Origin of the sequence: Frankia sp. BMG5.23, assembly GCF_000685765.2 — a bacterium.
GTDB classification, from domain to species: domain Bacteria; phylum Actinomycetota; class Actinomycetes; order Frankiales; family Frankiaceae; genus Frankia; species Frankia casuarinae.
On sequence record NZ_JDWE01000010.1, the window covers coordinates 38998 to 138569 of the forward strand.

The 99572-nt window shown below is 70.6% G+C and carries 73 protein-coding genes and 7 pseudogenes; 44 read left to right on the forward strand and 36 right to left on the reverse strand.

The genetic code is table 11. The features are described from left to right. A partial coding sequence (locus BMG523DRAFT_RS07050; RefSeq protein WP_134351685.1) for a CAP domain-containing protein occupies window positions 1-389 on the forward strand: 389 nt, incomplete at its 5' end. A gap of 399 nt (window positions 390-788) precedes the next feature. After that, the gene (locus tag BMG523DRAFT_RS07055) at window positions 789-2738 is read left to right on the forward strand and encodes a glycoside hydrolase family 26 protein (RefSeq protein ID WP_043590711.1); all 1950 of its coding nucleotides are present in this window, start codon (window positions 789-791) and stop codon (window positions 2736-2738) included. Between the two features lie 74 nt (window positions 2739-2812). Here BMG523DRAFT_RS07055 and BMG523DRAFT_RS07060 read toward each other — a convergent pair whose 3' ends face one another. Next, the gene (locus BMG523DRAFT_RS07060; protein ID WP_232235012.1) at window positions 2813-3037 is read right to left on the reverse strand and encodes a DUF1918 domain-containing protein; all 225 of its coding nucleotides are present in this window, start codon (window positions 3035-3037) and stop codon (window positions 2813-2815) included. Between the two features lie 41 nt (window positions 3038-3078). Beyond that, window positions 3079-4002 carry an N-acetyl-1-D-myo-inositol-2-amino-2-deoxy-alpha-D-glucopyranoside deacetylase gene (gene mshB / locus BMG523DRAFT_RS07065; protein WP_043590713.1) on the reverse strand — a complete coding sequence of 308 codons (924 nt, stop codon included), beginning with the start codon at window positions 4000-4002 and terminating at the stop codon, window positions 3079-3081. Window positions 4003-4190: 188 nt separating this feature from the next. On the opposite strand from mshB, the gene BMG523DRAFT_RS07070 reads away from it, so the two are divergent. Together BMG523DRAFT_RS07070 and BMG523DRAFT_RS07075 are read left to right on the forward strand one after the other, a co-directional pair. Next, window positions 4191-5276: a PLP-dependent cysteine synthase family protein gene (locus BMG523DRAFT_RS07070; protein WP_011437839.1), complete on the forward strand. Its 1086-nt coding sequence runs from the start codon at window positions 4191-4193 to the stop codon at window positions 5274-5276. A gap of 97 nt (window positions 5277-5373) precedes the next feature. Beyond that, complete coding sequence (locus BMG523DRAFT_RS07075; RefSeq protein ID WP_011437840.1) at window positions 5374-5808, forward strand: response regulator; 435 nt, start codon at window positions 5374-5376, stop codon at window positions 5806-5808. Window positions 5809-5839: 31 nt separating this feature from the next. On the opposite strand, the gene BMG523DRAFT_RS07080 is transcribed toward BMG523DRAFT_RS07075, so the two are convergent. The 3 genes from BMG523DRAFT_RS07080 to BMG523DRAFT_RS07090 all read right to left on the reverse strand — a co-directional run bounded on the left by BMG523DRAFT_RS07080 (window position 5840) and on the right by BMG523DRAFT_RS07090 (window position 8701). Continuing rightward, the gene (locus BMG523DRAFT_RS07080) at window positions 5840-6937 is read right to left on the reverse strand and encodes an amidohydrolase family protein (protein WP_035909633.1); all 1098 of its coding nucleotides are present in this window, start codon (window positions 6935-6937) and stop codon (window positions 5840-5842) included. A gap of 96 nt (window positions 6938-7033) precedes the next feature. Continuing rightward, window positions 7034-7405, reverse strand: a complete 372-nt coding sequence (locus BMG523DRAFT_RS07085; protein WP_011437842.1) for a hypothetical protein — start codon at window positions 7403-7405, stop codon at window positions 7034-7036. Between the two features lie 345 nt (window positions 7406-7750). Further along, a complete protein-coding gene (locus BMG523DRAFT_RS07090) occupies window positions 7751-8701 on the reverse strand; it encodes a LysR family transcriptional regulator (protein WP_011437843.1) in 951 nt (316 codons plus the stop codon). A 164-nt stretch (window positions 8702-8865) separates the two neighbouring features. Here BMG523DRAFT_RS07090 and BMG523DRAFT_RS07095 point away from each other — a divergent pair, with 164 nt between their 5' ends. The 9 genes and pseudogenes from BMG523DRAFT_RS07095 (at window position 8866) to BMG523DRAFT_RS07120 (ending at window position 15868) form a co-directional block, all read left to right on the forward strand. Continuing rightward, complete coding sequence (locus BMG523DRAFT_RS07095) at window positions 8866-9534, forward strand: succinate dehydrogenase cytochrome b subunit (RefSeq protein ID WP_349256631.1); 669 nt, start codon at window positions 8866-8868, stop codon at window positions 9532-9534. 186 nt (window positions 9535-9720) lie between these two features. Beyond that, window positions 9721-11658, forward strand: coding sequence for a fumarate reductase/succinate dehydrogenase flavoprotein subunit (locus BMG523DRAFT_RS07100; protein WP_011437845.1), 1938 nt, complete (start codon window positions 9721-9723; stop codon window positions 11656-11658). Between the two features lie 43 nt (window positions 11659-11701). Beyond that, window positions 11702-12448, forward strand: a complete 747-nt coding sequence (locus tag BMG523DRAFT_RS07105; protein ID WP_011437846.1) for a succinate dehydrogenase/fumarate reductase iron-sulfur subunit — start codon at window positions 11702-11704, stop codon at window positions 12446-12448. Between the two features lie 407 nt (window positions 12449-12855). Continuing rightward, window positions 12856-13352, forward strand: a pseudogene (locus BMG523DRAFT_RS25845) (transposase). Window positions 13353-13359: 7 nt separating this feature from the next. Continuing rightward, window positions 13360-13458: pseudogene (locus BMG523DRAFT_RS22775) on the forward strand (transposase); the annotation flags it as partial. Between the two features lie 22 nt (window positions 13459-13480). After that, window positions 13481-13840, forward strand: a complete 360-nt coding sequence (locus tag BMG523DRAFT_RS27265) for an isocitrate lyase/phosphoenolpyruvate mutase family protein (protein WP_023840350.1) — start codon at window positions 13481-13483, stop codon at window positions 13838-13840. Then, a pseudogene (locus BMG523DRAFT_RS26975) lies at window positions 13746-14012 on the forward strand (isocitrate lyase/phosphoenolpyruvate mutase family protein); the annotation flags it as partial. The gene BMG523DRAFT_RS27265 and the pseudogene BMG523DRAFT_RS26975, both read left to right, overlap by 95 nt. A gap of 30 nt (window positions 14013-14042) precedes the next feature. Then, window positions 14043-14244, forward strand: a pseudogene (locus BMG523DRAFT_RS22785) (transposase family protein); the annotation flags it as partial. Between the two features lie 247 nt (window positions 14245-14491). Next, window positions 14492-15868: an FAD-binding oxidoreductase gene (locus BMG523DRAFT_RS07120; RefSeq protein WP_043590734.1), complete on the forward strand. Its 1377-nt coding sequence runs from the start codon at window positions 14492-14494 to the stop codon at window positions 15866-15868. Between the two features lie 75 nt (window positions 15869-15943). On the opposite strand, the gene BMG523DRAFT_RS07125 is transcribed toward BMG523DRAFT_RS07120, so the two are convergent. Further along, the gene (locus BMG523DRAFT_RS07125) at window positions 15944-18001 is read right to left on the reverse strand and encodes a DUF4012 domain-containing protein (RefSeq protein WP_148214917.1); all 2058 of its coding nucleotides are present in this window, start codon (window positions 17999-18001) and stop codon (window positions 15944-15946) included. Continuing rightward, entirely contained in the window at window positions 17998-19881 is a 1884-nt protein-coding gene (locus BMG523DRAFT_RS07130) for a polysaccharide biosynthesis tyrosine autokinase (RefSeq protein WP_043590716.1), read from the reverse strand. The genes BMG523DRAFT_RS07125 and BMG523DRAFT_RS07130 overlap by 4 nt, the downstream gene beginning before the upstream one ends. A 117-nt stretch (window positions 19882-19998) precedes the next feature. Between BMG523DRAFT_RS07130 and BMG523DRAFT_RS07135 the strand changes: the two genes are divergently transcribed. Next, on the forward strand, window positions 19999-21999 hold the full coding sequence (locus BMG523DRAFT_RS07135) for a nucleoside-diphosphate sugar epimerase/dehydratase (RefSeq protein WP_011437851.1): 2001 nt from the start codon (window positions 19999-20001) through the stop codon (window positions 21997-21999). A gap of 159 nt (window positions 22000-22158) precedes the next feature. Here BMG523DRAFT_RS07135 and BMG523DRAFT_RS25225 read toward each other — a convergent pair whose 3' ends face one another. Next, window positions 22159-22326, reverse strand: coding sequence for a hypothetical protein (locus BMG523DRAFT_RS25225; RefSeq protein ID WP_023840357.1), 168 nt, complete (start codon window positions 22324-22326; stop codon window positions 22159-22161). Between the two features lie 723 nt (window positions 22327-23049). After that, on the reverse strand, window positions 23050-24090 hold the full coding sequence (locus BMG523DRAFT_RS07140) for an NAD-dependent epimerase/dehydratase family protein (protein ID WP_035731585.1): 1041 nt from the start codon (window positions 24088-24090) through the stop codon (window positions 23050-23052). 164 nt (window positions 24091-24254) lie between these two features. On the opposite strand from BMG523DRAFT_RS07140, the gene BMG523DRAFT_RS07145 reads away from it, so the two are divergent. From BMG523DRAFT_RS07145 to BMG523DRAFT_RS07155, 3 genes are all read left to right on the forward strand, one after another. Further along, entirely contained in the window at window positions 24255-25019 is a 765-nt protein-coding gene (locus tag BMG523DRAFT_RS07145) for a NeuD/PglB/VioB family sugar acetyltransferase (protein ID WP_043590718.1), read from the forward strand. Between the two features lie 71 nt (window positions 25020-25090). Next, entirely contained in the window at window positions 25091-25846 is a 756-nt protein-coding gene (locus BMG523DRAFT_RS07150) for a tyrosine-protein phosphatase (RefSeq protein WP_035731496.1), read from the forward strand. Window positions 25847-25931: 85 nt separating this feature from the next. Beyond that, window positions 25932-26459, forward strand: a complete 528-nt coding sequence (locus BMG523DRAFT_RS07155; protein ID WP_011437856.1) for a lytic transglycosylase domain-containing protein — start codon at window positions 25932-25934, stop codon at window positions 26457-26459. A gap of 50 nt (window positions 26460-26509) precedes the next feature. Here the strand turns inward: BMG523DRAFT_RS07155 and BMG523DRAFT_RS07160 are convergent, their stop codons facing one another. Continuing rightward, a complete protein-coding gene (locus BMG523DRAFT_RS07160; protein WP_173645788.1) occupies window positions 26510-26716 on the reverse strand; it encodes an RNA-binding S4 domain-containing protein in 207 nt (68 codons plus the stop codon). A 279-nt stretch (window positions 26717-26995) separates the two neighbouring features. On the opposite strand from BMG523DRAFT_RS07160, the gene BMG523DRAFT_RS07165 reads away from it, so the two are divergent. The 7 genes from BMG523DRAFT_RS07165 (at window position 26996) to BMG523DRAFT_RS07195 (ending at window position 35568) form a co-directional block, all read left to right on the forward strand. Further along, entirely contained in the window at window positions 26996-28579 is a 1584-nt protein-coding gene (locus BMG523DRAFT_RS07165; RefSeq protein ID WP_043590720.1) for a CdaR family transcriptional regulator, read from the forward strand. 216 nt (window positions 28580-28795) lie between these two features. After that, on the forward strand, window positions 28796-29827 hold the full coding sequence (locus BMG523DRAFT_RS07170) for an ACP S-malonyltransferase (protein WP_011437859.1): 1032 nt from the start codon (window positions 28796-28798) through the stop codon (window positions 29825-29827). Continuing rightward, the gene (locus tag BMG523DRAFT_RS07175; RefSeq protein ID WP_011437860.1) at window positions 29824-30771 is read left to right on the forward strand and encodes a beta-ketoacyl-ACP synthase III; all 948 of its coding nucleotides are present in this window, start codon (window positions 29824-29826) and stop codon (window positions 30769-30771) included. The genes BMG523DRAFT_RS07170 and BMG523DRAFT_RS07175 overlap by 4 nt, the downstream gene beginning before the upstream one ends. A gap of 192 nt (window positions 30772-30963) precedes the next feature. Next, entirely contained in the window at window positions 30964-31212 is a 249-nt protein-coding gene (locus tag BMG523DRAFT_RS07180) for an acyl carrier protein (protein WP_011437861.1), read from the forward strand. After that, entirely contained in the window at window positions 31209-32435 is a 1227-nt protein-coding gene (gene fabF / locus BMG523DRAFT_RS07185) for a beta-ketoacyl-ACP synthase II (protein ID WP_011437862.1), read from the forward strand. The genes BMG523DRAFT_RS07180 and fabF overlap by 4 nt, the downstream gene beginning before the upstream one ends. A 238-nt stretch (window positions 32436-32673) precedes the next feature. Beyond that, entirely contained in the window at window positions 32674-34083 is a 1410-nt protein-coding gene (locus BMG523DRAFT_RS07190; RefSeq protein ID WP_011437863.1) for an acyl-CoA carboxylase subunit beta, read from the forward strand. A 132-nt stretch (window positions 34084-34215) separates the two neighbouring features. Further along, window positions 34216-35568: an MFS transporter gene (locus BMG523DRAFT_RS07195; protein WP_011437864.1), complete on the forward strand. Its 1353-nt coding sequence runs from the start codon at window positions 34216-34218 to the stop codon at window positions 35566-35568. Here the strand turns inward: BMG523DRAFT_RS07195 and BMG523DRAFT_RS07200 are convergent. Next, window positions 35528-38011 (reverse strand): AAA family ATPase, encoded by a 2484-nt coding sequence (locus BMG523DRAFT_RS07200; protein ID WP_043590722.1) that lies wholly within the window; start codon window positions 38009-38011, stop codon window positions 35528-35530. The two genes, BMG523DRAFT_RS07195 and BMG523DRAFT_RS07200, sit on opposite strands and share 41 nt — an antisense overlap. 2 nt (window positions 38012-38013) lie before the next feature. Then, window positions 38014-38733, reverse strand: a complete 720-nt coding sequence (locus BMG523DRAFT_RS07205; protein ID WP_011437866.1) for a hypothetical protein — start codon at window positions 38731-38733, stop codon at window positions 38014-38016. A 506-nt stretch (window positions 38734-39239) separates the two neighbouring features. On the opposite strand from BMG523DRAFT_RS07205, the gene BMG523DRAFT_RS07210 reads away from it, so the two are divergent. Further along, window positions 39240-39662 carry a hypothetical protein gene (locus tag BMG523DRAFT_RS07210; RefSeq protein WP_011437867.1) on the forward strand — a complete coding sequence of 141 codons (423 nt, stop codon included), beginning with the start codon at window positions 39240-39242 and terminating at the stop codon, window positions 39660-39662. Here BMG523DRAFT_RS07210 and BMG523DRAFT_RS26320 read toward each other — a convergent pair. Further along, window positions 39626-40792 carry an NTP transferase domain-containing protein gene (locus BMG523DRAFT_RS26320; RefSeq protein ID WP_235462930.1) on the reverse strand — a complete coding sequence of 389 codons (1167 nt, stop codon included), beginning with the start codon at window positions 40790-40792 and terminating at the stop codon, window positions 39626-39628. The two genes, BMG523DRAFT_RS07210 and BMG523DRAFT_RS26320, sit on opposite strands and share 37 nt — an antisense overlap. Further along, window positions 40789-41775, reverse strand: coding sequence for a GTP 3',8-cyclase MoaA (gene moaA / locus BMG523DRAFT_RS07220; protein ID WP_011437869.1), 987 nt, complete (start codon window positions 41773-41775; stop codon window positions 40789-40791). The genes BMG523DRAFT_RS26320 and moaA overlap by 4 nt, the downstream gene beginning before the upstream one ends. Before the next feature lie 272 nt (window positions 41776-42047). Here moaA and ppgK point away from each other — a divergent pair, with 272 nt between their 5' ends. The 4 genes from ppgK (at window position 42048) to BMG523DRAFT_RS07240 (ending at window position 46590) form a co-directional block, all read left to right on the forward strand. Then, window positions 42048-42884: a polyphosphate--glucose phosphotransferase gene (gene ppgK, locus BMG523DRAFT_RS07225; RefSeq protein WP_011437870.1), complete on the forward strand. Its 837-nt coding sequence runs from the start codon at window positions 42048-42050 to the stop codon at window positions 42882-42884. Window positions 42885-43148: 264 nt separating this feature from the next. After that, a complete protein-coding gene (gene sepH / locus BMG523DRAFT_RS07230; protein WP_023840361.1) occupies window positions 43149-44939 on the forward strand; it encodes a septation protein SepH in 1791 nt (596 codons plus the stop codon). 158 nt (window positions 44940-45097) lie between these two features. Continuing rightward, window positions 45098-45298, forward strand: a complete 201-nt coding sequence (locus BMG523DRAFT_RS07235; protein ID WP_011437872.1) for a hypothetical protein — start codon at window positions 45098-45100, stop codon at window positions 45296-45298. Between the two features lie 233 nt (window positions 45299-45531). Next, window positions 45532-46590: a YihY/virulence factor BrkB family protein gene (locus BMG523DRAFT_RS07240; protein ID WP_235462931.1), complete on the forward strand. Its 1059-nt coding sequence runs from the start codon at window positions 45532-45534 to the stop codon at window positions 46588-46590. Here the strand turns inward: BMG523DRAFT_RS07240 and BMG523DRAFT_RS07245 are convergent. Next, window positions 46584-48044, reverse strand: coding sequence for an LCP family protein (locus BMG523DRAFT_RS07245; protein WP_011437874.1), 1461 nt, complete (start codon window positions 48042-48044; stop codon window positions 46584-46586). The two genes, BMG523DRAFT_RS07240 and BMG523DRAFT_RS07245, sit on opposite strands and share 7 nt — an antisense overlap. A gap of 1126 nt (window positions 48045-49170) precedes the next feature. Here BMG523DRAFT_RS07245 and BMG523DRAFT_RS07250 point away from each other — a divergent pair. After that, entirely contained in the window at window positions 49171-50577 is a 1407-nt protein-coding gene (locus BMG523DRAFT_RS07250) for an aminopeptidase P family protein (protein ID WP_035731599.1), read from the forward strand. 221 nt (window positions 50578-50798) lie between these two features. Here BMG523DRAFT_RS07250 and BMG523DRAFT_RS07255 read toward each other — a convergent pair whose 3' ends face one another. Next, window positions 50799-51140 carry an Lsr2 family protein gene (locus BMG523DRAFT_RS07255; RefSeq protein ID WP_011437876.1) on the reverse strand — a complete coding sequence of 114 codons (342 nt, stop codon included), beginning with the start codon at window positions 51138-51140 and terminating at the stop codon, window positions 50799-50801. A gap of 439 nt (window positions 51141-51579) precedes the next feature. On the opposite strand from BMG523DRAFT_RS07255, the gene BMG523DRAFT_RS22790 reads away from it, so the two are divergent. Then, complete coding sequence (locus tag BMG523DRAFT_RS22790) at window positions 51580-52131, forward strand: hypothetical protein (RefSeq protein WP_011437877.1); 552 nt, start codon at window positions 51580-51582, stop codon at window positions 52129-52131. Between the two features lie 441 nt (window positions 52132-52572). Here BMG523DRAFT_RS22790 and BMG523DRAFT_RS07265 read toward each other — a convergent pair whose 3' ends face one another. From BMG523DRAFT_RS07265 to BMG523DRAFT_RS07280, 4 genes are all read right to left on the reverse strand, one after another. After that, complete coding sequence (locus tag BMG523DRAFT_RS07265; RefSeq protein WP_011437878.1) at window positions 52573-53397, reverse strand: ABC transporter ATP-binding protein; 825 nt, start codon at window positions 53395-53397, stop codon at window positions 52573-52575. Window positions 53398-53600: 203 nt separating this feature from the next. After that, entirely contained in the window at window positions 53601-56993 is a 3393-nt protein-coding gene (locus BMG523DRAFT_RS07270) for a SpoIIE family protein phosphatase (RefSeq protein ID WP_235462935.1), read from the reverse strand. Window positions 56994-57523: 530 nt separating this feature from the next. Then, complete coding sequence (locus BMG523DRAFT_RS07275) at window positions 57524-60142, reverse strand: bifunctional GNAT family N-acetyltransferase/acetate--CoA ligase family protein (RefSeq protein WP_011437880.1); 2619 nt, start codon at window positions 60140-60142, stop codon at window positions 57524-57526. A 47-nt stretch (window positions 60143-60189) separates the two neighbouring features. Continuing rightward, a complete protein-coding gene (locus tag BMG523DRAFT_RS07280; RefSeq protein WP_035909655.1) occupies window positions 60190-61470 on the reverse strand; it encodes an acetoin utilization protein AcuC in 1281 nt (426 codons plus the stop codon). Between the two features lie 192 nt (window positions 61471-61662). On the opposite strand from BMG523DRAFT_RS07280, the gene BMG523DRAFT_RS07285 reads away from it, so the two are divergent. Beyond that, window positions 61663-63714, forward strand: coding sequence for an acetoacetate--CoA ligase (locus BMG523DRAFT_RS07285; protein ID WP_235462936.1), 2052 nt, complete (start codon window positions 61663-61665; stop codon window positions 63712-63714). A gap of 189 nt (window positions 63715-63903) precedes the next feature. On the opposite strand, the gene BMG523DRAFT_RS07290 is transcribed toward BMG523DRAFT_RS07285, so the two are convergent. Continuing rightward, a complete protein-coding gene (locus BMG523DRAFT_RS07290) occupies window positions 63904-65172 on the reverse strand; it encodes an RNA polymerase sigma factor (protein ID WP_011437883.1) in 1269 nt (422 codons plus the stop codon). A gap of 574 nt (window positions 65173-65746) precedes the next feature. Here BMG523DRAFT_RS07290 and BMG523DRAFT_RS07295 point away from each other — a divergent pair. Further along, complete coding sequence (locus BMG523DRAFT_RS07295; protein WP_011437884.1) at window positions 65747-67084, forward strand: amylo-alpha-1,6-glucosidase; 1338 nt, start codon at window positions 65747-65749, stop codon at window positions 67082-67084. A gap of 113 nt (window positions 67085-67197) precedes the next feature. Here the strand turns inward: BMG523DRAFT_RS07295 and BMG523DRAFT_RS07300 are convergent, their stop codons facing one another. The 3 genes from BMG523DRAFT_RS07300 to BMG523DRAFT_RS07310 form a co-directional block, all read right to left on the reverse strand. Then, a complete protein-coding gene (locus BMG523DRAFT_RS07300) occupies window positions 67198-71043 on the reverse strand; it encodes a vitamin B12-dependent ribonucleotide reductase (RefSeq protein WP_011437885.1) in 3846 nt (1281 codons plus the stop codon). 324 nt (window positions 71044-71367) lie between these two features. Beyond that, the gene (gene nrdR / locus BMG523DRAFT_RS07305; protein WP_011437886.1) at window positions 71368-71913 is read right to left on the reverse strand and encodes a transcriptional regulator NrdR; all 546 of its coding nucleotides are present in this window, start codon (window positions 71911-71913) and stop codon (window positions 71368-71370) included. A 329-nt stretch (window positions 71914-72242) separates the two neighbouring features. Beyond that, a complete protein-coding gene (locus BMG523DRAFT_RS07310) occupies window positions 72243-72641 on the reverse strand; it encodes a LysM peptidoglycan-binding domain-containing protein (RefSeq protein WP_035909704.1) in 399 nt (132 codons plus the stop codon). A gap of 304 nt (window positions 72642-72945) precedes the next feature. Here BMG523DRAFT_RS07310 and lexA point away from each other — a divergent pair, with 304 nt between their 5' ends. Then, the gene (gene lexA / locus BMG523DRAFT_RS07315; RefSeq protein ID WP_011437888.1) at window positions 72946-73716 is read left to right on the forward strand and encodes a transcriptional repressor LexA; all 771 of its coding nucleotides are present in this window, start codon (window positions 72946-72948) and stop codon (window positions 73714-73716) included. A 65-nt stretch (window positions 73717-73781) separates the two neighbouring features. On the opposite strand, the gene hflX is transcribed toward lexA, so the two are convergent. Continuing rightward, on the reverse strand, window positions 73782-75242 hold the full coding sequence (hflX, locus tag BMG523DRAFT_RS07320) for a GTPase HflX (protein ID WP_011437889.1): 1461 nt from the start codon (window positions 75240-75242) through the stop codon (window positions 73782-73784). A 430-nt stretch (window positions 75243-75672) separates the two neighbouring features. On the opposite strand from hflX, the gene BMG523DRAFT_RS07325 reads away from it, so the two are divergent. Then, a complete protein-coding gene (locus BMG523DRAFT_RS07325) occupies window positions 75673-76359 on the forward strand; it encodes a helix-turn-helix domain-containing protein (protein WP_347272495.1) in 687 nt (228 codons plus the stop codon). On the opposite strand, the gene BMG523DRAFT_RS07330 is transcribed toward BMG523DRAFT_RS07325, so the two are convergent. The 6 genes from BMG523DRAFT_RS07330 to miaB all read right to left on the reverse strand — a co-directional run bounded on the left by BMG523DRAFT_RS07330 (window position 76290) and on the right by miaB (window position 82066). Continuing rightward, entirely contained in the window at window positions 76290-76733 is a 444-nt protein-coding gene (locus BMG523DRAFT_RS07330) for a VOC family protein (protein WP_049761117.1), read from the reverse strand. The two genes, BMG523DRAFT_RS07325 and BMG523DRAFT_RS07330, sit on opposite strands and share 70 nt — an antisense overlap. Window positions 76734-76785: 52 nt before the next feature. Then, on the reverse strand, window positions 76786-77661 hold the full coding sequence (dapF, locus tag BMG523DRAFT_RS07335) for a diaminopimelate epimerase (protein WP_035941213.1): 876 nt from the start codon (window positions 77659-77661) through the stop codon (window positions 76786-76788). Between the two features lie 59 nt (window positions 77662-77720). Next, window positions 77721-78629 carry an EAL domain-containing protein gene (locus tag BMG523DRAFT_RS07340; protein ID WP_011437893.1) on the reverse strand — a complete coding sequence of 303 codons (909 nt, stop codon included), beginning with the start codon at window positions 78627-78629 and terminating at the stop codon, window positions 77721-77723. A 109-nt stretch (window positions 78630-78738) separates the two neighbouring features. Continuing rightward, window positions 78739-79650, reverse strand: coding sequence for a tRNA (adenosine(37)-N6)-dimethylallyltransferase MiaA (gene miaA / locus BMG523DRAFT_RS07345; protein ID WP_023840375.1), 912 nt, complete (start codon window positions 79648-79650; stop codon window positions 78739-78741). Then, window positions 79647-80447, reverse strand: a complete 801-nt coding sequence (locus BMG523DRAFT_RS07350; protein ID WP_011437895.1) for a class III extradiol dioxygenase subunit B-like domain-containing protein — start codon at window positions 80445-80447, stop codon at window positions 79647-79649. Before BMG523DRAFT_RS07350 ends, miaA begins: the two co-directional genes overlap by 4 nt. Beyond that, window positions 80444-82066, reverse strand: coding sequence for a tRNA (N6-isopentenyl adenosine(37)-C2)-methylthiotransferase MiaB (miaB, locus tag BMG523DRAFT_RS07355; RefSeq protein WP_043590726.1), 1623 nt, complete (start codon window positions 82064-82066; stop codon window positions 80444-80446). The genes BMG523DRAFT_RS07350 and miaB overlap by 4 nt, the downstream gene beginning before the upstream one ends. A 392-nt stretch (window positions 82067-82458) precedes the next feature. Here miaB and BMG523DRAFT_RS07360 point away from each other — a divergent pair, with 392 nt between their 5' ends. From BMG523DRAFT_RS07360 to BMG523DRAFT_RS07375, 4 genes are all read left to right on the forward strand, one after another. Continuing rightward, window positions 82459-83193: an amino acid ABC transporter ATP-binding protein gene (locus BMG523DRAFT_RS07360; RefSeq protein WP_011437897.1), complete on the forward strand. Its 735-nt coding sequence runs from the start codon at window positions 82459-82461 to the stop codon at window positions 83191-83193. 175 nt (window positions 83194-83368) lie between these two features. Continuing rightward, the gene (locus BMG523DRAFT_RS07365) at window positions 83369-84325 is read left to right on the forward strand and encodes a glutamate ABC transporter substrate-binding protein (protein ID WP_082456635.1); all 957 of its coding nucleotides are present in this window, start codon (window positions 83369-83371) and stop codon (window positions 84323-84325) included. Between the two features lie 176 nt (window positions 84326-84501). Continuing rightward, complete coding sequence (locus tag BMG523DRAFT_RS07370; RefSeq protein WP_049760978.1) at window positions 84502-85149, forward strand: amino acid ABC transporter permease; 648 nt, start codon at window positions 84502-84504, stop codon at window positions 85147-85149. Beyond that, window positions 85146-86027 (forward strand): amino acid ABC transporter permease, encoded by an 882-nt coding sequence (locus BMG523DRAFT_RS07375; protein WP_011437900.1) that lies wholly within the window; start codon window positions 85146-85148, stop codon window positions 86025-86027. Before BMG523DRAFT_RS07370 ends, BMG523DRAFT_RS07375 begins: the two co-directional genes overlap by 4 nt. Here BMG523DRAFT_RS07375 and rny read toward each other — a convergent pair. From rny to BMG523DRAFT_RS07395, 4 genes are all read right to left on the reverse strand, one after another. After that, entirely contained in the window at window positions 85973-87913 is a 1941-nt protein-coding gene (gene rny / locus BMG523DRAFT_RS07380; RefSeq protein WP_011437901.1) for a ribonuclease Y, read from the reverse strand. The genes BMG523DRAFT_RS07375 and rny overlap by 55 nt on opposite strands. A 343-nt stretch (window positions 87914-88256) precedes the next feature. Beyond that, a complete protein-coding gene (recX, locus tag BMG523DRAFT_RS07385) occupies window positions 88257-88865 on the reverse strand; it encodes a recombination regulator RecX (protein WP_011437902.1) in 609 nt (202 codons plus the stop codon). 3 nt (window positions 88866-88868) lie between these two features. Continuing rightward, window positions 88869-89906, reverse strand: a complete 1038-nt coding sequence (recA, locus tag BMG523DRAFT_RS07390; protein WP_011437903.1) for a recombinase RecA — start codon at window positions 89904-89906, stop codon at window positions 88869-88871. Window positions 89907-90072: 166 nt separating this feature from the next. Then, the gene (locus tag BMG523DRAFT_RS07395; protein WP_011437904.1) at window positions 90073-90267 is read right to left on the reverse strand and encodes a DUF3046 domain-containing protein; all 195 of its coding nucleotides are present in this window, start codon (window positions 90265-90267) and stop codon (window positions 90073-90075) included. Between the two features lie 172 nt (window positions 90268-90439). On the opposite strand from BMG523DRAFT_RS07395, the gene BMG523DRAFT_RS07400 reads away from it, so the two are divergent. Continuing rightward, complete coding sequence (locus tag BMG523DRAFT_RS07400; RefSeq protein ID WP_083494764.1) at window positions 90440-95143, forward strand: ATP-dependent helicase; 4704 nt, start codon at window positions 90440-90442, stop codon at window positions 95141-95143. Here the strand turns inward: BMG523DRAFT_RS07400 and BMG523DRAFT_RS07405 are convergent. Next, a complete protein-coding gene (locus BMG523DRAFT_RS07405; RefSeq protein ID WP_232235020.1) occupies window positions 95121-95618 on the reverse strand; it encodes an RNA polymerase sigma factor in 498 nt (165 codons plus the stop codon). The two genes, BMG523DRAFT_RS07400 and BMG523DRAFT_RS07405, sit on opposite strands and share 23 nt — an antisense overlap. A 700-nt stretch (window positions 95619-96318) precedes the next feature. On the opposite strand from BMG523DRAFT_RS07405, the pseudogene BMG523DRAFT_RS07410 reads away from it, so the two are divergent. From BMG523DRAFT_RS07410 to BMG523DRAFT_RS27275, 4 genes and pseudogenes are all read left to right on the forward strand, one after another. Continuing rightward, a pseudogene (locus BMG523DRAFT_RS07410) lies at window positions 96319-97007 on the forward strand (lantibiotic dehydratase); the annotation flags it as partial. 155 nt (window positions 97008-97162) lie between these two features. Further along, entirely contained in the window at window positions 97163-98224 is a 1062-nt protein-coding gene (locus tag BMG523DRAFT_RS07415; RefSeq protein WP_051623793.1) for a thiopeptide-type bacteriocin biosynthesis protein, read from the forward strand. Continuing rightward, window positions 98221-98991 (forward strand): annotated as a pseudogene (locus BMG523DRAFT_RS27270) (lanthionine synthetase LanC family protein); the annotation flags it as partial. The gene BMG523DRAFT_RS07415 and the pseudogene BMG523DRAFT_RS27270, both read left to right, overlap by 4 nt. A gap of 163 nt (window positions 98992-99154) precedes the next feature. After that, window positions 99155-99504: pseudogene (locus BMG523DRAFT_RS27275) on the forward strand (protein-L-isoaspartate O-methyltransferase). Window positions 99505-99572: the final 68 nt, after the last annotated feature.

Here is a 99572-nt window from a genome sequence, read left to right on the forward strand (position 1 = left end):
TGACCCTCGTGCTCGCGCGGGTCGTCACGCTCACCAATGCCGAGCGCGCCCGGGAGGGTCTCGCGCCGCTGACCGTCGACGACCGCTTGGCCGCCGCCGCGGAGGCGCACAGCGTGGACATGGCGACCCGTGGCTTCTTCGCGCACACCAGCCCGGAGGGACGCACGGTGTCCGACCGGGTGAGCGCTCTGGGCTACCGCTACGCCCAGGTCGCCGAGAACATCGCCGCCGGCCAGAGCAGCGCGGACGAGGTGGTGACGGGATGGATGAACAGCCCCGGCCACCGGGCGAACATCCTCATCCCGCGGCTGCGCCAGATCGGCGTCGGGCAGGCCACCGGCGGCGAGTATGGTCGCTACTGGACGCAGGTCTTCGGCACCCTGCTCTGACCGCTGGCACTCTGACCGCAGGCACTCAGACCGCAGGCGTACCGGAGGTAGGTCGCACCTTCGGCTACAAAGGTATCGGCATTCCCGCGCGGGCGTTGACCGACCGGGCCGAACGGATCACGATTTTCCTGCGCCGACCCCAAGGAACCGCCAGAACCGGTGACACCGCCGCCGCGAGCGGAGAATCTGCGCAATCCGGCTGTGCACGTTCCACCCGAACCGCCGGGAAGGACGACGTCACAAGTCTTCGCCCACGCCTGGAGAAGTGCGCGTCGAATCTCCGGACAACGACGTTCGACCATGCCCGCGAACCATTGATCTAGCTTCCTTCCTGGTTGATGAGTCAGCTTTCATCGACAAGCTCGACACGCGTTCCACAACCCAGGACAGGACTGGAGAATGCGCACAGAGAACAAACGGGACGGGACAGCGTCCCAGCCCAGGAGATATTCGAACGGCCGTCACGCGCGGACTCGAGCACGTCGCCACCGGATCGGCGGGCTGCTACTCACCCTCACCGTGGCCCTGATGACCGGGGCATTGACCGGACCTGCCCGCGCGCAGGCCCCGACGATCATCGAGGACAGCGCCATCGGCACCGGGCTCAACCAGGTCTCCTACACGGGGACGTGGACCCGGTGCACCGGGTGCATAGCCGGGCCCCTCGACGACGGCTTCCGGTACTCGTCGACCTACGGCAGCGTCGCCTCGTTCCAGTTCATCGGCACGCGGGTGACCATCTTCGGGGTCAAGGGGCCGTGGAGCGGCCAGGCCGCGATCAGCATCGACGGCAGCACCCCGGAGCTCGTCGACACCTTCGCTACGGTCGCGGTCGCGAGCTCGATCTTCACCTCGAACACGCTCACCGCGGGCACCCACACAGTGCAGATCACCAACCTGCACCAGCGCAATGCCGCGTCCCGGGGCTACGACGTCGCCTTCGACCGCGCCGAGGCGATCAACGAGGTGGCGCCGCCCCCGCCGACACCGCCGGTGCCCACGGCGCTCACCATCGAGGACACGACGATCGGCACCGGCACCAACCAGGTCTCTTACTCGACCGGGTGGACGAAGTGCACCGGCTGCATTACCTCCCCGAACAACAGCTTCTACTACTCGGCGACCGCCGGCGCGGTCGCCACGATCCGTTTCAGCGGAACGCAGATCAACATCTACGGCGCCAAGGGCCCGATCGGGGGATTCAGCACGATCCGCCTGGACGGCGGCCAGCCGGTCAACGTCGACACCTACGCGCCGACCTCGAGCATCACCCTGTTCTACAGCTCGGACAAGCTCGCCGCCGGCACGCACACCCTGACCCTGACGAATACCGGGCAGCGCAACACCTCCTCGCAGGGCAACAACGTCGGTTTCGACCGGGCGGAGGTCACCACCGGAGCGAACCCGCCGCCGGCCCCGCCGTCCTACGCCGGGCCCCGCTCGGGCAAAGGGTGGCTGACCGGAACCTATCCCGATCCGGTGATGAACCAGCAGAACCTGGAGGCGTTCTGCACCTGGCGCGGGGCGCCCTGTGACTTCACCCTGCTTTACACCACCCGGAACAGCTGGGCGAACGTCAGCCAGCCGGTGGATCTGCTGCGCACCTTCGCCAACTGGCCCGGCCGGTTGATCATCTCCATCCCCCCCTTCCCGGAGCACATCGGTGCCAGCAACGCGACCTGCGCCACCGGGGCCTACGACGAGTACTGGAAGACCTTCGGCCGCGTACTGAACGCCTACGGCCGGCAGAACTCCTACCTGCGAATCGCCTGGGAGGGCAACGGCGACTGGTACGAATGGTCCGCCACCAACCCCAAGGACTACGTCAACTGCTGGCGCCACGTCGCGGACGCCATCAACTCGACCGCGGAGCCGGACCCCACCCTGTGCTGGTGCCTCAACGCTCACTACTCGCAGAACCCGCCGAGCCACAACCCGATGGACATGTATCCGGGCGACGCCTGGGTGGACGGGGTCGGCCTCGACGCGTACGACCACTGGCCGCCGTCCCGGACAAAGGCCGAGTTCGACGCCCAGGCCAACGCCCCCGGTGGGCTGAACTACTGGTTCAACTTCGCCCGCGCGCACAACAAGCTCTTCGGCGTCGGCGAATGGGGGGTGGTGAGTACCAGCGGCAACAACGGTGGCGGTGACAACGCCAATTACATCCAGTGGATGTACGACTGGTTCGTGGCCCATGCCGGCAAGGGGCTGGCCTACGAGTATTACTTCAACAACTGCGACCCGAACAACGTCGGTTCGAACCTGTACCGACCGCTCAGCGCCACGTGTCTCTACCTGAACCGGCAGGCGGGCGCCCGCTATAAACAGCTCTACTCCGGGCAGTAGGCTCCGGAGGTGACGCCGGGTGCCGCCCGCCGGCAATGATTCAGTGGGCGGCACCCCTCCACCCGAGGGGGTCCTCAGCCGGGCCGCCGGTCGCGGCTGGGACGTAGCTCGACCGATTCATAGGCGGCCGGGATGTACCACGATTCGCGGCCGTCGTCCCACCGGACGATGAACGGCGCTCGGCCGCTCTCGCCGCGAATCTTGAGTATCACACCGTGGCGCTCGGTACGACCTGTTGCCGAATTACGCACGACGAGGCGGTCCCCGACCCTGGCGTACATGATGTTCCCGGTGTACATCAGGATTCCCTCCCGCGGTCCGTTCGCGGTCCGTTCCGGCATCAGCGCGTCGCCACTCCGTCGAACAGGTCGGTTTCCACGCCGGAACCCGAGCCCGGGCCCACCGCCCCCCGGGCCAGCACGAAGTTCTCGGTGGCCTTCGCCGACCGGCCGTTCCCGTCGACCAGAGCGAAGAAGAATCCGTCCACGGTCATCTGGCTGCGGTGGGCCCGCATTGCCGCGATCTTCGCGGCGAAGAAGCCCGGCGCCTCGATCGTCGTGGTGACCTTGGTATCGGGAACCGACAGCAGCATGTCCGAGGGCATCGTGATCCCCTCGGGGACCGTCTTCGCCAGGTCGGACCGCCAGATGCGGTCCACCGCGGACTCGACCGCGGAGTGGGACAGCGCCGTCTCGTACAACTTCGAGACCTGCCAGGTCGGACCCGCGTCGGGAGCGAAGTCCGGATCGGCCGCGTCGGCGAAGGCCCGGACGGTGACGTCGTGCGCCCTGATGTGATCGGGATGACCGTAGTCCCCGATCGCGTCGTAGGTCACGATCACCTGCGGCCGGACCTCCCGCACGATCCGCACGAGCGCCTCGGACGCGTCGTCCATGTTCGCCCGCCAGAAGCAGCGCGGGTCGTCGTTCGCGGGGCTGTCCAACATGCCGCTGTCCCGCCAACGACCGGCGCCCCCGAGGAAGCGGTAGTCGGTGACGCCGAGCTCGGTACACGCCTGTTCCAGCTCCCCGATCCGGTATCCGCCGAGCTGGTCCGCGCGGTCCGCCCGCAGGTTGGTCAGCTCGGGGACCAGCACCTCGCCCATCTCGCCCAGCGTGCACGTGACAAGGACCACCTGGGTGTCGGGATCGGCGGCGTAGCGGGCCATCGTCGCCCCGGTCGCGATCGTCTCGTCGTCGGGATGAGCATGGACGAACACGATCCGACGGGCCGGCAGCACACCGGAACCTTGAGTAACCGGCATAGCTTGACGGTAGGGGCGACCCACGGACGGCGCATCTCGACCATCGAACCGGTAACTTGCGGATACAGAGCCCGCAACCGCATCGATAACCCATAAGAGACAAACAGCTCACAGATCAACGAATCGACGAAGGCGGGCGGAAAGAACAAAGATCTTCATCCAAGCATGATCCGGGGAACGGGAAGGGCATGAGTGATGCACCCACCAGACAGGACGTCCGATGGACTCGGGAGGCCATTCGCCGAGTCGAGGCCGACACCAACAGGTCGGCGGACACCCACCTGTTCCCCCTGCACCTGTGGCCGGCGGAACGGGGCGTGGACATCTATCTGAAGGACGAGTCGACGCATCCCACCGGCTCGTTGAAGCACCGCCTGGCCCGGTCGCTGTTCCTCTACGGGCTGTGCAACGGCTGGATCCGGGAGGGGACGACGATCGTCGAGGCCTCCTCCGGGTCGACGGCGGTCTCGGAGGCCTACTTCGCCCGCATGCTCGGGCTCCCCTTCATCGCCGTCATGCCCGCCTCGACCAGCACGCAGAAGATCGCCCTGATCGAACGTGAGCGGGGTCGCTGCCACCTGGTGGCGGACGCCACCACGGTGTACGCGGAGGCCAGGCGGCTGGCCGAGGCCACGAACGGTCACTACATGGACCAGTTCACCTACGCGGAACGAGCGACGGACTGGCGCGGCAACAACAACATCGCCGAATCGATCTTCAATCAGATGGCGCTGGAGCGCCATCCCATCCCCACCTGGATCGTCGTCGGTGCCGGCACCGGGGGCACCAGCGCCACGATCGGGCGTTATCTGCGGTACCGGCAGCACAACTGCGCGCTGTGCGTCGTCGATCCCGAGGGCTCGGTGTTCCACCGCGCCTGGTCCACCGGCGACCCGCACGTCACCGGCGGGCACTCCCGCATCGAGGGCATCGGCCGCCCACAGGTGGAGCCGAGTTTCCTCCCCGACATCGTCGACCGAATGATCACTGTGCCCGACGCGGCGTCCGTCGCGGCCATGTTGTTCCTGGAGACGCTGACGGGCCGCCGGACGGGTGCCTCCACCGGGACGAACCTCTGGGGCGCGGTACGGCTCGCCTGCGAGCTGGTGTCCTCCGGTCACCGCGGCAGCGTGGTCACTTTGATCTGCGACGGCGGCGAACGGTACGCCGACACGTATTACTCCGGTTCCTGGCTCGACGCGGCCGGCCTCGACCCGCGGCCGTTCACCGAGATCCTGTGCCAGGCCGTGACCTCCGCGGCCTGGCCGGGCTGAAGCGGCCTGGCCGGCGCGGTGGCGACTCACCGAAAGCGATGCTACGGTTCCTCTGGCCACTAAATGCCACCGGTAAATTACCTACTGCGGTGATTTTATGCGGAACCTGTCGCAGGATCCGGCCGGGCAACGACCGGCCGACTCCGAGCCCGCCCGGCACGGCGAGACGGTCCTGATCGCCGAGGACGATGCCGCGTTGCTCGAGGTCGCCCGGCGGATCCTGAGCCGCAACGGCTACGAGGTGCTGGCGGCTTCCACCGCCCTCGACGCGTGCTCGATCGCGATCGAGCACCGGGGCGACATCCACCTGCTGCTCACGGACGTGATCATGCCGCGCATGCAGGGCAGGGAGCTCGCGAACCGCATCCGGGCCCAGCAACCCGGCATCCGGGTGCTCTACATGTCGGGATACGCCGATCCCGTCCTCACCGCGCAGGGGAAGCTGGACCCGGGGGTATCGCTGTTGACCAAACCCTTCTCCGAACGCACCCTGCTGGACAAGGTCCGGCAGGTCCTCGATGCTCCCCGCTGACCAGCCGCATACCCGGGGGACGCGGGGACGTTCAGGCAGAGACCGGCCGTCCGCGCAGAACGATGAGGTCCGGGGCGCCGAGCACCGCGACGTCGGCCCGCGGGTCGCTCGGATACACCACCAGATCGGCCCAGGCGCCCTCGGACAGGCCCGGATAACCGAGCCAGGAGCGGGCCCCCCAGGTCGCCGCGTCGAGCGCGGCCGCCGCCGGCAGCCCGGCCAGGCGAAGCTCGGCCACCTCGGCGGCGACCAGCCCGTGCGGGAGGCTTCCCCCGGCGTCGGTACCGACGAAGATCGGGATGCCGGCGTCGTAGGCCGCCCGCACCGTGTCATGGCGCCGGGCGTACAGGGCACGCATGTGCCGGGCGTAGGCGGGGAACTTCGCCTCGGCGCCCGCGGCGATGTCCTCGAAGGTCGCGATGTTCACCAGGGTTGGCACGATGGCGACCCCCCGCTCGGCGAACAGCGGGATCGTGCGCTCGGTGAGACCGGTGGCGTGCTCGATGCAGTCGATCCCTGCCTCGACCAGATCCGCGAGGGAGTCCTCGGCGAAGCAGTGGGCGGTGACCCGGGCTCCGGCGGCGTGCGCCGCGTCGATCGCGGCCTTCGCCACGTCCGCGGGCCAGCACGGCGCCAGGTCGCCCAGCCCGCGGTCGATCCAGTCGCCGACGAGCTTCACCCACCCGTCGCCCCGGCCGGCCTGCGCGAGGACCTCGGCGACGAGGTCGGCCGGCTCGACCTCCGCCGCGTAGTTGCGGAGGTATCGCCGGGGCCGGGCGATGTGCCGGCCGGCCCGCACCAGCCGGGGCAGGTCGTCACGGGCATCGATCCACCGGGTGTCGGCCGGGGAACCGGCGTCGCGCAGCAGCAGCGCGCCCGCCGCCCGGTCGGTGATGATCTGCTGCTCGGCGGTGGGCCTGTCGACGGCGCCGTGCGCGGCGAGGCCGACATGGCAGTGAGCGTCGACGAGGCCGGGCAACACCCATCCGGAGACCGTCCGTACGTCCCGGGCCGCCGCGCCGGTGGGGGCGGAGAAGGTGATCCGGCCATCGACGACCCAGACCTCGTCACGGACCTCCGTCGGACCGACCAGCACGCCGCCACGGATCCGCAGCGCCGGCACGTTCATATTCACGTCATATCCCTATCACCGTCGTCCGGTCACCGGCGCGCCGGCACCAGGCCCGTGGCGAGGACGCGCCGCCCGATCGGGCCCCGGAAGCACTCAGACGTCGAGCTGCGACTCGACGGCGCGCAGCCGATGACGGGCCAGCGCGAGGTTCGCGCGCGGCTTGTCGAGCACCAGATAGAGGAACAGGCCACGGCCGGAATGGCTCTGCAACAACCGGATCAGATGGTACTGGCGACCCAGCGTAATCAGGATGTCCTCGATGGTGTCCTGAAGCCCGAGACTCTCCATCGTCCGAATCTTCGCCCGGATGACCTCGGTGTTTCCGGCCGCGGCGATCTCAAGGTCGATCACATGCGTGTTACCGGCCGTTCCGAGGGTCATTCCACTGGTGAAGTCGACGAGGGCAACCCCAAGCGCCCCGCTTATCTCGAGCGATTCCTTCAGGGCAATGTCGACGCTGTTCATATCGCCTCCCGTGTGTTCGAGGTCGACGGCAGCTCCGACGCTGCCCCCGTTGTGCACTGGCGCCAGTTCACGCGAACCGCGCGTTGACAGTCGTCCCCGCAGCCAGTCATCCCCGCAGCCAGTCCCCGTAGACCGGAAACCGCCCGATCTACGACCGCTCGCACAACTTTAAGCCCACCCGACCGGATCGCGTGCGGGTGGGCGGAAAAAATGGGCTCGGTGGACAGGCGGACCACACGCCGAACCAGAAAAAGCGATGGCGATTCACGCGAAAAGAACCTGATCGTCACGCCATGAAAAGTCTGCCTCATCGAATACGTTGCACGAGAGCCCGAAGATGACAGATCACGTGCCGGCGGAGGTCGGTCCGGCGAGGAGCCGGGTGCCGTCGGGAAGGTTGCCCGAGGCCGCGGCGTCGCGGAGGTACTCCCACAGGACCCGTTGCAGCTCGACGGCGGCACGGGTCGGCTCGACGTCGCGGCGACGCGCCAGCCCGATGGTGCGTTGCAGCCCCGGGAGCACGAACGGGGTGACCCGCATGCCGAGCCGGTGGGCGACCGTGCTCGGAATCACCGCGCTGCCCAGACCCGCCGCGACGAAACCGAGCACGGCGTCCATCTCCCCGCCCTCGATCGCGAAAATCGGCTCGAATCCGGCCTCCCGGCAGGCCGTCACGGTGGCCTCCCGCAGGTCGTAGCCGCGGCGGAACATCACCATCGGGTGGTTACGCAGATCGGCCACGGTCAGCGGGCGTCCGGCGACGATCGGTGGCTCGTCCAGCGACGAGACGAGGACCAGGCTCTCGCGGATCAGCGGCGAGGTCGCCAGGGCCGGGTCGCTGCTCTGCAGCGGAAGGATGATCAACGCCAGGTCCAGGCTGCCCGCGGCCAGATCGCGGACGAGGTCGCGTGATCCCCCTTCCTCGACCAGCAGGCGGATGCCCGGGTACCGCTGGTGGAACAGTCGCAGCACGTCGGGCAGGAAGCCGGTGCACAGACTCGGGGTGGCACCGAGGCGCACCGTGCCGTGGCGTAGGTCGAGCAGCTCGGTGACCCGCTGGCGGGCGGTCTCGGTATCGGTGAGGATGCGCCGGGCGAGCGGCAGGAGCGTCTCCCCCGCCGGGGTCAGGCTGATGTTCCCCCGCGCGCGGTTAAACAAAGGTGTGCCCAGCTCCTGTTCCAAGGCGCGGATCTGCTGGGACAGGGACGGCTGGGCGACATGCACCCGCTGGGCGGCCCGGGTGAAGTGCCGGGTCTCCGCGACGGCGACGAAATAGGCGAGCTGGTGGAGCTGCACGCCGCCAGCGTAGACGTCGATAGGACGGCACTATCGAGTCCAGGTTTATCATGTCTTGGACCACTGGAGGGAGTGCGCTCTAGGGTGCGCTCGTGGCTGTGACAACCCCGGCGCGGTCGGCGTCCCCTGCGCCCACCCCGCGGCCCCCGCGATCTTCGTCCGTCCTGCGCAACCTGTGGCGGTCAACCATCGGCAAAAAGACCGTGATGGCCGTCACCGGGCTGCTGATGCTCCTGTTCCTGATCGCTCACATGCTCGGGAACCTGAAGATTTTCTTTGGCCGCGACGACTTCGACCACTACGCCGGCTGGCTCCGGACGATCGGCGAGCCGGTCCTGCACGATACGTGGTACCTATGGATCCAACGCGTCGTGCTGGTGCTGGCCGTGGGCCTGCACACGGTGTCCGCGTACCAGCTCAGCCGGCGTGACCTGCGGGCCCGGCCGACAAAGTACGTCCACCGCCAACGAGCCCGGGCCAGTTATGCCACGCATGTGATGCGCTACGGTGGAATCACCCTCGCGTTGTTCATCGTGTACCACATCCTCGATTTCACGACGCTGACCCTCAACCGACACGGGGTCGAAGGTGCCGCCTACGACAACGTCGTGTCGAGTTTCAGCGTGTGGTGGGTCACGCTCATCTACATCGCCGCCATGATCTCCCTCGGGCTCCACATCCAGCACGGCTTCTGGAGTGCGGCCCAGACCCTCGGTGTCAACAACCCGAAACGGGACCGAGTTTTCAAGGCCACCGCCAATGTCCTCGCGGTTCTCCTCACGGTGGGATTCGTGATCGTCCCGGTGTCGGTTCTCGCCGGCCTGGTGGATTGACGGCACGGCACTGGACCGATGGGTCACTGCACCGATGGGTCACTGCACCGATGGGTCACTGCACCGATGGGTCACTGCACCGATGGGTCACTGCACCGATGGGTCACTGCACTGGTGGATTGAACAGCCGACGGCTCCGCGGCCGACCTTGCGTGGCGCGGTGCCGGAAGCATGGGAAGGGCTGACATGTCGTTTTACAACCTCGGTGCCGACATCGCCGACACCGCGGCGCCGGACGTGCCGATCGAGCAACGCTGGGACAAGCGACGCTTCACCGCCAAGCTGGTCAACCCGGCCAACCGGCGCCGCCACACCGTGATCGTCGTCGGCACGGGGCTCGCCGGTGGCGCCGCCGGCGCCACCCTCGCCGAGCAGGGCTACCGGGTCATCCAGTTCTGCTACCAGGACTCGCCGCGCCGGGCGCACTCCATCGCCGCGCAGGGCGGCATCAACGCGGCGAAGAACTACCGCAACGACGGCGACTCGGTCCACCGGCTGTTCTACGACACGGTGAAGGGTGGCGACTTCCGCTCCCGGGAGTCCAACGTCTACCGTCTCGCGCAGACGTCCACCCAGATCATCGACCAGTGCGTGGCGCAGGGTGTGCCCTTCGCCCGGGAGTACGGCGGCCTGCTCGACACCCGCTCGTTCGGCGGCGTGCAGGTCTCGCGGACCTTCTACGCCCGGGGCCAGACGGGTCAGCAGCTGCTGATCGGCGCCTACCAGGCGCTGTCCCGGCAGATCGATGCCGGCGGCGTGGAGATACACCCGCGCACCGAGATGCTCGACCTGATCGTCATCGACGGGCACGCCCGCGGCATCGTCGCCCGCGACCTGGTCACTGGCCAGGTCTCCACCTACCTCGCCGACGCCGTCGTGCTCGCCACCGGCGGGTACGGCAACGTGTTCTACCTGTCGACGAACGCCAAGAACTCCAATGCCAGCGCGATCTGGCGGGCGCACCGGCGCGGGGCGTACTTCGCCAACCCGTGCTACACCCAGATCCACCCGACCTGCATCCCCCGCTCCGGCGACTACCAGGGCAAGCTCACGCTGATGAGCGAGTCGCTGCGCAACGACGGCCGCATCTGGGTGCCGAAGAAGGCGGGCGACACCCGCTCGCCCGACACCATCCCGGAGAACGAGCGCGACTACTACCTCGAGCGGATCTACCCGGGATTCGGCAACCTGGTCCCCCGTGACATCGCGTCGCGGGCGGCGAAGTACCAGTGCGACGCCGGTCGCGGCGTGGGTCCGGGCGGGCTCGGCGTCTACCTCGACTTCGCCGACGCCATCAAGCGGATGGGCGAGGACAAGGTCCGCGAGAAGTACGGCAACCTGTTCGAGATGTACGAGCGGATCACCGCCGAGGACCCCTACAAGGTGCCGATGCGGATCTACCCGGCCGTCCACTACACCATGGGTGGGCTGTGGGTGGGCTACGATCTACAGAGCAGTATTCCGGGGCTCTTCGTGATCGGGGAGGCGAACTTCTCCGACCACGGCGCCAACCGTCTCGGCGCGAGCGCGCTGATGCAGGGTCTCGCCGACGGCTACTTCGTGCTGCCGCCCATGCTGGGTGACTACATCGCCTCGACGAAGCTGGGCGCGGTCGACGCGAGCCATCCCGCGGTCGCGGAGACGGCGGCCGAGGCGACGGGCCGGCTGACCCGCCTGCTCGCCGTGAACGGTGACCGCACCGTCGACTCGTTCCACCGTGAGCTCGGCGAGATCATGTGGGACGAGTGCGGGATGGCGCGCAGCGAGGACGGCCTGCGCAAGGCGCTGGGGCGCCTTCCGGAGCTGCGCGAGGAGTTCTGGCGCCAGGTCAAGGTGCCGGGCGACGCGGGTAGTGTCAACCAGAGCCTGGAGCGGGCGAACCGGGTGTCGGACTTCCTCGAACTCGGCGAGCTGATGTGTGTCGACGCCCTGCACCGCGAGGAGTCCTGCGGAGGGCACTTCCGGGTCGAGAGCCAGACCCCGGACGGCGAGGCCCTTCGCGACGACGACCGGTTCGCCTACGTCGGAGCCTGGGAGTTCGCCGGCACGGAAACCCCGCCGGTGCTGCACCGCGAGGTTCTGGAGTTCGAGCACGTCCACCTCGCCCAGCGTAACTACGCGTGAGGCGGTACCGGTCAATGGATCACGACTGTACGAGGAGCCGACCGTGAAGCTCACCCTTCGGATCTGGCGCCAGGCCGGACCGGACGAACCGGGCCGCATGGTCACCTACGAGGTGCCCGACGCGAACCCGGACATGTCCTTCCTCGAACTGCTCGACGTGCTCAACGAGCGGCTGACCCTGCGGGGCGAGGAGCCGGTCAGCTTCGACCACGACTGCCGCGAGGGCATCTGCGGCGCCTGCGGAGTGGTCATCAACGGCCAGGCCCACGGCCCCCGGGAACGGACCACCACCTGCCAGCTGCATGTGCGGGAGTTCTCCGACGGGGACGTCATCGACGTCGAGCCGTGGCGCTCGGTCGCGTTCGGCGTCGTCCGCGACCTGATGGTGGACCGCTCCGGCCTCGACCGGATCATCCAGGCCGGCGGCTACATCAGCGCCCCGACGGGCAGCGCCCCCGAGGCGCACTCCACCCCGGTGCCCAAGGCCGTCGCGGACACCGCGTTCGACAACGCCACCTGCATCGGCTGCGGCGCCTGTGTCGCGGCCTGCCCCAACGGCTCGGCCATGCTGTTCACCTCGGCGAAGGTCGTGCACCTCAACAGCCTGCCCCAGGGCGCCCCGGAGCGGGCGAGCCGCACGCTCAACCTGGTCGAGGCCATGGACGCCGAGGGCTTCGGCGGGTGCACCAACACCGGGGAGTGCACCGTCGCCTGCCCGAAGGGCATCCCACTGGACAGCATCGCCACGCTCAACCGCGAGGTCCTGCGGGCCTCGATCGGCCTCCGGTAGATCCGGTAGGCATCCCCCGACCTGAAGATCGGCGCTTTCCGTCCATAGGTGTCCACCCGACGTCCGTAGGTTTGACTGGACGAATGGCTGTACGCGCAGCACGGGTGGAAGATCACTGAAAATCTTGCGGGTCCGGGTTCTGGTGTGGTGGTCGACGCCAGTGTTGGGATCATGCAGGGTGAGTGGGTGGGCGAGCCGGTCGGGCCGGATGCGTGGGAGACCTGCCGGGAGTTGATCCCGGCAGGCAGTGTGTTCGCGTTCCTGGCGGAGCACCGGGAGGTGCTGTTCCCGGCGGGGATGTTCACCGACATGTACCCGTCGTCGAACGGGCGGCCGAGTATGCCACCGCAGGTGCTGGCGGCCACGGTGGTGCCGCGGAGCCTGCACGGGTTGTCGGAGTCGAGACGGTGCGGGCGTTGCGCTGTGATCTGCGGTGGAAGGCCGCGGGCGGGCTGGGGCTGCTCGACGCCGCCGCCACGGTCACCTGCCCGGCCGGACACACCACCCCTCTGGGGCGTCCCCAGGCCCACGGTCACCGCCAGGACCAGTTCAGGACCCTGTGCCGCACCTGCCCGCGTGACCGTTGCGCCACCTCCCAAACCGGGCGAACCCTCACCATCCACCCCAAACACGCCCTGCTGGCCGCCGCCCGCCACGAGGCCACCGACCCGGCCTGGCCGGACGAGTACCGCCGCTGGCGCCCCCGGTCGAACGCGGGATCGCCTGGCTGACAGCCCACGGCAACCGCCGGGTGCCCTACCGCGGCGTGGCCCGCAACGACAGCTGGCTCCACCACCGCGCGGCCGCTCCCAACCTCCGCCGGCTGGTCAACCTCGGGCTCACCCGCACCAGCGACAACAGCTGGATCCCGACCACAGCAGCCGCGGAACAAGATTTTCCGTGATCTTCTAGACGAAATCATGCGGGCCGTGTGCGTCGACGTCGAGACCGAACTGGTCGAGTTCAACGGCGAGCGCGACCACGTCCATCTTCTGGTCAACTTCCCGCCGAATCATTTGACAGGGCACTGACATGACACTCGACTGGTTCTCGACCGATACTCCTGTACGTCTCGGGTTGGGGGTGCATGATGGCCTGTCCGCTTGTGTGACTGACAAGCAGAACATCGACTTCGTCTGGGTGAGCAGTTTCTGTGTGTCCGCCGTGCTGGGCCTTCCCGATCTCGGACTAGTGGATTCCTCCGAGATGGCCAGTGTGGTACGGACCGTGGTGAGGGCGACGCGTTATCCGGTGGTTGTGGACATGGATTCCGGGTACGGGGGGCCCGCGCAAGGTAGACCTGGCGGCGCGGACAATCTCCCAGGCCGGCGCGAGCGCGGTGTGCATCGAGGACAACACGCTGGACAAGCGGTCGAGCCTGTACCCCGGTGAGCGGGACCTGGCCAGCGTGGAAGAACAGGAGAAACGCCTCCGCGCCACGCGCCGCGGGCTGGAGCCCAGCTGTTTCTTGATCACCCGAACCGGAGCGTTGGTGGCCGGGCACGGCGTGGCCGAGGCCTTGAACCGCGCGAACCGCTATGTGGATGCCGGCGCGGACGCGGTGTTTGTGCAAGCCACGCGACCCGACGGGGCGCCGAGGGGCGGTGTCCTGACCCGCGAGCACAAGGGGCACAACATGATTCACAATGCGCTGCGCCGTCGGTGAACGAGGGAACGGGCTGCTCAAGGGCACCTTCAGCGTCCTGCGCAACGTCACGATCGACCCCTGGAAGATTGGATCCGTCGTGAAGGCCTGCCTCGTGCTGCTCCACATGGAACACCAGCGCACCACCTAGAGATCAACCCGCTCCCATGGCATTGTCGCTACGGAACGCGACGAAAGGTTGGGTGATGTCCCCGAGCTCGGCGAGGAACACCGCGGCCTGGGTCCGGCCGATTCCGTGCCCGGTGAGCAGGGCCTGGTGGCCCCGGTCGCGGGCGAGGCGGCCGGTGAGGGGACTCGACGACGGACTATAAGTCGGAAGGCCGGTGAGGTGGTGCTGTAGACAGCGGATCCGGCGTCGCGGGAGGATAATGGCGGCGGTGGGAAATCACCCGATTGAGGCGGACGTGACGGAATCGACGGACACGACCCGACCGGCCGGGAACGCCGCGGGGCTGAGCGCGCCGCACGGGTCACGCCCGCGGCCGGGGCACGCCGTTCCCGACCAGGTCGCGGTGATCGGCGGCGGGATGGTCGGGCTGTGCGTGGCGTGGTTCCTCCAGGACCGCGGCAGGCGGGTGACGGTCTTCGACCGCGACCACCTCACCGCCGGACCCACCTGGGCCGGGGCCGGATCCTCCTGGGGCAATGCCGGCTGGCTCACCCCGGGGCTCGCGACGCCCCTGCCGGAGCCCGCGGTCCTGCGCTACGGGCTGCGGGTGCTCCTGCGCCCGGACTCACCGGTGTACGTGCCGCCGGTCGCCGATCTGGGGCTCGCCCGTTTCATCGCCGGATTCGTCCGGCACAGCACGACCGCGCGGTGGCGAACCGCCATGCGCGCGCTGGTGCCGTTGACCCGCGCTGCTCTCGGTGCCTTTGACGAGCTCGCGGCGGGCGGCGTGACTGCGCCGACCCGCGCCGCCGCCCCGTTCCTGGCCGGCTATCGCGACCGGTCCGGCCTCGACGCCCTCCTGACGGAGCTCGCCGAGATCCGGGCGACCGGCCAGCCCGTCGATGCCGAGGTGCTGGACCCGGTGGCCGCCCGCGACCTCGAACCTCTGCTGTCCGAGCAGGTCCGGTACGTCGTATCCGTGCAGGGGCAGCGGTTCTGCGATCCCGGCCGCTTCGTCGCAGCCCTCGCCGACAGCGTCCGGGAACGCGGCGGCCTCGTGCACGAGGCGATGGCCATCGACGAGGTGCGCGAGGCAGGTGGCCGGGTGGAGTTGCTCGGACCAGGGGGGCCCGCTGGGCCTTACGACGCGGCAGTGATCGCCACCGGCGCCTGGCTTCCCCGGCTGGCCCGTCCGTTCGGGGTCCGCCTTCCCGTCCAGGCCGGTCGCGGATACAGCTTCCTGGTCGCGACCGAACAGCCGCCGAGCGGTCCGATCTACTTCCCCGCCTCCCGGGTGGCCTGCACGCCCCTGAGGGACGGCCTGCGGGTCGCCGGCATGATGGAGTTCCGCCATCCGGACGCGGCGGCCGACCCGCGGCGCATCCGGGCGGTGGTCGAGGCGACCCGCGGCCTGCTGCGCGGGGTGGACCTGGACACCCGCGCCGCCGAATGGGTGGGACCACGCCCGTGCACCCCGGACGGTCTGCCGCTGATCGGCCCGACCATCTCGCCGCGGGTCTTCATCGCCGGCGGGCACGGCATGTGGGGCATCACCCTCGGCCCGGTCACCGGCCGCCTCCTCGCCGACGCCATCGCCACCGGTGCGCCCGCGGCCGAGCTGTCCCCGTTCGATCCGCTGCGTTGAGGACGAAGCGGATCAGGCCCCGATGCGGGCGACTCGATGCGGGCGAAGGTCAAGAACTCTCTGTAGTCAGAGTAGTCAGTTCTGGGTTTGGGACGACCCTTGGGATGACCAGGGAGGGACGACCGGTAGCCCCTGCACCTCCAGGCGCTCCGCGACGGGCAACGGCTGTGGACGCACGGTGAGTGCCGGGCCGCCTACCGGCTCCCGGACCTTGATTTCCAGGGTCCGGGTCTGGCCGCGATCGACGGTGAGATAGGTGGAGAGCACGGGATGCCCGGACTCGGAACCGCCGGCGAGGCCGATGGGCACACCGTCGAGCCGGGCAGCGACGAGCCAGCTGCCTCGGCCCGTGTACACCGAGAGCCAGAGATTGTTCTGCGCCCGGAGATTCCCAGCGGCATCCTTGAGATCCTGCCGGTGGCGCACATAGGCCGGCAGCCCGCCGGGGGCGGCGTTGGTGAGCCGGATCGTGATCGTCGCCAGGCCGGCGCCGTTCGGCTGCCGCTGCATGCGGTAGGTGGTCTGCCGCCGTAGCCAGTAGTCCAGCTTGCTCGCCGTCGCGTTCTGGGTGACGACCCCGAGAAACGGCCCAGGCGCGTCCGGCAGCGCACCACCCAGCGCCGTGGACGAAAGAATCCGCTGCTCCTCGGCGTGGTTGCTGGATATTTCCAGCCGACCCTCGCGAGCGGCCCGTCCCAGCGCGGTCACCAGCTTCGTCGTGTCGCCGGCTCCCGACTCCACGGCCGCATAGACGGCCTGACCGACCTGGGCGAAGAAGCGGTCGCGGGCGGCCGCGTCCATGATCTCGCCATAGACGCGCGACTCGACGAGATCGACCAGGTGCCCCGCGGCCACCGACGTGCCGTCGGGGAGCACCGCGGGCCGGCTCGCGGCGAGAAGATACGACAACGTCGTGGGGTCGAGGCTGATCGTGCCGTCGACGTCGAGGCCCGTGCCGGCCCGGTAGAACGCGCTGTAGAGCCTGCCGGCCATCGGATAGTCGGGGGTCAGGTTGATATTCGCCCAGATACGGTCGGGCCAGAAGGCGCCGTAACGGGCCGCGAACGGGACCGGCAGCCCCGTCGCCGGTCGCTGCTGGGTGGGGCCTCCCGGCAGAGCACCGTTGCCCGAGATGCCGTCGATGGACAGCCGCCCGTGCTCCGCGGTCAGCAGGCCGAACCCACCGATGATCCCCCCGTTGGCGCGGGACTCGGCCGGGTTCTGGACGATCAGCAGGTAGCGACGGACACCGCCCCCGCCGAGCATCTCGGGACCGACCCGGGCGGCCAGAACAACGGTGTCCAGCGCACCGGCCAGGCGCCGGCTCCGATCGATCATCTCGGCGCGGGCGTCGGCGATGCCGCTGACCCGCCCGGCCCATCCGCAGTCCGGTACGTTCTCCGCCGCCGCCCGCAACGCGGAGAGGGCGTTGAAGGATCGCTCGGCCGGGCGGCGGACCGCGGCGAGCGCCCGGACATTGATCGTCATACGCTGGCGCAGCACCCGCGGATCGAGGGAGGGACCCAGGTCGGCCACGGCCGGCAGGCTGGTGCCGGCGGCCGCGTCCACCTCTCGGATCAGCGTCGCCGCCGAGCGCATCGGGCAGCCAGCGACGGGCAGCCGCCCGAACGCCGACCACACCGGATCCGAGGTCAGGGCCCGCGCAGCGGTGGCCCGCCGCCGGATCTGCTCGATCTGCGATCGCAGCTCGGCCTCGCGGGGAAAGTCTCCGCTCAGAACCTGCCGCTGCAGGACGGCGATCCGCTGCCTGGCCTCGTCGAGACGGGACTTGGCCAGCACTCCGCGCACGACCACCCAGGCGGTCATCGCCACCAGCACAACGAGGGCCGTCGCGACCCCGGCGGCCAGCCGGCGGTACCGGGCTCGGCGACCACGGTGACGCCGGCGACCACGGCCGACGCGGTGCTGCCCCGCCCTGGCCTCAGCACCTCCACCCACGTCCCGCCCACCCACGTCCCGCCCACCCACGTCCCGCCCACCCACGTCCCGCCCACCCACGGGCGCCCGCGTGAGCAGGTCCGGAACCCGGTCCAGGTCCGGAACCGGATCCAGGACCACCGGATCCAGGCCCGGAGCGGACCCGGTTCTCTCCCCCGGTGGCGAATCCGTCATGGGGAGGACGGCGGCCGGGTCGCGCCGTTGTCATCCGGCGTCGTCCCGCCAGCCGGGTCCGTACCGCGCGGTGTCCTTCCACCGACGGAGATGATCTCCTCGGCCGATCCGCGTGCCGCCGGCACCCTGACGTGCGGTCCGCCGCTCGGGACAGTCATGGCGCTCGGGACAGTCATGGCGCTCGGGACAGTCGTGGCGCTCGGGACAGTCGTGGCGCTCGGGACAGTCGTGGCGCTCGGGACAGTCGTGGCGCTCGGGACAGTCGTGGCGCCGTCGGGCAGCGGGTCCCGCGCCGAGCTCGACTCGTCGCCACCGTCGGCTATCCCGAGACGCGCCGTGGCGGCGGGAACCGGCGTCACGGCCGAAGCCGGAGAAGCAGGAGCCGGAGAAGAAGGAGCCGGTGACGGCAGCGACGGAGGCGAGGTGACCGGCCAAGCAGGCCGGACCCCGGAATCGGGCGCCGGGATCTCCAGGGTTCGGGGCGAGGAGGTCCTGGCGTGCCGGCCGCGTGACACGTAACCGTCGCCCGGGCCGTAGTCGTAGGCGTCGGGTCCCTTGACCGGCACCATGTTCAGCACGGTGCCGATCATCCGGGCGTCGACCGCCCGCAGCGCCTCGACGGCCCGCCGGAGGTGCTCGCGGCGGGTCCGCCCGGCCCGCGTCACCAGCAGAACCCCCTCGACCCGGGTGGCGAGCACGGCCGCGTCAGTCACCGGTAGCAGGGGCGGGGCGTCGACCAGGAGGATGTCGAAGCGGGCGGACAGCAGGTTGATGAGTCCGGCCATGCCCTTGGAGCCGAGCAGCTCGCTGGGATTCGGCGGGATGGGGCCGCTGGCGAGGACCTCTACGCGCCCCTCCCCGACCCGACCCTCCCCCCAGGGCTGCAGGACGTCGTCGAGGTCCGCGGCGCCGATGAGGACCGAGGTGAGCCCGGCGGCGGACTCGACCCCGAGGTACTCGCCGAACGACGGCCGTCGCAGGTCCCCCTCGATCAGGCAGACCCGCGCACCGCCCTGCGCCAGGGTGATCGCGAGGTTGCAGGCCACGGTGGTCTTGCCCTCGCCGGGGACCGCACTGCTCACCAGGATCGATCGAGGTCCGGTGTCCACCTCGACGAACTGCAGGTTGGTCCGCAGCTGGCGGAACGCCTCCGCCCGGGCCGAGCGGGGCTTGGCGTTGATGATGAGGGGATGCCGGTCGGCGGCACCGTCGTAGCCGATGACGGCGAGGTTGGGCAGCTCGGTCGTCTCACGGGCGTCGTCCTCACTGGACACGCTCGTGTCGAGGCGGTATCGGACGATCCCGGCGGCGCTGCCGACGATCAGCCCGAGCAGCGCTCCGAGCGCGAGGTTGCGGATCGGCTGGGGCGAGACGGGCGAGACGGGCAGCTTCGCGTGTTCCCAGACAGTCACCCGCACGGAGGGTGGTTCGTCGGCCGACGGCGTCTCGATCTTCGCAATGGTGGTGGAGAACGTCTCACCGACAGCATCTGCGATGATCATGGCTCGTCTCGGGTCGGAATCGCGCACGACGGCCTGGAGCAGCACGGTGTCCGGGACGGCGTGCGCGCTGATCTGGGCCCGCAGGGCCTCCGGAGTCGCGTGCAGGTGCAGGCGTGCGATCACGGCCGTCGCCACCCGCTCGCTGGCCACCAGGTCGGCATAGGACTTGACGCGTTGCTGGGAGAGCAGGCCTCCCTGGTAGGCCGAGGCGGCTCCGGCGCCCCTGTCCGGCGAGGAGACGACCATCGTCACCGAGGCGGCGTACTCTTTCGTCGTTCGCCAGGTCGCCATGGCGGCCAGCAGCCCGCCGAGGACCACGCCGGCGATCATGATCGTCCAGCTTCGGCGCAGAACACGGACGTAGTCGCGCAGCTCCACCCGTCGACCACCCTCCCAGGACCTAGGTCCCGACCACTCACCGTCATCGAAGACCGACTCAACATACTCGATGAGTAGTCATTCTTTTACTCTTAGACACGCTTACTCTATGGCCTCATGTGGAGACGTAGAGTAGACGGAGTGGGTCATGGTCGGTGGACAGCGCACATCGCACGGCGCGTCTCCCGGCTCAACCTCCGTCAGCGGGTCGGCCTGCAGATCACTCTGGACAGTGCGGCGCTGGTCCTGGGCCTCATCTCGGCCCAGATCGGCCGCCTGGACTTCACGCTCGGCGCGCTGAGCGATCTCGGCTTCTGGGTCATCTGCACGCTCGCCGTCTGCGTGCTCCACTTCCTGGGTACCGCCCTGCACCTCTACCTGGGGCGCTACCGCTTCGGCGGCTTCGAGGAGGTCCTCGGCCTGCTCGTGTCGGTCCTGCTCACGGTCGTCAGCGTGGCCGTCGTCATCGCCGCGTTCGGCTCCCCGAGACCCGTCCCGCTGAGCGTGCCGCCACTGGGCGGCGCGGTGGCCCTGGTCGTGATGTTCGGCATCCGCTACCTCTGGCGGCTGACCGAGGAACACCTCCGTCGGCCGAGCAGGGAGCACGCCGAACCGCTCCTCGTGTTCGGCGCCGGTGACGGGGCTGAACGGGTACTGGCGGCCATGCTGCGCACCCGGAACAGTCCTTACTACCCGGTCGCGCTGCTCGACGACGACCCGAGCACACACAACCTCCAGCTACTCGGGGTCCGGGTACGTGGTGGCCGGGAGCGAATCGGCGCCGTCGCCGAGTCGACCGGGGCCAGGACCCTGCTCGTGGCGATCCCCAGCGCTGACGGCCCACTGCTGCGGGAGATCAGCGCAATCGCCGAGGGCGCCGGGCTGACCGTGAAGGTGCTTCCCCGCGTCGCGGACCTGATCGACGGGCGGGTCGGCGTCGGGGACATCCGCGACCTCGACCTCGCCGACCTCCTCGGCCGGCGGCAGATCCGCACCGACATGTCCGCCGCCGCGAGCTACCTCGCGGGCCGACGGGTGCTCGTGACGGGGGCGGGCGGATCGATCGGTTCGGAGCTGTGCCGTCAGATCTCCGGCTACGGGCCGGCCGAACTGATCATGCTGGACCGGGACGAGTCGGCACTGCGCGCGGTGCAGCTGTCGATCTCCGGCCGGGCGATGCTCGACGACGACGCCATCGTGCTGGGCGACATCCGCGACATCGACCTGATGACCACGCTGTTCACGGAGCGCCGGCCCGAGGTCGTCTTCCACGCCGCCGCGCTCAAACACCTCCCGCTGCTCGAACGCTTCCCCGGCGAGTCGGTGAAGACCAACGTCTGGGGCACTCTGACGATCCTGGAGACGGCCGTGGCCTGCGGCGTCGACCGGCTGGTCAACATCTCCACGGACAAGGCGGCGAACCCGACGAGCGCCCTCGGCTACTCGAAGCGGATCACCGAGCGGCTCACCGCGTGCCTCGCCCGCCGGGCCCGCGGAACGCTGGTCAGCGTCCGGTTCGGCAACGTCCTGGGCAGCAACGGCTCCGTCCTGACCGTCTTCGCCGGCCAGCTGGCCGCCGGCGGGCCGATCACCGTCACCCACCCCGAGGTCACCCGGTACTTCATGACCATCCACGAGGCGGTGCAACTGGTCCTGCAGGCCGGGGCGCTGGGATCACCCGGCGAGGCCCTCGTGCTCGACATGGGCGAGCCGGTGCGCATCGCGGACGTGGCCGCCCGGCTCGTGGCTCGGGAGAACCGGCCGATCGAGATCGTCTACACCGGGCTCGGCCCCGGCGAGAAGCTCCATGAGGAGCTCCTCGGTGCGGGCGAGGACGACCATCGACCACACCACCCGCTGATCTCGCACGTGGACGTGCCCGCCCTGGACCCGACCCACGCCCTCGCCCTCGATCCCTGGGCCCCGCCGGAGGAGGTGCTGGCCGAACTCGCGGCCCTCGCCGGCGCGGACGCCGCGGCGGACGAGGTCCCGGCAGGCGCGGACCGACCCGGGGACGGGGGCGCGACCGCAGGCGGACCCCTGGCCGCCGCGGACGTGACCGGGCGGATTCCCGTCCAGCCCACGGCGTCCAACCATCAACCGCATCCGGCCCGGTGACGTTTGGGATCATCGGGTCCTGGCGGGCGACCACACATCCGGCGCAGCCTTGAGCCGTCGCCAGATCAGCGGCGGCCGGGCAGTCCTCATCATTCCTCCGGTGGAAGCAACTGGGCCAGATCCAGTCCGCGGAGGCCAGACAGATCTGGGCCTGGATTGTCATCGGTCGAGGCCGTCGACCGCACGGGACCGGATCGCGGCGAGGATCTGATCCCAGATCGTGGCGGGCAGGCGGATCTCCCGAAGGCCCAGATAGCCGTAGCGCAGGTCAACGTGACCGTCCGCGTGGCGGACCAGGCCGCCGGCTTTAGCCGGCGGAGGAGTCACGGCCGTCGGAGCCGCTGATGCAGGAACTCGGCCGCCGGGTTGCCGCCGTCTGAGCCCGCGCCGAGTGGTTACAGATCCGGTACGTCTGGTTCCGTCCAGACCGTGCCAAGGCTAGCCTCCCAGCATGGTCTGGAACAAGCGCGGGAACACCGGTGGCGGCGCCTCGTCCGGCAGCGGGGGCACGAAGCGTGGCGGGTCGGGAAGGACTCCGCTCAACGACGGCGAAAGATCAACAACCCTCACCTGCCCCCGCTGCCAGGGCGAGGGGCAGATCGGCAACCCGGCCGCGGAAAAGGATGAAGACGGCACGTTCACCGGCCGTGACCTGATCAAGTGCCCCCGCTGCGGCGGCAGTGGGACGGTGAAATCCAAATGAGTGAGCCGGTGCCGTTCATCCGCATCCGGTGCAACGCGTGCCGCCGACGGGTGAGTCGGGAGATGGAGAACGCGCGTAAGGGTGGTGCGGGCCTGCCGAGGCTGGAGCGTGATCTCGGACCGTGCCCTCACTACCGAACGGTGTGGCGGGAGGGGATGGGTCCGGGGACGGAGCCGCCGCCGGACCCATCGACGCCGGAGGAACGTCGCCAGGGCCCAGTCTGACCCCGGGCACGCCAAACGACGGCCCAGGCACCCGCGAGGGACGGCCAAGACATCTTGGTGGTGCGGGAGTGCCTGGACGGCCGAGAGTTTGTCGGATGCCGGCGGATGATCCGCCATCCAGGCTCAATCCCGGTCACCGTGGACGGCGGACGCGGGCAGCATCGCGTCCGGCGGCCCGGCGGCTGGCGGCCCGGCGCGGTCCGCCCCCAGCCGGTCGGCGTACCAGGTCACGGTTGCCGCCAACGCGGTGGTGAGATCCGCCCCGGTCACGTCCGGGAACAGCGAACGCATCGTCGTCGTGTCCGCCTGGGAGTCCCAGATCTCCCCGGGCCGGGGCGCGGCGTGCTCGACGACCAGCCGCCGGCCGAGAATCTCCTCCAGCCGGGCGATCAGGGTGAGCAGATCGGTACGGGTCCCGGACCCGATGTCGACCGGGTGTGGATGGGTCAGCCGGCGGCACACCGCATCGCACAGCATCCCGGTGACCAGCTCGACAGGGATGAAATCGCGCGTCTGCCGGCCGTCCCCGCGCACCGTCAGCGGCCGGCCGGCCAACGCGGCCTCGATGAAGGTCGGCACCACGGCCGCGTACGCGTGCCCGGCGGACTGGTACGGGCCGAACACGTCGAACAGCCTGACCGTGAGCACCGGCAGACCGAAACTGGCCTGGTAGGACAGCGCATATCCCTCGGCGGCGAGCTTCGAGGCCGCGAAGGGACTGCGCGGAAGGCACGGGGTGCCCGCCGAGGGCGACAGCGGACCCGCGCCAGCGGCGGCCGACCGATCGCCAGCGGCCGACCGGTCACCATAAACCGATGAGGAGGACACGACGACGACGTGCGTCTCGGCCCGGTGGGCGACGCCGAGCACCGTCAGGGTGCCGGTCGCGTTCACCGCGTGGGTGGCCATCGGGTCGAGCAACGACCGTTCGACCGACGGCCGGGCAGCCAGATGCACGATGCTCGACGCCCCGGTGCACGCCTGTTCGACGAGCGTCCGGTCGGTCACGCTGCCGACGACGAGCTCGGCCGGCAGCCCCGCGAGATTCGACAGCGCCCCGGTACTGAGATCGTCGATCACGACGACCTCCGTGCCTGCCGCGAGGAGCGCTCTGGTCAGGTGGGCCCCGATGAAGCCGGCCCCACCCGTCACGACTACCTTCACCATTCATCACCCTTCGAGATCACGATGATACAGATAGTAGTATGATCGGTCGCCTACACCGGCCATCTCTTCACGAAGAGCGACACCACGCCAGCCAGGATGGCTCATCCAACTACTCTGAGTGTCAGATTGAACTCGCCTAGATCGGGGTCTACGGTCGCCGCGTGCCCGCTCACCTGCGCTCGCTGGTCATCGTGGGCGCGGGAGGGCACGGCCGGGAGCTGCTCGATCTGGTGGAGGCGGTCAACGCGGCCACCGAGGGTCCCCGCTACGACATCCTCGGCTTCGTCGATGACGACCGTGTGGACCCGGATCCACTCGCCCGGCGCGGAGCCGTGCTCCTCGGTGGACTCGACCTACTCGATCGACTTGACGCCGACTACCTGATCGGCTTCGCCGACGCGGCCACCCGGTCCCGCGTCGACCGGTACGCCAGCGCCCGCGGCCGACGACCGGCGACCCTCGTCCACCCCCGGGCCAGCGTCGGAGGTGACGTGAAGCTCGGGCCGGGTACCGTCGTCTGTGCTCTCGCCAGCATCACCACCAACGTCGAAACCGGTCGGCACGTAGTGGTGAACATCGGCGCCAGCGTGGCGCACGACTGCCGCCTGGGTGACTACGTCACGGTCGCGCCGGGGGCCCGGCTCTCCGGTGCGGTGGCCGTCGGCGCGCGGGCGTGGATCGGCGCGCAGGCGAGCATCGTCGGCCTGCGCAGCATCGGCGACGGGGCGGTTGTGGGAGCTGGGTCCGTCGTCACCGACGACATCCGGGCCGCGCAGGTCGTCGCCGGGGTGCCCGCCCGGCCGATCCACGTCGCACCCGAGCACGTCGCACCCGACCAGCCGCAACCCGAGTCGGGTGGGGCACGCACGACGGCGAGGCTCGCCAAACCTCCGCCCAGTCAGCGGGGCGCCCCACCGTGCGGCTGATCCGGCTGCGCCCCTGACCCAGCTGCGTCCAACGGGCCCAGCGGCACCGTCTCGGGCTCTACGATCAGCGTGTGGAGCGATGGTTCAACATGTCGGGTTGCGACAACGCGCGAGATCTGGGTGGGCTGCCCACCCTGGACGGTGCAACCACCCGATGGGGGGTATTCCTGCGCACCGACTCCGTCCAGGCCCTGACAGACGGTGACGTGCTCACGCTGCGGGAGACATTCGGGCTACGCATGGTCATCGACCTACGGGCCAAGGAGGAGGCGGAGCGGGAGGGCCGCGGGCCGCTCGCCTACGAACCGGTCACTTACCACAATCTGTCCTTTCTCCCCGGTGAATGGGTGATGCCGGACGATCCGCGCTACCCTGCCATCGTCAAGGACCGCGACTCAGCCGACCGGATCGAGCACTACCTGGACTACCTGCGCCTGGCCGGGGACTCGGTGGCCAGGGCGCTGCGCCTGCTGGCCCAGCCGACGGCGGGCCCGGCCCTGTTCCACTGCGCGGCGGGAAAGGACCGTACCGGCGTGCTCGCGGCCCTGCTCCTCAGTCTCGTCGGCGTGCACCCCGAGGCGATCGTCGCCGACTACGTCCAGACGAACGAGCGCATCGACCGGGTCAACGCCCGCCTGGCCGACCGACCGTCCTATAACCACTCGGTGACCTTGCTCACCTCGGGCCACCTGGCTTGCCGGCCCGAGGTCATGCGGGGCTTCCTGGCCGGTGTCGACGCCGGTTGGGGCGGTCCCGCGGCCTGGGCTCGGCACGCCGGTCTCACCGAGACCGACCTGCGGTCACTGCGCACGGCCCTGGTTGGATAGCTTCGCGTTGACGAAGGCCCCCGGGACATGGCATGACGACGTGGGCAACGAGACATCCCCGATCCCGGGGACGGACAATGTGCGGATGATCAATGGGGTGCCCGCACGTTCTACCCTGGCCGCGTTCATCGTCATCACCCTGATGAGCGGCTGCGGCGTACTGCGGTACCCCCACGTCGACGTGCCCGACGACCTGGTCCCGGTCTTCCGGTCCGCGGCGGCGACCTACGGTGTCCTGACCGCCGCGCAGCTCGCGGCGCAGGCCCGGGTGGAGAGCAAGTTCGACGCGCAGGCGGTCTCGCGCGCCGGCGCCCGGGGCATCATGCAGTTCCTCCCCACCACCTGGGCCGAGTTCGGGATCGACGGTAACCACGACGGGATCACCGACCCACTCGACCCGCTCGACGCCATCCCGTCCGCGGCCTTCTACGAGGCCCGGCTCGCCCAGGAGGTCGGGTATCTACCCGGTGACCGGGTCTCGCTGATCCTCGCCGCTTACAACGCCGGCCCGGCCGCCGTGCGAACCGCCGGGGGCATCCCCGACTTCCAGGAGACCAGGGCCTACGTGACAAAGGTCCACGACTGGGCGGCCACCTACTCCGACCGGCTCTGATGTCCGGCGACCGGCAGACGCCCGGCGACCGGCAGAGTCGTGGCGATGGCTCACAGGACCCGAAGTGCCTCGCCGGCCACGGCAACCTCGTCCCCCGGCGCGAGCTGCCGGCCCCGCCGGGTCTCGACCTCCCCGTTGACCCGCACCATCCCGCCCGCGAGCAGCTCCTTCACCTCGGATCCGGCCTCGACCACATCCGCGAGCTTGAGGAACTGCCCCAGCCGTATCCCGTCTCCACGAATGCTCACCTCGCGCATACCCGCAGCATCCCGCATCGCCTCCGCTCCCGCCCCACTCCCACTCCCACGCCCACGCCCACGCCTACGACTCCTGCTCCTGCTCCTGCTCCTGTGGCCTTTCCCGCCTCGACACCATCCCCCGTTCGGTGAATTCCACGCCCGGGACCAGGCCCGACCGACCGGGGCATCCCGACCGATCAGGATCGGGCCCCCATCCGCACCACCCGTCGGAGCCACATGACAGGACCGGCAATATGACGGGACCGGCAATACACAGGGGTGCGGGACGGCTGAGGCATGCTGACGGACGTGGCAGCCTCTTCCTCGGATTCCTCCTCGGACACAGTGACTGGGACAGCCCGCCTTGAACCGGGGGCGCCCCCCGTCCCGACACCGGCAGGCGAGATCGAGCCGAGCCCCGAAACCGAGCCGAGCCCCGAAACCGAGCCGAGCCCCGAAACCGGGCCGGTGCCGGAGCAATCCGTCGACTACCCGGAGCCGCGTATCCCCGATCTGGGCAACCCGTGGTCGGCCGGCGGGGCCAGCCCCAGACCCGCCGGCGACCAGGCCCGACCCACATCGACCGGGAGCACATCCGGCGGAGAAAGCACCAGCGAGGTGATCCGCCGGGTGGAACGGTCGAGCGGGATGCTCGCATCCCGGGCGGCGGCCCGGATGGCGGAGGCGCTGCCCTGGTTCCCGGCCATGTCGGCGAGTCACCGCGCCGGAATTCAGCTCGTGGTGCAGGCCGGCATCTCGTCGTTCGTGGAGTGGTGCCGGCGGCCCGAACACGCCCGGGATCTGTCCGAGGACGTCTTCCGGGTCGCCCCGCGGGAACTCGTCCGCGCCGTGACCTTCCGCCGACTCGTCGATCTGGTCCGGGTCGCGGTGGAGGCGATCGAGGCCGAGGTGCCGAACCTGGCCGGCCCGGAGCACGAACAACGGCTGCTCGCCGATGTCCTGCGTTACTCCCGTGACATCGCGTTCGCCGGCGCGGTCGTCTACGCCCGCGCCGCTGAGGAACGCGGTGCCTGGGACGCCCGGCTGGAGGCGCTGGTCGTCGACCACGTGGTCCGGGGCGAGGTCGACCGGGCGCTGCCGTCACGGGCGGCCGCGGTGGGCTGGCGTAACCCGCCGTCCGTCACCGTCATCGTCGGCACGGCCGGGAGCAACTCGCCGGAGGTGGTGGTCGATGAGGTGCACCGGCTCGCCCGCATGGCCCAACTGGAGGTTCTCGCCGGGGTCCACCACGATCGCCTGGTGATGGTGGTCGGCGGGAATTTCACTGCCGGCAGGGACGGCATCGGCCGTCCCGAGATGACCCTCCAGCCGGAGAACAGCGTCGAACCTCCCGCCACCGCGGGTACCCGTCCGGCCGGCGGCACCGCGCCGGTGAACACTGTCCTGGACGCGGCCCGGGCACTGCTTCCCGCCTGCGGGCCGGGCCCGGTGGTGGTCGGCCCGGTGGTCGGTGACCTGACCGGGGCACCGCACGCGGCGCGGGTCGCCCTCGCCGCCACGGACGTGGTCGCCGCCTGGCCAGCCGCACCCCGGCCGGTCATGGCCCGCGCTCTGCTCCCGGAACTCGCCCTCGCGGGGAACGTCGACGCCCGGCGGGCGCTCATCGACGAGGTGTACGCCCCGCTGCGCGACGCCGGTACCCCACTACTGGAGACCACCGGGGCCTATCTCGACTTCGGCTCGTCGCTGGAGGCGACGGCCCGGGCGCTGTATCTCCACACCAACACGGTCCGCTACCGACTCCGTAAGGCCGCCGAGGTGTGCGGGCTGGATCCGGCGGACCACCGCGAACGCTTCATCCTGCATATTGCGCTCGTTCTGGGACGCCTCGACGGTGTGTTACCTACAGGCAAAACATGATCATTCAAGTCGTCCCACGACCCTCTCACCCCCGCGCGAGAATGGTCACATCGAACTACTTTGCAGGTCCGTCATGCCATTCCAGGCCGATGTCGGCGTCGCGCAGTAACGTCCGATCCAAACAGATCGGTTTGTAGGACACCTACAACAGCCGGTCGACACATCGGTGAGTGGCCGCCAGCGACAACCGGTCCTCGTGAGGGGTTAGGTGAACAGGTGCTCGCGATCCTCGCGCCCGGCCAGGGTGCACAGACCCCCGGACAGCTCCGCGCCTGGCGCGGTCTCGAGGGGGCGGAAGAACGGCTGCGCTGGTGGTCCGCCGCAGTCGGGATCGACCTGCTCGAAGCCGGGTGCGAGGCGCCCGCCGAGACGATCCGGGATACGGCGATCGCCCAGCCGTTGATCGTCGCGAGCGGGCTGATCGCGGCCGAACATCTCGGGCTGCCGGTCACCTCCCCGGTCGGACCGGACACCCTGGTGCTGGCCGGTCACAGCGTCGGCGAGATCACCGCCGCGGCCCTCACCGGCACCCTCACTGCCGAGGAGGCCCTCGTCTTGGTGGCCCTGCGGGGACGCGCGATGGCCGAGGCGTCCGCCCGGGTCGAGACCGGCATGACGGCGCTGCTCGGCGGTGATCCCGAGGCGGTGGCCGCCCGGTTGAGTGAACTCGGCCTGACCGCAGCCAACCGCAACGGTGCCGGGCAGATCGTCGCCGCCGGCACCGCCCGCGACCTCGCCCGGCTCGCCGCGGAGCCGCCCGCGGGTGTCCGGCTGCGTCCCCTGTCCGTCGCCGGCGCCTTCCACACCCGGCACATGTCCTGCGCGCGCGACGCGCTGGCCGCGGTCGCGGGTGGCCTCCGGCCCGGGGTACCGCGGGCCGCCGCGCTGTCCAACGCCGACGGGGCGATCGTCACCGACCCGGCCGAGCTGATCAGCCGGCTGGTGGCCCAGGTCGCGGCGCCGGTCCGGTGGGACCTGTGCCTCGCGACGCTGCGCGATCTCGGGGTCGGTGCGGTCATCGAACTCCCCCCGGCCGGCGCTCTCGCCGGGATCGCCCGCCGGGAACTGCCCGGTGTCACGATCCACGCGGTGAAGAGCCCCGACGACCTGCCCGCGGCCCGCGAGCTGGTCGCCGAGTACCTCGGCGCCGAACTCCTGAGCGCGGTCCCGGCAAGCCTGGCGGACCCAACCCCCGGAACTCCACCGGGCTCGACGACGGACGACGCCCTGGTGGGAGCGCAGGCATGACCGAGCTGACCGGTGCCCGCATGCTCGGCCTCGGCGTCTACCGTCCGGCCCGGGTGGTGACCAACGACGAGATCGCCCAACGGGTCGACACCTCCGACGCCTGGATCCAGGCCCGTACCGGCATCGCCAGCCGGCGCATCGCCGACGACGAGGAAACCATCGTCGCGATGGGCGCCGCGGCCGCGGAGAAGGCGCTCGCCGCCGCCGGCCTCACCGCCGACTCGATCGATCTGGTGATCGGGGCGACCTGTACCTCTCCCTCCCAGATCCCGGGTGCCGGTCCGCAGATCGCCCATCGCATCGGGGCCGGCCGGGCCGGGGCGTTCGACATCAACGGCGCCTGCGCCGGTTTCAGCTACGCGGTGTCGACGGCCGCCGACATGGTGCGCGCTGGCACCCTGCGCAACGTGCTCGTGGTGGCCACCGAAAGGCTGTCGGACTACACCGACTGGGACGATCGCAGCACCTGCATCCTGCTCGCCGACGGTGCCGGAGCAGCCGTGATCGGCCCGGCGGAGACCAACGAGATCGGCCCGGCGGTCTGGGGGCACGACGGATCCCGGCCCGAGACGATCCAGGTTCCCGGCTACGGCGACAACTCCTTCCGCATGGAGGGCCAGGCGGTGTTCCGCTGGGCGATCTCCCTGGTCCCGGTCCTCCGCCAGATCTGCGAGCAGGCCGGCGTGGCACCCGAGGACCTCGCGGGTATCGTTCCGCATCAGGCTAACCTGCGGATCGTCGAAGCGTTGGTGACGGGTATCGGCGCCACGAACGCTGCCGTTGCCCGCGATGTGGTCGATGCCGGCAACACCTCCGCCGCAAGCATTCCGCTGGGACTCAGCCGGTTGCTGGAGAGCGGCGAGATCCGCCGGGGAGACCCGGTGCTGCTGTTCGGCTTCGGTGCCGGCCTGACCTACTGCGGGCAGCTCGTGCGCTGCCCCTGACAACCTCGACCAACCCTCGACCAACCCTCGACACCGCACCGCGACCGTCCCGCACCGCACTGCGGCGAGGCGTCCGATGACCATCAGCCCGACCGCGCCCCTGATCCAGGCGCCCACGCTTCCGCGCTGGTACGCGGCAGCCCCGCGCACCACTCGCCACCGACCGACAACATCCCATCAGGAGGAACGATCATGTCCCAAGCTGACATCCTCGCCGGTCTCGCCGTCATCCTCGAAGAGGTCGCCGGTGTCGACCCGGCCGACGTGACGGCCGACAAGACCTTCATCGACGACTTGGACGTGGACTCGCTGTCCATGGTCGAGGTGGTCGTCGCCGCGGAGGAGAAGTTCGGGGTGAAGATCCCGGACGACGACGTGAAGACCCTCAAGACCGTCGGTGACGCGGTCTCCTACATCCAGCGGGCAGGTGTCGCGGCGTGACCACGCCCCCCAGGCAGGTCGTCGTCACCGGCCTCGGGGCTACTACTCCCCTCGGTGGCGATGTCGCCTCGACGTGGGAGGGTCTGCTCTCGGGCCGCTCCGGCGTCCGGCGTCTCACCGAGGGCTGGGTCGAGCAGCTCCCGGTCCATATCGCCGCGCCGCTGGCGGTCGAGCCGCCGCTGGGTCGGGTCGAGGCTCGTACCCTCGACCGCAGCCAGCAGATGGCTCTGACCGCCGCGCGTGAGGCGTGGGCTGACGCGGGCTCACCCGAGGTCGACCAGGAACGCCTCGCCGCGTGTGTGGCCTCGGGGATCGGGGGCGTGCTCACCCTGCTCCACCAGCATGACGTGATCCGGGAGAAGGGCCCCCGGCGGGTATCCCCGCACCTGGTGCCGATGCTCATGCCGAACGGCCCGGCCAGCACCGTGGGCCTGGCGTTCGGCGCGAAGGCGGGGGTGCACGCCCCGGTCAGCGCGTGCGCCTCCGGCTCGGAGGCCATCGCGCTGGCGCTGGACATCATCCGGGCCGGGCGCGCCGACGTCGTGATCGCCGGCGGTACCGAGGCGGCGATCTCGGCGCTGACCATGGCCGGCTTCGCGCAGATGCAGGCGCTGTCCCGCCGCAACGACGCACCCGAGGCCGCCTCCCGTCCGTTCGACAAGGCGCGGGACGGCTTCGTGCTCGGCGAGGGCGCGGCAATCCTCATCCTCGAGGCGGCCGAGCACGCGGCCGCCCGCGGTGCCCGGGTCCACGGCACCCTGGCCGGCGCCGGCATCAGCTCGGACGCCTACCACATCGCCGCGCCGGAGCCGACCGGTGCCGGCGCGGCCCGGGCGATCCGGGCGGCGCTGCGGTCCGGCTCGTTGGAACCCCGTGACGTCGTCCACGTCAACGCCCACGCCACGTCCACCCCCGCCGGTGACGCGGCGGAGGCGCTGGCGTTGCGCAGCGCCTTCGGTGACCACATCGACGAGATCGCGGTGACGTCGACCAAGTCGACCACCGGGCACCTGCTCGGTGCCGCCGGCGCGGTAGAGGCCGTGTTCAGCGTCCTGGCGCTGCGGGAGCACCTGGTTCCCGCGACGCGCAACCTCGACGCTCTCGACGACGAGATCGCGCTCGACGTCGTGCGGATCGACAACCGGACCATCCGCCCGGGCGCCGCGCTGTCGAACTCGTTCGGGTTCGGCGGTCACGACATCTGCCTGGCCTTCACCGCCTGACCGTCGGCAGGCTGGTCGGCTGGTCGGCTGGTCAGACGTCCACCGCCCGCACCACCACCAACCGATGTCACCCGCGGCGGCGCCGGCCACCCCACCGCCGCCGCGGCACCGCCCGCCGTTTCGGCGAGCGTCATGGTCGCCGGACCGAGTGCCCAGCGGAAGCCGGCGCATACCACAGGTGGTCGCGTATCGGCCTCCTGCGAAGCAGTCCGACGCCGCTCAGGCAAGGAGACGCACGGTGAGTCTGTCCACGATCGACCGAGTCGACCCCCGCACACCTCAGGCTCGGCTCGCCCGGTTTTTCGATCCAGACACCCTGTCGCTGTTCGCGGTCGGCGACCCGTCCGGAGTCGTTGCCGGGCAAGGGCTTGTCGGCGGGAACGAGGTTGTCGCCTTCGCGACAGATCCGACGGTACAGGGTGGCGCGATGGGGCGCGACGGCTGTGCCCGCATCGTTCATGCCATCGAGTCCGCCGTCCGGATGAACTGCCCGGTCGTCGGGATTTGGCACTCGGGAGGCGCCCGGCTTCAGGAGGGTGTCGCCTCGCTTGACGGAGTCGGCCGGATCTTCGCCGCCACGGTGCGGGCCTCCGGCCGGATCCCGCAGCTCTCGCTCGTGCTCGGGGCCGCCGCCGGCGGAGCCGCCTACGGGCCGGCCCTGACCGACATCGTCATCATGGGCCCAGGGGCGAAGGTGTTCGTCACCGGCCCGGACGTGGTGCGTTCGGTGACCGGTGAGGAATGCACCGCCGACAGCCTGGGTGGGCCGGACGTGCACTCCAGGCGCAGCGGCGTCGTGCACGTGACCTGCGACTCCGAGGACGAGGCCGTGGAGCGGACCCGGGCGGTCGCGGTGCTGCTGGCCGATCAGCGCGACATCGGCCCCGTCACCGGACGCGAGCTCGGGGAACTGCTGCCCGACAATCCTCGGCGGGCCTACGACGTGCGCCCGCTCGTGAAGGCGGTGCTCGACGACGAGGACGAGGCCGTCGAGCTCCACCCGAGGTGGGCGCCGAACATCGTGACGGTGCTGGGGCGCCTCGGCGGACGTACCATCGGGGTGGTCGCGAACAACCCGCTGCGCCGTGGTGGATGCCTCGACGCGACCTCGGCCGAGAAGGCCTCCCGGTTCGTCCGGATGTGCGACTCCTTCGGTGTTCCGTTGGTCGTGCTCGTTGACGTGCCCGGTTACCTGCCGGGTGTGGGCCAGGAATGGGAAGGCGTGGTCCGGCGGGGAGCGAAGCTGCTCTACGCCTTCTCCGAGTGCACCGTGCCGCGCGTCACCGTCGTGACCCGCAAGGCGTACGGCGGAGCGTACATCGCGATGAACGCCAGCAGCCTGGGCGCGACCGCCGTGTATGCCTGGCCGACCGCCCAGGTCGCCGTCATGGGCGCCGAGGCCGCCGTCGGCATTCTGCACCGCCGCAAGCTCGCCGAGGTCCCGGCCCAGCGCCGCCCCAGCGTCCTGGCGGAGCTGACCGAGGAGCACATCCGCACCGTCGGTGGCATCGACCGCGCCGTGGAACTCGGCGTCGTCGACGCGGTCGTCACCCCCGCCGCCACCCGGGGCGCGGTTGCCTCCGCCCTCGCCGACGCACTGACCCGTTCCCGCCCCGACAAGAACGTGCACGGCAACATCCCCCTGTAACATCCGGATCCCTGTTACCGGATCCCTGTTATCAGAGCCATTCTGTTACGAGAGTCCACCCTGGAGGAAAATGTTTACCTGATGCGAAATAACGATCTGCCGGCCGGCGTTGCCCTCCCTGGAGGTGCACGTATGACCCTGCAGATGGAGAAGGTAGCCGGTTCGGCATCGAAGGCGACAGGTGGCACGTTCGCTGCCCTGCGGGTGCCGAACTTCCGGCTCTTCCTCGGCGGCCAGATCGTTTCACTCTGCGGGACATGGATGCAGACCATCGCCCTCGGCTGGCTGGTCCTCTCGCTCGGCGCCTCCGGCACGGCGCTCGGCCTGGTCACCGCCGCCCAGTTCCTGCCGGTGCTGTTCTTCGGGCCCTACGGCGGTCTGCTCGCCGACCGGACGGACCGGCGCCGCCTGCTGATCTGCACGCAGGTGGGCTCCGGACTCGCCGCGCTGGCACTGGGCATCCTCGACCTCACCGGTACGGCCCAACTCTGGATGGTCGGGGTGGCCGCCGCGCTCATCGGCCTGTGCAACGCCATTGACAACCCGGCCCGGCAGAGCTTCGTCCAGGAGATGGTCGGGCCGGAGCACCTTCCGAACGCGGTCACCCTGAACTCGGTCGCGATAAACGCGGCGCGCATCGTCGGCCCGGCGATCGCCGGCGTCGTCATCGTGCTCGCGGGCACCGCCGGCTGTTTCCTCATCAACGCGGCCTCCTTCGGCGCGGTCCTGTTCGCCCTGCACCGCATGGACATCTCAGCGCTGTATGATCATCCGCCGATACACCGGGCGCCGGGGCAGCTGCGGGCCGGCTTCGCCTACGTGCGCCGCACGCCGGCGCTGCGCGTACCGTTGGTCATGATGGTGATGATCGGCACGCTGTCCTACGAGTTCCAGGTCGTGCTGCCGCTCCTGGCCCGGGAGACCTTCGGGGGCACCGCGGCCACGTACAGCCTGATGACCTCGGCCATGGGGGCGGGCGCGGTCGTCGGCGGCCTGCTGGTCGCCCGCCGCCGCCGGATCGGGCCCCGAGCGCTGAGCCTGACCGCGATGACCTTCGGTGTCATCCTGCTGCTCGCCGCCGCCGCGCCGACGCTGCCACTCGAGATCGCGACGATGGTGCTGCTGGGCGCGACGAGCGTCGCCTTCATCTCGACCGGGAACGCCACGGTCCAGCTCTCGGCCGACCCGGCGATGCGTGGGCGGGTGATGGCGCTGTGGTCGGTCGCGTTCCTCGGCACAACGCCGGTCGGCGGCCCGATCGCCGGCTGGGTCGCCCAGGCCTTCGGCGCGCGCGCCGGGTTGCTCCTGGCCGCGGGTGCGGCCATCGGCGCGGCGTTGTACGCCTTCGGCTCCCTTCGGGCCACGGCCGTGAAAGGCATGGCCGTGAAAGGCATGGCCATGAAGGGCACGGCCATGAAGGGCACGCGCCCGGACCCGGGTCGGCTCAGTCCGATCCGGCCCCGGGTGCCGCCTCGGCGGGGCTGACGGCCGCCCGGCCGAGGTCGGGGAGCGTGTGCAGCTCATGGGTCTGCCCGCGATGAGCCTGGACCGCGTTGGAATGATAGCTCTCGGCGACAGCAAGGAAGTCGGGCTCGTGGTAACGGCGGCCGTCGACGGTGGGGCCCAGGTACCCCTCCATGATGGCCTCCACATCCTCACCAGTGATCGTCTTGTGGGTCTCCAGCGCGTGGGTGAGGGCCAGGATCTCCCGCCGGTTCGCGGCGAGCACCTCCTCGGTACGGGCATAGAGCTCCCGAAGTTTGCCCTCGACCTGCTCGCCGAACGGCCGGTCGGCGTCGATGGAGGCGTTACCCATCTCCTGTTCCAGCATGGACAGGCGCGAGGCCAGGGTCTCCCCCATCGCCGCCGAGGAGATGAAGTTGGCCACGAGCAGGGTCGCGCTGCGCAGGTCGCCGCCGACACCGACGGTATTGTCCCCCTCGAAGAACATTCGTTCGCCGACGAGCGAGGCGAGGGAGACCATCACCTGCACCTCGATCTCGGACTTCCACATGAACATGCGGTCCTCGACCGCGACGTGCGCCACGAACCCGCCGACGCCACCGCGGCGTTCGATGGTGGCGAGGTCGATCACCCGCCCACGCTGCATCCGGTAGGCGACGACGGCGTGGCACGCCTCGTGCAGGGCGATGCTGTGCCGTTCCCGGTCGATGTGCTCGTGGTCGTCGGCGAGGCCGTATTCCTTGATCACCCTGGCCCGGAGCATGTCCTGCCAGGTGATGACCTCCCGGCCGTCCTTCACCGCCTGGACCAGGGCCTCGTTGACGGTGTCCTTGATGGTCGCCCCGGTGGCCTCCGGGCTCATGATGGCCAGCCGGTCGATCTGATCCGGCGTGAGCTCGTGGCGCACCTTCGACAGATAGCCCTCGAAAGTGCGGATCCGCCCCTCCTTGCTGGGATAGCCCACCTTGTACTGCCGGTCGATGCGGCCGGGGCGCAGCAGTGCCTCGTCAAGCGACTGCGGCATGTTCGTCGCCATCATGACGAGGATGCGGTATTTGGGCGGTGGCTTGGGCCGCATGCCCAACGTCCGGCGCACCACCCGGTTGAGGAAGCCCCGCGGCTTCTTCAGGCCGGACATCTCGGTGAGCAGCGCCTGCAGGGTGCCGTCGAAACCGCCGCCGCCCCCGCCCATCACGAACTGCTCACGGGTGATCTCCGCGCGGGCCGCCTCGCTCAGGTAGGACAGGCCGTTGCACAGGTCCCCCGGACCGCCCTCGCCCACCGATCCGGGCCGGCCGGCGAACCGGCGCCCGGCGCCGGTCGGGAACGCACTCGCCGAGACCCGTCCCGCCGGGGCCGCGCTCACCGGGACGAATGCGGGCGACCCGGAACGGGCAAGCCACGACCGGGCACCGGTTCCGGCCCCGCGGCCGAATCCCCCGGCGAGCTGACCCCGGCTCCCCAGCGTGTCGGCCTCGTCAAAGAAGACGATCACCCCGCCATAACGCAGGGAGAGCTTGCGCAGCTTGCGGAACAGCGATTTCACCTTGAGGATGCCGACCCCGATGAACATCGCTTGGAAGGCACCCGGGTCGACGAACACGAAGGGCTTCCCGGTCTCTCCCGCGACCGCCTCGGCGATGAGGGTCTTGCCGGTGCCCGGCGGCCCCCAGAGCAGGATACCGCCGGGAACATGACCACCCCGGCTCTCGATCTCCTCCGGCCGCTCCAGGTAGAAAACGTTCTCCTTCACCCGGCTGACAACGTGGTCCTGCCCCCACACGTCGGCGAAGCGGGTAGTGATGTCCTCGGGGAAGTAGACGTCGACGCCGCCCTTGGACAGGAACCAGAACATCACGACGAACTGGCCAACGACGAGGGCCATGAGCAGGACGATCTGCAGGACCGCCGGGATGGCCTTCCAGACGGCGCCGGGGACGTTCACCATCGCGTCGAAGACCGAGGTATCGGCCAGGCGGGCGTAGACGAACAGGGCGAGCGCGGCCCCGACGATCCACTTCAGCGCACGGCTGACCCGGTACCGGTTCCAGTCGTTGAGCCGCAGCAACCGACGCTCGGCCTGCCCGAAGACCCGATCGGTCCAGAAGACGTAGTAGCCCGACCACCGTTCGCCCAGGAACATGTGGAGCTGGTGCACCAGTTCCACGCCCAGCAGGGCCAGGACCCACCAGCTGTTCCTGGCCTGGATGCGGATCGAGTCGGCCCACGTCATCAACGGGTTGCCGGACACGTCGGCCGCCACGACGAAGACGAAGACCGCCCCGAGCAGGAGCAGGAACTTCACCCGGTCCCAGAAGGCGAGGGGACGGCGGCGTGGCTTGCCGGCGGTCGCGCTCGCCGGCTTCGCATCCGTGCCACCGGGGTCGGGACCAGCCAGACCGGCGGCATTCGGCTTCGGGTCCCCGCCGTCGGCGGTCCCACCTGCCTGGTCTCTCACGCCCATGACTACTGACCTCGGTCCGTCGGCTCGATCGTGAAGGACTTGGCGACATCGCCGATCTGCTGACCATGCGTGGCGTAACACAGCGACGAACACGCGAGGATCAGCTGGTAGAGCACTCGCTGCCCGTTGTCGAGCAGGCTCGTCTGGTCAATGGTGACCAGCCCGGCCTGGGTCTGCACCTGGTAAACGAGGTGCACCCCGTGCACACCATCCTTCTTGTGCACAACCTCGTCCGCGAGTAGCAGGAAGTTCGGCGTCAGCCGCGCACCGTAGGGGTTCTGCCGCACGGCCTGCTCCTGCGCGGCCACCGCGTCGTCGACGGAGAGGACGAAGTTGCGCAGATCGTTGGTGGAGACCGCGTTGGCCTCCTCCGGGAGCAGGTGGCGAACCTGGACGAACCCCTTCGGCTGCGTTGCGTCCGGCACGAGGAGCCGGGTGTTGTCGAACCGCTGGGCCGCGTCGATGCCGACGACCCATTCCCGCGACATGAGACCGCGCAGCATCTCGGGGCTGACATTGCGGGCGTCGATCCCGAAAAGCGCAGGTCCGGGCATCTCCTGGTGATTCCACCCGGTCGGGACACGCACAAACGCGCCGTCCTTCTTGTTGGTTACGTATTCGTAACTCGGCGAGCCGCAGGCAGCGGCGGCGAGGAACACCGAGACGATTACGCTGAGCAGCAGCAGGGTGCCAGGGGCGGACTTTCGGCGCGGACGTGTCATCCGACGTCGAGCCTCCACGGCGAACCTCCAGCTTCGCGAGGTTGAACACATGGTGCGGCGCCGGGCCATGGTCCTTTGCTTTCCTTCGAAAAGTGTGACTCAGGACGGGGTCGACCTACGCAACCTTCGCCAAAAAGAGAGGAAGTACATACCCTCCGCTGTCGGATGCTCCGGGTGCCCGACGCCACTCCGGCACGCCGAACCCCGATTCGGTGACCGCAGGAGTCAAGGAGATCACAATAAGTCATGATCTTCCTGCGGGGCAACACGAACGCCAACCTGGAGGTGGACGCCGCTGCCCGGGCCTCGGATCGGCGTGTGCGGCATACCCCGATCCCCCCGTGGTCGAACCAACGTCCCCGGGCATACCGCACGCCTCCTCCAGATCGGGCGCCGGATCGGGCGCCGGGCCGGGCGAAACGCCATCCCGGGTGAGGCACCGTGGCCGCACTCGGACGGTGCGGCCACGGTCGGGCCGAACGCGGCATCCCAGGCACACTGTCGGTATGGCGCACTATCGGCATGGTCGTAAGGTTCCCGCGCTTCGTCCCGCGCGGCGGCACCTCATCGGCGGACTGACGGTGGTCGCGGTGTTCGTCCTGGTGGGGCTGGCCGCCTGGAACCCGATCGCGGCCCTGCCAGCACTCGCCGCGATCCTCATACTCGGCGTGATCGACTGGGTCGTCGTGACGGCCTCCCCCACCTCCGGCGACCTGCCCTCCGGACCTGCCGCGTTCACCGGGGACGAACCCGGCTGGGAGGGCGGGATGGACACACCGACGCAGGTGCTGCCGCGACTGACCTTCGGATACGCGCGGGCGTCGGCGCGTGGCGAGGAGTACGCGGAGCCGGACCAGGACGCGGTGCGCACCATGGCGATCGACATGCGCGGCTACCTCGACGAGGCGGGTCCGGGCCGGATGGGCTGAGCGGGTCCGGTCCCCGCCCGCGCCCGCGCCAGGAGGCCGAGCACGGCCGACGTCGCCGCGCGCGCAGCCGCGGCCTCCCGCTCACCATCCGTACCCCCCTCGCCTCCGCCCTCCTCACCGTGGGCACCGCCCGCGTTCCGGCCGGCGGCCAGACCAACCAGGAACGCGGTGAGTGGCGCCGCGGGACGCGCGACCCCGTGGGCGACGTCGCGCGCGAGATCGAGGACGGCGCCCACGTCGATCCGTGCCGCGTCGAGGCCGAGCTCGGCGCAGACGTCCGACACCCACTGCGCCAGGACGTCCCGCTCCAGGAGGTTCTTGTCCCGAACGTTCTTGTCCCGAACGTTGCCGGCACCCGAGCCGACGGCCGCGGCGGGCGGCGGGCGATGACGTCCGGCCTCCGGGGGCGGCGGATCCGCCGAAGCCCGATGATCGGACCACGACTGGTGATCAGGCTGCTGGTCATCGGCGGAGGTCATAGGCCTATCGTGCCGGGCCGGGCCACGCTCGCCCACCGCGGCCCAGCTGCGGGCCCGCGCCACATCCGCCGGTTCGTCGCAGTCGAGGCAGGTCCGGGCGTGCGCCCGGACCGCGGTCACCGGACGGTCTGCGAACAGGCCGCGCACCGGGCGCCCGATCGGATCGGCGGGTAGCGCCGCCCACAGCGAGGCCGTCCGCCACACCGCGGCCAGAAACTGCCGGCGGCCGTCCGGGTCGACCAGCAGCGCGGCCTGCGCCGCGGGGTCCGCGACCCCGCGGCGCAGCAGCGCGATCTCCCGGCCGGTCAGGAACGGCAGGTCGGCGGCGAGGACGGCGACGAACGGTGTGGTGATCTCGACAAGGCCGGCGGCGATCGCCGCGACCGGTCCCCCGCCGGGCGGATCCTCCCGACACCAGCGCACCCGACCAGGCGGAATCGGATCGACGGCCAGGTCGCGCCGGGGACCGACGATGACCACCCGTTCGGCGTCCAACACCGCGGACAGCACCCGCTCGAGCAGGGTGGAACCGCCGACCATCACCGCCGGCTTGTCCCGGCCGCCGAGCCGGCGCGCCCCACCCCCGGCCAGCACCAGGGCACTCCAACCCGCGGGGACACCGGCATACGACCCGGACCGGGCCACCGTCATCCGCCGATCGCGGACATCGGCCGGTCCGGCTGCCGAAAGGTCGGTTCGTCGATGCCGTGCCCCGCCTTCTTGCCCCGCACGGCCGCCCGCCACAGAGCCGCGAGCCGCTCGTCGTCCGCGCCGGCACGCATGGGGGTCCGCAGATCGCTCTCCCGCCGGGCGAACAGACAGTCACGTACCTGGCCGTCGGCGGTCAGCCGGACCCGGTCACAGGCCGCGCAGAACGGCGCCGACACCGAGGCGATCACCCCCACCCGCCCGGGCCCACCGTTCACCTCGAACAACTCGGCGGGCGCACTGCCGCGGCCCGGCAGCGGCGTGAGGGTGAACTCCGCCCGCAGGCAGGCAAGGATCTCGCCGGCCGTCACCATCGTGTCCCGACGCCACGCGTGCTGCGCATCCAGCGGCATCTGCTCGATGAACCGCAGCTCGTAGCCCTCCCGCAGACACCAGCGCAGTAACCGGGGGGCTTCGTCGTCGTTGACGCCCCGAACGAGGACGCTGTTGACCTTGACCGGGGTGAACCCGCTCGCGGCGGCGGCGGACAGTCCTGCCAGCACGTCACCGAGCCGCTCCCGGCGGGTGATCCGGACGAACCGGTCCGCGTCCAGCGTGTCCAGGGAGACGTTGATCCGGTCCAGACCGGCGGCCCGCAGCGGGCCCGCCAGGCGGGCCAGGATCAGACCGTTCGTGGTGACGGACAGTTCGGGCCGCGGCCGCAGGGCCGCAAGCCGCGCCACCAGCTCCACCAGACCCGGACGCAGCATGGGCTCACCGCCGGTGAGGCGAACCTCGGTCACGCCGAGCCGCCCAACCGCGACGCCAACCAGCCGGACTACCTCGTCGTCGGTCAGCATCCGCTCGCCAGGGAGCCACGCGAGTCCCTCGGCCGGCATGCAATAGGTACACCGGAGGTTGCAGCGGTCCGTCAACGACACCCGCAGGTCCGTCGCGATGCGACCATGGGTGTCGGTGAGGCTCATTCCTCCAGGGTAAGAGCCGTTCGTCTGAGTCGCGGCTCGTCCCGAGTCGGGCCACGCGGCGGCGGACTCACCGGCGGGACGCGATCGGGACGGAGAGGCCACGACGTGGGCAGTCGGACCGTGGCCGCCCCGATCGCCTGCGAGACTACAACTCGTGCGGTCGACGGACGTCCGCGGTCACTGGGCGGCGGTTCGGCCCACGGCACCGCGGCAGGGTCGGCGGGGTCGGCGGGGTCGGCAAGGTCAGAACATCGGTAGGGGAGGGCTCGGCGATGCAGGTCTTCGGGGTTGACGTCGGCGGAAGCGGAATCAAGGGCGCTCCGGTCAACGTCGAGGACGGGTCGCTGGCCGCGCCCAGGTTCCGGCTGGCGACTCCGCAGCCGGCCGAGCCCACCGCGGTGGCCGCGACCGTGGCGGAGGTGGTTGGCCGCTTCGGCTGGTCGGGACCGGTGGGAGCCACCCTGCCCGCAGTGGTCAAGAACGGGGTGGCGCTCACGGCGGCGAACATCGCCCCGTCCTGGATCGGCACCGACGTGGTGTCCCTGTTCGCCGAGGCGCTGGGCGGGTCGGCCGCCGCCACGGGCCCGGTGGACATCACCGTGATGAACGACGCGGACGCGGCGGGCATCGCCGAGATGACCTTCGGCGCCGGACGCGACACCACCGGCCTGGTCGTCGTGACGACGTTCGGAACCGGGATCGGTACCGCGCTGTTCCTCCACGGCCAGCTCGTGCCCAACACCGAACTCGGCCACTTGGAGATCTCCGGGCACGACGCGGAGACCAGGGCGTCCGATGCGGCCCGGGAACGCGAGGGCCTCTCCTGGGAGAAGTGGGCCAAACGGGTGACCAGGTACCTCAACACCATCGAGGCGCTGCTCTGGCCCGACCTCATCATCATCGGTGGTGGGGTGAGCAAGAGAGCGGACAAATACCTCGACCAGCTCGAGGTGCGTACCCGAGTGATCCCCGCGCAACTCCAGAACGAGGCAGGCATCGTCGGCGCCGCCATCTCCGGCCTGGTCGACCAGAACCGGCCCCGACCGGCTGCCCGGCCCGCCCGCCGCCGAGGTCCCGCGACCCGCCCCCCGGGCGGCAGGCGACCATAATCCACCGGTCGCGAGTCCACTCGTCCCGGATCCGGACGTTCCGGGACTGCCCGAACAGGCCCAACACGGTCAGACTGTGCGTGTCGCCCGCCGCCACGCCCGCGACCGACGCCATCGATGGCAGGCTGTCAGCTACCGGGACGCACAGGCCGAAGGCGGGTTGACGCATCATGCTGACATCCGCTCCCATGCGCGTCCGGCGCAACGGTCCGCCCGCCGCGGCACGGCGACAAGCGGTACGGCTTCGACGGAGGAGGAGGCGCCATGCGCGAGCTGCGGGCGGTCGCACTCAGCGAGGACGGCGGCTACCTCGTGCTCACCGACGCGAACGGCAGGACGGACGGCGAGCAGTTCCGGGTGCCCGTGGACGACCGGCTGCGCGCGGCCCTGCGCGGTGTGCGTCGCAGCGAGGTGCGTACCGAGAGCGCGCTCACCCCACGGGAGATCCAGGCCAGGCTGCGCGCCGGGGAGACCGCGGCGGAGGTGGCCAGGGCCGCCGGGATCCCGGTGGAACGGGTGGAGCGCTATGAGGGTCCCGTCCTCGCCGAACGTGCCAGGGTCGTGCAGGAGGCGCGGGCCGCGCTGCTCCCCAAGGATCCGGGGGGCGTGCCGGGACGGCCGTTGGGCGAGGTCGTCGACGCGCGGCTGATGGGAGCCCAGGACAATCCGGCCGCGGCGCAGTGGGACGCGTGGCGCCGCGTCGACGGCATCTGGCTCGTCCAGCTCACCTCGGAAAGCCGCTGCGCCCGCTGGACGTGGGATCCGGTGGTGCGCCGGGTGCGCCCACATGACGACGCGGCCCGCACTCTTGTGGCGCCGGAGACGGCAGAGCAGCCGGCGCCGGTGCCCGCACCGTCATCCGTACCATCATCGTCGGCGGCGCTGCGGGCGGCGGGGCCAGCGCTCACCCTTGTGCACGACCAGGGCATCCCCGCCACCCCGGCCACCCCGGTCCAGCCGATGGTCGCTGCGATGGCGGAATCGGGCCTGCCGCCGGGAACACCGGCCCCGCAGCACGGCCTCCCCGAGCGACAGTACCCTCCGCCCGCGGCCCTGCCCTCCCACCCGGCCGCGTCGTATCCCGGGGATAACGCATATCCCGGGGATAACGCGTATCCCGGGGACACCGCGGGCGGTGGGATCGCGCCCGGGGCACCCGGGTCGCCCGGGTCGCCCGGGTCGCCCACCCGTCCGGAGACGATCCAGGCGGCCGAACCGCAACCCGTGGTCGCGGACACCCGATCCGCGGACACCCGAGCCGTGACCCCCTGGTCCGTACCTGCCCGGTCCGCAGACCCAGCGGCCCCGGGAGACCCGCGCGCGGTGGAGCGGAAGGCCGCCCGGGCCGAGGAAGCCGAGTCCCTGGATCGTCCCGTCCGGCCCGAACCGATCCGCGGCGAGGTCGCTCGCCGGACGGCCGCGACGGGGCGAGGCGTTCCCGGCAGCCGCCCCAGGGTGGGGTCCGCGTCCGGGACCGGACGATCAGGAGTGCATTCCCGACCGGCCGTCGCGCCGGCCGGTCCGCAGCCCGTGACATCCGCCACGTCTCCCACCGGGGCAGCCGCCAAGCTGCCGGTCCCGGGCTCGGCGCAGGTGCCTCCCGTCGCCGGCGGGGAGCGGGGCGGGACAGCCGCCGCGGCCCCGGCCGGACCGGAGCCGTCGGCCCCAGACGTCGGTACGGCAGCGCGATCCGCTCCCGCCGAACCGGCCGCGCTAGCGGGCACCGATGCCGCCGCAGCCGCCGCGGCCGCCGTGACCTCGGCACCAGCCGCCCGAGCCGCCGGATCCGGCACAGATTCCACGCCCGGGGCGCGCCGCACGGCAGCCCGGCGGGAAGCCCGGCGGGAAGCCCCCGCCAAGGCTCCCTCCGCGCAGACGGAGGATGCGCCGGACGGGACCGACGAGATGACCGTAGACACATCGAGCGCCTCCGCTGCGTCACGGGCACGCCCGAGTAACACCGCCCGTGGGAACGAACGTCCGGCAGGCGGTCGACGCGGACGCAAGTCAGTGCCAGCATGGGACGACATCGTCTTCGGTGCCCGACGTCCCTGATCAGACGACCGGGCGTCCGAGACGGGTACCCGTTCGTGGTATGGAGGACCACGGACACCACGCCGCTCTGGATGCAACGACGCCACGAGAGCCGGCTGTGAGTAAACCGTCACATGGTCAGTTGGAACGTCTGACCGCCTAACACAGTTGGAGTAGATGTGACAGGGACTATCACGAAGCCGACGCTGACCAATCTTGATCGTTGCGACCGGTGCGGTGCCCAGGCCTACGTGCGGGTCGTGCTGCCCGGGGGCGGCGATCTCCTGTTCTGCCGGCACCACGCGAAGTCGCACGACTCGAAGCTGCGTGAGATGGCTGTTGAGTATCACGACGAGACCGACAAACTCAGCGTGTCCTGAACTCGGCCGCCCAGGCACCCTGAAGGGGCACATCACGATCTAGCGATGTGTCCCTTTTGGCGTATCCAGGATCCCTGACCACTTCCCTCGCCGCTGGCCGGCGGCCCATCCGTTACTCCGGGCGGCCTCCGCCGCGATCATCCACTCCGTTCCCGGGTGCCCTTCGGCACCCGGGAACGCCAGGCCATACGGTGGGGGCCGTGTCCGCCGCGGGAAACAAAACACCGGCTCCCGTGGCATCGTCCCCGGTGAGCGGCCGCTGGATGGTGTTGCTGCGCAGGGTGGTCGTCGAGGTGAATCCCGGGCTGCTAACGCGGGCCAGAAACCGTCACGCCGCGACCTGGACCGCCATCCGGCGCAGCACGCTGTTCCACCGGCTGGATCGCCAGCGCCGCCGGCTGCCCCGAGGACCCCTGCGACTGGCCCATCGGACCATCACCAATGCCTGGCGGCACCGGGTCCTGGGGCTTGCGGCCGAGGCGGGATTCTGGCAGCTGCTGTCCCTGCCCCCACTCCTGCTGTCGTTGTTGGGAACGCTCGGCTACGTCGGTGACGCCATCGGAGCCGACGCCCTCGACAGCGCCCGGCAGAGCATCCTTCACGGCGCCGGCGGCCTGCTGACCGAATCGGTGGTCGACGACGCGGTGCGCCCGACCATCGACCAGATCCTCTCCCGTGGCCGACCGGATGTGATCTCCATCGGTTTCGTGCTGTCCCTGTGGACCGGGTCGACCGCGATGGCGACCTTCGTCAACACCATCACCATCGCCTACGGCCAGCGCGAGCTGCGCTCGGCGGTACGCAGCCGGCTCCTGGCGCTGTGGCTGTTTCTCGCCCAAGTGGCCAGCGGGGTCATCCTCCTGCCGGCGCTGGTCCTGGGGCCCGAACTGATCTCGCGGATCTTCGACGCCAGTCGCCATCCCCTCGTCAGTACCCTGATCACACTGCTTTACTGGCCGGTCGTGGGACTCGTGGCCCTGGCGATGCTGACCTCGCTGTACCACCTCTCGCTGCCGGTACGCCGACCCTGGTGGCGGGCGCTGCCCGGAGCGATCCTCGCGCTCGTCTGCTGGCTCGTGGGCAGCGGCGTGCTGCGGTACTACCTGGAGATCGTGTTCAGTCACGAACTGGTCTACGGCTCGCTCGGATCACCGGTGGCGGCGCTGCTGTTCTTCTACATCACCGCGCTGGCCGTGTTGTTGGGCGCGGAGCTCAACGCGGCGCTGGACGAGCAGCCACCGCGCCGCCGGGGCAGCCACTCGGCGCTGAACGCCTTGAGGCCGCCTCAATAGGTGCAGGACACCCCGCCCGCGTCACCCGGGACGGACCTTCCCGCCGCGCTGGTCGGGGACCAGACCACCGGTACCGCGGCGGACACCGGTACCGCGGCGAAGGAGCCACCCCCCGCGCCGGCCGGGAGTGCGCCGGTGGAGCTCCCGTCGGCGACACGACCGCCGAAGGGCTTGAGGAAGGTGCCCAGCTGGGCTGGATCAGGAACTAGGACGCTCTGCCCCCCGCGGGTGCCAGCTGCCGCCGGCACCGTCGTGAACGCGACGCCGCCCGATCCGATCGACTGCATCCGCACCGCGAGAAACCGGAGGTCGGCGAGGGAGGTGGCCTCGTCGAGCGTCAGCGCCGAGGTGGCGGAGTCGACCACCCCGAGCAGCTTCGCCGGGTTGAGCAGGGTGTCCGTCGACGCGATCCGCTGGAAGACGGCACCGAGGAACTGCTGCTGGCGGCGGATGCGGTCGATGTCGCTCTCGGGTAGGCCATACCGCTGCCGGACGAAGGAGAGGGCCTGCGCCCCGTTCAGCGTGTTCTCGCCGACCTGACCGGAAAACCCGGAGTAATGGTCGTGCAGGTTGTCGAAACCCCGTGCCTTCAGCTCGGGGGGAAGCTCCTTGATGCAGACGGTGACCCCGCCGAGGGCGTCCGTCATCCCCTGGAAGCCGATGAAGTCGATCTGAACGTAGTGGTCGACCCGGATCCCGGTGAGGTTCTCGATCGTGGCCACGAGCAGGGACGGCCCGCCGTAGGAGAAGGCGGCGTTCAGCTTGGACCGCTGCGCCGCGTGCTGCGTGCCCGCCGCGTCGGTGTACGCGGGAATCCGCACCCACAGATCCCGGGGGAAGGAGATGAGAGTCGTCGAACCGTCGCCGTCGAGGTGGGCGAGGATGGTCGTGTCCGACCGCTGCCCCTCGACCTGGCCGAACTCGCCGTTGGTCCCCGTCCGAGTGTCCGACCCCACGAGCAGGATGTTCTGCGTTCCGCCCGATGCGGACGCCGGCCGGTCCGCGCTGGCGGAGAAGGCCAGCGGGATGTGATGCACCCTACCGTCGTAGTGCTTCAGCACGGCCCAGCCACCGGTCGCCAGGATCAGGACGAGGGTCGCCAACACCGCGGCCATGGCGGTGAGACCGCGCCGTAAGCCGCCCTGCCCGGGTGCCACGGGACCCTCCGGGGCCGGCCGGTCATACCGGGGCTCGGCCGCCGGGTGATCGATGGGGTACCGGCCGTAGGGATCGGGGTAGGCGCCGGGGGGTACGCGCGGCTCGTCATCATCGTGACCCCGCGGAGCGGGCCGGTGCTCCCGGCGCGGCCACTGCCCGACGGGCCAGTCCTCCTCAGGGGCCCGGCGTGGGTCCCGCGGGTCACGGACGGACCGGCCAGGCCGCTCGCCGTCCCGGCGTCCCGCCGTCGGCCCGTACCGTTCCGGACGATCCGGACGATCCGGAGGCCAGGTCATGGCCGCGTCCTCCTCCCTCATCCACCGGGATGAGATCATCCGCGCCAGTGGCGCCGCCCGGGGTCGGCACCGTCCACCACCGGCGCGAACCCGCCGGACCACCTTGGCACGACGTGGGCGCGGACGGACCGGAACCCTCCCGGACAGTCTTTTCGATGGTGACGGGTGACGGGCGTCATGGCATTCCCGAGGGGTTGTCGGATGTACGACCTCGCAGGCCCCCGGCCGGCCCGCGGACCGTGCGGACTCCGACGGTGCCGCCCGGACCGTCCCGGCCGAGCCGAGCGGCGGCGGACCCCGGCTGACGCCGAGCATCGAGACCGGTCGCGGGCCCGATCCCGATCCTGCGATCCCGACGACAGCCACCGGTATCGGGATGCGCAACAATGATGCCGGTACCCGATGGTGTTCGCGACACGCAGTGCAGTACCCGAATCGAGTGCAGTACCCGAATCGAGCACAGCACCCGAATCGAGCACAGCACCCGAATCGCACGATGCCGGTGGCTATCGGACCGGCATTACGGCACACCGAGGACGTCCGCCCCCGGACCGACTCGATCCGTGCAACGTGGACCCGCCTTCCCCGCCGACCGGCAGATGAGTTAACAGTCCACGACGGAAGGTCACAACCGATCGGATCCCCCAGATCTCCCACAACCGATTGCGTGCCCTCGTTAACTCACCCGAGGTGGGAGGAACAGTCTTCATGGAAGGGTCCGAAGGCGGCGAAGTGGGTAGCGGCGTTCGGGCCCAGGTCGCGACGCGACCGCCCACATCGGCCCGGCATCACCGCGGCGGCGCGATGCACCAAATGCCCGGCGGACCAACGACGAGAAGTCCGGCCAACGCGCCGGGCATGGCGGTGCGCCTCGCGCTACCCGCCGTCCGCAACGGGGCCTACCGTTAACGGTATGAGTGCCCAGTCCCACCAAAGCTCACCTCCACCGACCGGCACGGGGGTGCCCGAGAGCGCGCCGGCCGGGCGTGATCCGAACCTCATCACGACCGACGAGCCGGGCGTTGTCCCCACCGGGGCCAGTGAACCTCCGGCATCGGATGATTCCGTGCGCGAACCCGGACAGGCCAACCACGACGAGGAACCACACGCGGCGTTCCGGCGATTTATGTCGACCGGGTGGGCGCCGATTGACGACGCTGTGCCATCCCGCGATGACTGCGCACCCTACACCACGAAACGTCGCGCCTTGTTGGGTTCGCGGTTCCCGGCGGACGCGCTTGTGGTGCCGAGCGGCGGTCTGCGGGTACGGGCAAACGACACAGATTTTCCGTTCCGTCCCGGAAGTGACTTCTTCTGGCTGACCGGCTGCCATGAACCCGATGCCGTGTTGGTTCTGCTACCCAACGCGGCCGGTGAGCATGATGCGGTGCTCTATGTCGCCGGGCGGTCCGACCGGTCGAGCTCCGCCTTCTACACCGACCGGCGATACGGGGAACTGTGGGTCGGTCCCAGACCGGGGGTTCGGGAGACCACGGCACAGCTGGAGATCGAATGCCGGCCGCTCACGGAGCTCGCGGACGCGCTCGCGCGGTTGGCACCGGGAAACACCCGGGTACTACGCGGAGTCGATCCGGTCGTGGACGGTTCGGTGCTGCGCTGGTCCGGCCGGGGTGGACCAGGAACCGACCGCGATCTGGCCCTCGCACAGGCCCTTTCCGAGCTGCGGCTGCTCAAGGACGACTTCGAGATCGCCCGATTGGACGAGGCGATCGCCGCGACCGTGCGTGGCTTCACCGAGTGCGTGGGAGAAATCGGTCGGGCGATGGACCTGCCCAACGGAGAACGATGGTTGGAGGGGACGTTCTGGCGGCGGGCCCGGGTGGACGGCAACGACGTGGGATACGGTTCCATCGTCGCCTGTGGCCACCACGCCACGACGCTGCACTGGGTCCGCGACGACGGGCCGGTACGCGCCGGTGATCTCGCCCTGCTCGACATGGGGGTCGAGGGACGGTCCCTCTACACGGCCGACGTCACCCGCACGCTTCCGATCAACGGACGGTTCACCGAGGTGCAACGCCAGGTCTATGACGTGGTTCTTCGCGCCCAGCAGGCCGGGATCGACGCGGTCCGGCCGGGAGCGTCCTTCCTGGAGCCGCACCGGGCCGCCATGCGGGTCATCGCCACGGCGCTCGACGACTGGGGGCTCCTGCCGGTCAGTGCGCAGGAGTCGCTGACCGAGGACCCACGCTCCCCGGGAGCGGGCGTCCATCGCCGCTATACCCTGCACTCCACGTCGCACATGCTCGGATTGGACGTGCACGACTGCGCGCAGGCGCGCGACCAGACCTATCGCGACGCGGCGCTGGAACCGGGCATGGTATTGACGGTCGAACCGGGCCTGTACTTCCAGCCGGACGACCTGATGGTTCCGCCGGAACTGCGAGGCATCGGCGTCCGGATAGAAGACGACATCCTGGTCACCAGGGATGGAAGGCGGAACATGTCCGCCGCACTTCCGCGAACCGCGGAAGACGTCGAAAACTGGATGGCCCGGCAGCTGCCGAACTGACGGAACGAACAGATCTGGCGACGGACTGCGTCAGCGGCAACGCCAATAGTTCCTGCCACACCGGCCCGGTCGGTGTGGCAGGAACCTGACCATGCAAAACCTGATCACACGATCTTCGGTCCGCCGGATCGCGCGGCCCGTCGTCCAATACCACGGGCACTACCGCTACAAGGGGTTCCACTGCTCCGGTCCCTACCCCGGAAAAGCAGTCAAGACCAGGATCAGTGGGCCTTGTCGTACGCCTCGACGATGTTGGAAGCGATACGCCCCCGGTCACTCACCGTGTAACCGTTGCTGCGCGCCCACTCACGAATGTCGGCGGTACGGTCGGTTCCGCCGGTACGGCGCGAAGCGGCACGCACACCACGCCGGCCACCCGCCGCCCGACCGCCGGAACGGCGAGCCGCGGTGACGAACGGAGCCAACGACTCACGCAACTTCGTGGCGTTCTTCTCCGACAGGTCGATCTCATACTGCGCACCGTCGAGTCCGAACCGGACGGTCTCGTCGGCCTCTTCTCCACTGAGATCGTCAATCAACGAGACGATGGTCTTCTGGGCCATGCCACTCTCCTTCAGGTCAGCGGACCGCAGAACTCACGCGTCTATTATTACCACGAGAACGCGGGGAACTGTCACGCCTGGTTCGTCGGGCTCGCAGGCTTGGGTCGCCGAAGACGAAGTCAGCGCTCAACGCACGCCGCCCTGGCAGTCGGAGTGCGGAACCCAAAGACAGGGAGCAAGCTCCACATGATAGAGGGATGATCATGTTCTGCGAATCACACCTTCCCAGTCGAAAGGCCGACCGCAAGCGGACAGTTGGGCAGGCGTGGACCGAGCGGCGTCCATGTCCTCCGACCTTGGGACACCGATCGTGTTCGTCTACCGACTCCCGTGGACGATTGCCCGGCAAACGGCGGGCAACAGCCGCCGGCGCCTTTGGGGTGGTGGTGCCGCGAGCGGAACCGACCGGTACGAATGCCAAAGGGGATCGCCGCGCCGGATGAGTACCCCTGATTCCGGCGCCGCCGGTATGAGCCGACCCACGGACGAGTACCCGCGCACGTGGGTGGTAGACGGTGCCAACGTGATTGGCTCCCGGCCCGACGGGTGGTGGCGGGACCGCCCAGGCGCGGCCGGACGGCTGGTCGACGCTATTTCGGCGCGGATCACCCGTCCCGGCACGCACCCGCGGCCATCATCGAGGCCGGAATGGCCTGAGCGGATCGTGGTCGTTCTCGAGGGTGCGGCACGGGCCGGAGTTCCCGAGGGAACCGTACGGCCCGGAAAGATCACACCCGAAAAGGTCCGGCCCGCGGACGTCGCGCCAGAGAAGGGCCGCCACGTTCCAGCGAGGGCGGACCGCGCGGCACCGACCATCGTCGTCGTGCACGCCCCCGGGCACGGCGACGACGCCATCGTGGCGGCGGCGCGCGACGCGGTCGCGCCCGTGGTCGTCATCACCTCGGATCGGCAACTTGCCGGCCGGCTGAGGTCGCTCGGCGCGGGTGTGCGACGGTCGGGATGGTTGTGGGAGCTGCTCGACGAACGATGAACGACGGCCAACCAGCGACGGGTCCGGGGGCAACCGGCGGTCAGCGTCCGTCCGGGTCGCCGGCCGGCCCACGAACGGACGAGCCTCGGAGAGGGAGCACGACGGCCGCCGCGAAAAAATACACCGGCGATACCGGAAAAGGCGCGCTACGACGGGCTGAGGCCGCTTGACGGGGATGGACGGCCCACCGGACCGTACGCGAAACGCCGGGACCGAGCGGTGACTCGGGACCGGATCACGTCGGGACGGTCACCGCACCCCGCCGATCGTGGTCATCCGACCATCGACCGACCCCGTCCGACCATCGACCGACCCCGGTCACGGCCGATCGGCCCCTGAACGGACAAACACCCCGCGGCACAGACTCAGCCCCGCGGCACAGACTCAGCCCCGCGGCACAGACTCAGCCCCGCGGCACAGACTCAGCCCCGCGGCACAGACTCAGACCGAGGCGGATACCGGATGCCGGGGAGGCGGTCCAGCGGCAAGCCGGGCGGTGTAGCGACCGGCCGCCACGCCGACCTCCAACGGAATCCCGAAGCAGGAGGACAGCGCCTGCGCGGTGAGGACCTGCGCGACCGGACCGGCCGCAAGCGCCTGGCCGCCGCGCACCAGCAACGCGTGGGTCACCCCGACCGGGATCTCCTCCACGTGGTGGCTGACGAGGACGAGGACAGGAGCGATGGGGTCGGCCGCGAAGCGGGTGAGCCGCCGCATCAACGCCTCCCGCGCACCCAGATCGAGCCCGGAGGCGGGCTCGTCGAGCAGGAGGAGTTCCGGGTCGGTCATGAGGGCCCGGGCAATGAGCACGCGCTTGCGCTCTCCCTCGGAGAGGGTTCCGAACCGACGGTCGACCAGTCCACGGCACCCGAACTGGGTCAGCAGGCCGGCCGCGCGGGTGAGATCGACCTCGTCGTACTCCTCGTCGGCGCGGCCCAGCACGGACCAGCCGGCGGTCACCACCGCGTCGAGTACCCGCTCGTCGGCGGGTGGCGTCTCCACCAGCGCCGGGCTGACGACACCCACCCGGTATCGTAGATCGAGAAGGTTGACCTTGCCGAGACGGGCGCCGAGCAGGTCGACCGTGCCCCTGGTGGGAAACAGCCGGCCCGAGGCCACCTGCAGCAGGGTCGTCTTCCCGGCGCCGTTGGGACCGAGGACCACCCAGCGCTGGCCAGGGAACACCGCCCACGACACGTTCCTGAGCAGGTATGACCCATCTCGCACGACATTGACATTGTCGAGGCGCAGCACCGCGTCCGGCATGCAGCTCACGTTACGCGACACCAGACTTCCTGATGCCGCCGGGACGGCCGGTCCACCCGTATCAGGCCGTCTCGTGCCGTAGCCGGCAGGTCAGCCCGTCACCCGGGCAGCCCCGCCCCGGCCGTCCGGACGGATTCACCCGCCGGACTGAGGTAAATCGGACAGATATAACAGACCACGCAATTGACCCTCTGGCCATGGCGTCAGTCCGGTTCGGGCGGGGTCGTCCCGGTCAGGTCGATCTCGGCCCACACGGCCTTCCCGTCGGGGACCGGACGGACGCCATGCCGAACGGCGAGCTGGGAGACCAGGCCGAGCCCGCGGCCGGCCTCATCCTCGGCCGCGGCGTGGCGCCGCCGCAGCACCCGGCCGCCACCGTCGGCGACCTCGACGACGGCCCGGTCGCCCAGCAGCCGCAGCCGCACCGACAGTGGTGGGCGACCGTGCCGCACCGCGTTGCTCGCCAGCTCCGACAGCACCAGAACGATGGTGTCGACGACTTCCGAGGCCAGCGGCGCGTTCTCCAGCGCGAGCCTGGCCTGAGCCCGCACGGCGCGCAGGCTCGCCGCACCGTCGAAGGTGACGTCCAGGAGGGCCGCCGCGGCCGTCGGTTCAACGGGCAACCGGGCGAACAGAAGCGCGACGTCATCGGCCGCCACCTCGTCGGCCGCCCCGTCGGCCGCCCCGGAACCCACTGGGCCGGGGGCGACGGCGGGACCGAGACCGGCACACGCCGTGGTGACCAGGTCGTCCAGATTCGCGGTGAACCTGTCGCTGGCGCGGGCGAGCGCGGCCGCGAGCTGCGAGACCCCGGCGTCGAGGTCGCGCGCACGTCCCCGGACGAGCCCGTTGGTGAACAGGGCGATCAGATATCCCCGTCCCAGTCGCACCGTGTACTCGGTCACGTCCGACCGGGCCACCCCGAGTGGAGATCCCACCGCCATGTAGAGCCTGGAGACCAACCCGTCCGGCGCGACGACCAGGGGCGGCGGGTGCCCGGCACTCGCCAGCGTCAGCACCCCACTGTCGATCTCAACGACCGCGTAGATGCAGGTGGCGATCTCCTCCCCGGGCAGGTCCGCGACGATGCCGTCCAGCAGCGTCAGCACCTCGGCCGGGGGAAGATCGAGACGGGCGCAGGTGCGGGCCGCCGCGCGCAGCTGCCCCATCACCGCGGTCGCCCGGATCCCTCGGCCCATCACGTTGCCGATCATCAGGGCGACTCGCCCGGCTCCCAGGTCAATCACGTCGAACCAGTCGCTACCGGCGTCGTCATCGACCCCGCCGGGCAGGTAACGGGTGGCCACCTCGAGCCCGGACGGGACGGCGGGTGGAGAACCGCGCAACGCCTCGCGCAGTGCCAGCGCATTGCTGCGCTCGGCGGCCCCCCGATCGATCCGGTCCAGGACGACCCCCACCCGGGCGGCGAGTTCGGTCAGCAAGAGCAGATCCGCTTCGGTGAACGGAGGTCGATCCGCAACGGCGGTCACACTCAGTACGGCGACGACGTGGCCGACCCGTACCACGGGTACGACAGCCATCGTGTGGGCCCCCACCTGGCGGATCCACCGCTCGGCGTCGGCCGGCGGATCCCACTCGCCCGCTGTCAGTGCGACGATCAGCCGTTCGCCCCGGCGGGCGGCCCGGGCGAACGGACTCGCCGGCGACGTCGCCGCGCCGGCCCCCGAGGCGAACGGAGGCACCGTGCCAAGCCCGTCACGGGCCAGGACGACGAGTGGACGCAGCTCGGGCACCGGCTCTGCCGCCCGGTCCCCCGCCGTCTCCTCGGCCCCGGCCTTATCCCCGGCCTTATCCCCGGCCGCGTCCCCGTCCCGGACGGACACCGCGGCAGCGCTCCAGGACGCCGGGACGGGAGCGGGTGTGCCAGTGACGAGCTGGACAACACACAGGTCGGCGACCTCCGAGACGATCAACTCGGCCAGGGAGCGCAGGGCGACGGGAGGCTCCACGGCCGCGGCCACGATCCCGGTAGCTCGCCCCAGCAGCTGAAGGCGTCGATCGGCGAGTGCCAGGGCGGCCTGCGCCTCGCGCGTCGCAGCCAGGGTCCGATGACCGCGCGCGGCGTCGGCGGCGAGCTGTTCGTAGCCGGTGGCCCGTTCCAGGGCCTGCGCGCAGGCGTCGGCGATCGCGATGAGGGACGCCTGATCAGCGGCGGTGAACTCCCGCGCCTGGCGGAACCCGAAGGTCACCACGCCGAAGGGGGCGCCGCCCCCGACGGCCAGCGGCAGCATCGCCCAGGCATGCTCACCCGCCGCGGCGGCGACGTCGGCGACCTCCGGCACCGGCCAGCGGGCGAGCAGCTCGTCGCGGTCGACGAGAAACAGCGCACGACCGCCCCGCATGACCTCCGCCACCGGATGTACCGCCCCCAGCGCCACCTCCGACCAGCGGGCGAGGCCGTCGGCGGGACCCGGCGGGGCGTGGAAGAGCAGCCGGTCGTGCGCCTCGTCCACGAGCGCGACGCCCCGGCCGGCGGCCCCGGCCATCCGCCCCCCGACGTCGAGGACGGTGGCGACGACGTCGTCCACGGTCAGGGTCCGGGCGAGCGCCACGGCCAACGTCGCGGTCTGTTCGGCCCGTTCCGTCGCGATCCGGGCCCGCTGGTCGGCCGTGGCCCGGTCGGCCTCGGCGGCGCGTACCTCGGTGAGGTCGCGGATCACCCCGAGCCACTCGCTGGGCCGGCTGTTCGGCCGGCCGGCCGCCGGCATGGGAACGATGCGGGCCTCGACCACCCGCATGGCGGTGCGGTCGCCTCCGCCACCGGAGATCCGGAACTCGGCCTCGAAGGTCTCACCGTGCTCGATCGCCCCGTGCCAGGCGCGCCCGACCCGCTCCCGGTCGTCGGGGTGGACCACGCCGAGCCAGCCGAACCCGGCCAGCTCCGCCGGATGCCGCCCGGTGAAGGCCCGCAGGCGGGGCAGATCGGCATCGAGTGCCCCGTCGCCTTCGGCGTGGAACACGTCCACCGCGGCGGCGTCCACGAGGCCGAGGTAACGTGCGTCGGCCCGCGCCCGCTCCCCCTCGACCGCCCGCGTCCCGCTGGCGTCGATCGCGACGAACGCCACGCCCACCAGCCCGACCTGAGGGTCGTTCACCGGATACCAGCTGGCGAGCCACGTCTGCGGCGGCCCGGAACCATCGGTGGCGACCATGACCTCCAAGTCCACCACCGGCTCGCCGGTGCGCAGCACCCGTGCCAGCAGAGCGTCGAGTTCCTGGCCGGTGTCGCCGAGGAGCTCGGAGACGGTACGGCCGAGGTGCTCGTGGACCGGCCGGCGGTCGAACCGGGCAAGTGTGTCGTTGACCCGCAGGAACCGCCCGGCCCGGTCGAGCAGGGCGAGACCGACCGGGGCCCACGCGAACAGCGCGTCCAGCATCACGAACGTGGCCGCGGGGTCGGTTCCCGGGGCGTGTCCGGGCAGGGGGAAAGCGGACCGGACACGCCCCGGCAGCCCCGCCGGATCGGACCGGCGCATCCCTGGCGCCTCCGGCGCGCGGCGCGGCTCGGTGCCGTCGATGACGTCCCGCGTGACCGGCTCGGCGGTCACGGCCGAAGCGGCCGGCCGGGCGACCATGGGCCAGCCCTCGGGTAGTCCGGGTAGCTCGGGGTCGGCTCCCCGGTCTTGACCGGGGCCGGTCTCCGGGCCGGGAGCGTGCTTCGGGCCGGGGACCTGGTTCGGGCCGGGATGCGCGCGTGGGGCGGGGTTGGTGTGTGGGGCGGGGTTGGTGTGTGGGCCAGCCGACGGTCCCCCTTGGGATCGGGTGACCGGATTCGGTCCCGGGGAGACATCCCCCTGGCCGGACGGAACAACGCCCGATGACGGGGAGGCGGATCCCGGGGGGCTCACGGAGAAGCGCGCACCCGCGGGCCCCGCGGCCACCGACCCCAGATCCACCGACCCCAGATCCACCGACCCGAGGTCCCCCGGCAGCGCCTCCGACAGCCCAACGTTCGCCGGCCGGTACATCGGCACGAGAGACGCCTGCCCAGGCATCCCCTCTACGGGGGTACCAGGCGTCCCGGCAACTCCCGCAGAATCAGGGGAGAGCATCGGGAATGCGCCGGAAGCGGGCCGGACAGGCGGCTGCGCGGAGTGCGGCGACGTCATGGGAGACGATTGTGGACGGCGTGCGCATGTTGTGCTGAACCACCCCGGATAGTCGCCCCGTCCGGAGTCGGGTGGTTCGGTGTCCAGAACCGCCGAGGTCCGACGTCCGCGCGGGGCGCCGACGGTCCAGCAACGATCTCCACGGACAGCACGGTCACCCGCCCGGTCGACACGATCACTGGATCCAACGTGAGATGAACCACCTCCGGCACGTCGTCGGCGAGCCGGGCGATCTTGAGGAGCAGGTCCTCCAGCGCGGCGATGTCGACCGGCGTCGAGCCGAGGTATCCCAGCAGCAGCGGCGCCGCCCGCACCGAGCGCACGAGGCGCGCCGCGTCAACGTCGGTGAGGGGAAGGATGTGATGTGCGCGGTCCTCCAGCAGCTCGGTCGCGGGGCCCGAGAGGCCGAACGAGACCAGGGGACCGTACCGGGGATGCTCCTCGGAACCGACAACCACCGACACGCCGACCGGGGCCATCCGCTGGACGACAATCGGCACCTCCGCCCCGAGCTGGGAGCGCAGCGACGCCCATGCCGCCCGCACGGCTGCCGCGTCGGGCAGGTCGAGACGCTGACCGCGCAGGTCCGGACGATGCCGGTAGGGCCGCGACCGCGCCTTGAGCGCCACCGGATAGCCGCGCTGGCCCGCCGCCTCGACGGCCCGGCGCGGGGACGTCACCAGGACGGCCGGCTCCACCGTGACGCCGTAGCAGTCCAGCAGGGCGGCAGCCCGATCCTCCGGAAGGCGACCGGTGAGTCCGGCGACGAGCGAACGCGCCTCGTCTGCTCGCACCGTCGTCGTCGGCACGGTGCCGATCGGGCGCGCCCACCACTGGGCGTAGCCCACCACCCGGCGCAGCGCGGCGACGGCAGCCTCCGGCGACGAATAGGCCGGGATGCCAGCGAGCTCGCCGGGCATCTCGACCCCCTGCACGGCGGCGAGAACCGGGATCTCGATGGTCGCGGCAGCCGCGACGGCGTCCACCGCGATCGGCCCGGCCGGGGAGGGCGGCAGCCGGACCAGCGTGGCGATCAGCGCATCCGCCCGGTCCGCGGCGGAGGTCAACGCCCGGGTGAGGTCCCCGGGGGAGCTGCCAACCGGGAGGAGCACCTCCTCGACTCTGAGCCCGGCCGCGTCGGCGGCGCGGGCCGTCAGCCGGACCAGGGCCCGGGAGTCGCCGACGACGGCGACCCGACCGCCCGCGGGCAGCGGCTGCGTGGTGAGCAGCAGCGCGACGTCGAACGCCTGGGAGACCTGGTCGACGCCGATCACCCCGGCCTGCCGCAGAAGCGCGTCGTCAAGGGTCGAACGGCCGGAGTACACGACGATCACTGGTTTACGCCGACCCACCCGCCGGGCCAGCCGGGCGAACTTGCGGGGGTTACCGAAGGTCTCCAGATGCATGATCACCGCGTCGGTCTCGGGGTCCTCCTCCCAGTACTGGAGCAGGTCGTTGCCGCTCACGTCGGCCCGGTCCCCGGCGGAGACGAAGACCGACAGACCGACCCCGCGCGCGGCCGCCGCCGCCAGGATGGCCCCGCCGAACGGACCCGACTGGGAGTAGCAGCCGATGCGGCCGGCCGGGGGCATCCGGGGCACCATCGAGGCGTTCAACCCCGCCGCCGGATTCTGGATGCCCATGCTCGCCGGGCCGACCACCCGCATGCCATCCGCCCGGGCCTCAGCCACCAGGGCCGCGTCTGCGGCGGCGTCGCGCTGGTCGGTGAGGACGACCAGCCCCCAGACTCCCGCCCGCCCGCAGGCGGCGACGACGTCGGGCACCTGCGCGGGCGGCACGCACACCACGGCCAGGTCGACCGGACGCGGCACGTCCTCGATGCCGGCGTAGGCCTGGATCGACGCCACCGCGCCGCCGGCCGCGGCCGCCGCCGGGTTCACCGGGTAGACGGGGCCGTCGAAACCGCCGGCGAGCAGGTGACGCAGGACCGCGTTGCCCACGGACGCGGCAGACCGCCCCGCACCGATGACGGCGATCGCGCGCGGATGCAGCAGCCGACCGATCGAGGCGGCCTCGGCATGGTGCTCCCGGGCCCGCATCACCCCGACCGACTTCTGGGTGGGGGTGATCTCGAAGGACAGCCGGACCGCGCCCGAGTCCCAGGTCCTCGAGACCGTGTAACCGGCATCGAGGAAGACCCGGATCATCTGCTGGTTCTCCCCGAGCACGTCGGCGTCGAAGCGGCGGATCCCACGGTCCCAGGCCGCGGCGGCAAGATGCTCCAGCAGCACCGAACCCAGCCCTCGTCCCTGCTGGGCGTCCTCCACCAGGAAGGCGACCTCCGCCTCGGTCGGCCGTGCGGCGGTGCTCTCCCAGTGGGAGACCGCGACCAGGTCGTCGCCGATCATCGCGACGATGGCGCCGCGCAGCCGCTGGTCCACGGTCGTCATCCGGTGGATGTCGGCGTCGCTCAGGGCACGGCGCACGGCGAAGAACCGGAAGTAGATCGACTGGGTCGACAGCCGGGTCCAGAAGGTCCGCAACAGCGGGCCGTCCGTCGGCAGGATCGGGCGGATGTGGGCGGTGCCGCCGTCACTGAGGATGACGTCGGCCTCCCACTCGGCCGGATAGACGACCGGAGGCTCGGTGCTCACGCGGCGCTCACCCGGTTCTCACGCAGTGCTCAGCTCTCACGCAGGGCTCAGCGGTCGACGGTGGGGTCGAGGCCGTGCAACGGCAGCACCTGACGCCGGGTCGCCGCCACCGTCCGGTCCAACGGATCGTCGGGGTCTCCCTCTCCCGCGTCCCAGGGACGATACCGGACACTCACCCCGTCCCCGAGCGTCCGGGGCATGGCGGCGGCTCCGACGGACTTCTGCCCGGTCGCCGCCCGCACCCGTCCCGGCGCCGCGGAGCGCCAGTCCTCCGGCAGGGCGCGGCCGGCATCCAGGGGCACGTGGCCGGCGATCGCCAGCAGCTGCGTCCAGGCCCGCGGCACGACCGTGTCCAGCGCGTACCCGCCACCGCCGCAGGCCAGCCAGCGTCCGTCGCAGACCTCGTGGGCCAGCGCGTGCAGCAGGTCGTAGGAGGCCCGTTGGCCGTCCACCGACAGCGCCAGATCGGCCAGCGGGTCGAAGGCGTGCGTGTCGCAGCCGTGCTGGGTCACCAGCACCTGCGGCCGGAAGGACCGCAGGAGCACCGGCACCACCCCGGAGAAGGCGCGCAGCCAGCCGGCATCGCCGGTGGCGGGGGGCAACGCCACGTTCACCGCGGTGCCCTCCGCGGCGGGAGCACCCACCTCGGTCGGGAATCCGGTGCCCGGGAAGAGGGTACTCCCCGTCTGGTGTAGGGAGATGGTGAGCACCCGCGGATCGTCGTAGAACGCCGTCTGCACGCCGTCGCCGTGATGCACGTCCACGTCGACGTACGCCACTCTGGTGGCTCCGGCGGAGAGCAACCAGGCGATCGCGATCGCCGGGTCGTTGTAGATGCAGAATCCGCTCGCCATTCCCGGCATCGCGTGATGCAGCCCGCCGGCGATCGACACGGCGTGCCGCGGCGGCCCGCTCCACACCGCCCGTGCCGCCTCGATCGTGCCACCGGTGATGAGTGCGGCGGCCTCGTGCATCCGTTCGAAGATGGGGTTGTCGGCCGTGCCCAGGCCGAACAGGGCCGCGAACCTGGCCTGCGCCGGGTCGGGCGCGGCGCGGACCGCGCTCAGGTAGACCGGATCGTGGATCAGGCCGATGAGGTCGTCGGAGGCGAGGGTCGGCCTGGAGATCCGGATGCCCGGCGCGTCGAGAACACCGAGACTCATGGCGAGGTCCATGGTGAGCTCGAGCCGCACGGGATGCAGCGGATGCGTCGGCCCGAAGTCGTAGCCGGCCATGACCGGATCCCAGGCCACGACCGTCGGCTCGACCTGCGGCTCGACCTGCGGACGGCCGTCGGTCCGCCGCTCGGAATCGCCCGGGACACCCATCTGTCGACCGTAGCCCGATCACGCTCCCAGAGATAGCGGTGGTGTCGATGACGAGGATCCGGGGCCATCGATGAGGCACGTAGATCTGCCCGGAATGGCCTAGGGTCAGTGCCCGTGGCAGCAGACCGAGTGACACCGGACCATGCGGCGATGGAAGACGGGCGGCAGCCGGCCGGCCGTGATGGTGGGTCGGTGGCTGCCGGCACGCCACTGTGGGAACCGCCTCCCCGTCGGATCAGCCAGGCCGCGGTGACCAACTACCGCGCCTGGCTCGCCGCCGAGCGGGGGGTTGAGCTCGCCGACGACACGCGCCTGTGGGAGTGGTCTGTCACCGACCTGGACACGTTCTGGGAGTCGATCTGGGATTTCTGCGCGGTCGAGGGGGACCGCGGCACCGGTCCGGCGCTCGCCGACGCGGCGATGCCCGGCGCGGTCTGGTTTCCCGGTGCCCGGGTGAACTACGCGGAGAACGCGCTCACCCGGCGCGGGCCGGCCCCGGCCGTCATCGCCGTGCGCGAGGACGGTGCCACGGCCGTGGTGTCCTGGGACGAGCTGCGCCGGCAGGTGGCGAAGGCGGCGGCGGGACTGCGGAGCCTGGGTGTCGCCGAGGGTGACCGGGTCTGCGCCGTGCTGCCGAACACCGTCTACGCGATGGTGGGGATGCTGGCCACCGCCAGCATCGGCGCGGTGTGGTCGTCGTGCTCGCCGGAGCTCGGCCCGACGGCCCTGCGCGCGCGGTTCGGCCAGATCGACCCGAAGGTCCTGATCGGCGTTGACGGCTACAGCTACGGCGGGAAGAGCTACGACGCCCTCGACACCCTCGCCGCGCTCGCGGGCGACCTGCCGGGACTCGGGGCAAGCGTGATCGTGCCGTACCTGTGGCCGGACGCGCTCTCCCGGGCCCGGGCCGCGGGGCTGCCGGGGCTGCTCACCTGGGACGAGCTGATGGCTTCGGAGACCTCCGAGCCCGAGTTCACCCGGGTCGCCTTCGACGCGCCGCTGTGGATCCTCTACTCGTCCGGCACGACCGGCCCCCCCAAGGCGATCGTGCACGGCCACGGCGGTATCCTGCTGGAGCATCTGAAGTCGCTGGCGTTGCACCTCGATCTCGGTCCGGACGACCGGTTCTGCTGGTTCACCACGACCGGCTGGATGATGTGGAACTATCTGGTCTCCGGTCTGCTCGTCGGCGCGACCGTCGTGCTCTACGACGGAGCGCCCGGCTATCCGGCGCTCGGCACCCTGTTCGGTCTGGCGGAGGCCCTGGAGCTCACGTGCCTGGGCACGTCCGTGGGCTACCTGCAGGCCTGCGAGGACGCCGGGCTGGTCCCGCGCGAGTTCGCCGATCTGTCCAGGCTGCGCACCGTCGGATCGACCGGATCGCCACTGTCCGCAGCCGGCTATGCCTGGGTGTACGAAGCGGTGAGCCCGACCGTGATGCTGTCGTCGATCAGCGGTGGCACCGACGTCTGCACGGCGCTGGTGGCGGGCCTGCCGACGATGCCGGTGCGGGCCGGGGAGATCGGATCACGCGCGCTGGGCTGCGCGGTGCGCGTCTTCGACGAGGCCGGCGAGGAGGTCGTCGACGAGGTCGGTGAGCTTGTCGTGACCGCGCCGATGCCGTCCATGCCGCTGTGCTTCTGGGCTGACCCGGACGGCGGCCGGCTGCGGGAGAGCTACTTCTCCGTCTACCCCGGCGTCTGGCGCCACGGGGACTGGGCGAGGATCACACCTACCGGTGCCGTCGTCATCCAGGGACGTTCGGACGCGACGTTGAACCGCGGCGGCGTCCGGATCGGTACCAGCGAGCTCTACAGCGTGGTCGAGCGGGTCCCCGGGATCGCCGACAGCCTCGCGGTCGACACCGCGGACGAGCGCGGGCACGGCGAGCTGCTCCTTTTCGTCGTCCTCACCGAGCCCGGCCTGACCGAGGCGGTGGCCGCTCGGCTGCGCGAGGTTCTGCGCGCCGAACTCAGCCCACGCCACGTTCCCGACCGGATCATCGAGATCACCGAGGTCCCTCGGACCCACACCGGCAAGAAGCTCGAGGTACCGGTGAAGCGCCTGCTCGCCGGGACCGCCCTGGACGAGGCCGTGAGCCTCGACTCGGTCGCCAACCCCGATGCCCTGCTGCCCTTCGCCGCCGCCTCGGCCCGGTCGCGGCGGTCGGCGTCGGAGCCGATGACGGGAAGCGCACTGGAACCCGGCACCGGATCCGACGGAGAAGCCGAACCCGGAGCTTGATACAGCAAAGTCGGATCTTCACCCGGCAAAAACGAAGATCCGACTTTCATCGATCCCGCGATCATGACGTGACCGCCATGATCGCGGTACTCCTGTCTTCCACCCGTGCCGCACCGTGCACCCGTACCGCACCGTGCACCCGTGGACGTGCCCCCGCGGACTCGACCGCAGGTGCGCTCGCCCGATCGATCAGTCGAGGAACTCGCGCAGCCGACCGGCGACGGCGGGCTTGCGCAACTCCCGAAGCGTGTCCCGCTCGATCTGACGGATGCGCTCACGGGTCAGGCCGAGCCGGTTGCCCACCTCGGCGAGGGTGTGCTGCTTGCCGTCGGCGAGACCGAAGCGCAGCCGCATCACCTCGCGCTCCCGCGGGCTCAGGCCACCGAGGACGTTCTCGATCTCGTCCTGCATGGCGCCGTAGGAGGCGGCGTCCGCCGGGGAGGTCGCGTCGGAGTCCTCGATGAAGTCACCGAGCACGGAGTCACCATCGTCACCGACCGAGGTCTCCAGGCTGACGGTGTCCTGCGCATACCGGCGCAGCTCCACCACCTGCTCGATCGGCATGTCCAGCTCGAGGGCGAGCTCCTCGTCGGTCGGCTCACGGCCGAGCGTGGAGACAAGCTGGCGCTGCAACCGGGTGATCTTGTTAATCTGCTCGACCACGTGGACCGGGATGCGGATCGTCCGCGCCTGATCGGCGAGCGCCCGGCCGATGGCCTGGCGGATCCACCAGGTCGCATAGGTCGAGAACTTGTAGCCCTTGGCGTAGTCGAACTTCTCCACCGCGCGGATAAGACCGAGGTTGCCCTCCTGGACCAGATCCAGCAGGGTCATCCCGCGACCGCTGTACTTCTTGGCGACGGAGACCACCAGCCGCAGGTTCGCCGAGACGAGCTGCTGCTTGGCGGCATGGCCGTCCTTGACCAGCAGACCGAGATCACGACGAAGGTCGGCGGGCAGGTCGGGGACGCTCTCGAGCTTGTACTCAGCGAACAGGCCCGCCTCGACCCGCTTGGAGAGTTCGACCTCCTGGGCGGCGTTGAGCAGCGGCACCTTGCCGATCTCGCGCAGGTACATGCGCACGAGGTCGGCGGTACCCGCGTGTTCGGCGGTGGACCGGCTGGCGGCGGTGGCGTCGTCGCTCGCTTCCTCCTCGTCGAGGAGTTCGATGCCAACGGCGTTGAGGCGCGCGATGAGAGCGGGCAACAGTTCAATACCGATGTCCGCGGACTCGAGCACATCACGCAACTCGGAGCGGCTGATCTCGCCGGCCTCGCGACCACGGGCGATGACCTCGGCCACCGCGCTCACATCGAGCTCGTCGGTATCGTCGGGAACAGCGGCCAGCGAACGGCTGGGAGCGGTGCGGACAGGAGGAGCGGCCCGACGAGCACGCCGCGGGCTACGCGGGCGGTTGTCGTCGGTGCGCTCGGCAAGTTCCAGAGCAGGCAGCGTCATCAGTGGCAAATCCGATGGTCGGTGCGGGTGGGTCGTCTCGTTCTGTGCACGTGGGAGGTAACGAACGAAGACGCGGAACCATTCCCCGTGCAGGCACACCCGGACATCAGCGATCGCCGGGCCTACCAAGCAGTGTAGACCCTAGCCCTCGAGACGCTGCACTCGCTGCCGCGAAGACTACCTGGCAGATTCCACCCTGTGGCGCGAACCGCGAACTCTCCTGAGCTTCTCTGGTGGCCGAGCAGCCTGCGGATCAGGCCAACGGCAACTTTAAGTAACAGATCCACTACTCACCGTAGAAGTTTTTGCGTTCCACCATCCGTGCCATATTTTCTGACGATCACCAGTCGGTGCTAACCCGTAACGGTAGTCGGCAAGCCGACACCCGCGACCCGGCCCGGACCCGGGCTCTCCACCGGGACGGAAGGACCGGCGGGCCGACGCGGGCGCCGCCGCCGACGCCACCCCGACGCCACCCCGACGCCGAGGCGCTCGAGAACGGCGATTCCGTTAGGCGGGCCACACCCGACGGACCCTGCCTCTGTGCACAGCGTGTAACCGCTACTCTCACACGATGTCCGTCCCCAGCCTTCCCGCAGACCTGGCGGCACTACGGGAAACCGCGATCGACGTGCTACGAGACAACGACCTCGGCGACATCACCCGGCCCTCCCCGACGCTCTACCCGCACCAGTGGCTCTGGGACAGCTGCTTCATCGCGATCGGACTGCGCCGTCTCGACCCGGGACGGGCCGCCAAGGAGGTCCTCTCGCTGCTGCGAGGCCAGTGGCCGAACGGCATGATCCCCCACGTGATCTTCGCGGAGACCTCGGACTTCTACCACGCCGGTCCGCAGCGCTGGCGCTGCGACCAGGTGACCACGACCGCCGGCGGAGTGCAGAGCACGGGGGTCACCCAGCCGCCGATGATCGCCGAAGCCGCCGTCCGGATCGCAGCCATGATGACGCCATCCGCCCGCGACGCCTTCTACCGCGCGTTGTTCCCCGGCCTGCTGCGCTTCCACACGTGGCTCTACCTCGAACGCGACCCCGACGACGACGGTCTCGTCACCCTGGTCCACTCCTGGGAGTCGGGGATGGACAACACGCCGGCCTGGATGGAGATCACCAGGCCGGCGGCTCCGCTGGGAGTGCGGGCACTGCGCCGGATCAACGGCGGCGACGCCCTGGACGCGCTGCGGCGCGATTCCAAGGAGGTTCCCCCCGACGAGCGGCTCACCTCGGGAGACCTGTTCACGCTCTACCGGATCGTGCGTGAGCTGCGGCGGGCGCACTACAACTTCCGCGAGATCCGTCGGAGCATCGTCCCCCTCGTCCAGGACGTCGCCTTCAACGCGATCCTCATCCGGGCCAACGAGCACCTCACCGCCATCGCCGCCGAGATCGGCCAGACCATCCCCGCCTGGCTGTGGCGGTCCATGCACAGGACGCGCGAGGCGATCGAGCGGCTCCACGCCGACGGCACCTACTACAGCCGCGACTTCCGGACGGGAACGCTGCTGCGCCACGAGACGATCTCGGGGTTCCTGCCGCTCTATGCCGGGGTCGTGCCCGAGGACCGGGTCGACGAGATGGTCAAGACGCTCACCTCACCGCGCTACTGGTCCCGGTTCGGCATCGCGAGCGTGCCGCTCGACGACCCGGGCTTCCTTCCCCGGTGTTACTGGCAGGGTCCCGTCTGGGTCAACATGAACTGGCTGATTGCCGACGGGCTGGAGCGTTACGGTCGGCTCGACGCCGCGGAGAACCTGCGCCAGAACACGATCGACATGATCGCATCGTCCGGGGCGATGTTCGAGTACTACTCACCCCTCGACGGTTCCGGCGCGGGCAGCAACCGGTTCTCCTGGACCGCGGCGCTCCTGGTCGACCTCCTCGCCGCCGAGCACTGAGCCACACCGCCGAGCACTGTCTCGGAGCAGGGACCCGATGCGGAGCAGGCACCCGATGCGGACCGCGTGCCCGATGCGCATCGGGCACCCGGTCGGACCGGCCGCCGCGACGCCTAGCTGCAGCCGCTGGTCGAACCGCACTGCTCACAGACGTAGCAGCTACCAGCTGGCCGCATGGTCACCCCGCAGGTGAAGCAGAGCGGAGCATCGACCACGGTCTGCGCGACGAGCGACTCGCCGGGCGGTGCCAGCCGCAACTCCCGTGCCACGTACGCCGGGCCGTTCCCTACCGCCGGACCGGGCGGGACGCCCGGGTCACCCCGATCGGCGACGGAAGCCGAGGATCCGGTCACCGCGGCCCCCTGGGATCCGGCCGGGCCGTCGATCCCGGCGGGCTGCGCCGATCGCGCGGCCTCCACCGCCGGCGCTGGACCGTACTGACCCGCGACCCGACGGGCCCGGTCGGCCGCGGTCGAGATGCCGAGTTCGGCCCGCTGATCGGCGTCGAGATAGTCGAGCGCGAGGCGACGGAACAGATAATCCATGATTGACTGGGCGATCCGCACGTCCGGGTCGTCGGTCATCCCAGCCGGCTCGAACCGCATGTTGATGAACTTGCTGACGTACGCCTCCAGCGGCACGCCGTACTGCAGGCCGATCGAGATGGCGATCGCGAACGCGTCCATCACGCCCGCCAGGGTGGACCCCTGCTTCGACATCTTGATGAAGACCTCACCGAGACCGTCGTCCGGGTAGGAACCGGCGGTCAGATAACCCTCGGCCCCGCCGACGGAGAAGGACACCGTCCGCGACGGGCGGGTCTTCGGCAGCCGGCGGCGCACCGGTCGGTACTCGACCTCCACCGGGGCGGGTCCGACGGAGCCGGCGGTCCCGACCGCGTCTCCCGTGCCGACCCCGACTCCCGTGCCGGTCCGGGTGGCGGCCAGCTCGGCGGCCTGCTTCGCCCCCTTGACGTCGGTCAGCGGCTGGCCGACCTTGCAGTTGTCCCGGTAGATGGCGAGGGCCTTCAGGCCCAGCCGCCACCCCTCCAGGTAGATCTGCTCGACCTCGGCGACCGTGGCGGTCGACGGCATGTTCACCGTCTTCGAGATCGCGCCGGAGAGGAACGGCTGTACCGCGGCCATCATGCGGACATGGCCCATCGGGGAGATCGCGCGCTCCCCGATGGCGCAGTCGAACACCTCGTAGTGCTCCGGACGCAGGCCGGGAGCGTCGATGACGTGCCCGTACTCGGCGATGTACTCGACGATCGCCTCGATGGTCTCCTCGGGGTAGCCGAGCGCCTGCAGGGCCGCCGGGACCGTCTGGTTCACGATCCTCATGCTGGCGCCGCCGACCAGCTTCTTCATCTTCACCAGGGCGAGGTCCGGCTCGATGCCGGTGGTGTCGCAGTCCATCGCCAGACCGATCGTGCCCGTCGGGGCGAGCAGGCTGGCCTGCGCGTTGCGCCATCCGTGCTTCTCGCCGACGGTCTGCGCCCGGGCCCATTCCCGGGACGCGACGGCGAGGATCCGGGAGTCCTCGGCGTGCACGCTGCGCACCGCGTCGTTCGCGGCGGCATGCTTGCGCATCACCCGCCGGTGCGCGTCCGCGTTGCGGGCGAAGCCGTCGTAGGCGCCGACGATCCCGGCGAGTTCGGCGGAGCGCCGGTAGGCGGTGGCCGTCATCAGCGAGGTGATCGATGCGGCCAGCGCCCGGCCGCCGTCCGAGTCGTAGGCCCGGGCGCTGGCCATCAGCAGGGCACCGAGGTTGGCGTAGCCGATGCCGAGCTGCCGGTAGGCCCGGCTGACCCTGGTGATCTCCGGCGTCGGGAAGTCGGCGAAGCAGATCGAGATGTCCATCGCGGTAATGATCAACTCGACCGCCGCGACGAACGCCTCGGCGTCGAAGCTGCGGTCCGGGCGCAGGAACTTCAGCAGGTTCAGCGAGGCCAGGTTGCAGCTGGAGTTGTCCAGGTGCACGTACTCGCTGCACGGGTTGGAGGCGCTGATCCGGCCGCTCTCGGGGCAGGTGTGCCAGTCGTTGATCGTTCCGTCGTACTGGATGCCGGGATCGGCGCAGGCCCACGCGGCCTCGGCGATCGTGTGGAACAGCCCGCGGGCGTCCACCGTCTCCAGGACACGGCCGTCGAGGCGGGCCCGCAGGTCGAAGCCGCCGCCGTCGACGACCGCCCGCATGAACTCGTCGGTCACCCGGACGGAGTTGTTGGCGTTCTGGTATTGCACGGAGGCGATGTCGCGCCCGCCGAGGTCCATGTCGAAGCCGGCGTCCCGCAACGCCCGGATCTTGTCTTCTTCCCGGGCCTTCGTCTCCACGAACTCGACGATGTCGGGATGATCGACGTCGAGCACGACCATCTTCGCCGCCCGCCGGGTCGCGCCACCGGACTTGATCGTACCCGCCGAGGCGTCGGCGCCGCGCATGAAGCTCACCGGCCCGGAGGCGGTGCCCCCGGAGGACAGCAGCTCCTTCGAGGACCGGATGCGGGACAGGTTGAGCCCGGCCCCGGAACCCCCCTTGAAGATCAGCCCCTCTTCCCGGTACCAGTTCAGGATCGACTCCATGGTGTCGTCCACGGAGAGGATGAAGCAGTTGTGCACACGGAGGCCGGCGGAGAGGTACTCGCCGCTGTCGGTCTGGATGTCGTAGACCGGCATCGGCCCGCGCGGCTCAATGCGCTCGATCTGCAACCGCTTCACCGGCTTCGCGGCCTGGCCGGGCTGATCGAACGACGCCTCCAGCTTCGCGGCCTTCACCGGATCGAGGAAGCCGATCTCGTCCGCGAACGTCCGCCGGTCACCGGCGTTCTGAATGCCCAGGCTCCAGAGGTCGTGGCGGTCGGGTCGCGGATCCGCCTCGCGGCGTACCCGCGCGAAGATGCCGAACCGGGCGAGCAAACCCTGCACCCCGCGAATGAGGCCCTCGCTGATCATGTCCAGCCCGATCAGCGTCGAGCGCTCCCGGCGGGACACGTAGCCATCGGCCTGGAACAGGCTGCGCAGATAAGCCGCGACAACGGGTAGCGGAGCATCATACAGCCGGGTCGGCACAGTCATCGCCTCGATGGTCAGCGAGGCGTTCGTACCGGCGTACCGACCAACAAAACCGTCCGCCTGCAGCCGGCCCGCGAGCGCCGCCTCGGCGATCTCCCGTGAAGTGATCTCACCCTCGCCCGGGGCGATGGTGCGATGCCACTCGAGGGTGTCCCCGGCCCGCAGCGCGCCGGCGGGGACGAAGGCCCCGGCACCCGCGGAGGTGCTCCGCCACACCAGATGATCGGCGGTGACGTCGAGCGCGTGACCGGCCCTCGTCCAGATCCGCAGGACGTCCTTGACGCCGTTGGACTTGGTCGCGATCACCTGGGTCAGACCGTGCGCGTCGAAGACCTTCATCCCCACCGCGTCCGTCTCCACCAAGGCGCCGATGGGAACCAGACCGGATGGCGTGCTGACGAGGGCGTCATAGGGCTGGCACGCCGAGACCTGCTGCGGCGCGGGGGTTCCCACGTTGAACCAGACCGGCGAGTTGAAGCTGAAGACCTGGTGGAGCAGCATCCAGGTCAGTTCGTGCTCGAAGATCTCGGCGTCGGTGTCCGAGGCGAAGTAGCCGTGCTCGCGGCCGGCCGCGCCGTAGGCGTGCACGACCCGATCGATCAACTGCCGCAGCGACCACTCCCGCCCCGGCGTGCCGGGCGCCCCACGGAAGTACTTGCTGGTAACGATGTTGGAGGCGTTCACCGACCAGAACTGCGGGAATTCCACTCCCCGCTGCTCGAAGTTGACCGAGCCGTCCCGCCAGTTGGTCATGACGACGTCCCGGGACTCCCAGGTGACCTCGTCGTACGGGTGGACGCCGGCGGTGGTACGTGACCGCTGGATCTTCAACCCACTCGCTTTCGCCGCTGACCTGCTCGGCTTCGTGCCGCGGCTGTCGGTCATGACGCTCCTCGTCTTCACTCGTCAGCTTCAACCTTCAACAATGTGTTGTGGGCATCCCCGCCCCAGGCCGCAGCCAGTGGACGTCGGGACGGTGCGGGGCCGGACCTCGACGCACGGCGGTGCCCGCGGGGACGAGCACGCGCACGGCAAACACACGCACGGCGAACGGCACCAGCCAGGTCGAGCCGGGCCGCATGCGTGCCGTCCGGGAGGTCCGCGGTCCTCGCACGGCCGCGACGCGGGATGTCACCCGTCGCCGGCGGGACCGGGCCGGCACGGCGAGCCAGGGCGATGTATGACGCTTTCGGTCGAGCGGTCCCGGCCCTACCTGCTATGCACCTGCTGGGTGCCGATCACCGGCGAGACATCGACGGCGCCACGCGGGACCGGTCGTGCTGGTCCATCCCGCGTGGTGGGAGGTCCGGCGGCCTCGGAGCGCAACGCGGCGATCGCGGACTCGAAGTCAGTCAACGACTCGAAGGCCAGGTACACCGAGGCGAAGCGGAGATAAGCCACCTCGTCGAGCTCACGGAGCGGACCGAGGATCGCCCGGCCGATCGCCTCCGCGGGCACCTCCGCCGACCCCGACGAGCGGACGGCGTCCTCTACCCGCTGCGCCAGAAGCGCGAGATCATCATCCCGCACCGGCCGGCCCTGGCAGGCCTTGCGGACACCGGCGATGACCTTGGCCCGGCTGAACGGCTCGGCCGCCCCACTGCGCTTGCGAACCTGAAGGGACGCCTCCTCCATCGTAGTGAACCGGCGACCGCAGGACAGGCAGGACCGCCTGCGGCGGATCGCCGAACCCTCCTCGGCCTCCCGACTGTCAACGACGCGACTGTCCGGATGCCGGCAGAACGGGCACCGCACGCGCTACGCCTCCTTCGCCCGCGCCGGAGCCGACCGCCCCGGACCGGGGATGAGGGACACCGTTGAGGACCCGGCATCCACGCCGGACAGACCACCTTGTGGATGGACCGCCAGCTCCCCGCGGAAGACCTGTGGAACAACCTGTGGATGACTTACACCCCGGTAAGCACCAGATGTTGTGTCCAAGGTAGCGCACGGCCCCAGAGATGAGGACAGCACCCCCGTATGGTCCGTGTGGTCCGCATCGCACGTGGCACCGCACGTGGACGAAAGACGACGGTGCGCGAGAACCCTGCGCCGAGACACTCGTGGACCCGGGAAGCCGGGCGTCAGGGAAGGAGTAACGACTGGCCCGGGGCGATCAGTGGTGACCGCAGGTGGTTCAGCCGCATCAGCCGGTCCACCATGACCCGGGTGTCGGCGCTCTCGTCGAGCGCCACTGCCACCTCCCACAGCGTCTCCCCCGGCATGACCAGATGGTGCCGCGGCGCCTCCGCGGTATCCGGCCCGGCAATCGACACCCCAGGCATGATCATGATTGCTACCGCCACGACGACCGCCACGACGATCGATACCACCACCACCCGACCCCGCCGGGTCAGCCGGAGCGGCGGGGGTGCGGGCGGGCGACCCGGCGGGGGTGCGGGCGGGCGACCCGGCGGCCGATGACCCACCCGGTCCCTGGCCATCGACAGGTCGACGACCCGCGCCCTGTGTGCGGATCCCACGGCACCCTCCCGTTCCGACGACACCGAACACCGAAGATCGAACCTTCGTTCGATCGAACGCGTGGTCGATTGTCGCATCGGGAACCGGAAACCGCCAGGGACACGCTCGAACAGACGTTTGAGATTCTGCGACCCGCCGGTTACCGTCGAGTCGGTCGGGTGTGAACCGGGCGGTTTCCCCCGGTCACGGACGGCGGCGAGTCGGTGGGTGACCGCTTCCGGAGCGGGACGGTCCGCCGTGCGGTCGCCGGCCGGCCGGTGGCCGCACGGCGGAAGAAAAACGCGACGAGGAGAGCGGTAAGCGATGACTAGCCAAGGCAGGGGTACGCGCCGGGGCGGAACCCGCGGCAACGTGCGAGCCTTTCCCGAAGGCCCCACGGACGCGGGCCTGACCCCCCGGCAGCGCAGGGTGCTGGAGGTCATCCGGGCCGCGGTGGAGCGGCGCGGATATCCGCCCAGCGTGCGGGAGATCGGTGAGGCGGTCGGCCTCACCAGCACCAGTAGTGTGGCTCACCAGCTCAAGGTGCTCGAGGAGAAGGGCTACCTGCGGCGGGACCCGAACCGCCCGAGAGCGATGGAGGTGCTGACCGTCGAGCACCCCCGGCAACGCGCGGATGTGGGCGCGGGCGCGACGACGGTGGCGGGCACGATTCCCATCGTCGGTGAGGCGGCGCCGGGCACCACCGAAGGAAGCAAGTCGGACGCGGCCTACGTGCCGGTGCTGGGCCGGATCGCCGCCGGTGGCCCGATCCTGGCCGAGCAGGCGGTCGAGGACGTCTTCCCGCTACCCAGGGAGATCGTCGGCGAGGGCACTCTGTTCCTGCTCCGGGTCGTCGGCGACTCGATGATCAACGCGGCGATCTGCGACGGTGACTGGGTGGTCGTCCGCCAGCAGCCGGTCGCGGACAACGGGGAGATCGTCGCCGCAATGATCGACGGGGAGGCGACGGTCAAGCGTCTGCGGGTTCGGGACGGCAAGATCTGGCTACATCCGGAGAACTCGGCCTTCGCCGACATCCCCGGTGAGGATGCGACCATCCTCGGCCGGATCGTGGCTGTGCTCCGCAGGGTTTGATGTGGATCGGCCGGCCGCCCGGCGGGCGGCCGGCCGGGTTGCCTCGCGTCTGATCGCTCCTGGGCTCAGGCCCGGTAGGCGTGCAGCTCCGCCGCGAGTCCCGAGGAAACCCGGGCGGACAGCCGGGTACCGGTCTCGGTGTGCTCCATCGTGAGCACCTCGCCGTTCGCGTGCACCCGGGAGACCAAGTCGCCCCGGGTGTAGGGCACGAGCACGCGCATCTCCACGTCGGGATGCGGCACCCGGGCACAGAGCGCGTCGACCAGCGCGGCCAGCCCCTCGCCCGTGCGTGCCGAGACGAACACGGCGTCCGGGGCGAGCTGGCGCAACCCCGCGACGACCGTCGGCTCCACGGCGTCCACCTTGTTGACGACGATCAGCTCGGGAACGCCGCCCGCGTCGATGTCGTTGAGAACCTCGCGCACGGCGGAGATCTGCGCGGCCGGCTCCGGCGATGATCCGTCCACAACGTGCAGGATGAGATCGGCATCGGCGACCTCTTCCAGCGTCGAGCGGAACGCCTCGACGATCTGATGCGGCAGATGCCGGACGAATCCGACGGTGTCGGTCAGGGTGAAGGCCCGGCCGTCCGGCAGGGTCGCCCGCCGCACGGTCGGATCAAGGGTGGCGAACAGCGCGTCCTCGACCAGGACACCCGCGCCGGTCAGCCGGTTGAGCAGCGACGACTTACCGGCGTTGGTGTAACCGGCGATCGCCACGCTGGGGACCTCACCCCGCCGCCGGGCGGAACGCTTGGTCTCCCGCACGGTCGTCATCGCGGCGAGCTCGCGGCGCAACCGCGCCATCCTGGCCCGCAGCCGCCGACGATCGGTCTCGATCTTCGTCTCACCGGGACCACGGGTACCGATGGGCGCCCGGCCGCCGCCACTGGCCGCGGCCCGCGACATCGACTCACCCCACCCACGCAGCCGGGGCAGCATGTACTGCAACTGCGCGAGCTCGACCTGGGCCTTGCCCTCGCGAGAGGTCGCGTGCTGGGCGAAGATGTCCAGGATGAGGGCCGTCCGGTCGATGACCTTTACTTTGACGACCTCCTCCAGCTGCCGCAGCTGACCCGGGGTGAGCTCGCCATCGCAGACCACCGTGTCCGCGCCGGTCGCCGCGACGACCTCGGCGAGCTCGCGGGCCTTGCCCGAACCGACGTAAGTCGCGGCATCCGGCCGGTCGCGACGCTGCACGAGCGCGTCGAGCACCACCGAACCGGCGGTCGTGGCGAGCGCCGCGAGCTCCGCCATGGAGCTCTCGGCCGACCGCGGGGAACCCGACGTCCATACGCCGATGAGGACGACACGCTCCAGCCGCAGCTGCCGGTACTCGACCTCGGTGACGTCGTCGAGCTCGGTGGCGAGACCGGGAACCCGCCGCAACGCGGCGCGATCCTCCAGGTCGAAACCGTCCCCAGAATCGTCGAAGAAGTTCGGCAGGTAAGACGAATCGGCTTCGGTCAGCTTGATGAGGGATCTGTCGAGAGTGGACGCATCGAAGGCGTCAGCAGGAAGTGTCATACCATCCGTTCTCAACGCGGCCCGCTACCGCACCATTCCGCGATCATTCCGTGCCGCTTGCTCCGGCCGGGCCCCACGACCCGGTGGCCCGAGGAGGATCCGCCGGACCGGAAGACCCTGCCGCACTCGTGGCGCGCCTCCCCCTCGTTTCCCGGCGAATCCCGTCGCCAACCAGGGTCCCACGTCACCACGTCGATCGCGAACCGTTTTGCCGCCCCGCCGACGTAGCCTCTGCGACGTGTACCACGAGTACCACGAAAGACGGGCCCACCGCCTCGCCGCGACGATCTGGGACAGCTCGGGCCGCCCGACTCCCCCTGGACACCCCCCGGACACCACGCGGACGACGGCGGACCGGCATCCGGACCGCACCGGACCCTCGGACCGCACCGAGCGCACCGAGCGCACAGGTGTGGTGGGCAGTCGGCGAGTGTTGCCGGACGGATGCATGGACATCATCTGGAGTTCCGACGCCAATCTGATCGTCGCGGGGCCGGACACGGCGGCGAAGCTGGTGCGCTGGGCACCAGGCGTGCGGCACGTCGGGCTCCGCTTCGACTCGGGCTCTGGACCATCCCACCTCGGAGTGGCCGCGGACGAACTGCGCGACCAACGCGTCCCGCTCACCGACCTGTGGGGCGACGGACCGGCGCAGCGACTCGCCGAGCGGCTCGCCATGGCCGCTGATCCCCTGGTCGCATTCGAGTCGTCGATCGCCGCCCGGCCCGTTCACCCGGCGCTCGTGGACCGGTTGGTTCCCGCCGTTCTGGCGGGTGCCCGCGCCCGGGCGCCTGTGGACGACCTCGCGCGCACAGTCGGGCTGAGCGAACGCCAGCTGCTGCGTCGCTGCCGGCGTGTCTTCGGATATGGCCCGAAGACGCTCGCCAGGATCCTCCGGATGCAGGACGCCCTGCACGCGGCGCGGGCCGGCATCCCGTTCGCGGTCGTGGCGGCCGAGGCCGGCTACGCCGACCAGGCGCACCTCGCCCGGGAGGTACGCGCGCTCGCCGGAGTTCCGCCGACTCACCTCATCCGAAATGTCAACGTTCAGGACGAGCTGGACGTCTCGGTGTCGGATGTCGCGGATGTCGCGGCCGCTACGGGCAGTGGGGCGTAGAGGTCGACGTGGTTGCCGTCTGGATCGAGCACGACCGCGTACCGCTGGCCCCAGAAGGCGTCCCAGGGCGGAAGGTGGCCGGCGTGACCGGCGCCGACGAGGTCGGCGTAGACCTCGTCGACCTCGTCCGGCGTGTCGCAGGCGAAGGCCAGCCCGACCCGCGGCGAGCCGGTACCCGCCGACCAGCGCGGATCAAAGGATCGGATGGTCGCCTCGCTGTCGAACGCGAGGCGCGGACCGCCGGGCAGCTGCACCTCGACGTGCGGCTGGGCGTCGGCCCCGGCGGGCAGGTCGAGGCCGAGCCGGCGGTAGAACGCCAGGGACCGGGCCATATCAGCGACGATCACACCGGTCAGGGTGAACGATGGTGGCATGAGGGCACCGTAGGGCAGGCAGGCGGGCCGGGTCTTGCAGGAAACGGACACCTCACCCGACCGGGTCGTGGGCCTCCGCACGGCGCAGCACGCCGTCGAAGACCAGCTCGGCGGGCCCTCGCAACAGCACGGTCTCCGGCTGCCAGATCACGACCAGGCCGCCGCCGGGCACATCCACCTCGACCTCGACCGGCGCACCCGCCGGCCGGGCACCTCGCCGGGCCGCCCAGGCCACCGCGACCGCGCAGGCACCGGTGCCGCAGGACGCGGTCTCCCCGACCCCACGTTCGAACACCCGCATCGCCACCCCAGCCGGCCGGTCGACGACGATCTCCACATTCACCCCGTCCGGGAAGTCAACCGGGGAGAAGGACGGTGGTCGGGTCAGGTCGAGCCGACGCAGCCCGGCGACGTCCAGGTCGCCGGCGAAGCAGACCGCGTGCGGATTACCCATCGAGACCGCGGTCGCGGTGAAGTCACGATCGGCGACGGTGACCGGGGCCCCGGGTCCGTCGATGATCCGCGGCGGTCCCATGTCGACCGTGACGTCACCGTCCACCGCGGCCTCGACGAGCCGCAACCCGGCGCGGGTCGCGACGTGGAACCGTCCGGGCTGGGCGTATCCGGCGTCGACGAGGTAGCGGGCGAACACCCGGGCGCCGTTACCGCACATCTCGGCAACCGAACCGTCAGCATTGCGGTAGTCCATGAACCAGCGCGCCCGGCCGGCCAGACCGGCCGCCTCGGGAACCGCGGCGCAGAGCACCACCCGCAGCACCCCGTCGCCCCCGATGCCGGTCCGTCGGTCGCACAGCGCGCGCACCAGGTCCGCGGTGAGGTCGAGGTCCCCGTCGGGATCCGGCAGCAGGACGAAGTCGTTGCCCGTCCCGTGGCCCTTGACGAATCGCAGTTCCAGCTCGTCCCGCACGTCGCCGATCGTACGGGGGATGCCGCTCGGCACCTGACGACCGGGCTCCCGCGGCGGCGTCAGCCGGCTGCGGCCCGCGCCCACTCCCGCATCCGGTCGTCGGAATGCGACGGCTTGTACCAGCGGTCGGGCCGGCCTCGCCCGAGAGCGATCATCCGAGCGTCCTCCACCGGCACCGGCGGACAGAACACCGGTCCGATGGCGCGATCGCAGTCGAGATCCACCACCCGGGACGCCAGGCGCGCGGTGTCGACATCGTCGGCGACGACGGGCAGGCCGCGTTGGTGGGCAAGCCGGACGATGGCCGCGAGCACGGCCTCACCCTCGAGGTCCTTCATCGTCGCCCGCAGGAACAGACCGTCGATCTTGACGAGGTTCAACGGCAGCTGGTCGAGCACGGCCAACGAGCCCAGCCACGTGCCGAAGGACCCGACGGCGATCGCCACCCCGAGGGCACGCAGCCGGGTCAGCAACCGGGGCACCATCGGCGCGGCGAGTCCGAGGGTCTGCTCGCTGAACTCAAGGCCGATCGCCCCGGCCGGCAGCACCCGGCCCGAGACGAGCCGGTCGACCTCGGCCGCGAAGGCGAGGCTGGCAAGCTGGCGGCCATCGATGTTCACCCACAACCGGGGCGGGCGGATCGGCGTCCCGACCGCCATCCGATGCCAGGTGCGCGCCTCGGTCACGGCCATCCGCAGCACCCACTGGTCCACCTGATGGACGAGGCCCGCGGCCGCGGCGATCGGCATGAAATCCGCCGGACCCAGCACCCCGCGTTCCGGGTGCAGCCACCGCGGATGGGCCTCCATCCCCGGCACCGACCCGTTGCGCAGGTCGACCTCCGGTTGGAAGTGCAGCCGCAGAGAACCATCGTCGAAGGCGGCATAGAGCGCGGGGACGAGAGTCAGGTCGGGTGGGGTACCAGCATCGTCGGGTGGGGTACCAGCATCAGAGGTGGGCGCGGTCACATCGATCTCTCCAGACGCCGTGCGGGACCGGCCGCCGCGCACCGGTCACCGGCGACGCCGCGCATTGGCGGCGGCCCGATCGACCCCGACCCGGTCGGCCGATCACCCGTCAGAGCGAACCCACCAGCCGTCGCACCTGGGTGACATCTGGTTGGTCCAACCAGGCTATCCGGTTATCCCGCCGGAACCAGGATCTTTGTCGACGGGCAAAGCGCCGCGTCGCCGTAATTGTGGCGAGCTTGGCCTGTTCGGCGGAGTCCATTGCGCCGTCGAACCAGGCCAGAACCTGGGCATATCCCAGTGCGCGAGACGCGGTTCGGCCTTCCCGCAGGCCGCATTCCACCAACCTTCGCACTTCGTCAGGAAAACCAGCACCCCACATTTTCTCCACCCGGTCCGCAATCCGTTGGTCGAGATCGGGGCGATCCACGCCGATCTGCACGACCTCATAGACCGAGCGGTGCTCCGGCAGGGTGGCCGTGAAGGTTCCGGTGAGCTCGACGACCTCCAGGGCACGCACGATCCGCCGGCCGTTGCTGGGCAGGATCGCCGCGGCGGCCTGCGGCGCCCGCGCGGCCAGCCGGTCGTGCAGCGCCGGGGCGCCGACGCGGGCCAGTTCCTCCTCCCACCGCGCCCGGACGCCCGGATCGGTCCCCGGGAAGGCAAGATTGTCAAGAACCGCGCGGACGTAGAGCCCGGAACCGCCGACCAGCACCGGAATGCGCCCGGCGGCGAGCAGGCCGTCGATTATCCGGCGGGCGTCCGCCTGGAAGCTCGCGACGTCCGCGGGATGCGTCACGTCCCACACGTCGAGCAGATGGTGGGGCACCCCGCGACGCTCCGCCTCGGGAACCTTGGCGGTACCGATGTCCATCCCACGGTAGAGCTGCATCGAGTCCGCGTTCACCACCTCGCCGCCGAGGGCGAGCGCGATCTCGATGCCGAGGTCACTCTTGCCGCCGGCGGTCGGCCCCACGACCGCCACCACCGGTCCCCGGCGCGGTTCCTCCTGCCCGTTCATCCTCGCTCGGCAACATCCCGTGTCCAGAGGGCAACCAGATAGCCGACACCATACGGCGCGTCGTCATACCGGAGGTCACTGTTCCATGACCCCGGGCCCAGGGACCCCGGGCCCGGGGACGCCGGGCCCGGGCCGTCCCGGGTCGCGGCGAGCAGGGCGCCGGCCAGGACCTGCCAGGACGCCCGGCCCGCGGCGAGCAGCTCCCGGGCCAACCCCGGGTCCAAGGCGAGCAGGCCGGCCGGATCCCCTGCGGCCAGCGCCGCGGCGGCGGTCGCGTCGAACGCCGCGGCCCGTGGGTCCAACCCGCCGGGAGCCTTCAGCGTGCGACAGGCCGAGCCGTCGCCCATCACGAGCAGGGCGAGGCGCTCCTGCGGAGCGGAGCCCGCGACCAGCCGCGATCCGAGTGCGACGGCCCCGTCCGGGGAGATCTCCGCGGGCACCCCGACGGCGGTGCGGGCGCCGGGCCAACCGACGACGCCCAGCAGCCAGGCGCCGATCGTGATCGACAACGGTAGAGCGGGCGACGACAGGACGGACGACGGCTCGGGGGCCGGCGCGGTCGGGCCAAGATCCACCCGGAGATCCACCCCGAAGCCGGCCAGCGACCCGGACGCGGCGGGGCCGTAGGACACCTCGGTCGCCGCGTCACCCACCACCACGATCGTGTCCGGCTCGGCGGCACACAGCAGGCGCACCGCGTCCACCGCGACGGCCCGCGCCTCGACCGGCTCACCACGGCCGACCTCGGGAACCAGCAACGGAGGATGAGGACAGACCGCGGCGGCGACGAGGGTCATCGACGTACCGGAGTACAGCAGGCGTCCGCGCCGGCCGACGCCGCGTCGGCCGACGCCGGGCCGACGGGATCGGGCGAGGACGGCCGCAGGGACGGGATGCCCAGGGTGACGATCGGCCGTCCGTCTGCCGGCTGCTGCGCGGCTGCCGCACCGCCACCGTCACCGTCACGCCCGAGCGCCCACGCGTCCCCCGCACGGGTCGCCCGGTGGGACCGCAGGGGGCCGTCGGCGGTGAGGTGATGGGGTGCTGCCCGCGTCACCACCGTCTCGACGACGTCGCCCGGGCGCACCGTAGGCGCGACCGCCACCGCGACCGCGGGCGCGGCGCCGCCCGCCCTCGGGCCCGAGCCGGTGGACGAGCTCGCGGCCTCGTCCGCGCGGAAGTGCACGAGCCGTCCGTCCCGAGCCCGGCCGGACATCCGGCCGGTGGCGCCGTCCTTGCGCCCCTCCCCCTCCGAGACCAGCACCTCGACCCGCCGGCCGACCAGGGCCCGGTTCTCCGCCCAGGAGATCTCGTCCTGCAGGGCCACCAGCCGGGTATACCGGTCGGCCACGGTCGCCCGGTCCACCTGGGCGTCCATGGTCGCTGCCGGGGTGCCCGGGCGAGGCGAGTACTGGAAGGTGAAGGCGCCGGAGAACCGGGCCGCCCGCACCACGTCGAGGGTATCGGCGAAGTCCGCCTCGGTCTCGCCAGGGAAGCCGACGATGATGTCGGTGGTGATGGCCGCGTCGGGCATGGCCGCCCGCACCCGCTCGACAATGCCGAGGAAACGGTCCCGACGGTACGAGCGGCGCATGCGGCGCAGCACGGTGTCCGACCCGGACTGCAACGGCATGTGCAGCTGGTGGCACACGTTCGAGGTGGTCGCCATGGCCTCGATGACGTCGTCGGTGAAGTCGCGCGGATGCGGTGAGGTGAATCGGACACGTTCGAGACCGTCGACGCGACCGCAGGCGGCCAGCAGCTTCGCGAAGGCACCGGAATCGCCCAGCGAGCGCCCGTAGGAGTTGACGTTCTGTCCCAGCAGTGTGATCTCCAGGGCGCCCTCCGCGACCAGGGCCTCGACCTCGGCGAGCACGTCGCCCGGCCGGCGGTCACGCTCGCGGCCACGCAGGCTGGGGACGATGCAGAAGGTGCAGGTGTTGTCACATCCCACGCTGATGCTGACCCAGGCCGAGTGATGGCTGGCCCGCCGGGTCGGCAGGGAGCTCGGGAAGACCTCCAGGGCCTCGGCGATCTCGACCTGGGCCGCCGCGTTGTGCCGCGCGCGCTCCAGCAGCACGGGCAGTCGGTGCAGGTTGTGCGTGCCGAAGACCACGTCAACCCAGGGCGCCCGGTCGAGGATCGCGGCCCGGTCCTTCTGGGCGAGGCAGCCCCCGACCGCGATCTGCATGCCCGGATGGCCCTTCTTCACCGGGACTAGCTGGCCGAGGTTGCCGTACAGGCGGTTGTCGGCGTTCTCCCGCACCGCGCAGGTGTTGAACACGACCACATCCGCCTCGCCGCCGGGATCGACCGGGGAGTAGCCGGCGGATTCCAGCAGCCCACAGAGCCGTTCGGAGTCGTGGACGTTCATCTGGCACCCGAACGTGCGGACCTCGTAGCTGCGGCCGTTCACCCGACCAGCCTACGGCGCGTGCACCGGGCCGTAGCCGGGTCCGGGGTCGAGTCTGGGGTCTGGGCTGGGTTGGGGTCTGGGCTGGGTCCGGCGGGGACGGGATCGCGTCGCGGGCCGCCTCTCCTGCGGGGCCGGGACCCTCCCCGTCGGGAGCTGAGGCGCCCCACCCCGGCCTGGACACCGCCCGAGATATCAGGCAACACCCCGCTCGATATATTTGCATAGCTGCAGGGATACTATTCTCGAATGTTCCCGTCAGTGCGCCGAAATCCGCGCGAGACGACCGCTCCAGCTGTCGGCTCCACGACTGATCCGCGCGCCTGGCCGTTCCATCATGAGGCCGCCGGGACGCTCGGCCCAACACCACACCGCCATTGTGTCGGGAGGTCGACATGCCTTTGGTGACTCTGGAAGGCGTCGGGAAGTCGTTCGGCGACAACCGGGTCCTGGCCGACGTCGACCTGTCCGTCGAGGCGGGCGAGGTCGTCATCATCATCGGGCCCTCGGGGTCGGGGAAGTCGACCCTGTGCCGCTGCGTCAACCGGTTGGAAACGATCGACGAGGGCCGGATCCTCTTCGAGGGCCGTCCCCTGCCCACGGAGAGCCGTGAGCTCGCCCGGATGCGATCACGGGTTGGAATGGTGTTCCAATCGTTCAACCTCTTCGCGCACAAGACGGTGCTCGAGAACGTCACCCTGGGACCGGTCAAGGTCCTGGGGCACAACCGCTTGCAGGCCCGCGCCCGGGCCCAGGAACTACTGGAACGCGTGGGGATCGCCGACAAGGCGGACCGGTTGCCCCGCCAGCTCTCCGGCGGCCAGCAGCAGCGCGCCGCCATCGCCAGGGCGCTGGCGATGGATCCCGTGCTCATGCTCTTCGACGAACCGACCTCGGCGCTCGACCCAGAGATGATCTCCGAGGTGCTGGACGTGATGAGGTCGCTGGCCACCAGCGGCATGACCATGATCGTCGTCACCCACGAAATGGGATTCGCGCGCTCCGCCGCGGACCGGGTGGCCTTCATGGCGGACGGTCGCATCCTCGAGATCGCCCCGCCGGAGAGTTTCTTCGCCGCGCCGCGGACCGAGCGCGCCCGGGACTTCCTGGCCCGGGTCCTGCAGCACTGAACCTCCACCGACCCGACCCGGTCACGCCCACCGCCCACCGCGCCGCCGGCACCCGGAGGCACACCAGCAGGCACGCACCACCAGAGGGACGCAGTTCCTCAGGGGGACACACACCACCCGACGCCAGATCACCTGCTCCGGACCCGCGGTCCGGAGCACTGCGAGAGGATCGGTCATGCGTACACCGTTCAGCCGGACGCGACGCCCCGCCGCCGGGCATCCCAACGGGAGCTCCGGCGGGATGTCACGCGAACGCCGCCGCAGGCGCGGCGGCGCGCTCCTCGCCGGCGCGACGCTGCTCGCCGCCCTCGGACTGAGTGCCTGTGGGAGCAGCGGCGATGACACCTCGACACCCACCCCCTCGGTGACCTTCACCGCCGGCACCACCATGGCCCGGCTGCACGACGCCGGAAAGATCATCATCGGGACGAAGTTCGACCAGAACCTGTTCGGGCTGAAGAACCTCAGCGGCCAGCCCGAGGGCTTCGACGTCGAGATCTCGAAGATCGTCACGGATGCCCTGGGCATCCCGCGCGACAAGGTCTCCTACGTGGAGACAGTGTCGGCCAACCGTGAACCCTTCATCCAGCAGGGCCGGGTCGACCTCGTGGTGGCCACCTACACAATCAACGACAAACGAAAGAAGGTCGTCGACTTCGCGGGGCCGTACTACGTCTCCGGCCAGTCCATCATGGTCTCGAAGAACAACACCGACATCACCGGCAAGGACACCCTTGCCGGCAAGAAGGTGTGCTCGGTCAGCGGATCCACGCCGGCCGAGAACATCCGCCGGGTGGCGCCCACCGCCCAGCTCGTGCTGTTCGATGTGTACAGCAAGTGCGCCGACGCGTTGAAGAACGGTCAGGTCGACGCGGTCACCACGGACAAGGGCATCCTGCTGGGTCTCGTCGACAAGGACCCTGACGCCTTCAAGGTGGTGGGTGGCACCTTCACGAAGGAGCCCTACGGCATCGGCCTCAAGAAGGGTGACGACGCGTTCCGGAACTTCATCAACGACACGCTCGAGGCCGCTTACAAGGACGGGCGCTGGGAGAAGGCGTACACCTCGACCCTCGGCAAGGTGGAGCCGACCGTGCCCACTCCCCCGGCCGTCGACCGGTACACGTCCTGATCCGCTCCGCGGGTCGAGGGCCGTTGAGCGGCGGCCGTTGACCGGTAGCAGGTGATCGATATCAGGTGACCGGCACCGGCTGAACGGCATCCGCCGATCATCGCTCGGGGCACGACCGGTCGGCCTCACCCGCGCCGACCGGTCGTCCACCCGCCACCGCATGAGGGAGGACAGCGATCGACGCCGTCATCGACAACCTCGACATCTTCGCCGAGGGCTTCCGCCGGACGGTCGGGCTAAGCCTGTTCGCGTCCGTGGCTGCGCTGATCCTCGGTACCGTCCTCGCGGCGATGCGGGTCTCCCCCGTGCCCCCGCTGCGCTGGACCGGCACCGCCTACGTGCAGACGGTCCGCAACACCCCGCTGACCGTCGTGTTCTTCTTCGTGGTGTTCGTCCTGCCACAGCTGGACATCGTCTTCTCGTATTTCACGTTCGCGGTGGTCGCGCTCTCGATCTATCACGCCGCGCTGGTCTGCGAGGCGGTGCGTTCCGGGATCAATGGGGTCGACCTCGGTCAGGCCGAAGCGGCTCGTGCGCTGGGCCTGACCTTCTCCCAGACACTACGAATGATCATTCTTCCGCAGGCGTTCCGCAACGTGCTGCAACCGCTGGGCAGCGTGGTGAGCGCACTGATCCGCAACACCTCGATCGCCGCGGCGTTCGGCGTCCAAGAGCTGACCGGCATGGTCCAACGGCTCACGACCGCCAATCCGGACGCGGTGATCGCCGTGCTGCTCGGCGGCGTGGTGGCATACTTGATCCTCACCGTGGTGCTGGCAGCCGGGCTGTCCCTGGCCGAACGACGGGTGGCGAGGGCGCAATGAGCACCGAGATCATCCTGGCCGATCCACCGGGTCCGCGTGGTCGGCGTCGCATCCTGATCGCGAGCGTGGTGGCCGCCGCTGTCCTCGTCGGGCTGGTCACGCTGGCGGTGCTCCGCCTCGCCGACTCTGGCCAGCTCGACGGCAAGCGCTGGAGTGTCTTCGTCGATCAGCCGGCGCTGCGCACCCTGCTGTGGAACGGGCTGCTCGACACGCTGCGCGCCGCGCTGACCGCGATGCTGTTCGCCTCGGCGGTGGGGACCCTGCTTGCCCTGGCCCGGCTGTCCCGGCGCCGGGCGGTACGCATCCCGGCCACGCTGCTGGTGGAGCTGTTCCGCAGCCTGCCCGTCCTGATGCTCATCCTGTTCGCCTACCTCGGTCTGCCGGCGCTCGGCTGGCGGCTCTCGGCGTTCTGGGCCCTGGTCATCGGGCTGACCGCCTACAACGGGGCGGTGCTCAGCGAGATCTTCCGCGCCGGGATCCAGTCGGTCGACCGGGGGCAGACGGAGGCCGCGGCGGCGGTCGGGCTGCGGCCGGTCCAGATCTTCCGCCTCATCCAGTTTCCCCAGGCGATCCGGCGGATGAGCCCGACGCTGGTGAGCCAGCTGGTGACGTTGCTCAAGGACACCTCGCTGGGCTACGTCATCGCCTACAGCGAGCTGCTGCGGTCGGGGCGCGGGGCGGTCGAGTATCTGGGCAGCAGGTACGCCCTGCCCATTTACACCGTCATGGCGGTGATGTACATCGTCACCAACGGGCTGCTGTCGCTGCTGGCCCGATGGCTGGACCGCAGCCAGGACCGCCGCCTCGGCGGCCGCGTTCCGGCTCAGCGGGCGGTGCCCACCGCACGGGTCTCGCGCACGACGGTCACCCGGATCTGACCCGGATAGGTGAGCTCCTCCTCGATCTGCCTGGCGACGTCCCGGGCGAGCAGATGGGCGGCGAGATCGTCGATCTCCTCGGGCACGACCATGACACGCACCTCCCGGCCGGCCTGCATGGCGAACACCTTGTCGACACCCGGACGGTCACCGGCGATCTGCTCGATGCGCTCGAGCCGTTTCACATACGACTCCAGGCTGTCGCGGCGGGCGCCAGGCCGGCCACCGGAGATCTGGTCGGCGGCCTGGGTCAGCACCGCGCAGATCGAGCGGGGTGCGACCTCGTTGTGATGGGCCTCGATCGCGTGCACGACCTGCTCGTCCTCACCGTAGCGACGGGCCACATCCGCCCCGATCAACGCGTGAGAGCCCTCGATCTCGTGGGTGAGCGCCTTGCCGAGGTCGTGCAGCAGAGCCGCTCGTTTCGCGAGTGGAAGCGGCATGCGCAGCTCGGCGGCCATGATTCCGGCGAGGTGGGCGCTTTCGATCAGGTGCGCGAGCACGTTCTGGCCGTAGCTGGTTCGGTAACGCAACTGGCCCAGCAGGTTAACCAGCTCGGGGTGCATCTCGGAGATGCCGGTCTCAAGCAGGGCGTCCTCGCCCGCCCGCACGCACCGCTCGGCCACCTCGAGCTGGGCGCGGGCGTACTCCTCCTCGATGCGGTGCGGATGGATCCGGCCGTCGGACACCAGAGCCGCCAGCGTGATGCGACCGACCTCGCGACGCACCGGATCGAAGCAGCTCAGCAGCACCGCCTCGGGCGTGTCGTCGATGAGCACGTTGACCCCGGTGACGGACTCGAAAGCCCGAATGTTGCGCCCCTCCCGCCCGATGATCCTGCCCTTCATCTCATCGCCGGGAAGATGCAGGACCGTCACGACGGACTCGGTGGTCTGGTCGGACGCGACCCGTTGGATGGCGGTGGTCACGATCCTGCGGGCGCGTTCCTCACCCTCCTCCTCGGCCCGGGCCTCGATCTCGCGGACCGTCAGCGCCGCCTCCCGCCGGGCCTCCTGCTCGATGACGGCGATCAGCTCTCCCCTGGCCTGCCCGGCGGTGAGCCCGGCCACCTGCTCCAGCGCGGCATGACGGGCACGTTCGAGGTCGGCCACCTCGGCCGTCCGACGGGTCAGGTCGTTCTCCCGGTCGAGCAGGTCGCGGTCGCGGTCCGCCAGCCGGCGACCATGATCGTCGAGGCTGGCCATCCGGTCCTCGACGCGCTGTTCCCGGGCGGCTATCGCAACCTCCCGGCTCTGCAGTTCCGTCCGCCAGGCCTGCTGCTCACCGTCGAACGCCGCCCGAGTCGCGGCGATCTCGGTCCGGGCGGCCTCCTGCTCGGCGCGGACGGACTCTCTCGCCGCGGCCTGGACTCGCGAGGTTTCGACCGCCGCCTCGGCGAGCATCCGCTCGCGCAGTAGGGCGACATCCTCCTCGCCGCGCCGCCGGATCTCGGCGGCATCCCGCTCAGCCCGCGCCAACCGTTCCGCCGCCTCCCGTTCGGCTCGGGCCACAATCTGCGCCGCCTCCTCCGCGCTACCACCATGAGCCGCGCGGAGGCCGCCGTCGGAGCGACCGGCGGTCACGGCCGAATCCCCGGTCCGCGCGGCGGTGCCGTCCCGATCGGCGGGTGAGTCGGCGTCCGTCGTGGCCGGAGCACCGGAACCCTCCCAGGGGGCGGGCAGGACCCGGACCGTCGGCTCCTCGTCAAAGTCCGCCGGACCCGTCACGTCCCCGACGCCCCGGGCGGCCGGGGTTCGGGGCACCACCGGAGCGGGGTCGGGTACCTTGTCGACCCGGGTCGCCCGGACCAACCGCGCCACGGCGAGGATCAGAACGCTCAGGACAACAAGTACGAGTGACAACAGGACGACGAGGACGCCCTCCATCGCTGCTCCCTCCGCTTCCGTCGGACCCGCACAGGCGGGCTGGAGCGGCGAAGGACCCTCGTCTCGGCACGATCACAGCCGTAGAGGGGCAGCACGCGGATTACGCCATTGCGATATGGAGCCCGGACGGCCTCCCGAACCGGCCAATCCAACGTCGACCGGCCGGCGGGCATACCGCCTTCGAGCACCCACGCGCAGCGGCTGCCTCCGTGTGAGTTGGACGAGCTATCAAGACCGCGTCGCCGCGGGAGTCCTGTCACCTTTCAAGAAAGACTAGGTCTCGCACAATCCCTGGTCAAGAAATAAGGGCACATTGACGGCCCAGGCTCAATCTCCCCACCACTCACACCGAGCCGTCGTCTTCGTCGCCATCGACCACCCAGCCCATCCGACCTCCGCCGTCGGGCCCCTGAGCGACCTGCTCGCTCACGACCCGGACCGCCAGTTCGACCGGATAGCCCTTTCGGGTCAGCATGGCGAGGAGCCTTCGGGTACGAACCTGCTCGGGCAGGCGGTCCATCGACCGCAGCCGACGAAGGACGAGCTCGCGGGCGCTCTCCTCCTCGTCGTCCGCTCCGACCAGCGCCATGGCGGCCTCGACGGTGTCCGGATCCACTCCCCGCTTACGCAGCTCTGTGGCCAGGGCCTGCCTACCCAGCCCACGACGGGCCCGAGCGGAGGAGACGAAGGCGGCAGCGAAGGCCTCGTCGTCGATTAGACCGACGGCGGCCAACCGGTCGAGGACCACAGCGGCGATCTCATCGGTGACCCCCCGTCGCCGCATGGTCGCCGCAAGCTCCGCTCGGCTCCTCGCTCTGGTCGCCAGCTGATGCAGACAGATCTCCCGCGCGACCGAGATCGGATCCTTCGGCCGCGGCCCCCCGTCCACCACGACCACCGTCCGGGCGAATGACGGACCGGCCGCGGCATTCCCCGGATCTGCTCCTGCCATCGGCTACAGATCGACCGGAACGGGCGCCACGGCATCGGATTCGAGACTGGGCAGGATGCCGAGCTTCTCCTTGATCTTCTTTTCGATCTCGTTGGCCAGATCGGGGTTGTCCCGCAGAAAAGACCGGGCGTTCTCCTTGCCCTGGCCGAGCTGATCGCCGTCGTAGGTGTACCAGGCACCGGACTTACGAATAATGCCGTGCTCGACACCCATGTCGATCAGGGAACCCTCCCGACTGATACCGCCTCCGTAGACGATGTCGAATTCGGCGGTCCGAAACGGCGGCGCCACCTTGTTCTTCACCACCTTGACGCGGGTCCGGTTACCCACGGCCTCCGTGCCGTCCTTGAGAGTTTCGATACGACGGACATCGAGGCGCACCGACGCATAGAACTTCAGTGCCTTACCACCGGTCGTGGTCTCCGGGGAGCCGAACATCACCCCGATCTTCTCGCGCAACTGGTTGATGAAGATCGCGGTCGTACCGGAGTTCGCCAGCGCCGCGGTCATCTTGCGCAGGGCCTGGGACATCAGGCGGGCCTGGAGGCCGACGTGACTGTCCCCCATCTCGCCCTCGATCTCGGCCCTCGGGACCAGCGCGGCCACCGAGTCGATGACGATGATGTCCAGCGCGCCAGACCGGACGAGCATGTCCGCGATCTCCAACGCCTGCTCGCCGGTATCAGGCTGGGAGACCAGCAGACCGTCGGTGTCGACGCCGAGCTTTCCCGCGTACTCGGGGTCGAGCGCGTGCTCGGCGTCGATGAACGCCGCGATACCACCAGCCGCCTGCGCGTTCGCCACCGCGTGCAGGGCGACGGTCGTCTTCCCGGACGACTCCGGGCCGTAGATCTCAATGATGCGCCCCCGCGGCAGCCCGCCGATGCCGAGCGCGACATCCAGAGCAATCGAACCGGTGGGGATGGCCTGGACCGGCGGCCTGGTGTCGTCCCCCAACCGCATGACCGATCCCTTGCCGAACTGCTTGTCGATCTGCGCCAAGGCGTTATCCAACGCCTTCTCACGGTCGAGTCCTGCCATTGGAGTTACTCCATGCTGAGGTCGTCGAGTCTTGGCCACGAGGATGACGTTAGGCCGTGGGTCCGACAGTTTCGAGAGTCGAGGATGATCTGTGGACAAGTAGCCGCACGAGGACGACTCTAGACGAACATGCGTTCGACGACCCGACGACACGCCGGACGGTGGCTCAGCGCTCCCGCGCCGGCACATCGAACTCCTCGCACACGGCCCGCCAGACGGTCTTGGCATCGTCACCACGGGCCAGGGCCACCTCGACCGTCGCGCCACCGAGACCGGGCAGCACATGATCACGCGCAAACGACTCCGCGTACGCGGAACCGAACCGTGTGTTCATCTTCGCCCAGAACTCGGTCAACCGCACTTCGCCAGTGTGCACCGTCCGGACGGGACGGGACCACCCAAGGGGGTCCTGGTCGGGGATCCCCACCGGGGGTCCCCACCGGCGGAACCGCGGCCACGGGAAGCACGACCGCGGGAAGCACGACCGCGGGAAGCACGACCGGGTCGAGGCCGGGCCCCACGGCGGGCCCGTCATGAACCACACCGGCGGAAGGTTGTCGGTCCCTCGACGCAGACTGGTCAACGTGCCCAGCTTCGCTTCCCCCGATCCGCCGGATCCGCTCACGGCGTTCTCCGCCCCGACCCGGAGCTGGTTCGGCGCGGCCTTCACCGCCGCGACCCCCGCCCAGCGGGGCGCGTGGGAGGCGATTCGCACCGGCGGCAACGCGCTGGTCGTCGCACCCACGGGTTCGGGGAAGACACTGGCCGCCTTCCTGTGGTCGCTGGACACCCTGGCCCGCTCGGCGCCGCCGGCCGAGCCCACCCGGCGCTGCCGGGTGCTGTACGTCAGCCCACTCAAGGCGCTGGCCGTCGACGTCGAACGGAACCTGCGGGCACCGCTCGCGGGGATACGCTCCGCCGCGCAACGGCTCGGTCTGCCCCAGCCGGACGTGACCGTGGGTCTGCGGTCGGGCGACACCCCCGCCGCCGAACGACGCGGTTTCGGCACCCGGCCCCCCGACGTCCTGATCACCACCCCGGAGTCGCTCTTCCTCATCCTCACCAGTGCCGCGCGGGAGTCGCTGCGCGGCGTCCGGACAGTGATCGTCGACGAGGTCCACGCGGTGGCGGGCACCAAGCGCGGCGCCCACCTCGCGCTGAGCCTGGAGCGTCTGGACGCCCTGCTGGACACCCCGGCCCAGCGGATCGGCCTGTCCGCCACGGTGCGGCCGGTCGAGGAGGCCGCCCGATTCCTGGGCGGAACGGCCCCGGTGGCGGTAGTCCGCCCGCCCGCGGCCAAGACCCTCCAGATCGACGTCGTGGTGCCGGTCGAGGACATGACCCAGCTCGGCGGACAGCTCCTCGACGGGTCCCCGGACGGCTCGGCGGCCTCCGCCCCGCACCGAGCGTCGATCTGGCCGGCGGTCGAGCAGCGTGTCCTCGACCTCGTGTTGGCTCATTCCGCCAGCATCGTCTTCGCCAACTCGCGCCGGCTCGCGGAGCGACTCTGCGCCCGGCTGAACGAGCTGTACGCCGAGCGGCTCGCCGCGGCCACCGCCGCGGACGAATCCGTGGCCGGGGACGGGCCGGGGGAAGCCGGCCGGACGTCCCCCGCGGCGCTGATGGGCGCCTCGGGCCAAGGCGGCGGCACGGCGGGCTGGCCGGAGATCGCGCGGGCCCACCACGGCAGCGTGAGCCGCGAGCAACGGGCCGGAATCGAGGAGGATCTCAAGGCTGGCCGGCTGCCCGCGGTCGTCGCGACCTCCAGCCTGGAACTCGGCATCGACATGGGAGCCGTCGACCTGGTCGTGCAGATCGGGTCCCCGCCGAGCATCGCCGCCGGGATGCAGCGCACCGGCCGCGCGGGCCACCAGGTCGGCGCCGCCAGTCGCGGCGTCATCATCCCGAAGCATCGCAGCGACCTGCTCGAATGTGCCGTGGTCGCCGAGCGGATGCGCTCGGGGGCGATCGAGCGGCTGCGGTACCCGCGCAACCCCCTCGACGTGCTGGCGCAGCAGATCGTGGCAATGACGGCGATGGAGGACTGGCACGTTGACGAGCTCGGCGCGCTGGTCCGGCGCACCGCGACGTTCGCGACGCTGCCGACCTCCGCCTTCGAGGCGGTCCTGGACATGCTCGCCGGCCGCTACCCCTCCGACACGTTCGCCGAGCTGCGCCCCCGCATCACCTGGGACCGCGTCACCGGGATCCTCACCGCCCGCCCGGGCGCCCAGCGGCTCGCCGTGACCAGCGGAGGCACCATTCCCGACCGGGGCATGTTCGGCGTCTTCCTCGTCGGGGAGCGCTCCAGCCGGGTCGGGGAACTCGACGAGGAGATGGTCTACGAGTCGCGGGTCGGCGACGTGGTGCTCCTCGGCTCATCCAGCTGGCGCATCGAGGAGATCACCGCCGACCGGGTCCTGGTGACGCCGGCTCCGGGACGGCCCGGCCGGCTCCCCTTCTGGCATGGCGACGCCCCAGGCCGACCCGCCGAACTCGGCCGCGCGCTCGGCGCGTTCCTGCGCGAGATCACCAGGTTGCCGGCGCAGGCGGCGGCCGACCGCGTCCGGGCCGCCGGCCTCGACGATCGGGCCACCGCCAACCTGCTGCGCTACCTCGACGAGCAGAAGGCTGCCGTCGGCCGTCTCCACGACGATCGGACGATCGTCGTGGAGCGTTTCCGGGACGAGATCGGCGACTGGCGCCTGGCGGTGCACTCCCCGTTCGGTGCTCCGGTGAACGCGCCCTGGGCGCTCGCCCTGGGCGCCCGGCTGCGCGAGCGGTACGGGGTCGACGTCCAGATCATGCACACCGACGACGGCATCGTCGCCCGGATCCCGGATGCCGCCGAGCCGCCCGGCGCCGATCTCGCGCTGTTCGAGCCGGACGAGATCGACGCGATCGTACGGGCGGAGATCGGGAGCAGCGCCCTGTTCGCCAGCCGGTTCCGCGAGTGCGCCGGGCGGGCCCTGCTGCTGCCCCGCCGGACCCCGGGGCGGCGGACCCCGCTGTGGCAGCAGCGCCAGCGCAGCGCAGCGCTGCTGTCCGTCGCCGCGACGTTCGCCAGCTTCCCCGTCGTGCTGGAGACCATGCGAGAGTGCCTGCAGGACGTGTTCGACGTTCCGGCGCTCGCGGAGCTGATGCGCGAGGTGTCGGCCCGCACGCTGCGGGTGGTGGAGGTGGAGACGCCGTCCCCGTCTCCGTTCGCCTCCGCCCTGCTGTTCGGCTACGTCGCCGCCTTCATGTACGACGGGGACGTACCGTTGGCCGAACGCCGGGCGCAGGTGCTGTCGCTGGACAGCTCCCTGCTGGCCGAGCTCCTCGGCGAGGCGGACCTGCGGGAGCTGATCGATCCAGCGGCGCTCGCGCAGGTCGCCGCCCAGCTCACGCGGCTCGCCCCGGACCGCCACGCCCGCGATGTCGAGGGAGTGGCCGACCTGCTGCGAATGCTCGGTGACCTCACGACCGAGGAGGCGGTCGCCCGGGGTGCCACCCCGGGCTGGCTCGCCGAGCTCGAACAGACCCGCCGGGCCCTGCGGGTCCGTATCGCCGGCGAGGAGCGGTGGGTCGCGATCGAGGACGCCGGCCGGCTGCGCGACGCCCTGGGCGTACCGCTGCCGGTGGGAGTTCCCGACGCCTTCACCGAACCGGTGCGTGACCCTCTCGGCGACCTGATCTCCCGCTATGCCCGTACCCACGGACCGTTCGACACCGAGGAACCGGCCGCCCGGCTGGGGCTGGGCACGGCGGTGGTCGCCGGTGTCCTGGACGGGCTGGTCCGCAGCGGCCGCCTCGTCCGCGGTGAGCTGCATCCCGACCGCGGCGGTGAGCAGTGGTGCGACGCGGGCGTGCTGCGGGCGCTGCGACGACGCAGCCTGGCCGCCCTGCGCAAGGAGGTCGAGGCGGTGCCGCCCCGGACCCTCGGTGCCTTCCTGCCGGCCTGGCAGTCGGTCACCAGCGGACGTGGCCGGGGGGTGGACGGTGTGCTGCGCGCCGTCGAGCAGCTGCAGGGCGCGCTGATCCCGGCGAGCGCATGGGAACAGCTCGTCCTCCCGGCCCGCGTCGCCGACTACTCACCGACGATGCTCGACGAGCTGTGCTCCGCCGGCGAGGTGCACTGGGCTGGCGCCGGCGGGCTGCCCGGGGACGACGGCTGGTTGACCCTGGTCCTCGCCGACACCGCGCCCCTGCTGCTGCCTCCGCCCGACCCGGAGATCGCCTCGGGTCCGCTGCACACCGCGATTCTCGACGCGCTCACCGGCGGGGCGGCCCTGTTCTTCCGGGCGCTGTCCGACCGGATGGGCTCGCTCGACGACACGGCGCTCGCTACCGCGCTCTGGGATCTCGTCTGGGCGGGGCGGGTAACCAACGACACCCTCGCCCCGCTGCGTGCCCTGCTGGGTTCCGCCGGCCGTCCGTACCGTGCCCCCCGTCCCCGGGCGGCACGGTACGGACGGCCGGCGATGCCGCGGCGGGCCGGCCCCCCGACGGCCGCCGGCCGCTGGTCGCTGCTGCCCGAGCGGGACACCGACCCGACCCGGCGCGCCCACGCGCTGGCCGAGGCGCTGCTCGAGCGCCACGGCATCGTCACCCGCGGCGCGGTGACCGGCGAGCGGCACCCGGGCGGGTTCGCCGGGGTCTACCGGGTCCTCAGCGCCTTCGAGGACGCCGGCCGCGCCCGCCGGGGCTACTTCGTCGAGTCCCTGGGCGCGGCCCAGTTCGCCGTCCCGGGAGCGGTCGATCGGCTGCGCTCCATCGCCGCGGCACAGCGGGACGCCGAGGCGGCCCCGGCCTGGGCGCAGCCGGCGGCCGGCCCACCGAGCTCATCGTCCGCGCAGGCCGTCGTCCTGGCCGCGGCCGATCCGGCCAACCCGTTCGGTGCCGCGCTGCCCTGGCCGACCCGACCGGGGGATGACGCGGACGGCGCCGCCGGCCACCGGCCGGGGCGCAAGGCGGGCGCGATGGTCGTCATCATCGACGGGGAACTCATCCTCTACGTGGAACGCGGGGGCCGTTCCCTGCTGTCATGGACCGAGGACGACCATCGGATGGCCCCGGCGGTGGAGGCGTTGGCCCGCGCCGTGCGGGACGGCCTGCTCGGCAGGCTCACGGTGGAGAAGGCGGACGGCCAGACGATCGTCGGCAGCACCCTGGGTGCCGCCCTGGAGCGCGCCGGTTTCCACCCGACCCCGCGGGGCCTGCGGCTGCGGAGCATCAGTTCCGAGAGAAGGAAATAAGACGGGCACGTCCGCGGGTGAACGCTCCCTCGGCCGCCTTGAGACTGATCTCCAGATCCGCGGCCGCCTCCCGGGTACTCTTCCCGGCCGCCCGAGCCATGATCACCTCACGCTCCCGGCCCTGCAGTCCCCCGGCCCGGGCCAGCAGCCAGCGGGCTTCCGCACGGTCACAGACGGCGTCGTCCGGGGCCGGCTCCCACGGCTGCAGATAGCCGCGCACGACCGCCCGCTCCGCACGCTGACGAGCTCTATGGTGATCAACGCAGAGACGTAGCACCGTCGTCGTCAGAAACTGCCCGACCCGGCTCGCGTCGAGATCCCGAAATCCGGCGGCGCGGATGAATGCCTCGTGTACGCAGTCCTCCGCGTCGGCCTTGCTCGGCAACCGCCTACGGGCTATGTGGATGAGCCGATCACGGTGCGGGAGCATCAGCGACCAGCGCTGCTGGCTGTATGGCCGGTCCAGCTCGACCACGGGCGCAGCGGATACAAAATCAACCGAGGGCGTGTCCCCGGCAGGGCATGTCACGGTTTGCTCCACCTGTCATGCTCAGACCGCGCCACCCCCCAGCACGATCGCCTACCTTCCCGGAACGCGCCAGCACCGAGAACCGCGATGTGCCTTGGTCAGTTGGACCCGCTGCTTGCCAGAACAGCGGACTAGGACAAGGCGGACATTACCATCCGCTCCCGGGTAGGCCAGCAGCGGCATATCCCGGTGGGCGACGTACCCGCCCGATCGATACGCACCGTGTTATCGCCTGGCCGTGACCCGAGCTTATCGAGAGCCGCATTGGCGCCATCAACCGGTCAGTACACCGCCAAAACGGGCGAGATAATGACGTTCTGCTTCGTAAGCTCTTATGGAGTCACTCGCCCTCGGTCACTGTGGGTACACGAAGGAACTGGGCGGAACGTCTCGACGACCTACCCGATGGCGCTACCCGGTCTGGTACACGACGCCTGATACACGACACGAGGTACGACAGCCCGTCCCCGCTGTCGGGTGTCATCGAAGATTTTAGTATGACATCCTATTTTCGGCCTAGATTTCAATAGGAAGCCAAAGGTTTTAGTAGCTGACCCGGTTTGGTGACGGCACGGCGCGGTGCAGGCCCGGAGCGGGAGCCGTTCAGGTGCGACTGCGTGGGTATCCGGTGGGGTATCGCGGGAGCGTGCTGCCCACGCCGCCACCGGGGATCTCCGAGCGCGACGAGCGGCTGCTGGCGCTGACCTGGCAGGCGATGGCCGACGGCACCCGCGAGATCATCCTGACCGACGACGTGATCGGCGAGCTGACCGGCGAAACGTTTGACGACCGGTACATCCCGCCACACGTAGAGTTGTCCGCCCGCATCCACGCCGCCACCACCCAAGCACTGGATCGGGGCGACTTCCTGCTCACCGTCGCGCCCGCCCGCTCCGCCGGCACCCTCACCAGCCGGTTCACCCCGACGGCCACCGGGTCCGGCCTGGCGCGGGCGTACCGGGCACTGCCCGCCGCCACCGCCGGGGCGCTGCGGGTGCAGATGTCCTTCGGGCCGCTGTACCCGCACGCGGAGAACGTCTGCCGCGTCCCGGCCTACCTCGACCACGTGCTCCCGCTGGGCGAACACCGCCAGCCCGGCGACGACAGCCTGCTCACGATGGACGACCTGGCCATCACCGCGACCCGCGACCGGCTGCACCTGGTCAGCATCTCGCGTCGTCAAGTGGTTGAGCCGCAGGTGTTCCACGCGCTCGCACGGGACAAACAGCCCCCGCCGCTGGCCCGGTTCCTGGCACACCTGCCAGGGCGTTCTCCGCCGCCTGGTACCAGTTCGATTGGGGACCGCGCGTCCGGCTGCCGTTCCTGCCACGGGTGCGCTACCGGCGCACCGTCCTGTCCCCGGCCCAGGGGCGGCTTGCCCCCCGACGACCTCCCACCCGGCCAGGCCGGTCCCGGCCAGTGGAGGCAGGTACTCGACCGGTGGCGGCGCCGCTGGGACTGCGCTGGGACTGCGCTGGGACTGCCCTGACGTGGTCGAGCTCCGCGACGCGGACCGCACGCTGCGCCTCACCCTCAACGAGCCCGCCCACGCCACCCTCCTGCACGCCCACCTCAAACGGCACGGCCAGGCGATCCTGTACGCGGCCACCCCGGCGGCCGACTACGGGTGGATCGACGGCCACGCCCACGAAATCGCGCTGCCCCCGGTCACCATCTGCCCCGCTGCACCCGGCCCGCTGCACGGCCTCCTACCCGTCGTGACGAACACACACGGGCACCTGCCCGGCGCCCCGGACGCCACCTGGCTCTCGGCGAAGCTGTTCACCCATCCCGAACGGATCGGCGAGATCGTCGCCGAGGCGCTTCCCGGCCTGCTGGCCACGCTCGACACACCCGCGTGCTGGTGGCTGCGATACCGCAGCCGACAGGAGACAGACCACCTGCGCCTGCGGCTGCGCACTACCCCCGACTGTTATGCGCAGTACTCGAACGCGGTCGGGGAGTGGGCGCGGCGGATGCGCCAAGCAGGACTGGCCGGGCGGCTGGTGATCGACACCTACTCCCCGGAAGTCGGCCGCTACGGGCATGGCGAGGCACTGGACGCCGCGGAGAACGTCTTCGCCGCCGACTCCGCCACCATGGCCGCCCTGCTGCGGCACCAGCCCACCACCGAGGTCGACCTCGGGCTGGTGGTGGCGAACATGGTAGGCATCGTCAGCGGGTTCTTCGGCGATCCCAACGAGGCGATGGACTGGCTGGCCGCCCGGCCGGCCCCGGCTGCCGCTGCGGCCCTCGACCGGGCGGTGGCCGAGCGAGCGACCCAGCTCGCCACCGACCCGGCCGGGCTGTGGTCGCTGTCCGGCTGGACCATCGACATCGGGCCGGCGTGGGACAACCGCGCCGACGCGCTGGCCAGCTACCACAAGGCGCTGCCACCGGAGGCGAACACCGACGTGGTGCCGGAGTCGCTGCTGCACATGCACCACAACCGGGCCGTCGGCATCAACCGGGACAGCGAACGCACCTGCCGCCGCCTGGCCCGGCAAGCCGCGCTCACCTGGCGAGCCCGCCGTAGCAGTGGTGCCCGGTGACCTACACCGACCCGTACACGCCACCGCCCGAGCACCATCCCGCACCCGGCGGGGGTCAATCCCTGGCAGACGGGGCCGCCGGGCTGGCGCTGCTGCACATCGCCTATGCCCGCGCCGGGATCGGAGACTGGGCCACCGCCCACCAATGGGTCAAGGCCATGACCGCCGAACCCGTGGCCGCGGACACGGGCGCCGGCCTGTACCGGGGCGCCCCGGCGGTCGCATTCGTGCTGCGCACCGCCGGCCAGCCCGTCTACACCGGCGCACTGCACACCCTCGACGAGCACATCGCCGCGATCACTTGCACCCGCCTGGAGGCAGCGCACGAGCGGATCGACCGCGGCGAACTGCCCGCGCTGTGGGAGTTCGACCTGATCAACGGGCTGACCGGACTCGAATGGGTCAACGCCGCCGCCGACCAGCCGGGTCCGCAACGCCCGTCCTGGTGCTACGGCGCCCCCGGCCTGGCCCGCGCCCGCCACCTGACCGCCCAGGCACTGGACACCCCGAACAGGGTGGCCGACGCCAAGGCCACGCTCGTCGCGTGTCTCACCGACGAGGCTCAACTCGCCCAACTCGGCGACGACTCGCTGTGCCACGGCTGGGCCGGGCTGGTGCACGTCTCCCGCCGGATACTCGCCGACACCGAACCCGGCGGCGAATTCGCCGAGGTCCTGTCCCGGTTGGAACACCGCTGGCGTCACCGCCGCGCCCAGGCGGCCCGAAAACTATCGGAGGTGAGGGGGATGCTGGAAGGCGACGCCGGAATCGCGCTCACCGATCTGCCGCCGGGCACCGGATGGGACGCCTGCCTGCTCACCGTCCCGCCCACGGCCGGACCAACGCACTCGCCCGTATCCGCAAGTACACACACGAAGGAACCGGATGACCAACGCCACCAGCACCCGCCCCGAGGACCTGCGCGAGCAGATGATCAGCAACATCCGCACCGCTGGTCACCTGCGCTCCGAGCGCATCGAGCAGGCGTTTCGGGCCGTTCCCCGGCACCGGTTCGTTCCCGCGGCCTCGGTCGAGGAGGCGTACGCCAACAAGGCGATCACCATCAAGCCCGGCGCAGACCGGCCCGCCAGTTGCATCTCCGTGCCGACCGTGGTGGCGATGATGCTCGGTCAGCTCGAACTGACCACGCCCGCCGCGCCCTGGCCGAGACCAGCTACGACCGAGTGCGGGTGGTCACCGGCGACGGCGCCATCGGCGACGCGGACCACGCCCCCTACGACAAGATCATCGTTACGGAACTGTTGACCGGACTTTCCTGAGGTCGAACGGCGTGTCGTAGGGCAGGGTCGGACAGGTCGGAACAGTCTGCATCTCTCTGATCTTGGAG

What these genes read in the sequence shown, in the direction of transcription:
- BMG523DRAFT_RS26320 (WP_235462930.1), bottom strand. Translation starts at nt 40,792, where the DNA reads ATGACGGTGGCCCGGTCCGGGTCGTATGCCGGTGTCCCCGCGGGTTGG.
- BMG523DRAFT_RS07070 (WP_011437839.1), top strand. Translation starts at nt 4,191, where the DNA reads ATGAGTGATGCACCCACCAGACAGGACGTCCGATGGACTCGGGAGGCC.
- ppgK (WP_011437870.1), top strand. Translation starts at nt 42,048, where the DNA reads ATGCAGGTCTTCGGGGTTGACGTCGGCGGAAGCGGAATCAAGGGCGCT.
- miaA (WP_023840375.1), bottom strand. Translation starts at nt 79,650, where the DNA reads ATGAACGGGCAGGAGGAACCGCGCCGGGGACCGGTGGTGGCGGTCGTG.
- BMG523DRAFT_RS07060 (WP_232235012.1), bottom strand. Translation starts at nt 3,037, where the DNA reads ATGTACACCGGGAACATCATGTACGCCAGGGTCGGGGACCGCCTCGTC.
- BMG523DRAFT_RS22790 (WP_011437877.1), top strand. Translation starts at nt 51,580, where the DNA reads ATGAGTACCCCTGATTCCGGCGCCGCCGGTATGAGCCGACCCACGGAC.
- BMG523DRAFT_RS07300 (WP_011437885.1), bottom strand. Translation starts at nt 71,043, where the DNA reads ATGACCGACAGCCGCGGCACGAAGCCGAGCAGGTCAGCGGCGAAAGCG.
- BMG523DRAFT_RS07295 (WP_011437884.1), top strand. Translation starts at nt 65,747, where the DNA reads ATGTCCGTCCCCAGCCTTCCCGCAGACCTGGCGGCACTACGGGAAACC.
- lexA (WP_011437888.1), top strand. Translation starts at nt 72,946, where the DNA reads ATGACTAGCCAAGGCAGGGGTACGCGCCGGGGCGGAACCCGCGGCAAC.
- BMG523DRAFT_RS07195 (WP_011437864.1), top strand. Translation starts at nt 34,216, where the DNA reads ATGACCCTGCAGATGGAGAAGGTAGCCGGTTCGGCATCGAAGGCGACA.
- BMG523DRAFT_RS07125 (WP_148214917.1), bottom strand. Translation starts at nt 18,001, where the DNA reads ATGACGGATTCGCCACCGGGGGAGAGAACCGGGTCCGCTCCGGGCCTG.
- BMG523DRAFT_RS07250 (WP_035731599.1), top strand. Translation starts at nt 49,171, where the DNA reads ATGTCGACCGGGTGGGCGCCGATTGACGACGCTGTGCCATCCCGCGAT.
- BMG523DRAFT_RS07205 (WP_011437866.1), bottom strand. Translation starts at nt 38,733, where the DNA reads ATGACACGTCCGCGCCGAAAGTCCGCCCCTGGCACCCTGCTGCTGCTC.
- BMG523DRAFT_RS07210 (WP_011437867.1), top strand. Translation starts at nt 39,240, where the DNA reads ATGGCGCACTATCGGCATGGTCGTAAGGTTCCCGCGCTTCGTCCCGCG.
- BMG523DRAFT_RS07135 (WP_011437851.1), top strand. Translation starts at nt 19,999, where the DNA reads ATGTGGAGACGTAGAGTAGACGGAGTGGGTCATGGTCGGTGGACAGCG.
- BMG523DRAFT_RS07375 (WP_011437900.1), top strand. Translation starts at nt 85,146, where the DNA reads ATGAGCACCGAGATCATCCTGGCCGATCCACCGGGTCCGCGTGGTCGG.
- BMG523DRAFT_RS07350 (WP_011437895.1), bottom strand. Translation starts at nt 80,447, where the DNA reads ATGACCCTCGTCGCCGCCGCGGTCTGTCCTCATCCTCCGTTGCTGGTT.
- BMG523DRAFT_RS07360 (WP_011437897.1), top strand. Translation starts at nt 82,459, where the DNA reads ATGCCTTTGGTGACTCTGGAAGGCGTCGGGAAGTCGTTCGGCGACAAC.
- BMG523DRAFT_RS07200 (WP_043590722.1), bottom strand. Translation starts at nt 38,011, where the DNA reads ATGGGCGTGAGAGACCAGGCAGGTGGGACCGCCGACGGCGGGGACCCG.
- mshB (WP_043590713.1), bottom strand. Translation starts at nt 4,002, where the DNA reads ATGCCGGTTACTCAAGGTTCCGGTGTGCTGCCGGCCCGTCGGATCGTG.
- BMG523DRAFT_RS07330 (WP_049761117.1), bottom strand. Translation starts at nt 76,733, where the DNA reads ATGCCACCATCGTTCACCCTGACCGGTGTGATCGTCGCTGATATGGCC.
- BMG523DRAFT_RS07400 (WP_083494764.1), top strand. Translation starts at nt 90,440, where the DNA reads ATGAACCACACCGGCGGAAGGTTGTCGGTCCCTCGACGCAGACTGGTC.
- BMG523DRAFT_RS07245 (WP_011437874.1), bottom strand. Translation starts at nt 48,044, where the DNA reads ATGACCTGGCCTCCGGATCGTCCGGATCGTCCGGAACGGTACGGGCCG.
- BMG523DRAFT_RS07365 (WP_082456635.1), top strand. Translation starts at nt 83,369, where the DNA reads ATGCGTACACCGTTCAGCCGGACGCGACGCCCCGCCGCCGGGCATCCC.
- BMG523DRAFT_RS07160 (WP_173645788.1), bottom strand. Translation starts at nt 26,716, where the DNA reads ATGCGCGAGGTGAGCATTCGTGGAGACGGGATACGGCTGGGGCAGTTC.
- recA (WP_011437903.1), bottom strand. Translation starts at nt 89,906, where the DNA reads ATGGCAGGACTCGACCGTGAGAAGGCGTTGGATAACGCCTTGGCGCAG.
- BMG523DRAFT_RS07175 (WP_011437860.1), top strand. Translation starts at nt 29,824, where the DNA reads ATGACCGAGCTGACCGGTGCCCGCATGCTCGGCCTCGGCGTCTACCGT.
- BMG523DRAFT_RS27265 (WP_023840350.1), top strand. Translation starts at nt 13,481, where the DNA reads ATGACACTCGACTGGTTCTCGACCGATACTCCTGTACGTCTCGGGTTG.
- hflX (WP_011437889.1), bottom strand. Translation starts at nt 75,242, where the DNA reads ATGACACTTCCTGCTGACGCCTTCGATGCGTCCACTCTCGACAGATCC.
- BMG523DRAFT_RS07165 (WP_043590720.1), top strand. Translation starts at nt 26,996, where the DNA reads ATGCTGACGGACGTGGCAGCCTCTTCCTCGGATTCCTCCTCGGACACA.
- BMG523DRAFT_RS07265 (WP_011437878.1), bottom strand. Translation starts at nt 53,397, where the DNA reads ATGCCGGACGCGGTGCTGCGCCTCGACAATGTCAATGTCGTGCGAGAT.
- BMG523DRAFT_RS07155 (WP_011437856.1), top strand. Translation starts at nt 25,932, where the DNA reads ATGATCAATGGGGTGCCCGCACGTTCTACCCTGGCCGCGTTCATCGTC.
- BMG523DRAFT_RS07255 (WP_011437876.1), bottom strand. Translation starts at nt 51,140, where the DNA reads ATGGCCCAGAAGACCATCGTCTCGTTGATTGACGATCTCAGTGGAGAA.
- sepH (WP_023840361.1), top strand. Translation starts at nt 43,149, where the DNA reads ATGCGCGAGCTGCGGGCGGTCGCACTCAGCGAGGACGGCGGCTACCTC.
- moaA (WP_011437869.1), bottom strand. Translation starts at nt 41,775, where the DNA reads ATGAGCCTCACCGACACCCATGGTCGCATCGCGACGGACCTGCGGGTG.
- BMG523DRAFT_RS07055 (WP_043590711.1), top strand. Translation starts at nt 789, where the DNA reads ATGCGCACAGAGAACAAACGGGACGGGACAGCGTCCCAGCCCAGGAGA.
- BMG523DRAFT_RS07290 (WP_011437883.1), bottom strand. Translation starts at nt 65,172, where the DNA reads ATGACGCTGCCTGCTCTGGAACTTGCCGAGCGCACCGACGACAACCGC.
- BMG523DRAFT_RS07100 (WP_011437845.1), top strand. Translation starts at nt 9,721, where the DNA reads ATGTCGTTTTACAACCTCGGTGCCGACATCGCCGACACCGCGGCGCCG.
- BMG523DRAFT_RS07270 (WP_235462935.1), bottom strand. Translation starts at nt 56,993, where the DNA reads ATGGTCGCCCGGCCGGCCGCTTCGGCCGTGACCGCCGAGCCGGTCACG.
- BMG523DRAFT_RS07280 (WP_035909655.1), bottom strand. Translation starts at nt 61,470, where the DNA reads ATGGGTGTCCCGGGCGATTCCGAGCGGCGGACCGACGGCCGTCCGCAG.
- BMG523DRAFT_RS07080 (WP_035909633.1), bottom strand. Translation starts at nt 6,937, where the DNA reads ATGAACGTGCCGGCGCTGCGGATCCGTGGCGGCGTGCTGGTCGGTCCG.
- BMG523DRAFT_RS07180 (WP_011437861.1), top strand. Translation starts at nt 30,964, where the DNA reads ATGTCCCAAGCTGACATCCTCGCCGGTCTCGCCGTCATCCTCGAAGAG.
- recX (WP_011437902.1), bottom strand. Translation starts at nt 88,865, where the DNA reads ATGGCAGGAGCAGATCCGGGGAATGCCGCGGCCGGTCCGTCATTCGCC.
- BMG523DRAFT_RS07075 (WP_011437840.1), top strand. Translation starts at nt 5,374, where the DNA reads ATGCGGAACCTGTCGCAGGATCCGGCCGGGCAACGACCGGCCGACTCC.
- rny (WP_011437901.1), bottom strand. Translation starts at nt 87,913, where the DNA reads ATGGAGGGCGTCCTCGTCGTCCTGTTGTCACTCGTACTTGTTGTCCTG.
- BMG523DRAFT_RS07085 (WP_011437842.1), bottom strand. Translation starts at nt 7,405, where the DNA reads ATGAACAGCGTCGACATTGCCCTGAAGGAATCGCTCGAGATAAGCGGG.